Below are 90711 nucleotides of genomic sequence, written 5' to 3'. Positions count from 1 at the left end.
CCGCCGGCGTGGTGACCGGGAGAAGGCTACTTCTCGGCAGCCGCCTCTTCGCTCTGCTCGGCCGGAGCCGCAGCGCCGTCTTCTTCGACAGGGATAAGCGAGATCTTGCCGCGGTTGTCGATGTCGGCAATCTCGACACGCAACTTCGAGCCGACGCTCACGACGTCCTCGACCTTGGCAATGCGCTTGCCGCTGCCCAGCTTCGAGATGTGCACCAATCCGTCGCGGCCGGGAAGGAGCGACACGAACGCACCGAAGGCGGTGGTCTTGACGACCGTGCCCAGGAAGCGCTCGCCGACCTTCGGCAGCTGCGGGTTGGCGATGGCGTTGATCATGTCGATCGCGGCCTGCGCGGACGGGCCGTCCGTCGCACCGACGAACACGGTGCCGTCATCTTCGATGGAGATGTTGGCGCCGGTCTGCTCGGTGATGGAGTTGATCATCTTGCCCTTGGGGCCGATGACCTCACCGATCTTGTCGACGGGGACCTTGATGGCCGTGACGCGCGGGGCGAACGGGCTCATCTCGTCGGGGGTGTCGATGGCCTCGGCCATGACCTCGAGGATCGTCGCCCGCGCATCCTTGGCCTGCGACAGCGCGCCGGCGAGGACCTTGGACGGGATGCCGTCGAGCTTCGTGTCGAGCTGCAGGGCCGTGACGAAGTCCTTCGTGCCCGCGACCTTGAAGTCCATGTCGCCGAACGCGTCCTCGGCACCGAGGATGTCGGTGAGCGCGACGTAGCGGGTCTCACCGTCGACCTGGTCGGAGACGAGGCCCATGGCGATACCGGCGACCGGAGCCTTCAGAGGCACACCGGCGTTGAGCAGCGCGAGCGTCGACGCGCACACGGAACCCATCGAGGTGGAGCCGTTGGAGCTGAGAGCCTCCGAGACCTGACGGATGGCGTACGGGAATTCCTCGACGCTGGGCAGCACGGGCATGAGTGCCCGCTCCGCCAGCGCGCCGTGACCGATCTCGCGGCGCTTCGGGGAACCGACGCGTCCCGTCTCACCGGTGGAGTACGGCGGGAAGTTGTAGTGGTGCATGTACCGCTTGGTCGTCTCGGGTCCGAGGGAATCGACCTGCTGCGCCATCTTCACCATGTCGAGGGTGGTGACACCCAGGATCTGGGTCTCGCCGCGCTCGAACAGAGCGGAACCGTGGGCACGCGGAACGATGGCGACCTCGGCCGACAGCGAACGGATGTCCGTGATGCCACGGCCGTCGATGCGGAACTGGTCGCGCAGGATGCGCTGACGGACCAGCTTCTTCGTCAGCGAACGGAATGCCGCGCCGAGTTCCTTCTCGCGACCCTCGAAGTTCGGGGCGACCTGCTCGAGGACCTCGACCTTGACCTCGTCGGTCTTGTCGTCGCGCTCCTGCTTGCCCGCGATGGTCAGTGCCGCGCTGAGCTTCTCCGCTGCGGCGGCCTCGACGGCTGCGAACACGTCGTCCTGGTACGCCGGGAAGACGGGGAAGTCACCGGTGGGCTTGGAGGCCTTGGCCGCGAGCTGCTGCTGCGCGGTGCAGAGGCGGGCGATGAACGGCTTGGCAGCCTCGAGGCCCTCGGCCACGATCGCCTCGGTGGGAGCCTGTGCGCCACCGTCGATCAGGGAGATCACGTTGTCGGTGGCTTCGGCCTCGACCATCATGATCGCGACGTCGGCGTCGTCACCGCTGCCGGAGACGATGCGACCCGCGACGACCATGTCGAAGACGGCGTTCTCGAGCTGCTCGACGGTGGGGAATGCGACCCACTGGCCGGCCTTGTTCTCGTCCGAGGTGATGAGCGCGACGCGCACACCGCCGACGGGTCCGGAGAACGGCAGTCCGGCGATCTGGGTGGAAGCAGACGCGGCGTTGATCGCGACCACGTCGTACAGGTCCTGCGGGTTCAGGCTCATCACCGTGACGACGACCTGGATCTCGTTGCGCAGACCGTCGACGAACGACGGGCGCAGCGGGCGGTCGATCAGGCGGCAGGTCAGGATCGCGTCCGTGGAGGGACGGCCCTCACGACGGAAGAACGAGCCGGGGATACGGCCCGCCGCGTACATGCGCTCCTCGACGTCCACCGTCAGGGGGAAGAAGTCGAAGTGCTCCTTGGGGTGCTTGCTGGCGCTCGTCGCGGACAGCAGCATCGTCTCGTCGTCCAGGTAGGCGACGACGGCGCCGGCAGCCTGCTGCGCGAGGCGACCGGTCTCGAAACGAATGGTGCGGGTTCCGAAGGACCCGTTGTCGATCACGGCGGTGGATTCGAACACGCCCTCATCGACCTCTACTGCGGAATTCTCTGTCATCTCTTCTTTTCACTTCCCTCTCGTCTTCGCCGTACCCGCGGGGGCGTTCTCACCCTCCTGGCGAGAACTGCGCACCTGAGGGACATCCCCCTCTCGAGTTCTCGGGATGTCGCTGTGCGGAGGCGGCCGTCGATCGAAGTCCCCCGGACCGTGTCCGGAAGACCACTACCGAAGACCGACACCACATTCTCGGGTGCATACGGTAGTGCTGCCCTCGGCAGCTAACGCCGATAGCCAGCGAGGCCCAGTCTAAGCAAGGCCCCGCCGGCTACCGGAGTGATTTGCGATCGAAATGACCGCTGTGTACGAAACTCAGCGACGCAGGCCGAGACGCTCGATCAGCGAGCGGTAACGCTCGATGTCGACCTTCTGGACGTACTTGAGCAGACGACGACGGCGTCCGACCAGCAGCAGGAGGCCGCGGCGGGAGTGGTGGTCGTGCTTGTGCATCTTGAGGTGTTCGGTGAGATCGACGATGCGCTTGGTGAGCATGGCCACCTGCGCCTCCGGCGAACCGGTGTCGGTCTCGTGCAGGCCGTACTCGCTCAGAACCTGCTTCTTTTCTTCGGTGGTCAATGCCACTGGTTCACTCCTGGTGATGACGTTCGCGTGCAAGGATCGAAACTCGGCGCGGCCACCGCGAACCGCAGCGCACGCCAGCGGTCTACTTTACCAGCTGAAATGGGACGGCTTTACCGCACGTCCTCCGACGCCGCCAGGATCGCACGCGCACGCTCGGCGTCCTTGCCCATCGCGACGATCAGGTCGTCGACCGAATCGAATTTTTCCATCCCGCGGAGCCGCTCCACCAGATCGACGGCCACGTGCTGGCCGTACAGGTCGGCTTCCCGGTCGAGGACGAAGGCCTCCACGGTGCGCGTCCGCCCGGAGAACGTGGGATTGGTGCCCACCGACACGGCGGCCATGTACCGCTCGCCGGAGGTGACCGTGCCCAGGTCGACTCCGTGTCCGAGCACGGTGAACCAGGCGGCGTACACGCCGTCCGCGGGAATCGCGGCATACATGGGCGGCGCGACGTTCGCCGTCGGATAGCCGAGCTGCCGTCCACGACCGTCGCCGTGGACGACGACACCCTCGACGCGGTGCGGACGGCCGAGGGCCTCCGTCGCGGCGGCCATGTCGCCGGCGTCCACGCACGACCGGATGTAGGTGGACGAGAACGTGACCGCGTGCTCCGCGAGCAACGTCACACCGTCGACGGCGAACCCGAACCGGTCTCCGATCTGACGCAGCAGGTCGACGTTGCCCGCAGCCTTCTTGCCGAACGTGAAGTTCTCACCGACGACGACATCCGCCACGTGCAGGCGCTCCACGAGGATCTCGTGGGCGTACCGCTCCGGCGTCAACTTCATGAATTCGGCGGTGAACGGCATGACGCAGAACACGTCGATCCCCAGCTCCTCCGCGAGCTCCGCCCGGCGGGCGAGCGTCGTGAGCTGGGCGGGATGACTGCCCGGACGAACCACTTCCATCGGATGAGGATCGAAAGTCATGAGCACGCTGGGTATTCCACGCGTGCGGGCAGCCGCCACCGCTCGACTGATCAGTTGGGCGTGACCTCGGTGCACGCCATCGAATACGCCGATCGTGAGAACACAACGACCCCAGTCGGCAGGAACCTCGTCGAGACCACGCCATCTCAGCACGAGTGGCAGCCTACGGTGCCGCGCGCCGATGTTCATCTCCGGACCGGGTGTCCGGCCGCCCCGCGCGCCGGCGAAGCGCCACGACCTCGCGGTTCGTGGTCACCCGGGCCGTCCCCCGGCGACGGATCAGGTGTGTCGATGTGTCTCGCCGGTAAGACTTGCCTAAGCTCGATGGCGTGGCCGTGAACAAGAATGACCAGAGCGTGACCGAGGACTCGACCTCCGAGACCGGGGCTCTCTCGGCAGTGGCGCAGGACTACCTCAAGGTCATCTGGACCGTTCAGGAGTGGTCGCAGGAGCGGGTGTCCACGAAATTGCTCTCCGAGAAGATCGGAGTGTCGGCGTCCACCGTGTCGGAAGCCATCCGGAAACTGTCCGACCAGGGTCTCGTCGATCACGCCCGATACGGGTCCATCGCCCTCACCGAGGCGGGGCGCGTCGCCGCCGTCGGAATGGTCCGCAGGCACCGCCTCATCGAGACGTACCTGGTGCACGAACTGGGATACGGCTGGGACGAGGTGCACGACGAGGCGGAGGTACTCGAACACGCCGTCTCGGATCTGATGATCTCCCGGATGGACGCCAAGCTCGGCCATCCCGAGCGCGATCCGCACGGCGATCCGATTCCCGCGGTCGACGGCTCGGTGCCCACTCCTCCGGCACGCCAGCTCAGCGACTTCGTCAACGGCGAGAGCGGCCGCATCGCCCGGATCTCGGACTCCGACCCGGCGATGCTGCGGTACTTCGACTCGGTCGGTGTGGCACTGGACGTCACGATCACCGTGCTGGAGCGACGCGACTACGCCGGAACCGTCTCGATCCGGCTCGGCACGCACGACGACTCCATCGAGCTCGGAAACCCCGCCGCCCAGGCCATCTGGCTGGTGTGAACCGCTACCTCAGGGTCGCGGGGCGGACCACCATCACCGAGCTGGCCCGCCGTCCACGTTCCTGGAGCAGCGCGATCGTGTGCCCGCTCGGATCGATGGCAGCGTAGACGCCCTTGATACCGATCGGCTCGAGCCACCGGCCCTGACTGATCGATTCGGCCTCGTCCTCATCGATCTGCCGGTGCGGGAACGCGGTCTGCGCGGCGGCATCGATGTCGAGACTGACCCCCGGCTCCTCGGCCAGCTGTTCCAGCGTGCGCGCGTGCTCGAGCGTGAACGGTCCCACCCGGGTCCGTCGCAGCGAGGTGAGATGTCCGCCTACGCCGATCAGTGCGATCCCCAGATCACGCGCGAGGGCCCGGACGTACGTGCCGGAGGAACATTCCACCTCGACGTCGAGGTCGACGAACGTGCCCTCGGTTCGCCTCGCGACGACCTCGAACCGGGACACCGTGACCGAGCGGGGAGCGAGTTCGAACTCCTCGCCCGCACGGATCAGTGCGTGCGCGCGCCTGCCGTCGACCTTGATGGCGCTGACGCTCGACGGGATCTGCTGGATGTCTCCGGTGAGGGTGTGCACCTGCGCGGCGATCTCCTCGTCCGTCACGCCGGACGCATCGGCCGACGCCACGACCTCGCCCTCGGCGTCGTCGGTCGTGGTGGCCTGACCCAGCCTGATCGTGGCCGTGTACGCCTTGGTGGTCAGTGCGAGGAGCCCCAGCAGCTTCGTTGCCCGCTCCACACCGAGCACCAGCACCCCGGTGGCCATCGGGTCGAGAGTGCCCGCGTGCCCGACCTTCCGGGTGCCGAGCAGCTTGCGGCACCGGGCCACCACGTCGTGGCTGGTGACGCCCGCATCCTTGTCGACGATGAGCAGTCCGGCGCCGACGAGACCGGAAGAGGGCTTTTCACGTGCAGACACGAGGCCCGATTCTGCCAGCCCTCGTCACCGCACCGAAATCAGTGCACCGCACAGTACCGAAATCAGTGCACCGCAATGGCGGTGATGATCAGGCCGTCGGACACCATCCACCGTCCGTCGAACGACGCCAGCGGTGGGCCGTCGACCGTCTCTCCGGAGATCAGGAGATCCGAATGGAACGTGCCCGTGCCGTCCCCGGACGCCTCGAACGTGATGTGCGCGTCCTCGAACCCCAGCCACCGGGCGGTGAGCGGGAACCACGCCTTGTACGTCGCCTCCTTGGCGCAGAACAGCAGCCTGTCCCGGTGCACGGGACCGCCGGTGGCGGAGCGCCACAGCCCGGAGTCCGCCGCGCCCGACAGCCAGTCGCGTTCGGCGTGCAGGCTCACGGCGTCCAGCACACCGTCGGGCAGCGCCTCGTGCGGTTCGGCGTCGATCCCCACGGACCGCACCTGCATGGCGTAGCCGAGCACCGCGCCGCGGTAACCGTCGCAGTGGGTGAGGCTTCCGACCACGCCGCGCGGCCACACGGGGGACCCCTTGTCGCCCCGCAGAACAGGGGCCTGGTCCACGCCCAGCTTCGTCATCGCCAGGCGGGCGCAATGACGTGCGGTGGTGAATTCGCGGCGCCGCTTCTCCACCGCCCTGCCGATGAGCGCCTCCTCCTGCGGGTGCGGACGCAGGCCCGGCGGATCGTCGAACAGTTCCGACGACACCACTCCGGCAGGCAGAATTCTCTCGATCACAGGGCCCCCCTCGCCCGCATCTTCTCCACTTCGGCTTCCTGTTCGGGGGTCACCTTGAAGTGGCCGCCCCACTTGTTCAGTGTTCCCGGCGGGTACTCCGGCACCGGGAGGATCTGCCGCAGGAGGCGGTCCGGGAGTCCCCGCCGCTGCCACTCCCGCGGGTAGCCCAGCGACACCTCTTCGAACCGCACACCGTCGTAATAGGTGGTGCGCGGAATGTGCAGATGCCCGTACACGGCGCAGACGGCGTTGTACCGGGTGTGCCAGTCCGCGGTCAGTTCGGTACCGCACCACAGGGAGAACTCCGGGTACCACAGCACCTGCGTCGGTTGACGCACCAACGGGAAGTGGTTGATCAGCACGGTGCGGGTGCCCGTGGGCAGGGCGTCCAACCGGGCCTTCGTCGCCTCGACGCGGCTGCGACACCAGGCATCCCGGGTTCCGTAGGGTTCGCTCGACAGCAGGAACTCGTCCGTGGCCACCACGTTCTTCTCGCGCGCGATCGCGAGACCTTCCTCCTTGGTGGTGGCACCGTCGGGCAGGAACGTGTAGTCGTACAGCAGGAACATCGGGACCAGGGTGATCGGGCCGTCCTCGGCCTCCCACACCGGGAACGGGTCCTCGGGGGTGATGACGCCGATCTCCCGGCACATGGTGACCAGGTAGTCGTAGCGGGCGGCGCCGTGGATCTGCACCGGGTCCTTCGCCGTCGTCCACAGTTCGTGGTTGCCGGGGACCCAGATGACCTCGGCGAAACGACTGCGCAGGAGTTTCAGCGCCCACCGGATGTCGTCGGTCTTCTCCGAGACGTCGCCCGCGACGATCAGCCAGTCCTCGGGCGAGTCGGGATAGATGTCCTCGGTGATCGGGCGGTTTCCCCGGTGCCCCACATGGACGTCGCTCACCGCCATCAGTTTGGGTGCCACGTCAACCACCTTTCCGATCGTGTTCCGCCGCCGGATCGCTGTCCGATCCGTGTCGTGTCTGCAGATCGGACCCGACCACTGCCCAGCGGCCCGTTCCGACGCGCCACACGACCGCGAGCATCCGAAGAAATATGAACACCGTGAGACCCGTCCAGATTCCCGCCAGGCCCCAGTCGTGCAGCATCGACAGCCAGATCAGTGGGAGGAATCCGACCAACGCGCAGGACAGCGTGGCATTCCGGAGGAAGGCGACGTCACCGGCCCCGAGCAGCACCCCGTCGAGGGCGAACACCACTCCGGCGACCGGCATGATCGCGACGAAGAACCACCACGCCACCGCCATCTCGTCGAGCACGGCCTGATCGGAGGTGAACAGTTCGGGGATCACCCCGTGGCCGAGGGCGAAGATCAGGGCGAGCCCTGTCGCGAAGATCGTGGACCATCGGGTGATGCGCCACGACAGTCGCGTGGCGCCCTTGGCGTGTCCGGCGCCCAGCGCGGCACCGACCAGCGCCTGTGCGGCGATCGCCAGGGAGTCGAGGGTGAGGGCGACGAGGTTCCACAGCTGCAGCACCACCTGGTGCGCGGCGACCGCCGCGGCACCGAACCGGGACGCGACGGCGGCAGCCGAGAGGAAACACGCCTGGAAGGCCAGGCTCCGCAGGATCAGATCCCGGCCGAGCACCATCTGGGCGCGCATGACGTGCCACCGCGGACGCAACGGCACCCGCTCGACCATCAGCGCTCCGACGAACAGGCTCGCGGACACCGCCTGACCGATCACGTTCGCGACCGCCGAACCCTCGAGTTCCAGCCGCGGCGCGCCCCACAATCCGTGCACCAGCACCGGGCAGGCCACGGCCGACACGGCGAGACCGGCGATCACGAAACGGAGGGGCCGCACCGTGTTCTGCACGCCGCGCATCCACCCGTTGCCCGCCATCGCGACGAGAATCAGCGGGGCCCCGAACACCGCGATCCGCAGCCAGCTCTCGGCGGCCGCCGCGATGTCGGAGCCGCCGGCGATCGCCGAGGTGACCGGCCGCGCGAACAGGTGGGCCAGCGCGATCACGAGCGCGCCGATGCCCAGTGCCAGCCACGTGGCCTGCACGCCCTCCCGGACCGCGCCGCGCTCGTCGCCGGCACCGTGCATGCGGGACGCACGCGCCGTCGTGCCGTAGGACAGGAACGTCAGCTGCGTGCTGACCTGGGCGAGGATGAGACCGCCGACGGCGAGGCCCGCGAGCGCCAGGGCGCCCAGCCGACCGACGACGGCGATGTCGAAGAGCAGATAGATCGGTTCGGCAGCGAGGACACCGAGCGCGGGCAGCGCCAGCCCGAACACCGTCCGGGCGGTCGCGTCGCCCGTGACTTCCGAGACGTCAGCCAACGAATTCGGACCTCAGCCGAGCGACTCGACGAGCGAGGTCACGATCTCGTCCGCAGAGCACTCGGCCGTGTAACCGGCGGCGAACCGATGACCGCCGCCGCCGAGATACCCGGCGACGACCGACACGTCCACGTCGGACTTCGATCGCAGCGACACCGACCAGGTGCCGTCCACCGCCTCCTTGAGGACGGCGGCGACCTCGGCCTCGGACGTCGTCCGGACGATATCGATGACGCTTTCGATCTCCTCCGAGCGGAGGTCTCCGATGTAGGCCCGCCGGATGACCGCGTACACCAGTCCACGCCCTCCCGCTGCGTCGGGGACGAGCGTCGCCGATCCGAGCACCGAGGACAGCATGGGCAGCCAGCCGAACGGGTGAGTGTCGAGCAGGCGCCGCGCGATGCGGGCTCCGTCGATTCCGGTGGCGAGCAGCCTCTCGGCCAGCGTGTGGGTGCCGGGCTGCACCCAGCGGAACGAACCGGTATCGGTCACGAGTCCCGCATACAGGCAGTGCGCGAGATCGGCGTCGATGTCCACACCCCACAGGTCGAACATCTGTGCCACGACAGCGGTCGTCGACTCCGCGGACTCGTCGATCAGGTTCATGCGACCGAAGCGGGTGTTGGACCGGTGGTGATCGATGACGAGGGTGTCGCCCGCGTTCGCGAGCCGGTCGGCGAGCTTCCCCAGACGCCCGGCACTGCCGCAGTCGACGGTCACGAGCAGGTCGACGTTGCGGCGCACCTGATCCGCCGGCACCAGCAGGTGGGTGCCCGGCAGTTCGCGCATCGACTCCGGTAGTTCGTCGGGCGCGCCGAACGCGACCTGTACCGGAATCCCTTTGCGCTCGAGCACCAACGCCAGGGCGAGCCCACTGCCGATCGTGTCGGCATCGGGTTGGACGTGACACAGAATCGTCACCGACGTCGCGTTCTCGAGAACGGCGACCGCCTGCGGCAGAAACACCTCGTGACGATCGAGATCAGACAGGGACGTCTCCTGAGTGTGGGTCATGTCGGTTCGTGTCAGTCCGCCTGGCGGGAACCGGAGGGCTCGTCGACTTCCGCGTCGTCCGCGTCCTCGGCTCGGGGCTCCTTGTACGGGTCGGGGTCACCGGCCGGGGACGCACCGGCCGCGACACGCGCGACCTCGTCGTCGGCGGCGCGTGCGCGGGCGAGGAGTTCCTCCATGTGCCGCGCGGTGTCGGGGACCGTGTCCGCGACGAACGTCAGCGTCGGAGTGAACCGGACTCCGGTGCCTGCGCCCACCTTCGAGCGCAGAACGCCCTTCGCCTTCTCCAACCCCGCGGCTGCGGCGGCGAGGTCCGGTTCGGACTCGAGGTCGGCACCCATCACGGTGTAGTACACGGTGGCGTCGTGGAGGTCGGCCGTCACCTTGGTATCGGTGATCGTGACGAACGCCAGGCGAGGGTCCTTGATTTCGTGGTCGATCGCCGTCGCGACGATCGTGCCGATGCGCTTGGCGAGTTTGCGTGCCCGGGCGGGATCCACCATGACAATCAGACTCCTCTCCCTGGCCGCTGGATAAGTTGTGAAGTTGCGTGTGTAGCTGTAGTTCATTCTGCACGCCGGGCCGCGGATGCGGCGGGGCGGGCAGGGCACTCCGAGTCAGTCCTCGGGGCCGAAAATCCGTCGCCGGACCGCAAGGAGTTGCAGTTCCGGCAGCTCGGCGACGTGCCGTTCGCACGTATCGAGTACCTCGTGTACGTGATCGACCGCCGAACTCGCCATCGTGACACCGAGCATCGACCGGCGGTACCGATCCTGTTCCCCGGTCTCCGCCGCCGAGACGCCGTAGCGTCGCAGCTCCGCCAGAACCGGTTTGACCATTGCACGCTTCTCTTTCAGAGATCGCACGTCACCGAGCAAGATGTCGAGCTCGAGCGCACCGACGTACAAACTTTCCTCCTTCGGGGAGACGTGCGCTCCCCCGGCCGAGTCGATCGGCCGGAGAAGCGCACGCCGGATGACGCTGCTGCGTCACCCCAAACGGATGGCGACTAGTCGCGCGGCTTTTCCCGAAGCTCGTAGGCCTCGATGACGTCACCGACCTTGATGTCGGAGTAGGTGAGCGTCAAACCGCACTCGTAACCCTCGCGTACCTCGACAGCGTCCTCCTTCTCCCGCTTCAGCGAGGAGATGGTGACGGTCTCGGCGACAACCGTGTTGTCACGCAGCAGCCGGGCCTTCGCATTGCGACGGATGGTACCCGAGGTGACGAGGCAACCGGCAATGTTGCCGACCTTGGACGAACGGAACATCGCGCGGATCTCCGCCTTGCCCAGCTCGACCTCTTCGTAGATCGGCTTGAGCATGCCCTTGAGAGCCTTCTCGACCTCGTCGATGGCCTGGTAGATCACCGAGTAGTACCGGATGTCGACGCCCTCGCGGTTCGCCAACTCGGTCGCCTTGCCCTCGGCGCGGACGTTGAACCCGATGATGATCGCGTTCGACGCGGCGGCCAGGTTGACGTTGGTCTCGGTGACGCCACCGACACCACGGTCGATGACCCGCAACTGCACCTCGTCGTCGATCTCGATGCCGTGCAGGGCCTCTTCCAAGGCCTCCACGGTTCCCGAGTTGTCGCCCTTGAGGATGAGGTTGAGCTGCGACGTCTCCTTGAGAGCCGAATCCAGGTCCTCGAGGCTGATGCGCTTGCGGCTCTTCGCGGCCAGCGCGTTGCGCTTACGCGCATTGCGCCGGTCGGCGATCTGACGGGCGATGCGGTCCTCGTCGACCACGAGCAGGTTGTCGCCTGCACCGGGGACCGACGTGAAGCCGACCACCTGGACGGGACGCGAGGGCAGGGCCTCGAGCACGTCGTCGCCGTGCTCGTCGACCATGCGGCGCACACGTCCGTATGCGTCGCCGGCCACGATCGAGTCGCCGACCCGCAGCGTTCCGCGCTGGATGAGCACGGTAGCGACGGGGCCGCGTCCACGGTCGAGGTGCGCCTCGATGGCGACACCCTGAGCGTCCATGTCCGGGTTGGCCCGCAGGTCCAGGGCAGCGTCCGCCGTCAACAGCACGGCTTCGAGCAGTGCGTCGATGTTGGTGCCCTGCTTCGCCGAGATGTCGACGAACATGGTGTCTCCGCCGTATTCCTCGGCGACCAGTCCGTACTCGGTGAGCTGCTGCCGGATCTTGTCCGGGTTCGCGCCTTCCTTGTCGATCTTGTTCACCGCGACCACGATCGGCACGTCGGCCGCCTGGGCGTGGTTGATCGCTTCCACCGTCTGAGGCATGACGCCGTCGTCGGCGGCGACGACCAGGATCGCGAGGTCGGTGGCCTTGGCACCACGGGCACGCATGGCCGTGAAGGCCTCGTGACCGGGGGTGTCGATGAACGTCACGAGACGCTCGTTGCCGTCGAGCTCGGTCAGCACCTGGTAGGCACCGATGTGCTGCGTGATGCCGCCGGCCTCGCCCTCACGGACGTTGGCCTTACGGATCGTGTCGAGCAGTCGGGTCTTACCGTGGTCGACGTGGCCCATGACGGTGACCACCGGCGGACGGGACTCGAGGTCCTCTTCGCCACCTTCGTCTTCGCCGTAGGTGAGGTCGAAGCTGTCGAGCAGCTCGCGGTCCTCGTCCTCGGGGCTGACGACCTGGACGACATAGTTCATCTCGCCGCCGAGCAGTTCCAGCGTCTCGTCGTTGACCGACTGGGTCGCCGTCACCATCTCGCCGAGGTTGAACAGTGCCTGCACCAACGCTGCGGGGTTCGCGTCGATCTTCTCAGCGAAGTCCGACAGGGATGCACCGCGGGCGAGGCGAATGGTCTCGCCGTTGCCACGGGGCAACCGCACGCCGCCGACGGCGGGCGCCTGCATCGAATCGTATTCCTGGCGCTTCTGACGCTTCGACTTGCGACCACGACGCGGGGCACCACCGGGGCGACCGAACGCACCTGCTGCCGCACCGCGCTGACCGGGGCGTCCACCGCCGCCGGGACGACCGCGGAAACCACCTGCGGGTGCTCCGCCACCGGGCGCGCCTGCGCCGGCACCGGGGGCTCCGCCACCGCGGTATCCACCGCCGCCGCCACCGGGACGACCGCCGGGGGCTCCGCCGGGACGGCCGGGACGACCGCCGGGAGCGGGACGTGCCGAACGTGCAGGCATCGCGCCCGGGTTCGGGCGAGGAGGCATCGAGCCGGGGCTGGGACGGGGACCGCCCTGACCGGGAGCCGGACGGGGACCGCCCTGACCCGGTGCCGGACGAGGTCCACCCTGACCGGGAGCCGGACGGGGACCGCCCTGACCGGGAGCCGGACGAGGTCCACCCTGTCCGGGAGCCGGACGGGGTGCACCCGGACGCGGTGCGCCGGGAGCGGGGCGGGGTGCCGGACGCTCGGCGGGAGCCGAGGAGTACGGGTTGTTACCGACACGCGGGGGCTTCGGGCCGGGACGGGGTCCGCCGGGCTTGGCGCCCGTGGACGGAGCCGCGGGTGCACTGGCAGCCGGGGCTGCGGGTGCGGCCGGAGCTGCGGGTGCGGCCGGAGCCGGGGCAGCCGGGGTGGGCCGACCGGGCTTGGGAGCATTGGTCGCCGGGGCAGCCGGGGTGGCTGCGCTTGCCGCGGGGGCGGCCGGAGCCGGGGCCTGCGCCTCGGGGGTAGCCGCGGGGGCTGCCGCAGCGGGTGCGGCCGGAGCCGGAGCCGGAGCCGGGGCTGCCGGCTTCGGGCCGGGACGGGGACCGCCCGGCTTCGCTGCGGTCGCCGGGGCGCTCGGCGCGGGTGCGCCGGGCTTGGCAGCCGGACGGGCTGCGGAATCGGCGGACTTCGCCGACGGGAAGGATTCCCGCAGACGCCTGGCGACGGGCGCCTCCACCGTGGAGGACGCCGACTTCACGAACTCGCCCTGCTCCTTGAGCGTTGCGAGTAGTTCTTTACTTGTGACACCGAGTTCTTTAGCCAACTCGTGCACGCGGGCCTTGCCTGCCACTGCTCTCCTCACTGATGAGGTCGAGCAGGAGGCTCCCCTGAGAGGGGCCCGCACGACCTCGGGTTATCTCCGATGGACGATCATCGCTGGTGCTTCACGGTGTGCTCATGAGTGCTTGTGCCTGTTCTGTTCGAGAGGTACTGCTCTGGGTGGGTGCCCTGCTCGTACCCAGTGGTCGACTTCTGACGTGTCGACACTTCCGGACACTCGCAGTGCTCTGCCGAATGCTCGGCGTCGTTCCGCGAGACTCAGGCAAGCCTCGACGGGGTGCAGCCACGCACCTCGACCGGGAAGCCTGCGCCTCGGGTCCGGGGCGAGAACATGACCTTGCGGCCCGCTCTCACTAACCACAACCCTGAGCAGATCGACAGCCAGCGCGCGCTCCCTACATCCTATGCATGTTCGGACCGGTGAACCGGTAGGAACGCGCGCAGAATCGGGATGCTCATGCTGAACCATTGACCACTCTACCGCCGACTCGCCCCGATCTCCGCATTCCCGGCTCAACGACTGGTCGCGGCGGGTCCGCCTGCCGACTCGGGGGCGGGTGCGGCGTCACTGCGGATGTCGATTCGCCACCCGGTCAAGCGCGCAGCAAGACGGGCATTTTGCCCTTCCTTGCCGATGGCGAGGGACAGCTGGAAGTCGGGGACGACGACACGCGCGGCCCGCGCCTCGGGGTCCACGACAGTGACGGAGACCACTTTCGACGGCGAGAGCGCGTTGCCGACGAACCGGGCCGGGTCTTCGTCGAAGTCGATGATGTCGATCTTCTCGCCGGCCAGTTCGCTCATCACGTTGCGCACCCGCTGGCCCATCGGCCCGATGCACGCGCCCTTGGCGTTCAGTCCCTGCACCCGCGACTGGACGGCGATCTTCGACCGGTGCCCGGCCTCCCGGGCGACGGCGATGATCTCGACCGAACCGTCCGCGATTTCCGGAACCTCGAGCGCGAACAGCTTGCGGACGAGGTTCGGGTGGGTGCGCGACAGCGTGATCTGAGGTCCGCGCTGCCCACGGGCCACACCGACGACGTAGCACTTGAGCCGCTCGCCGTGCTCGTAGTTCTCGCCGGGCACCTGCTCGGCGGGCGGGATCAGGCCCTCGGCGCCGCTGGCCTCGCTGCCGATCCGCACGACGACCATGCCGCGGGAGTTCGCGCGGGTGTCGCGCTGGATCACGCCGCCGACGATCTCACCCTCGTGGGTGGAGTACTCGCCGAAGCTCCGCTCGTGCTCGGCGTCCCGCAGCCGCTGGAGGATGACCTGGCGGGCGGTGGTCGCGGCGATCCGGCCGAAACCTTCCGGGGTGTCGTCCCATTCCTCGCCGACCATATTGCCGTCGGCGTCGACGTCGTGCGCCATCACCCGCACGATGCCGCTCTTGGTGTCGACGTCGATCCGCGCGTGCTGCTGATGCCCCTCGGTGTGCCGATAGGCGGTGAGCAACGCGGTCTGAATGGTCGAGATGACAGTCTCGATCGAGATGCCCTTGTCGGCCTCGATGGCGCGCAACGCCGCAATGTCGATATTCACTTGTCCAACCCCTCTACTACTTCTTCATCTTCCGACGCGGGTGCGTCCGCGGGTGCCACGCGACCTTCGGGAATCCCGCCGGCGAGTTCCAGCTCCCTCGGGTCGGGTTTCGAGAATTCCACCTGCACAACAGCTTTCTGAATGTCCGGGAGCGCGACGCGCCGAACCTCCGGGCCGGTGCGCGAGCCGATCACCACCGCGACCGAGTCGCCGTCGAGGACGCCGATCCGACCCACGACGGTCTCGTGCGCGAGATCGATACGCGCCTTGCGGCCGCGTGCCCGGCGCCAGTGCCGCTCGTGCGTGAGCGGCCGGCCGATACCGGGAGACGTGACCTCGAGCGTGTACGGCGACTCCCCGAAATCGGACACCGAATCGAAGACCTCGGAGATCTCGTGGCTCAGGTTCGCGACCGCGTCGAGTTCGAGTCCGGCGTCACTGTCCACCATGATCCGGACTGCGCTGTGCCGACCCGCGAGGGTGACTGCAACGTCCTCCAAGTCGTAGCCCTGGCGTTGCACCAGATCGGAGATGAGCTCCGTCACCCTCTCCTTGGATGGAACCGGCATCGGGGAAGCTCCTCGTTTCAGTTGTCGCTCGTCGTGTTCGTGGTCTGGCAGGTCATCGTGCTGCGCACGCAGCACCGCGAACCCGCCGGGACGGGTTCGAGCATCTAAGAGTAACGCCGATTCGAGGCGTCCGTGACCAGCCCCGGTGCTCGATTCCCGGGATCGCGGCCCGACCTGGCACCATGGACCGGTGCTCATGCCCACCGTCTCCCGGCCCCCGACATCCGGTCCGGCCGTGTCCCGGCGCACCGCTCTCCGGTTCGCAGCAGCCTCGGCGTTCGGCGTCGCGAGCGTCTCCCTGCTGGCGGGGTGCGCCGACGACGCGGACTCCGACACCGAGGTCGATTCACTCGTCGCACAGTCGCGTCTGGCTCGTCGTGACGCCGCCGGCGCGGCGGCCACGATCGCGCTGCTCCCCGATCGCGGTGCGGCACTCGAACTGGTCCGCGCCCAGCGCACCGCACACGCCGACGCACTGGACGCCGAAATCGCTAGGGCTGCAGGAACTTACCCGGACGGTACCGCACCGACCACGTCCGCTCCCCCGTCGACGACACCGACCGCTCCGGCGCCGCCGCCCGGTCTCGATCAATTGCGGGCCGACCTGGCCGAGTCGCAGCGCAGCGCAGCCGATTCGGCGCGCACACTGACCGCCTACCGGGCGGGGCTCTGCGCGTCGATCAGCGCCGCGTGCGGAACGTATCTGGCGGTGGTGCTGCCGTGACGACACCCACCGAAGCCGAGGGTAAGAGCCTCGCCGACGCGCTGACCGCCGAACATTCCGCGGTGTTCGCCTACGGAGTGGTCGCCGCATTCTCGAATCCCACCCGGGCCACCCAGGTGGCCACCGCCGCCGCGGCCCACCGGGCGCGCCGGGACGGGCTCCTGGACACGCTGACCGCGGCAGGGCTGACGGCCCCGCCCGCCGAGGCGGGCTACACCCTGCCGTTCCCGGTCACCGATCCGATCACGGCCGCGCAGCTGGCGGCCCAGGTCGAGGCCGACACCGCCGTCGCGTGGCGGGCCGTCGTCGAACACGGTGAGACGGACGACACCCGCACGCTCGGCGTCACCGCGCTGACCGAGGCGGCCGTCCGGGAGGCCACCTGGCGCGTGGCGCTCGGGACCGATCCGGTGACCGACCCGTTCCCCGGCGGATCCTGACGACGCGCAGGTTCCCGCCCACCGGGATTCTGCATCCACGCGGCGCGTTCCCGGCCTAGCGTCTCTCCCGACACGGTGAACGGCAACGGGAGGACGGCGGAGTGGACGAACGCTCGGTGGAGCAGCGTCTGGCGGACCTGGAGCGGATCGACGCGATCAAGGCGCTCAAGTACCGCTACTGGCGAGCGTGCGACGGCAAGGATCCGGACGCGTTCCGCGCCTGCTTCGTCTCGACCGGGGCGTCGATCGACTTCGGTCCGCTCGGCCGGTTCGACGACGCCGACCGGCTCACGGACATCTTCCGCAGGATCGCGCTCCACGAAGTGGACGGCAAGCACGTGATCCTCGACATGCACCACGGCTTCCATCCGGACATCGTGATGCACAGCAACACCGAGGCGTCGGGCGCGTGGACGCTGAAGTTCCGCCAGGTCGATCTGCTGAAGGGGACGGAGACCGTGTCCTCCGGCGAGTACGACGACGCTTACCGTCTCGAGGACGGCGGCTGGCGAATGTCACGATGCCACTTCACCACTCGATGGTCGATCACCCGCCCGCTCACCCAGGACACGGTGGTCGTCCAGTGAGCGCCGGGGTAGCCCTGGTCACCGGGGGGAGCCGCGGCGTCGGCAAGGGTGTGGCGACGGCGCTGGGAGCCGCCGGGTGGACCGTCTACGTCACCGGGCGCGGCCCGGTGACGGACGACAGCCCGCTGTCGGTGTCGGCGCGAACGGTCACCGGTGCCGGTGGGACCGGCATCGCGGTGGCCTGCGATCACCGCGAAGACGCAGATGTGCGTGCGCTGTTCGCCCGGATCTCGGAGGAGCAGGCCGGCCGACTCGACCTGCTGGTCAACAACGTGTGGGCGGCGCCCAAGGGATTCGGCGGGTTCAGCACGCCGTTCTGGGAGCGGCCGCTGGACGACTGGGACTCGCTGATCGGTGTCGGACTGCGCGCCCATTACGTCGCGTCCGTGGAGGCTGCGCGGATGATGGTGCCCCGCCGCTCCGGGTTGATCGCGAACATCTCGTCGTTCGGGACCCGCGGGCATCTGCACTCGGTGCTGTACGGCATGTCCAAGGCCGGGCTGGACAAGATGGCCAGCGACATGGCGGCGGAGCTGGCTCCGCACGACGTGCGCGCGGTCTCGCTGTGGCCGGGCATCGTCCGGACGGAGATGATCGTCGCCAGCGGCCTCGAGACCATCGCCGGCTTTCCCGTCGCGGACGCCGAGTCCCCCGAGTTCATCGGCGAGGTGATCTGCGCCCTGACCGCGGACCCGACCCTTCCTCAGCGCAGCGGCCACACCTTCGTCACGGCGGAGCTGGCCGTCGAATACGGCATCACCGACACCCAGGGCCGGACCCCTCCCTCACACCGGGAACCGTTCGGCGGCGGCCCGCTGTTCTGAGCCGCCGCCTCGCGCGGTCAGTTCACGTCGCGCCGGCGGACGAGCCAGACCGTTCCCAGCGCGGACGCGGCGACGTACCCGGCCAGGAGAACCACGGACGTGCCTCCGTCGAGGATGTTCAGGACACCGGGGGTGGTGTCACCGCCGAAGTCTCGGAGCGATCCGGCGAGCGAACCCGCGGCGGTGCCGGGCAGGAAGTCCGTCACCACCGACACGGGGTCGAGGACGGCCGCGACCCCGCGGAGGAGGTTTTCGACCACCAGCACCCACACCAGTCCGAGACCGACCGACAACGCCGGCCCCCGTGCGAGAGCGCCGACGAGGACACCGGCGGCGGTCCACATCCCGAGGATGAGCACCCCGGAGGCGAGCGCCTTCAGCATCGCATCCGCGGCAGGAAGACTCGCCGACTCCGATTCGACCACGGCGATGACCGAGGCCACCCCGAGATCGACGGCCGCCACCGTGAGAACGAGTCCGATCACCACGGTCAGCAGAGCGAGCAGGGTTCCGGTGAGCGCGGCCGATCGTGGAGGTCCCTGGGTGAATACGGTCTTCCACGTCCCCCACCCGTAGCCGCTGCCGATGGTGAGGGCGCCGAGGATGAGCATCAGTGCGCCCCCGAACATGGCCATGCCCTGGGTGAACACCTGGGGCACCGCCGAGGGCAGCATCTGCGCGAGCAGCACGTCCGGGGGTGCGGACGACGCCATGTCGGTGGTGCCGCCGGTCGCGAACGTAATGTAGTTGAACATATAGACGAAGACCAGGTTGAGCACGATCCACGCGGCGAGCAGCACCCACATCGACGGCCATTTCCGTAGTCGCAGAAGCTCGGCCCGCGTGCTGGCGATCACTGCGTTCATGACACTCTCCTCGCATCGTTGCTCGTGTGGTCTCCGGCGGTGACGTCCGACGTCAGGTCGAAGAAGACGTCCTCGAGCGATCGTTCCCGCCGGGCCAGTTCGTGCACGTCGATTCCCGCGTCGACGAGAACACGGGCCACCTTCGGCGCCAGGTCCGGCGACACCGCAAGTGTGAGGGCGTCGCCCACCGTGTCGACGACGTCGTGTCCCAGTAGTTCCGCGAGCACCGCTGCCGCTCGTTCCCTCGGATCGGCTCGCACCAGCAGGCTGGTGTCTCCCCGTAGTTCGGCCACGGTGGACTGTGCGATCAACTCCCCGCGCGAGATCACCCCGACGCGGTCGCAGATCTCCTGGACCTCGCTGAGCATGTGGCTGGAGAGCAGCACCGAATGCCCGGAGTGCGCGAGTTCGACTATCAGTTCCCGCATCTCGGCCATGCCGGCCGGGTCGAGACCGTTGGTGGGTTCGTCGAGGATCAGCAGATCGGGTTCGCCGAGGAGTGCGGCCGCGACACCGAGCCGCTGCTTCATCCCGAGCGAGTAGGTGCGGAAACGGTCGTGTCCCCGCTCGCGCAGCCCCACCCGGTGCAGCGCGGATTCCGCCGCGTCGTCCGGCAGTCGGCGGTATCTGCTCAGCACCCGCAGGTTGTCGCGACCGGACAGGTAGGGGAAGAAGCCGGGTCCCTCGATCAGGACGCCGGTGCGCACCGCCACCGCGCTGTCCCCGGGTGGACGCCCGAAGAGTGTCGCGCTCCCGGAGGTCGGCCGGACCAGACCGGTGAGCATGCGCAGCGTGGTGGTCTTGCCTGCGCCGTTCGGTCCGAGGAACCCGTACACCTCCCCTGCCCGCACGGTCAGGCTGACGGCGTCGACCGCCGTGTGTTCGCCGTAGCGTTTGGTCAACCTGTCGGTGACCACGATGTCGGAAGTCATGCCTCCAGCGTCGGCTCGGCGCGAGTCGCGCACATCCGTCTGCGCGCGTCTTCTCGTGCACGCGTCGCGGACGATGACAGGCTCGCCGGATCGGGTCTACGTTCGGGTGGTGCGCACTGACCGGAGGGACACGTCGATCGCCCCGCGGGACCTCCTGATCGCCCTGGGCGTCGCGATCGTGCAGGTGGTCGGCAGTATCGGCGCCAACCACAACCAGTCGTGGGCGGAGCCGTTGGACGCCGCCGGCTTCGTGTTGCTGGTGTGCGGTCCGGTCGCGCTGGTCTTCCGGCGACGGCGTCCTGTCGCGGTTCTGTTCGTCGTCCTGGCCGTCACGGTCCTCTACGTCGCGCGGGGATACGGGTACGGCCCGGTCTTCCTGTCGCTCGTCGTCGCGTTTCTCGGCGCCGCGACGGCCGGATCCCGATGGCTCACCTATCCGGTTCTCGCGATCGGCTACGCCCTGATCGTCTTCGCCGTGCCCGCCGTGTCGTCTGCCGAGGCGCCGTCACTCGCCGCCCTCACCGGCATCGCCGCGTGGCTGCTGGTGCTCCTCGCCGCCGCCGAGATCATCCGTCAGCGCCGCGGGACGCTCGACGCCCGCAGGCAACGCGCCGAGGCGGCGAGGCGCAGCGTCCTGGACGAGCAGCGTCGACGGGCCAGCGAGGAGCGGCTCGCGATCGCCCGCGAACTGCACGACGTTCTGGCACACAGCCTCTCGATGATCAACGTGCAGGCGTCGGTCGCACTCGAGCTGTGGGACAGCAGACCTGAACAGTCGCAGGAGGCGCTGTCCGCGATCAAGGTCGCGAGCCGCGACGCGATCGGCGACGTCCATGCGCTGCTGGCATCGCTGCGGGGCGGCGAGGACCACCCGCCGATCGCGCCCACCGCCGGGCTCGGGGACCTGGACGGTGTGGTCGAGCGCGCCCGTGCCGCGGGCCTCGCGGTGACGACCGTCGTCGAAGGCGCACCGAGGCCGCTGCCGGCCGTGGTCGACGTGGCTGCGGCGCGGATCGTCCAGGAGTCGCTGACCAACGTGGCCCGCCATTCCGGGAGCTCGTCGGCCGACGTGACCGTGTCGTACGCGCCCACGTTCGTCCGCGTCCGGATCGACGACGACGGCCGGGGTCCCGTCGGCACGGCCACCGGTGGCGGCGGGAACGGCATCCCCGGCATGCGGGAACGCGCACGCGCTCTGGGTGGTGAGCTGACCGCCGGGATCGGACCGGTCGGCGGCTTCCGGGTGCAGGCGACGCTCCCCTTCGGCGGGGACACGGCGGGCCGGACATGACGATTCGCGTGCTCGTCGCCGACGACCAGGCCCTCGTGCGGGCGGGGTTCGCCGCCCTGCTCGACGCGCAGGCCGATGTCACCGTGGCCGGTCAGGCCGAGAACGGTGAGCAGGCGGTGAGCCTGACTCGCTCGCTGGTCCCCGATGTCGTCCTCATGGACATCCGGATGCCGGTGCTCGACGGGCTGGAGGCGACCCGGCGTATCGCCGCCGATCCCGCGCTGTCCGGCGTGCGGGTGGTGGTGCTCACCACGTTCGAACTGGACGAGTACGTGTTCGAGGCGATGCGCGCGGGAGCAACGGGTTTCCTCGTCAAACACACCGAACCCGCCGAACTGGTGCGGGCGGTCCGCGTGGTGGCGGGCGGGGACGCCCTGCTGTCACCGTCGGTGACGCGAAAGCTGGTCGCGGAGTTCGCGACCCACGCCAAACGGCCGCCGCAGCGCACCCGTCTCGACGACCTGACCGACCGCGAACGCGAGGTGATGATCCTGATCGCAGAGGGACTCACCAACGCCGAGATCGGCTCACGGTTGTTCCTGAGCCCCGCCACCGCCCGCACCCACGTCAGCCGAATTCTGTTGAAACTCGGCGCCCGCGACCGCACGCAACTGGTGGTCATGGCGTACGAGTGGGGGCTGGTCCGGCCGGGCTGGCAGGACTGACCCCCACCACGGTCACGTCGACGCCAGGACGGCCTTGGATCGTCCCGGCATGAGGGCCGCGGCGACGACCGCGACCGCCACGAATCCGGCTCCCACGTACAGAGCGGGTGCGAGGGCGTCGACGTATCCCGTCGGTGTCAGGCTGCCGCCCGCACCGAGGAACACCGCGGTCAGCAGAGCGATCCCCAGCGCGACTCCGATCTCACGGAGTGTCGCGTTGGTCGAACTGGCCGTGCCGTGGTCGGCCTCGGGCATGTCGGCGAGGACGGCGGTCGCGTTGGGGGCGAACGTCAGACCCATCCCTGCGCCCGCCATCACGAACGCCGGAATCATGCTGCCGTACGTGGCGCCGGGGACGACGAGCGACGCCATCCACAGCAGCGACAACCCCTGCAGGACCAGTCCGGTGACGAGGAGGGTCCGGACACCCAGCCGTGGCGCAAGCAGGCCTGCGATCGGCGCCACCAGCATGGGTGCGGCGGTCCACGGCAAGGTTCGCAGGCCGGCCTCGAACGGGGAGTACCCCATGACGATCTGGAGGTACTGCGACAGGAGGAAGACGGCGCCCATCATTCCCAGCGTGAACGTCAGCCCGATGACGTTGGCCAGGGAGAACTGCCGGGACCGGAACAGTCGCAGCGGCATCACGGGGAAGGGTGTGCGCAACTCGCGCACCACGAACGCCGCGAGCAACACCGCCGATGCGACGAGAGCACCGAGCACCGTGGCGCTGGTCCAGCCGTCGTCGTTGCCGTGCACGATGCCCCAGACTCCGAGGAACACGGCGGCTCCGGCCAGGACGACGCCGAGCGGGTCCAGCGGCTGCCGCTTTCCCTTCGACTCGCCGAGCGCGTACAGCGCCAACGGAATCGCGACCGCTGCGACAGGAACGTTGATCCAGAACACGGCCTGCCACGACACCCCGTCGACGACGGCGCCGCCGACCACGGGGCCGAGGGCGACGCCCAGTCCGGAGACGCCGCCCCAGATCCCGATGGCGAGGGCGCGCTTGGCGAGCGGCACGGCACCGGCCAGCAGGGTGAGGGAGAGCGGCATGATCGCGGCCGCGCCGACGCCCTGGACGGCGCGCGCGGCGATCAGCATCTCGGAGGTGGTCGACAGCGCCGATGCAATCGAGGCCAGCGCGAAGAGCACTATGCCCCAGAGGAATACACGGCGACGGCCGAGGCGGTCCCCCAGCGCCGACAGCGTCAGCATCAACGTCGCGAAGGCGAGCGTGTACGCGTTCATGAACCACTGCAACTGCCCCACCGACGCCCCGAGGTCGCGCTGGATCACCGGCAGGGCGCTGGTCATCACCAGATTGTCGAGTGTGGCCATGAACATCGGTATCGAGGCGGCGACGATCGCCAGCCATACCGGCACCAGCCGGCCGTGGCCCCGTCCCGAGGGAGGCGCCGCCGATTGGTGTTCCAGGCGTTCGGAGAGTGTCGTCATGACGGGTCCTCGTATCCGAGTCGTGAGTACGGGAAGAAGGAAGTTATAAGCATCAGATGATTACTTATTTCGAAGACTAGTAATCGACTGATAACATGTCAACATGGCATCGCCCGTGAAACAGACCCGCATGAGCGCGACCGAACGTCGCGAACTCGTCCTGGCCGCCGCCTCCCGCGCGTTCGCCAGGGACGGCTATCACGGCACCAGCACCGACGCCGTCGCACGCGAGGCGGGCGTGTCCCAGCCCTACGTGGTGCGCATGTTCGGTTCGAAGTCGCGGCTGTTCGCCGACGTCTTCGACCGCGCGATGCGTCGGATCATGGACACCTTCGAGCCGTACTTCGACGATGTCGCCGCCGCCCCGGAGAACGACGAGTCGTGGCTCCCGATGGGCATCGCGTACGCCGAACTGCTCGAGGACCGCGACCTCCTGCTCGTGATGATGCACGGCTTCACCTCCGGCGCGAACCCGGAGATCGGCGCGCTGGCCCGCGACTGGATGTCCCGGCTCTACACGCAGATCCGCACGCGCACCGGGTGCAGCCCGGAACGGGCGCGCATCTTCATCGCCAACGGAATGCTCCTCAACACCCTGCTCGCCATGCAGGTACCCGAGCATGCCGGGCAGGATCCGGCGCTCGAGGAGCTCGCCGTGTGCGCATTCGGCAGCACCCTGGACGCCGCGGGCTCCGAGAACTGATCCGTGATCGGCGATTTCCGCTCTTGATCTTGCTCAGAGGACACGCGGCGGGGCACGATGGAAGCGTGCCGAAGGGGTGTCGCCGTGGACCGAGCCGTTGAGTCTCGACTGAGTTATTCCGACCGGGAGGGTCACCACCACACCGTGGACCTCTCCCCCACTTCCGCGCGCGTCACGATCGGACGGTCGCCCGGTTCCGATCTGCTCCTCACCGAGGACGACGAAGTCTCACGTCTCCATGCCGTCCTCGAATGCGTCGGCTCGCACTGGACCATCCTCGACGACGGGCTCTCCCGCAACGGCACCTTCGTCAACGGCGAGCGTCTCGCGGGGCGTCGGCGGCTCCGCCAGGGCGACAGCATCCGCATCGGGGGAACGAAGATCCGGTACCTGGAATTCGGCGGCTCTCTCGACGAGGCCACCCGGATGGGCACCGACATGCCCGATGTCCGGTCCCTCACCGACACCCAGCGGGCGGTCCTCACGGCACTGTGCCGGCCGTACAAGCACGGCGCCGCGTTCGCGAATCCGGCGTCGAATCAGCAGATCGCCCAGGAACTGTTTCTCAGTGTCGACGCTATCAAGACTCACCTCCGGGCGTTGTTCGCGAAGTTCGGCGTCGGCGATCTCCCGCAGAATCAGAAGCGGGTCAGCCTGGCCGAACGGGCCATGCGCAGCGGCATCATCAACGAGCGCGATCTCTGATCAGCCGACGGCCATCAGTTCGCGGTCGAAAGCGGCAGTCTCACCGTGTGCGATTCGCTCGACGAGGCCGATGATCGCGAGTGCGACGTCGGCGGCGCGTTCGAGGATCACCGAGTGGCCGGCCCCGTCGACGCTCACGAGTTCCGAGGCGGGGAGCTTCGAGGCCATCGCGACGGAATGCTGGAGCGGGGTGAGCATGTCCACCGACCCGCACAGGATCAGCGACGGAATGTGAGCCAGCGCGGCGAGGGAATGCCGCTCGTCGAACCCGAGCAGGGATTCGAGGAAGCTCGACATGGTGACGACGGACGTGGTGTTGGCCATGGCCGCGACCAGCGCCGCCAGGCGAGGATCGACGACCCGGTTGCGGGCGCCTGCCGCACGGGCGATCGCCGTGCAGACGGTGCGTCCCACGCGCTTCGATCCGTGCACGACCCGGGGTGCCCGGCGCACCGCGGTGCGGAACAGCGACACCGCGGGGCTCCGCAGGTGCCGTCCGAGACCGGCCTCGGCGAGATCGCACGCCGCGGTGGAGATCAGGGCCATGCCGACGATCCGCGAACCGATCGTGTGCGGGTTCTGCCGGGTGTAGGACAGCGCGGTCATTCCGCCCATCGAGTGCCCGACGAGGACGACCGGGCCATGCGGTGCGACGGCATCGAGCACGGAGCCGAGGTCGCGGCCGAGCTGATCGATCGTGTAGGTGGCTGCCGGCGCCTCCCCGGACTCGCCGTGTCCGCGGTGATCGTAGAAGACCATGCGAACGTCGTTGCGCCAGAAGCGGACCAGCTGCTTGCGCAGCGCCCACCAGGACTCGGTGCGCAGGCAGTGACCGTGAACGAACACCACTGTGGTGGCTGCGTCGGGCGAACCGAACTCGCGAACCGCGAGTGCGATCCCGTCGTCGGTCCTGACCGTGAGGCGCCGGCCCTCGTGCTCGTGTGCAACCGGGGTGTTCGTCATGATGGCCTCCTCGGTTTCTTCGCTCGCGGCTGGTGAAGCGTTACGTTCTTGCTTGTTCTCTCTACTGTGCCGCGCACGGTCCGACCCGACCAGGACCCCCAGTGGTGGCCGGTGCACCCGGAGGTGTTGCCCTTTCCACCCCTGGGGTGGGTGGACGTGGGCACGCCGAAGCCCCCTCGTCGAGGGGGCTTCGACACAGCAGATGTTCCGCTGCAGCGTCAGTCCGTCTCGCTCGCGGGACCCGCCTCGATCGTGCGATGCTCGCCGGTTCCGAGGCTGGAGACCTCGATCCGCCGCGGCTTCGCCCGTTCGGCGAGCGGGATGGTCACGCTCAGGACACCGTTCTCGTAGGACGCCGAGATGCGGTCCGGGTCGACGCCGTCGCCGAGCGACAGCTGGCGCCGGAACGTTCCGCTGAACCGCTCGGACGCGATCCATTGCACGTTCTCCTCGGACGGCGCGCTGCGATGAGCCGTCAGGGTGAGCGTGCCGTTGTCGACACTGACGTCGACGGAACCCGGATCGACGCCCGGCAGGTCGGCGTGCAGGACGTAGTGGTCGTCGACCTTGTACAGATCCATCGGCATGAATCGCGGGACCCGTGCGGTTCCGGTTTCCGTGCCGAGCAGACTCTTGGTCATGGATTCGAGGTCGTTGAAAGGATCGAAGCGAAGCACAGCAACACACCTCCCACATCACTCGAGGCGCCCGCCACCCCGACGGGCAGCCAGATTCACTGTGCATCGCTAATTTAGCACTCGGCACCCGAGAGTGCCAGTTCGAGAGGACCCCGGAATCTTCGCCTCGTGAGTTCCGGTTCCGGGGTCCTCGCCGCGACGAATCGACCTGTCCGGTCCGCTCGCGACTGGAGGGTATTCTCTACTGCCAGTTCAGAATGCGGCGCCCGGGCTGGCGCTACCAGGCACCCTGGGGTGCGAATCCCGTCACCCCCAGAGTTGCCCCTGGCCGCCGCCGAAGTCGTAGCCGCCGACATTCGCTCCGCCTGGGCCGGCCTTGATGCCGTCCACGGCGATCGGCCCGACATGCGGGCCGCCGATGTCGACATTGCCGCCCTGGGCGTTCTGTCCGGGGGCAACGGTACTGACGGAAGGGTCATCGGACGGGACGTCCGGGGCCGCCGACGCGATGCCGGCGCCCGCCGCGAGGACGAAGAACGCGGCCGCGACGGTGGCACCCGTGCGTGTGAGGACAGTGGAGAAGCCGAAGGACGTCGACATGGGAAGAACCTTTCACAGTGCGTGGTGCCGGGGAGGCGGGAAGGCGGTACAGGTGTGGCGCCGAGGGGCCGGCACCTGGCGGTGACGGCCCCTCGGGCTGTTCAGCAAGATCGATCGATCACGACTCGGTCACCAGCAGAAGACGAATCCGCAGTTCTCGGTGTTTTCCGTGGTCGTCGTGTCGCCCGCACCTGCGCCTCCGTTTGCGGCGCCACCATTCGCATCCCCGGCGTTCCCTCCGTTGGCATCCCCGGCGTTGCCACCGTTGCCACCATTGCCGCCGTTGCCCGCGTTCTGGGGTCCGGTGGTCGTGCCCGGGCTGCCGATAACCGGACCGCCGAGGACGACGTTCCCACCGGAACCGTTGCCGCCGGCGCCGCCGGCGCCGCCCTGAGAGGTGCCACCGTTACCGCCCTGCGAGGTGCCGCCCGGCGCCGTGCCGCCGTTGCCACCCGGATCAGCCGAGGCGATTCCCGCTCCGGCTGTGAGGGCGAAGCCCGCGATGGCGAGAGCGGAAAGGGTGCGCTTGAGGGTGTGTGCCATGTGTGGATCTTTCTGTGGGGGTGGGGTTTTGCTTGCCACATAAGAATGCGCCGATCGCACCCACCGGAACAGGTACCCCAGGGGGCGCAACCGGCACCCCGAGGGATGACGCCACCCCACCCCCGTAGAGCCCTGTCTACGGCCGCATTTCGTAGGCGCCGTCGTAGTTCTCCACCTGTGCCCACACCCGCGCGAACCGCTCCGCGTCCACCACGGGACGGCGAATCGCACCGAGTGCCCACTTCTGCTGCGCCTCGGTGGCGGACGATTTGCCGTGCAGCGCAACGGCATACCCGGAGAAATCGCGGATCTGGAAGTCGAAGATCTGGTCGATCAGATCACGGTCGATACCGGCGATCGCGGCCTGCTCGAGAATCAGGTGCCCGTAGACCACGAGCGAGAACAGGTGCCCGAGGTCGAGCAGGAAGTCGAGATCCTTCTGCTGGGCCGCGTCGGGCGGGGCGGTGATGAGCAGTTCCCTCAGCGCGGTCGCCTGCTCGTGGAACCGGGCCACGTTGGGGACGTCCGAGTGCGCCTCGTAGGTCTTCGTCCAGTCGTGGAACTGAATCCTGCCGGCGCCGCGGGTCGGGCCCTGCGCCCAGAAGAAGGCATCGTCGGCGGCGTCGAGCCGGGTGCCGATCTCCGGGTACTCGGCCGGGTTGAGCAGGTAGTTCGGCATGAACTTGAGGATGAGGCCGACGTTGACGTGCACCGTGCCCTCGAGCTTCGGCAGAGTGCCGATCAACTGGGCGGCCTCGCGGAAGAAGGTGTTCTTCTCGTAGCCCTTCGCCGCGATCACGTCGTGCAGGAGCGCGATCACCTTCTCCCCTTCGGAGGTGACCTTCGCCTTCGTCATCGGATTGAACAGCAGGTACCGGCGGTCGTCGAGACTCGCGCTGCGGAAGTAGTCGACGGAGCGCGCGCTGAACAGCTTCATCGCGATCAGCCGGCTGTAGGCGTCGACGAAGTTTCCACGCACGTGCGCGAAATCGGTGACGGGGTTGCCGTACAGAATCCTGTTGTGCGCGTGAGTGATCGACTCGTAGAACGCATGCTCGGAGATCCCGATGGAGCCCGTGCACAGGTTGAACTTGCCGACGTTGACCGTGTTCAGCGCCGCCTCGAACGCGGCGACCCCCGTGTGGAGAATGTCTTCTTCCCGCACCGGGTAGTCCTCGAGTCGGAACGTGCTGACGTACATCTGGCCGTGCACCACATTGCCTTGCAGGTGGTATGCCGGGTGGCGACTGTCCGCGACGAAGAAGACGTACCCGTCGCTGCCCTCCACATCGGTGCGCCTGCCGAACACCGACACCATGCCCGCGACGTTGCCGTTGCCGATGTAGTACTTGTCGCCGCTCGCGGTGAACGCGAGGCCCGGGTCGTTGTCCGCACGGGTCAGCAGCATGTCCGTCGAGTAGACGTCCGCGCCGTGTTCTTTCTCCGACAGCCCGAACGCCAGCACCCCACCGTCGTCGAGGAGCGTCGCTGCCCGTTCCTTCGCGGCACGGTTCCCGCTCATCCAGATGGGGCCGAGACCCAGGATGGTCACCTGCCACGCGTACCAGTACGCCAGACCGTAGAAACCGAAGATTTCACTGAGCGCGGCGTTGCGTGCGGCGTCCCAGCGCTTGTCCGGGTCGCCGCCCGCCAGGTCGGCAGGTGTGAGGAACTTCGCGAACAGCTTCTCCCGTTTCACGAACTCCAGGAAGTCGTCGGGCCACACGGCCTCGAGATCGTCCTCGAGCAGCCGCTTCTTGCCCCGCGACTCGAACCACTCGATCAGCGCCCGCAGCAGTCTGCGCGTCTCCGGATCGAAATGCTCGGGATCGTAGGAGGTCGGATCGAACAGCAGGGAATTCGTCACAGCAAGCCTTTCGTCCGGACGTGTCAGGCCAAGCTAACAGTCCGGACGAAAGGCGTGGGGCGGTTTGATCAGCCCCTGACGGCGTTGACGATCTCGCTCAGCGCGGACTCGGCGGCCACCTCGCGGCTCTCGCCGGTGAAGCGGTCGCGGACCTCCACCTTGCCCTCGCCCCAGCCGCGGCCGACGACCACGACGAGCGGGACACCGAGCAGTTCGGAGTCCTTGAACTTCACGCCAGGTGACGCCTTGCGATCGTCGAGGATCACCTCGAGACCGGCCTTGTCGAGTTCGGCGGCGAGCCCCTCGGCGCCTTCCCGGGCGGTCTCGTCCTTGTTGGCGATCACCACGTGCACGTCCGCGGGCGACACCTCCGCCGGCCAGCGGAGACCCTTCTCGTCGTGATGCTGTTCCGCGATCACCGCGACGAGGCGGGAGACGCCCACCCCGTAGGAGCCCATGGTCGGGCGGACGGGCTTGCCGTTCTCGCCGAGCACGTCCACGGAGAACACGTCGGTGTACTTGCGGCCGAGCTGGAAGACGTGACCGATCTCGATGCCCCGGGCCGCGACGAGCGCACCGGCCCCGTCGGGTGACGGGTCGCCGTCGCGAACCTCGGCGGCCTCGATGGTGCCGTCCGGGGTGAAGTCGCGGCCCGCGACGAGCCCCACCACGTGCTTGCCCGGCTCGTCGGCTCCGGTGATCCAGCTGGTGCCGTCGACGATCCGCGGGTCGACGAGGTAACGAACACCGTTGGCTTGCAGCGCCTTCGGTCCGATGTAGCCCTTGACCAGGAAGGGGTTGGCCGCGAAGTCGGCCTCGGTGAGCAACTCGAACTCCGCGGGCTCGAGGGAAGCACCGAGACGCTTGTCGTCCACCTCGCGGTCGCCGGGAACACCGATGCCGAGCAGTTCCCACTTCCCACCGGGCTGCCGGGTCTTGACCAGGATGTTCTTCAGGGTGTCCGCGGCGGTGACGGTCCAGCCCAGATCGGCGCCGTTCGCCCAGTCGACGAGCGTCGCAATCGTGGGGGTGTCCGGAGTGTCGTGCACCTTCGCGGCCGGCAGACCGTCGAACGGCACCGGCTCGGGAGCCAGCGTCTTCACGGCCTCGACGTTGGCGGCGTAGCCCGACTCGAGGCAGCGGACGTAGGTGTCCTCACCGATCTCGCTCTCGGCGAGGAACTCCTCCGACGCGCTGCCACCCATCGCACCGGACGTCGCCGACACGATCACGTACTTCACGCCGAGCCGGCTGAAGATCCGCTCGTAGGCGTCGCGGTGCGCCCGGTACGACTCGGTGAGTCCCTCGTCGGTGAGGTCGAAGGAGTACGAGTCCTTCATGACGAACTCGCGGCCGCGGAGAATGCCGGCCCGCGGGCGCTCCTCGTCACGGTACTTGGTCTGCACCTGGTACAGGGTGACCGGGAAATCCTTGTACGAGTTGTACTCGCCCTTGACGGTGAGTGCGAACAGTTCCTCGTGGGTGGGGCCGAGCAGGTAGTCGCCGCCCTTGCGGTCCTTCAGGCGGAACAGTCCGTCGCCGTACTCGGTCCAGCGGTTGGACGCCTCGTACGGTTCGCGCGGCAGGAGCGCGGGCAGGGAGATCTCCTGGGCACCGATGCCGTTCATCTCTTCCCGCACCACCCGCTCGACCTCACGCAGCACGCGCAGACCCAGCGGCAACCACGAGTAGACGCCGGGCGCGATGCGACGCACATAACCGGCGCGGACCAGCAGCTTGTGGCTGGGGACCTCGGCGTCGGCGGGGTCGTCGCGCAGAGTGCGGAGGAACAGGTGGGACAGGCGGGTAATCACGGGATATCAGAATAGTCGGCTGGGACAGGGCCGGGCGCGTCGGTAGGGTTTCGTGCGTGCTGGTGCTACTTCCTCCCTCCGAAACCAAGTCCGACGGCGGCGCCGACGCGCCCCTCGACCTGGCCGAGCTGTCGATGCCGCAGCTCACCGAAACCCGCGAAGTGCTGGTCCAGGCCCTGGTCGCGCTGGCGGCGGACGGGGAGGCGTCGCAGCTCGCGCTCGGCCTCGGCCCCACCCAGGCCGATGAGATCGAGCGGAACGCCAAACTGTGGGTCTCCCCCACCCGGCCCGCACTCGAGCGCTACACCGGGGTGCTGTTCGACGCCCTCGACGCGAAGTCGTTCACCAGGGCCCAGAAGTCCAAGGCGCTGTCGCGGCTGGCGATGGGGTCCGCGCTGTTCGGTGCGGTGCGCGCGGGTGATCTGATCCCCGCCTACCGGCTGTCGGGCGGATCGAAGCTTCCCGGGCTGGGCACTCTCCGGGCATTGTGGAAGCCGGAACTGAGCCGGGCGATCGCCGCGGAAGCGGACGGTCTCGTCGTCGACCTGCGGTCGGGGACGTACCAGCAACTCGGACCGATCCCCGAGGCCGTGATCGCGACCGTCCTCACCGAGAAGCCGGACGGCACCCGCACCGTCGTCAGTCATTTCAACAAGCACCACAAGGGTCTGCTGGCACGTGCGCTCACCGTCTCCCGCGCCGAACCCCAGGACGTGCGCGGGGTGGCACGGGTGGCGGCGAAGGCCGGCCTGCGCGTCGAGGTGGCGTCGGACCGCGAGCTGATCATCCTCACCGACTGACCTGTGAGTACTTATCAACCGCCCGCGGTTGATAAGTACTCACAGGGGCTTTATTCGGGCTTGACGGCCAGGACCGGTTTGCGGCAGGACAGCAGCAGGCGCTGGGCGGTGCTGCCCATCAGGAGCTTCCCGACCGGGGTGCGGTCGCGGATGCCGATCACGAGCAGTTCCGCGCTGGGCGCCGTCATGGCCTCGAGAATCACGTCGACGGTCTCGTCTCCCACGATCTGCCGGACCTCGTGGTCGACCCCGCTCGCGGCCAGCTTGCCTTCGAGTTCCTGGAGGTGCGCGTTGTCGGCGAACGACTGGTCGGCGAGGGAGTCGCCCTTCGAGGTGTTGATCACGAGCAGCGACGTCCCGCGCAGCTGCGCCTCCGCGACACCGTGGTCGAGGGCGGCCCCTCCGAACTGATCAGGGGTGTATCCGACGACGATCATGCGTGTGCCTTCTCTCTGGTGTCGGTGGAGTCGCCACCGGCCGGTCCGTCGGGGAAATCGGGCGACGCGACGGGGTAGTGCGCGCGGACGACCTTGGCGACGAGGGGTGCGATGAGGAGCACTGCGATCACGATATAGACGATGATCGCGACGGGCTCGGTGAACAGGCTGCCCCAGTCACCGCCACCGAGCTGCAGGCTCTGCCGCAGTTGCCGTTCGATGCGCGGTCCGAGGATGACGCCGATGATCAACGGCAGCACCGGCAGCCCGAACCTCCGCATCATCAGACCCATCAGCCCGAACGTCAGCAGCAGTGCGAGGTCGAGCCACTGGAGGTTGACGGCGAACGCGCCCAGCGCGGCGAAGAACAGGATGCCCGCGTAGAGGTAGGGGCGCGGTGTGCGGAGCAGCTTCGCCCACAGCGGTGCGAGCGGAAGATTGAGCACCAGGAGCAGGAAGTTGCCGATGAACAGGCTCGCGATCAGCGTCCAGATCAGCAGCGGTTCCTTCTCGAACAGTGTCGGGCCCGGCTGGATTCCGTACGACACGAAGGCCGTCAGCATGACCGCGGCCGTGGCGTTGGTCGGCAGACCCAGCGACAGCATCGGCACGAGTGTGCCCGCCGCCGACGCGTTGTTGGCCGCCTCCGGCCCGGCGACACCTTCGATGGCGCCCTTGCCGAATTCGTCCTTGTGCTTCGACAGTTTCTTCTCGGTGATGTAGGAGAGGAAGGTGGGCAGTTCGGCGCCGCCTGCGGGTAGTGCGCCGAACGGGAACCCGTAGGCGGTACCCCGCAACCACGGTTTCCACGAACGCTTCCAGTCCTTCTTGCCCATCCACGGCCTGCCGACGGGAATGACCTCGGCCGGCTTGCGGCGGAGGTGAGCGGCCACCCAGAGCGCCTCACCGAGTGCGAACACGGCGACCGCGACGACGACGATGTCGATCCCGTCGGACAGCTGCGGGATGCCGAACGTGGCACGCGGCTGGCCGGTGAGGAAGTCGATGCCGACCAATCCGATCGCGAGACCGAGCAGCAGCGAGATGCATCCGCGGAGCTTCGAGGTTCCGAGGACGGCCGTGACGGCCACGAGGGCGAGCAGCATGATCGCGAGGTAGGACGGGGCTCCGAGGGTGACCGCGAAACTCGACACCATGGGCGCGAACAGCACCAGGAGCATCGTGCCGATCGACCCGGCGACGAACGACCCGATCGCGGCGGTCGCCAGGGCCTGCGCGGCCCTGCCGGCTTTCGCCATCTTGTTGCCCTCGATCGCCGTGATCACCGACGACGACTCCCCCGGTGTGTTCAGCAGGATCGACGTCGTCGACCCGCCGTACATGCCGCCGTAGTAGATGCCGGCGAACATGATGAACGCGGCGCTCGGGCTGACGTTGTAGGTGACGGGCAGCAGGAGGGCCACGGTCATGGCCGGTCCGATGCCCGGGAGGACGCCGACCGCCGTGCCGAGGAGGACGCCGATGCACGCGTACAGCAGATTCATGGGGGTGGCTGCTTGCTCGAACCCCTGCAGCAGCCAGTTCAAATTGTCCATGTCAGAGAATTCCGTCCAGAATGCCTGCGGGCAGCGGTATTCCGAGCCCGACGTAGAACGCGTAGAAGCTGCCGAATCCGAGCACGGCCCCGATCGCGATGTTCCGCACCCAGTACCGGCTGCCCAGAATGGTTGCGGCCCCGGCGAACAGGACGGTGCCGATGATCGCCCAGCCCAGGAAGTCGACGAGCGCGATGGTCACCACGAACAACCCGACGAGCAGTCCCACCGTCTTCCAGTCACCCGGCGAGTCCGGATCGACGTCCTCGCCGCTGTCGGCTTCCCCGGTGGAGCCCCTCAGGATCGCGACGGCCAGCACCACGGCGAAGACCAGCAGTCCACCGCCGATGACGAGCGGGAACAGTCGCGGGCCCACCGGGTCGACCTTCGCGAAACCTTCGCTCAGCGACAGTGCGTCGACGATGAGGAAGACCCCGACCACGGCCATCACCGCGCAGACGATGAACTGTGCGTAGTCCCGCCGCTTCGGCGCCGGGGCCGTGTCCGCGGAGACGGCGGACGGTTCTGCGGACGCGGTCATGTCAGCCCCAATTCGGCCAGGGTGGACGAGACCCGCTCGTCCTGGTCCCGGAGGAACTGCTCGAACTCCGGTCCCGTCGTGAAGGCGTCACTCCAACCGTTCTTCACCAGGGCCTCCTTCCATTCCGGTGTGTCGTGCAACTTGTGGAGCGCCTCGACCATGTCGGCCTTGGCGCCGTCGGACAGTCCGGGCGGCGCCAGGATTCCCCGCCAGTTGGTGAAGGTCAGGTCCACGCCTGCCTCCGTGAGCGTCGGCGCGTCGATACCCTCGACCCGCTCGTTCCCCGACACCGCGAGGACCCGGACCTGGCCGGCCTCGATCTGGTCGACGTACTCGCCGAGTCCCGACGTGCCTGCGGTGATCTTCTGGCCGAGAAGGGCCGTCAGCAGGTCGCCGCCGCCGTCGTAGGACACGTAGTTCACCGCGTTCGGGTCCACTCCCACCGCGCGCGCCGTCTCCATCGGAAACAGGTGGTCCGGGCCGCCGGGCGAGGAACCGCCGCCGATGGTGATCGACGCCGGGTCGGCGCGCCATGCGGCCACGAAGTCGTCGATGGTCTGCAGTGGCGAATCCGCGGGCACGAGGATGCCCTCCTGCTCCTCGACCACCTTGGCCAGCGCGGTGGCCTCGGAGACGCGTGCGGTGGATCCGTTGGTGTAGCCGGCGCCGACGACACCCAGGCCCATCATCATCATGAGGTCGTCGTTGCCGGCCTCGTTCATCAGCCTGGCCATCGCGACCGTTCCACCTGCGCCGATCACGTTGAAGACCTCGACGCGGCCGGTGATGCCCTCGTCTTCCATGATCTTCACCGCGGTCCGCGCCGTGAGGTCGTAGCCGCCGCCCGGACTGTTCGGAACCATCATCCGCACCCTGTGCAGACCCTCGTCCTCGCCGCGGGTGACCCCGCAGCCGGCCACGAGGAGGCCTACGAGCGCGAGCAGGAGCAGCGCGCGTACCCTGCTCCCGCTACCTGTTCTCGACATCGTTCCTCATTTCGCCATGAATGTGATCTTCCGCAATACTGAACCTCAGGGGTGATGTACGTCACCTATGCGAACGAAACGGAACTTAAGTTCATTGTGGTCACCACTTCATCCCCGCGTGCGTAGCCTCGCGGGCCAGGTCCTGCTCCTCCAGCTCGTCGTCGTCGGCGTCGTGCTGCTCGCGGTTGCCGCCGTGTCGGTCCACCAGTCGACCGTGGAATTCCGCGACCTCCAGGGGCAGCGCATGATCGCAGTGGCCGAGAACGTGGCGTCGACCCCGGTGGTGCGCGACCAGCTGTCGGACCGCTCGGTCGAGCGCGTGCTGGCGCCGGAGGTCGATCGCGCCGTCAACCTGTCGGGCGCCACACTCGCCGAGATCGTCGCGCCGAACGGGGCGGTGACCGTGTCGTCCGATCCGACGCGGCTCGGGGTGCCCGCGGAACTCGGCGCCAGCGATGTGATGACCGGACGGGCCTGGTCGGGCGACGTGGACGTCGACGGACGCCGCGCCATCGTCGGACACGTCCCGATCCTGTCCGCCACCGGGGACGTCCTCGCGGTCGTGACCGTCAGCGACGACTACCCGTCCCTCTGGGACCTGCTCAGCAGCGCGGGGGCGCGCCTGCTGTTGTATCTCGGAATCGGCGCCGGTCTCGGGCTTCTCGGCTCGTGGCTGCTGTCCCGCCGGATCAAGACCCACACCCGTGGACTCGAAATCGCCGAGATCGCAAGCCTTGCCGACCATCGCGAGGCCCTCTTGCACAGCATCCGCGAGGGTGTGGTCGCGGTGAACCCCGACGGGGTGATCACCGTGCTCAACGACAGCGCCCAGGAACTGCTCGACCTCACCGACGACGCCGTCGGCCGGCACGTCGACGACGTCGCGCTCGACCCCGCCGTCCGGCAGTACCTCCTCAACGGGGAGGACGGCCGCGACGTGGTGTTGTCGACGTCGTCGCGCATGCTCGCGCTGAGCCGGCGCGCGGCCACCAGCCAGGGGCACAAGATCGGCACCGTCACCACGATGCGCGACAGCACCGAACTGGCATCCATGCAGAGCCAGCTGTCCTCGCACAAGAGTGTCACCGACACCCTGCGGGCGCAGACGCACGAGTTCGCCAACCAGCTGCACACGATCTCGGGTCTGACGCAGCTCGGTGATTACGACGCCGTCACCGACTTCGTCGGCACCCTCACCCGCCGCCGAGCGGAGATCAGTGATGCTGTCACGCAACGCATCTCGGATCCGGCTGTCGCCGCGCTGCTGATCGCGAAGACGTCGCTCGCCGCCGAGACCGGGGTGTCGCTGACATTGGAACCCGACTCGCACCTACACGCCCTCGACCCCGAACTCGCCACCGACGTGATCACCGTCCTCGGCAACCTCATCGACAATGCCGTCGACGTGTCCGAGGGCGGCCGGGACGCGCGGATCTCGATCCGGATCACCGACGACGACGGCATCCTCATCGAGGTCGCCGATTCCGGCCCCGGAGTTCCCGAGACGATGCGGGAGGAGATCTTCTCGCGCGGTGTCACCTCGAAGCCGGGCACCCCCGGTGGCCGCGGAATCGGGCTCGCCCTGGTGCGTCTCGTCAGCTCCCAGCACGGCGGGTCCGCGGCCGTCTCGGACGCACCCGGCACCGGCGGTGCCTTGTTCACCGTCCACGTGCCGCGTAGCTAGACTCTCCGATCATGACGGGACGGCGTGGCGATGTATGAGGTCCTGGTCGTCGACGACGACTTCATGGTCGCGGAGATCCACCGCCGATTCGTCGACAAGACACCGGGGTTCACCACCGTCGGGGTGGCGCGGACCGCCGCCGAGGCCCTCGAATCGGTGCGGACCGCACACCCCGACCTCGTGCTCCTCGACGTGTACCTGCCGGACATGTCCGGCCTCGACGTCCTGCAACGACTGCGTGCGGAGGGCAACGCCGTCGGCGTCATCATGATCACCGCCGCCAGGGAGATCGACACCGTCAGCCGCGCACTGCACGGCGGCGCCTCCGATTATCTGGTCAAACCGTTCGACTACACGCAGCTGCAGGAGAAACTCGAGAACTTCCGCCGCCGTGCCCGCGCCCTCGAATCACAGTCCGGCGCAGACCAATCCCTGATCGACTCCCTGTTCGGCGGCAAGGGCAAGAATCCGGAACCGAGCCGGCTCCCGAAGGGGCTCAGCGCCGAAACCGGGCGCCTGGTGCTCGACATCCTGCGGTCGAAGGGCGAGCTGTCGTCGACCGAATGCGCCGAACTCGCCGGACTGTCCCGGGTCAGTGTGCGCCGTTACCTCGAGCACTACCTGTCCGAGGGACTGCTGGAGGTCCGGCTCGAATACGGGGGCGCCGGCAGGCCCGTCCGCCGGTACCGGCCTGCCCCGCGCTGACCCGGTTCGTCAGGATCGGGTGCAGGCGCCGGCGAGGGCGAACGGTGTCGAGTCGCCGGCATCACGGCGCTCCGCGCGGTCCAGCAGGGCGAGCGTTCCGGAACCGAACGTCGGCGAGTAGGACACCGAGTCGGTGCACCCGCCGTGGTCGAGGCCGCCGACGAGGGCGACGACCCGCGAACCCACGACCCACGGGCCTCCACTCGTTCCCTCGCCGAGACCGTCGCAGACCACCGTCGGATAGCTGTCCGTCGACGTGGTCGCGGCGGTGCACGACACCGGACCGTCCCCGAGGGTCGGATAGCCGGTAACCGCCACGGTGGTCGCGGGTTCCGGCGCGGACGCCAACTCGAATCCCCCACCGACCACCGATTCGACGGCCGCCGGCACGGTGGTTCCGCTCGGGGCCACCCGGAGCACGGCGTAGTCGTGCTCCGGGTCCTGCGACTCCAGCCATGCGGGGTCGACGTAGATCTGGGACACCGTCCACAGTCCGAACGGGGCCACGCCGCGGTCGAATCCGGGTGCGAACGACAGCGCGCCGCCGGACCCCGCGATGCAGTGCGCGGCGGTGAGGACGAGGTCGCCGTCCGCGCTGTCCAGAACCGATCCGGTGCAGACGTGGATGGGCGTGCCGGCCAGGAACAGCGTACCGACGCGAGGATCCGGTGCGTCGGATGCAGGCGCGGCGGCGGCCGATCCCCCGGCTACGCAGGCAGCGAGGAGCAGGCCCACCGCGGCTGCCCCCGTGACGGACGTGCGGGAGGGCGTGACCACAGGACAATCATGCCCCGCTCGTCGCGCGAGGGCAGGCCGATTTCCGCTACCCGCCGCGCGTCAGCTGCGCGGCGGAAGCTGCTGCAGCGCCCACTCGTTGCCGTCGGGGTCGGCAAAGTACACGAAGCGCCCCCACGCCAGGTCCTGTACGTCGCTGACGGGAACGCCGCGGGCGGACAGCTCGGCGTGGGCGGCGTCGGCGTCGTCGATGACGATCTGCAACCCGTGCACCGAGCCGGGCGGCGTGTCGACCAGGCCCTCGCCGACAGCGATCGAGCACGCCGACCCGGGCGGCGTCAGCTGGACGAACCGAACGTTCTCGTTCACGCGGTGGTCGTGGTCGACGACGAAGCCGACCTGGTCGGCGTAGAACGCCTTGGCCCGGTCCACGTCGGACACCGGCAGAATGATCAGCTCGATTTTGTAGTCCATGACCGGATGCTATAGACGGACTCCGACAACCGGGCCGAAACCGGACCGGACCGCGTTCACGCCTGCTGCGCGGCCTTCTCGGCGGCCTGCGCCTGCGCGACCTGTTGCGGGGTGAAGCGGATGAACAGCGCGGCCAGTCCCGCGATGAGGGCGCAGCCGGCACTGCCGACGAGGGCGAACGTGTACCCGTTGCCGAGCGCCTCGAGTTGCGTCGGATTCATGTCGGCGACCTTGCCGGAGATGCCGCCGAGGGACAGCGTGCGTGAGGTGGCCATCGCCCCGATGACGGCGAGGGCGAGGGGTCCGCCGAGGGTCTGCGCCACCTGGGCGATGGCGGCGAGCGGACCGATCTCCGTCTCCGACACACCGGCGATGGCGCACAGCGGGAGCGGGACGACGGCGAGTCCGACACCGAATCCGATACCGATGACCGGCACGAACAGGTTGCCGAGGTAGGTGGCGGAACTGTCGAGAGTCGAGCCGTACAGCAGCCCGACCACCATGATCGCGGCGCCGGCGACCACGAGCCACCGGGGCTGGATCCGCACGGCGAGCTTGGACGCCACCGCGGCCGCGCCGCCGAGGCCGAACGCGAACGGGATGAACGCGAGGCCGGCCTCGAGGGGGCTGTAGCCGAGGATGTCCTGGACGAACAACGCGACGAACGCGGCGACCGTGAACATCACGGCACCGGCGAAGAAGATCGCGACGAGCGTCGCCACCCGGTTCTTGTCGCGGAAGAGGGAGAACGGCAGCAGCGGGTTGTCTGCGGTCCGTTCGACGTACAGGAATGCGCAGAACAGCAGCAGACCGGCGACGAGCGCACCGATCACGTACGGGCTCCCCCACCCGAGTTCCGGACCCTCGGTGAGCGCGAACACCACGCCCGTCGCCGCGACCGTGGCGAGGACCGCCCCGGGAACGTCGAGGGCCAGGCGCTCGCCCGCGGTCTCCTTCAATGCGACGAACGCGCACCCCACGATGACGACACCGATGGGCACGTTGATGAGGAAGATCAGTCGCCACGACACCTCGGTGAGGGCGCCGCCGATGATCAGGCCGGCGATCGACCCGATGCCCGTCATGGCCGCGAAGATCGCGATGGCCTGGTTACGCGCAGGGCCGGCCGCGAACGTGGTCGCGACCAGAGCCAGCGCCGTCGGGGACGCCACCGCGGCGCCGACACCCTGAAGGAACCGGGCGGCGATCAGCATGAACTCGCCCACCGCGAGACCGCACAGCAGCGAGGCGACGGTGAACAGGGCGACACCGCCGACGAACATCTTCTTCCGGCCGAACGCGTCGCCGAGCCGTCCGCCGAGGAGCATGAGGCCACCGAACGCCAGCGCGTACGACGTCAGCACCCAGTTGCGGCCGCTGTCGCTGAGACCGAGATCGGCTTGCAGCGGCGCGAGCGCCAGGTTGGCGACGGTGCCGTCGAGGACCACCATCATCTGCAGCCCGCTGAGCACGATGATCGCAAGCCCCATCACGCGGGTGGCAGCGGGCGGATTCACCGTGGCTCTCGCCGCAGACTTGTTCGACGCCGACGCGCCTTCGGGTACTCGGGATTCAGACACGAGGGTTCACGTTACCCAGCGTCCACAGAAAACCCGGCCACCGGCCCGATGACCACGATGGCAGGCGGCCGGATCTGCTCTTCCTTCACCCGGGCGGCGACGGTCTGGAGATCGGCCCGCACCGTGCGCTGCGTGCGCAGCGTGCCCTCCTGGATGACCGTGACCGGGGTGTCCACCGGACGCCCACCCTCCATGAGGACCGTCGCGAACGCCTCGATGCGCTCGACGGCCATCAGCAACACGATCGTGCCCTTCAACCGGGCGAGTGCCGACCAGTCGACGAGGGAATCCGGGTGGTCGGGGGCGACGTGACCGCTGACGACGACGAACTCGTGGGTGACGCCTCGATGAGTGACCGGGATGCCGGCGGCCGACGGCACCGAGATGGCACTGGTGATGCCGGGGACGACCGTGACGGGCACACCCGCCGCGGCGCACGCCTCGAGTTCCTCGTAGCCGCGGCCGAACACGTACGGGTCGCCGCCCTTGAGCCGCACCACGAACTTGCCTGCCTTGGCTCCGTCGATGAGGGCGGCGTTGATCGCCTCCTGCGCCATCGCACGGCCGTAGGGGATCTTCGCGGCGTCGATGACCTCGACGTCGGAGCCCAGTTCGGCGAGCAGTTCCGGCGGGGCGAGGCGGTCGGCGACCACGATGTCGGCGCGGGCGAGCAGTCGCCGGCCGCGGACGGTGATGAGGTCGGGGTCGCCCGGGCCGCCGCCCACCAGTGCGACACCGGCCGCCGGGTGGTCGGCGGTGTCGGCGACCGCACCGGATTGCAGGCCCTCGACGAGGGCGGTGCGCACTGCGGCGGACCGGCGGTGGTCGCCGCCCGCCAGCACGCCGATGCTCATCCCGTCGTAGCTTGCGCTCGCGGGTGTGACGGCGGTGCCGTAGCGGGCGTTGTCGGCTCGGACGCAGAAGACACGATTCCGCTCGGCCTCGGCGACGATCGCCGCGTTGGTGTCCGGTTCGTCTGTGCACGCGATGGCGTACCAGGCGTCGGCGAGGTCGCCGTCCCGGTATTCGCGAAGGTCCAGTGTGATCTGTCCCGCGGTGGCCATTCCCTCGACCGCCGGCGTGACCGCACGGCTGATCAGGTGCACCCGCGCACCCGATGCGATCAGGAGCCCGAGCCTGCGCTGTGCCACTGTTCCGCCACCGACCACGACCACACGACGATCGGCCAAATTGAGTCCGACCAGGTAGTTGGTCTCGTCTCCGGTGGCAGCAGTCACGCGCTCTCCCCGTTTCTCCTGAAAATCGTGCATGTCTCGTCTCGAACCTACGAAACTTTACGGGCTGCGGCGACGACGACGCCATTCGCGGACCACTTGGTCACGATCAAGGGCCCGCCCCCCGCGCCGAGCACCGCCGCCGCTTCTGCGACGCTCGGCGATCCCGTCGCCGAGTGCACGCGGTCCGACGGGTTCGCCACCTCGACGGCGGCCAGTTCCCCGGAGGCGAATCCGCGGACGGGGACACCCAACGCCGCTGCCGCATCCCGGACAGCCGGCTCCGCGGCCTTGCGGTCGAGGGTGCACAGGCAGTCCAGTGTCGCGTCCGAACCCGGGTTCGCGGACGTCAGCACGTGTCGGACGGCGGCGAGGATGTCGGTGCTGCTCGCTGCCGCGCGGAACCCGACGCCGACGCAGACGTCACCCATGCGCGGCGAAGGTGCGGGCCGCGGCCACGAAACGGGTGATCGCCTCCGGGTGACCCGCAGGGTGCGTGTGCAGGTACGAGGCGTGCACGCCGCCGCGGACGAAACCCTCGCGCGCAGGGTCGCCGTCCCAGGGCCGCCAGCCCCAGGCCGACGCGAAGCCGTCCGCCTCGGCCGCGGCGAGCGACGTGCGATGGAACTCGTGGCCGACCACCCGCTCACCCGCCGCGAAGAGTGCAGAGTCCGCCACCGCCACCGCCTCGCGGTACCCGAGCGTGAGACGAGACCCGAACGAGGCGTCGACCCCGACCACGGAGGCCATCGCGTGCCCGTCGAGACTGCGAGCGAGGTAGAGCAGACCGGCGCACTCCGCATGGATCGGCGCACCCGCCGTGGCGAGTTCACGGATCTGCGTCAGGAGCGCGGAGTTTTCCGCGAGCTCGACGGCGTGTTCCTCGGGGAAACCACCGGGCAGCACCACACCGCTCGTGCCGGGCGGCAACGCGTCGTGCAGGGGGTCGAACGTGATCACGTCCGCACCGGCGGCGCCCAGGAGTTCGCGGTGTTCGGCGTACCCGAACGTGAACGCCCGGCCCCCGGCGATCGCCACGACCGGGCGCGGGCCTGGGAGAATCGGACCGGCCTCGGCGGCGGGGTCCCACACCGGCCCGTCGACCGCCGACGACGCGAGCGCGCGGATTGCAGGCAGATCGAGGTGGCGGGCGGCCAATCGGGTCATCGCGTCGACGGCGGCCACCGCGTCGGCCCCGTGCTCCGCCGCCGGGATCAGCCCGAGATGTCGGGACGGGACCTCCAGTTCGGCCATCCGCGGCACGGCGCCGAGCACGGGGAGCCCGACGCGCTCGCATGCCTGTCGCAGCACCTGTTCGTGCCGCGGGCTTCCCACCCGGTTGAGGATCACCCCGCCGATGCGGACCCCGGTGTCGTAGGTGGCGAAGCCGTGCAGGACCGCGGCCAGGCTCTGGCTGTGCCCGCGGGCGTCGACCACGAGCACGACCGGGGCGCCGAGCAGTGCCGCCACCTGGGCCGTCGATCCCTCGGCCGACGGTTCCTGCGACGCGGCGTCGATCTTGCCGTCGAACAGGCCCATGACGCCCTCGACGACCGCGAGGTCGCATCCCGAACTGCCGTGCCGGTACAGCGGGGCGATCCGCTGCGCGCCCACCATGACCGGGTCGAGATTGCGTCCCGGACGTCCGGCCGCGAGCCCGTGATATCCGGGGTCGATGTAGTCGGGGCCGACCTTGAACGGTGCCACCGTGCAGCCCGACTCACGGAGTGCTCCCACCAAACCGGTTGCGACAGTGGTCTTTCCGCTGCCCGATGCCGGAGCGGCGATGACCACCGCCGGCGCCGCGGGGAGCGTGGTCACCACTCGATGCCCCGCTGGCCCTTCCGGCCGGCGTCCATCGGGTGCTTGACCTTGGTCATCTCCGTCACCAGATCCGCGGCGTCGATCAGTGCCTGCGGGGCGTCGCGGCCCGTGATCACCACGTGCTGGTTGCCGGGCCGGTTCTGCAGGACCTCGACCACCTCGTCGACGTCCACCCACCCCCACTTCAGGGGATAGGTGAACTCGTCCAGCACGTAGAACCGGTGTTCCTCGGCTCCCAGCCGGCGGGCGATCTCGCGCCATCCCTCGGCGGCCGCGGCGGCGTGGTCTTCCTCGCTGCCGTGCTTGCGCGTCCACGACCAGCCCTCGCCCATCTTGTGCCACTGCACCGACCCACCGACACCGGTGTCCTCGTGCAGCTGACCGAGGGCGCGGAAGGCCGCTTCCTCCCCCACCTTCCACTTGGCACTCTTGACGAACTGGAACACCCCGACGTCGAATCCCTGATTCCAGGCACGCAGCGCCATGCCGAATGCCGCCGTCGACTTCCCCTTGCCCGGTCCGGTGTGGACCGCGAGCACGGGAGCGTTGCGTCGCTGACGTGTGGTGAGGCCGTCGTTCGGAACGTTCTCGGGAACACCCTTGGGCATGTGTCTTCTCTCTCCCCTACCGAAGCCGCGTCCGGATCACGCCGCGGCGCGGACGACGCCCGCGACCTGCTGCGCGGACAATTCACCGAGGCGCACGTAGCCGCCCCGCAGCCGGCGGGCCAGCTCCGCGGCCAGCCCGAGCCGGACCACGCCGGTCTCGCAGTCGACGACCACCGACGCGACCGAGCTGTCGGCGAGCAGTCCCGCGGCCACCGTGGCCCGGTGCAGTGCGTTCTTGCCACCCGTCGCCCGCCCGTCCGTGAGTGCGACGACGAGGGCGCGGCGCTGCGGATCGCGGAGACGTTCCCGCAGCACGACCTCACGCGCGCGCAGGAATCCTTCTGCCAGCGGGGATTTGCCGCCCGTCTTCATTCCGCGCAGGCGGCGGACGGCGATGTCCACCGAAGACGTGGGCGGCAGAACCAGTTCCGCGGCTCGCCCACGAACCGTGATCACCGCGACCTTGTCGCGGCGCTGGTAGGCGTCGCGCAGCAGTGAGACGACGGCACCGGTCACGGCGGACAATCGGTCACGGGCCGCCATCGACCCGGACGCGTCCACGACGAACACCACGAGGTTGCCCTCGCGGCCCTCGCGAATCGCCCCGCGCAGATCGGCGGAGTCCAGGATCATCCGGCCGGCGCTCCGGCCGCGGGCGACCTGCCGCTCAGCGGCGGCGAAGAGCGTGCCCACCAGGTGGAGTCCGTTCCCCTGTTCGGCGGTGGAGCGCACCGCGCGACCGCGGGACGAGCGCGAACGGGAACGCCGGCCCGGCGCGCCCTCGCCGACTCCGGGTACCTCGAGGAGCTTGGTGGCGAACTGGGTGCCGGTCGGTCCCGCCGGGCGTTCCGGGGGTGCCGGAGCGCCGCCTCCGGGCCCGTCGGGATCGTCGGGCCCCTCGGGGTCGGTGTCCCCGCCGTCCGGTCCGGGCGGGGTGCCGGGCGGAGTTCCCGGCTCCTGCTCCGGCGGTTCCTCGGCACCGGACCTGGCGTCTTCGTCGGCCTGACGGAGAGCGTCGTCGAGCTGCTGTTCATCGAGGCCGGGTTCGTCGAACGGATCCCGGCGGCGGCGGTGCGGCAAGGTCAGCTCGGCGGCGACCCGCACGTCCTCCGCCGTGACGGCGCCTGCGCCCCGCCATGCGGCGTGCGCGGTCGCGGTCCGGGCGAGGACGAGATCGGCGCGCATGCCGTCCACGTCGAACGACGCACAGAGAGAAGAGATTCGGCGCAACTCGACGTCGTCGAGCTCGACGGAGTCGAGCCGGTCGCGGGCCTCGAGGATGGCGGCCGCCAGGGCGGCGTCCTGCTCGGCGTAGCGCTCGGCGAACCGTGCCGGGTCACGCTCGAAGTCGAGGCGCCGCCGGACCACCTCCATGCGCACGTCCACCTCCCGCGACGCGGCGACGTCGACGGCCAGCCCGAACCGGTCGAGGAGCTGCGGCCGGAGCTCGCCCTCCTCCGGGTTCATCGTGCCGACCAGCACGAATCGGGCGGCGTGCGAGTGCGAGATGCCGTCACGCTCGATGTGAACGCGGCCCATCGCCGCCGCGTCGAGGAGCACGTCGACCAGATGGTCGTGCAGAAGATTGACCTCGTCGACGTACAGGACACCCTGATGGGCGGCCGACAGCAGCCCGGGTTGGAACGCGCGCTCACCGTCGCGCAGGACCTTCTCGAGATCGAGGGAACCGACGACGCGGTCCTCCGTGGCTCCGACCGGCAGTTCGATCAGTCGCGCCGGGCGCGTCCCGTTCTCGTCGTGCACCGCGGGCAGCAGTGCGGTGAGAGCACGGACCACCGTCGACTTGGCCGTCCCCTTCTCACCGCGGACGAGAACACCGCCGATACCGGGGTGGACCGCGCAGAGGATGAGGGCGAGGCGCAACCGGTCCTGACCGACCACCGCACTGAACGGGAATCCCCACGAAAAGTCGGGTCGAACCTGGTCCACTTCACGATCCGTACGCACGCTGCATCCCTTCACGTCCCGGTTTCCTCGCCGAGAGCTTTGGCCGGTACGAACGCCGCGGCAATCTGGCTGGGAGACCGGATCGGCAACCAGGGTGGTGGCAGCCGGTCAGAGATCCGTCACAGTGGCGGGACCGCGCCTGATTCGAACAGGACTTCCCCGCGGACATTCACCTGACGACCCTAGTCGGCGCTCACTGCGCGGCGCTCGACGGGGCCGCCTCCGCCGCCTCGTACGCGACACCGCCGTCGCCGAAGGCGGCACCGCCGCCGCGCCGCATGGGGACGTGCGGGATGCCGTCCTCGACGAACTCTTCGCCGTCCGGCTTGAAACCGTGCTTGGCGTACATCTCCACCAGATACGTCTGCGCGTTGATGCGGCACGGCGCGTCGCCGACCTCGGCGAGCGCGGCGCGCAGCAGACGCGTCGTGTGCCCCTGCCCGCGCGCCGGCCGCGACGTGCACAGCCGACCGATGCGGAACGACGTGGTGCCGTCGGCGTGCTCCTCGAGGAGGCGGAGAGTGCAGACCACTTGACCGTCCTGCTCCAGCCAGAAGTGGCGGGTCTCGGCCAGCAGATCACGGCCGTCGAGTTCCGGGTACGGGCACGCCTGCTCGACGACGAAGACCTCTACGCGAAGCTTGAGCAACTCGTAGAGCGTCTTGTTGTCGAGATCGAGTGCCCACGAACGCTTGAGTGCTGCAGTTGCCGTCATGACAGGCAACTATCGCACAGCACCGGCAAGTGTGCGCGCCCGCGAACCCGGGCCGGTCGGTGCGTCAGACCGCGACCGACGCGTCCTCCACATTGCTGGTGTCGAGCTGGAGCACCTTCGACGTCCAGTCCCACACCTGCGAGAACAGCGCGGTGTCGTCGGAGAGCTTCACGCCCAGCGACGGCACCATTTCCTGGAGCTTCGGCTTCCAGGACTCGTACTGGGCCGGGAAGCAGCGCTGCAGCACGTCGAGCATGGCGGGCACCGCGGTCGACGCACCCGGCGACGCACCGAGCAGGCCCGCGATGGTGCCGTCAGCGGCGTTGACGACGGCGGTGCCGAACTCGAGAACGCCGCCCTTGCCCTTGGCTCGACGGATGACCTGGACGCGCTGGCCCGCGGTGATCAGTTCCCAGTCCTTGCCGAGCGCCTTCGGGACGAACTCCCGCAGAGTCTCGATCCGGCCGGCCTCGGACATCGCGAGCTCACTGATCAGGTACTTGACGAGACCGAGTTCGCTGACGCCGACACCGAGCATCGAGAGCAGGTTGTTCGGCTTGACCGAGCTGGGCAGGTCGGTGACGCGGCCCTGTTTGAGGAACTTGGGCGACCAGCCGGCGTACGGCCCGAACAGCAGTCCGGGCTTGTTGCCGATCACGCGGGTGTCGAGGTGCGGAACCGACATGGGCGGCGCGCCGACGGCGGCCTTGCCGTAGACCTTGGCGCGGTGCTGGTCGATGAGCTCCGGGTTGGTGCAGCGCAGGAACGCGCCGCTGACGGGGAACCCGCCGAAGCCCTTGGCCTCCTCGATGCCGGACTTCTGCAGCAGGTGCAGCGCACCGCCACCGGCGCCGACGAACACGAACTTGGCGCGCACGACCTTCTTCACACCGTTGCGGCGGTTGGTGACCTTGACCACCCAGCTGCCGTCGGACTGTTTGGTGAGGTCGGTGACCTCGTGCCCGAAGTGGACGACGCCGCCGGATGCGCCGACGTAACCGAGGAGCTGCTTGGTCAGGGCGCCGAAGTCGACGTCGGTTCCGTCCTGGGTCCAGTTGAGGGCGACGGGATCGCTGAAGTCGCGGCCCTTCGCCATCAACGGCAGGCGACGGGTGAACTCGTCGGGTGCGTCGATGTACTCCATGCCCGCGAACAGGGGGTGACCGGCGAGGGCGTCGTAGCGGGCCCGCAGGTACTTCGCGTTGGCCTCGCCGTGCACGAAGCTCACGTGCGGGATGGGGTTGATGAACTCCTTGGGCTGCGTGAGCACACCGCTCTCGACACCGTGCGCCCAGAACTGCCGCGACACCTGGAACTGCTCGTTCACGTTGACGGCCTTCGTGATGTCCACGGTGCCGTCGGCGTTCTGCGGGGTGTAATTGAGCTCACACAGCGCGGAGTGGCCGGTGCCCGCGTTGTTCCACGGGTCGCTGCTCTCGGCGGCTACTGCGTCGAGCCGCTCGAATGTGGTGATCGACCAATCGGGCTGCACCTGACGCAGGATCGCTCCCAGCGTCGCGCTCATGATGCCCGCGCCAACCAGCACTACATCCGTTTTCGTCTCTACCGCATTCTGATCTGACACTGGAGTATCGACTTCCTTGTCCATAGCCGTACGCGCATACGCCTGCCGTGTTCGCCGGATAGGTTACCCGCGCGTATGAGCGAGAATCACCTGCCCCAATTGTGCGCCTCCCCGCGCCCCCGAATCGCACATTAGATTGTGATCTGTGACTACATGGGCTCCCGACGTTCTCGGCGACGGATATCAGCAGCTGACCATTCCTCTCGGCACCGACCCAGACGGCGAGGGAGAGGTGAAGGCGACACTGATCCGCTACCAGCCCGCGCAGGAGACGAAGAAGACCGGCCGCGCCGTGCTCTACGTTCACGGATTCACCGACTACTTCTTCCAGAAGCACTTGGCCGAGCACTTCGCCGAACAGGGTTACGCGTTCTTCGCGCTCGACCTGCGCAAGTGCGGCCGCTCGCTCGAACCCGGCCAGACGCCGCACTTCGTCTCCGATCTGACGCTGTACGACGCCGAGCTGAACGAGGCGTTGCGCCAGGTCCGGGAACAGACCGGTGACGGGGAGGTCCTGCTGGTCGCGCATTCGACGGGCGGTCTGGTTCTGCCGCTGTGGCTGCACCGCCTGCAGCGCAAGCCGGGCGGCACCGCGGCACTCGGCATCAGCGGGGTCATCCTCAACAGCCCGTGGTTCGACCTGCAGGGTCCGTCGTACCTGCGGAACGTGGGGACGGTGGCCGTCGATGCGCTCGGGCGCGTCAAACGCAAGTCGATCATCCCGAAGACCGGGCTCGACACATACGGCGTGAGCCTGCACGTGGAGGGCAACGGCATCTGGAACTACAACCTCGACTGGAAGCCGCTGAGCGGTTTCCCGGTGACGTTCGGGTGGTTGCGTGCGGTGCGCCGTGGGCACGCCCAGTTGCACCGCGGTCTCGACATCGGGGTTCCGGCCCTGATCCTCCGGTCCAAGGCGTCGTACTTCGCGCCGCGGTACGACCCCAGGGTGGACACGGCCGACGCCGTCCTCGACGTCCGGCAGATCGCCCGCTGGGCGGGGTGCCTCGGTGACCGCACCACGATCGTGCCCATCGCGGGCGCCCGGCACGACGTGTTCCTGTCCGCCGACAAGCCCCGGGCGGAGGCGTTCGCCGAAGTGGACCTCTGGCTCGACTGGTTGCACGGCCACAACGCGGCGGAGGCCAACCGATGACACATTTCGATCTGGCGATCATCGGTTCGGGGTCCGGAAACTCGCTGCCCGACGAACGCTTCGCCGACAAGACGGTCGCGATCCTGGAGGAGGGCATCTTCGGCGGGACGTGCCTGAACGTGGGTTGCATCCCGACGAAGATGTTCGTCTACGCCGCGGAGGTGGCCCGCACGGTCGGCAATTCCGCGAAGTACGGCGTCGACGCGGAGCTCGAGGGGGTGCGCTGGCCGGACATCGTCAAACGGGTCTTCGGCCGAATCGACCCGATCTCGGCAGGCGGGGAGCGCTACCGCGCCGAGGACAGCCCGAACACCACGCTGTTCCGCGGGCACGCGACGTTCGTGGGCCCACGGACCCTCGACACCGGAACCGGGGAGGTCGTCACCGCCGACCAGGTGGTGATCGCGGCCGGGTCCCGGCCGATCATTCCCGACGTGGTCCGGGAATCCGGTGTGCGGTACTACACGAACGACGACATCATGCGGTTGCCGGAGCTGCCCGAGCGCATGGTGATCATCGGTGCGGGATACATCGCCGCCGAGTTCGCGCACGTGTTCTCCGCGCTCGGCACCCGGGTGTCGCTGATCGCGCGCAGCTCCCACCTGCTGCGGCACCTCGACGAGGACGTCTCGCGCCGGTTCACGGATCTCGCCCAGAAGAAATGGGACGTGCACCGCGGCAGCGCCGTCGCGGCCGTGCGCCGCGACGGTGACGGCGTCGCGGTCGAACTCGAGGACGGCACCGTCGTCTCGGGTGACGTTCTCCTGGTGGCGACCGGGCGGCAGTCGAACGGCGACGCCATCGGGGCCGCCGCCGGTGGCATCGACCTCGACGACGAGGGACGCGTCGTGGTCGACGACTACCAACGGACCAGTGCCGAAGGCGTTTTCGCGCTCGGTGACGTCTCCTCGCCGTACCAGCTCAAGCACGTCGCCAACCACGAGGCGCGAGTGGTTCAGCACAATCTCCTGCAGGACGCGTGGAAGGACACGTCGGGTCTGCGCGCCGCGGACCACCGGTTCGTACCCGCCGCCGTGTTCACCGACCCGCAGATCGCGCACGTCGGGCTGACCGAGGCCGAGGCCCGGGAGGCGGGCTGGGACATCACGGTGAAGGTGCAGGCGTACGGCGACGTCGCCTACGGGTGGGCGATGGAGGACGACGAGGGGCTGTGCAAGGTCATCGCCGAACGCGGCACCGGGCGTCTGCTCGGTGCGCACGTGATCGGCGCCCAGGCACCCACGGTGATCCAGCCGCTGATCCAGGCGATGAGCTTCGGGCTGACGGCGCAGCAGATGGCGCGGGGACAGTACTGGATCCACCCGGCGCTGCCCGAGGTCGTCGAGAACGCTCTCCTCGGCCTCGAGCTGCCGCCCGAGTGACGGTCGCCAAGTCCGTCGCGCTGTTCGCCGTCGCGGCGCTGTTCGAGATCGGCGGCGCGTGGCTGGTGTGGCAGGGCGTCCGCGCGCACCGGGGCTGGATCTGGATCGGCGCCGGTGTGGCGGCGCTCGGTGCGTACGGGTTCGTCGCGACGATGCAGCCGGACGCCCACTTCGGCCGCATCCTCGCCGCGTACGGCGGGGTGTTCGTCGCGGGCTCGCTGATCTGGGGCATGGTGGCGGACGGTTTCCGCCCGGACCGCTGGGACGTCTCGGGCGCCCTGATCTGCCTGCTGGGCATGGCCGTCATCATGTACGCCCCACGCTGAACACGGTCGCGCTCGGCGTGGGGCCGGGATCTACCAGGGGCTGGTACGGAGGACGATCTCGGTGGCCAGCTCCGCCGCCGCCGCGGCCGGGACGTTGGTGACGTCGTCGAGTTGAACGACGCGGAAGTCGGAGTAGACGAAGCGGCCGCTCGCGTCCGCCTCGGCACGCCGGTCGGGGCTGCCGACCATCACGGTCGTGGGGAGTTCGACCGGCGGGCAGTCGGATCCGCGCACCGCACCGGCGGAGTCGGGTGCCGCCGGATGCCCCCGGTCGGCCACCACGAGGCTGGCGAAGCGTCCGAACTGGCGAGCCGCCAGCGACCACGCCAGTTCGGCTCCTTCGCGGCTGCCGACGAGATTGACCCACCCGACCTTCAGTTCGTCGAGCAGAGCCATGATCGTCGTCTCGTCGAGACCGGTGATGTCCTCGGGCACGATCGTGCGCAGATCGGAATTGTGCAGGCGCTCGCAGACGCCGTCGTAGACATCCGGTCCGTCGCCGGCCCCCGGCAGTAGGAGAACGGTGTGTTTGCTCTCCGGTCCGTCGATGCGGACCGTGCAGGTTCCATTTCCCACCGCCACGTGCGTCAGTTCCATGGGCTAAAAACTACGCGATCGGGGACGTCTTGCGCTCGGACCTCCCTGGTTCTATGGTTCATTACATGAGTAATGAACCGATCAACCGACGAGGCGGGCGTCGATGATCGACAACGGCAGACCGCTGTTCCAGCAGATCGCAGAACTCATCGAGAACTCGATCATCGACGGAACCCTTCCCGAAGAAGGCCAGGTGCCGTCCACCAACGAGCTCGCCGCGTTCCACCGGATCAACCCGGCGACCGCAGCCAAGGGGCTGAATCAGCTCGTCGCCGACGGGATCCTCTACAAGAAGAGGGGAATCGGAATGTTCGTCACCTCCGGCGCCCGGAACGCGCTGCGCTTCCGGCGACGCGAGCGGTTCGCGCGCCAGTTCATCGACCCGCTCGTCACCGAGGCGGACAAACTCGGCGTCAGCATCGCCGAACTCAAGACCATGCTCGACCAACGGGAGGGAGCACGATGATCGGCACAGCATTCGACACGAAGACGGTCGCCTCGGCGCGGGGCCTCGGCAAGCGATTCGGCGACTTCGTCGCACTCGACGGGATCGACTTCTCCCTGCAGGAGAACAAGATCTACGGCCTCCTCGGCCGCAACGGCGCCGGCAAGACCACGCTCATGCAGATCCTCACCGGCCAGGAGTTCCAGACTTCGGGCACGGTCGAGATCTTCGGTCAGGCTCCGCACGAGAACTCCCGGGCACTCACCGAGGTGTGCTTCGTCAAGGAGAGCCAGAAATACCCGGACGACTTCAAGGTCGGGCACGTCCTCGCGACCGCACGGCACCTGCTCCCCCACTGGAACGAGGAGTTCGCACAGACACTGCTGGAGGATTTCGACCTTCCGTTGTGCCGCAAGGTGAAGAAGCTGTCGCGGGGCATGACGTCCGCGCTCGGCGTGACGGTCGGTCTCGCCTCCCGCGCACCGCTCACCCTGTTCGACGAGCCGTATCTCGGGCTCGACGCCGTGGCACGGCACCTCTTCTACGACCGGCTTCTCGCCGACTACGCCGAACACCCGCGCACAGTCGTGCTCTCCACACACCTCATCGACGAGGTCAGCGACCTGATCGAACACGTGATCCTGATCGACAAGGGACGGATCATCCTCGACGAGGACACCGACGCGCTGCGCGAAGGCGCCGTCGTCGTCTCCGGCCTGGCTTCGCTCGTCGCCGACTTCACCTCGAACAAGACTGTCCTGCACCGTGAATCGCTGGGTAATCACGAACGGGCAACCGTGCAGACCACCCTGTCGGATTCCGAACGGGACCGGGCGGTCGACGAAGGCCTGCATTTCGAGCCGCTCAGCCTTCAGCAACTCGTGGTCCGCAGCACCACGGCCACCAAGGAGGACGCACGATGACGAACCGGGTCCTGACCGTCTCCCGCATCCACACCGTCGCCTGGCCCCTGCTCGTCGCGTGGCCACTGGGCGTGCTGGTCGCGTCGTTCACGATCGGTGCGGCCATCTTCGCGATGGTGGGCGACACCGGCAGCGACACCAACTTCACCGGCGGCGTCTTCTCGCTGTTCGGGTTCGCTCTCGCGTTCTACCTGCAGGCCATGACACAGACGTTCCCGTTCGCACTGGGGATGAGCGTCACCCGACGCGACTATTTCGCGGCCACCCTGATCGTCGCCGCCGTCCAGGTCTTCGTGTTCGGGGTAATGCTCTACGGACTGTCGCTGATCGAGGAGGCCACCGGCGGCTGGGGTGTGGGGATGCGGATGTTCGCGATACCCAACTACTTCACGTCCGACCCGGTCATACAACTGGCCGCCTACTTCGCCTTCCTGTCACTGACCGCGGCGGCCGGAATGTTCCTGGGCGCACTGCATCACCGGTGGCGGGTGGTGGGGCTCTTCACGCTCGGCGTCGGCACTCTCCTCGCCGCAGGCGCCGCCGCGTTCGTGATCACGTGGCAGAAGTGGTGGCCGGACATCGGCCACTGGTTCGCCGACGCGCCCCGGTCGGTGCCGATGGTGTGGCTGCCGGCACTGGCCGCGGCCGCGGGGATCGTCGCGGCGTGGGCGCTCGTCCGCCGCGCGACGGCCTAACGCACCAGGGTCGACGCGATGGCCGGGAGGCCTTCCGGGGCACCTGCGCCGAGGAGGTCCTCCAGGGCACGGAGATCGAGGTTCTTCTCCACCAGATCCGCCAGCAGATCGAGTTGAGCGGTCCGGATCGCGGCGACATCCGTGTCGGGTGCGGTGACGAAACCGGTTCTCCCCGCGTGTTCGGCCACGTCGTCCAGCAGGAGCCGGCGGAAACGGTCGGTCTCCAGCAGTCCGTGCCAGTGCGTGCCGTACACGGCGCCGCGGATACTGCCTTCCGCGGCGCCACTGCTCGCGTGGAGCAGGGGCTCGTCGCCGTTGCGCCGCACCCGGCCGTGATGGATCTCGTACCCGGACACCGGAACTCCGTGGGCGTTGCCGCGCACCTGCGCGAGCACCTTGTCCGGGGCGAACTCCACCTCGAGGTCGAGCAGTCCGAGACCGGGCACCGCACCCCGGCCGGATTCGACGTCGTCGACGATCACGGACCCGAGCATCTGGTAGCCGCCACACACGCCGAGCACCGGACCGCCGCGTTTCGCGTGCGCGGCGATCGCATCCGCGATGCCGTTGCGGCGCAACCACTCCAGATCCGACACGGTCGACTTGCTGCCGGGCAGGACGATCAGGTCGGCGTCCTCCAGCCGCGACGGATCGGTGACCCAGCGCACCGACACCCCGGGTTCGCACGCGAGCGCCTCGACGTCCGTCGAATTGGAGATGCGGGGCATGCGGATCGCGGCCACCCGCAGCCAGTCGTCGCCGATCGGTGGCGCCGGACGTCCGACCGGGGCGTCCCCCACCACACCGAGCGAATCCTCCGCGTCGAGCCACAGGTCCTCGGCGAAGGGAATCACCCCGAGCGTCGGGCGTCCCGTCACGGCCGTCAACTGCTCGAGGCCCGGCCCCAGCAACGACACGTCGCCGCGGAACTTGTTGATCACGAATCCCGCGATCAACGCCTGGTCGTCCGGTTCGAGGACCGCCACGGTGCCGAACAGGTGGGCGAGCACTCCACCGCGGTCGATGTCGCCGACAACGATCACCGGCAGGCCCGCGGCCCGGGCGAGCCCCATGTTGGCGAGGTCGGTGGCTCGCAGGTTGATCTCGGCGGGTGAGCCCGCTCCCTCACAGATCACGACGTCGTAGTCGGCGCGCAGCGACGCCAGTTCCTCGGCGACCACCGCACGCAGGTGCTGCCGGTGCTCGATGTAGTCGCGGGCTCCGACGGACGTGACCGCGCGGCCGCGCACCACCAATTGCGACGTGCGGTCGCTCCCCGGTTTCAGCAGTACAGGGTTGAAGCGGACACTCGGCTCGAGTCCGCAGGCCGCGGCCTGCAGCGCCTGAGCCCGGCCGATCTCGCCGCCGTCCAACGTGACGACGGAGTTGTTCGACATGTTCTGCGCCTTGAACGGCGCCACCCGGACACCTCGCCGCGCGAGCATCCGGCACAGTCCCGCGACGAGCACACTCTTGCCCGCGTCGGACGTGGTGCCGGCGACGAGCAGGGCGCCCTTCCACCGGCTCTCACTCAAGGCAGGGTGAGGATCTCGTTGCCGGTCTCGGTGACCACGATGGTGTGCTCGAACTGAGCCGTCCACTTGCGATCCTTGGTGACGACGGTCCAGTCGTCGTCCCAGATCTCCCAGCCGATGTCGCCGAGGTTGATCATCGGTTCGATCGTGAACACCATGCCGGGTTCGATGACCGTGTCCACGGAGGGCTCGTCGTAGTGGAGGATGACGAGGCCGTTGTGGAAGGTGGTGCCGATGCCGTGTCCGGTGAAGTCGCGGACCACGCCGTAGCCGAAGCGGTGCGCGTACGACTCGATGACGCGGCCGATGACGTTGAGTGCACGGCCCGGCTTGACGGCTTTGATGGCGCGCATCGTCGCCTCGTGGGTCCGCTCCACCAGCAACCGGTTCTCCTCGGCGACGTCCCCGGCGAGGAACGTGGCGTTGGTGTCCCCGTGCACGCCGCCGATGTACGCGGTGACGTCGATGTTGACGATGTCGCCGTCCTGGATCACCGTCGAGTCGGGGATGCCGTGGCAGATCACCTCGTTCAGCGACGTGCAGCACGACTTGGGGAAACTCTTGTATCCGAGCGTCGACGGGTAGGCGCCGTGATCGATCATGTACTCGTGCGCGATGCGGTCGAGCTCGTCGGTGGTGACACCCGGCGCCACCGCCTTACCGGCCTCCTGCAGGGCCTGCGCCGCGATCTTGCTCGCCACCCGCATGGCCTCGATGGTCTCCGGGGTCTGCACCCACGGCTCGTTGCCTTCCTTCGCCGTGGGCTTCCACGCGTACTCGGGACGCTCGATCCCCGCCGGTACGGCGAGGACGGGCGACACGGTTCCGGGGCTCAGTGCTGTGCGGACAGACATGGGTACCAGGTTAGCCCCGTGCACGACCCGGACGCCCCCGGACCCGTCGTGCGCGTCGACATCACTCCCGCAGTGTGGTGAGGAAGGCGATCCGGTCGCCGCGGTAGAGGGAACGCACCCGTTCGATCGGGACGCCGTCGGTGTCGAGCGAGACACGATGGAGCCGCAGCATCGGCATCGCGGTGGTCGAGTCGAGCAGCGCGGCCTCCCGCGGGGAGGCCAGCACCGTCTCGATCCGCTCGGTCGCCGACGCGAACACCACGCCGGTCTCGCGGATCGCCGCGTACAGCGAGGTGCCCGGGTCGAACCTGCGCGCCATCTCCCCGAACCGTTCGGCGGGCAGATGGGTGCTTTCGAGCCCGATCTTCTCGTCGTCCGCGAGCAGGACGCGTTCGAGGTGGATCACCGGCGCCCCGAACGCGAGACCGAGCGCCTCGGCGAGGTCCGCGTCGGCACCGAGTTCCTCGAACGTCACCAGTTCGCGCCCGGGTACCCGGCCCTGACTGAGCGCCCCCTCGGTGTAGGACCGCAACGACAGCGGCTGCACGAGCTTCGGGCTGGCGACGACGGTGCCGCGGCCACGACGTTCGACGCGACCCTCGACCAGCAGTTCGTGGATGGCCTGCCGCACCGTCTCGCGGGACACCGTGAACCGCAGGGCCAGTTCCCGCTCCGCAGGGACCGCGTCCCCCACCTCGAGTTCGGCGAGGATCGACTCGAGTTCGGTGCGGACCCGGTAGTACTTGGGGACGTTCCGCGTTTCCGTCATGGTGTGGGTATCACCGTGTCTCGCACTCTGCGCGCGACGGCAATCACGTCGTCGACCCTCTGAATTGCGGTGTGAGCCAGTCGCACCCCTCGCCGTCGTAGACGCAGCACAGCGACCGCAGCGCCACCGCAGTGTCGATCAACGCGGACTCCCCGGACGCGCCGCTGTCGTCGTTCATGCGGCCGAGCGTACCCGAAAAATGGTCTATACCAATTGTTCACCTGCCGTTCTTCTCGCAGTGGCCCACTGGTCTAGACCAAACGGCAAGCTCCGTTTCGCAATCCCCCTCATCGTTAGGAACCCGTCATGCGTCTTCGCCCCCGGATCGCCGCTGCCGCCCTGGCCGCGACCGTCCTCACCCTCGGAACCGCCTGCGGCGGAACCGGCACCGCCGCCGGTTCGGGCACCGACACCGTCACCGTCTACAGCGCCGACGGGCTCTCCGGTTGGTACAAATCGCGTTTCGACGCCTTCACCGCACAGACCGGGATCGCGGTCAACCTCGTCGAGGCCGGATCCGGCGAAGTCGTCTCTCGCCTCGAGAAGGAACAGTCGAACCCGCAGGCCGACGTCGTCGTCACGCTGCCGCCGTTCATCCAGAAGGCCGACTCCCAGGGACTGCTCGTTCCGAGCGGTGTCGACGCCTCCGCGGTTCCCGCGGCGGAGAAGGACGCGGCCGGTCACTTCGTTCCCGTCGTCGAGAACTACCTGTCCTTCATCGCCAACCCGGCGGCCTCGCCTGCTCCCCGGACCTGGGACGACCTGCTGTCCGACCAGTTCAAGGGCAAGATCCAGTACTCGACCCCCGGCCAGGCCGGCGACGGCACCGCGGTGCTGCTGCTCCTGCAGCACCTGAGGGGCAAGGACGGCGCACTCGACTATCTCACCAAGCTGCAGGTCAACAACGTGGGACCGTCGTCCTCGACCGGCAAGCTGCAGCCGAAGGTCAGCAACGGCGAACTGCTCGTCGCCAACGGTGACGTCCAGATGAACCTCACGTCCGTCGCCGAGGACGGTTCGACATTCGACCTCTTCTTCCCCGCCGCCGCCGACGGCACCCGCACCACCGTCGCCCTGCCGTACGTGATGGGTCTGACGAAGGGCGCGCCCCGCAGCGAGCAAGGCGGGCAATTGATGGAGTTCCTGCTGTCCGAGGAGTCGCAGAAGACGGTCGCCGACGACGCGCTCGGCATGTCGGTCCGCGAAGACGTGCGCGCCACCGCGGGCGAGAGCGCCCCGGCGCGAGCACTGCAGGGGGTGCAGGTGTGGTCGCCGAACTGGAACGACGTACTCACCGAACTCGATTCGGACATCGCGGCGTACCAGAAGGCCACCGGGAGCTGATCGTGTCGGGAACTCCAGCCAGGCGGGCACAGCCGTCGCACACCACTGCGGTCCGCGGAGCCACCGACTTCTCCGCGCCGGCCATCACGTTCGACCGCGTCACCGTCGGCTACGGCCGCGGCAAGGGCGTGACTCACGCCCTGATCGACTTCAACCTGCGCGTCGGCCGCGGTGAGACGGTGGCCCTGCTCGGCCCGAGCGGATCCGGAAAGTCGACCGCACTGAAGGCACTCGCGGGATTCGTCCGCCCCACTTCGGGTTCCGTGCGGCTCGGATCCCGCGACGTCACCGACCTACCACCCGCGAAACGGGGAATCGGCGTCGTCGTGCAGTCCTACGCGCTGTTTCCGCACATGCGGGTGGCCGACAACGTCGCGTTCGGCCTCCGCTCCCAACGGGTGCCGCGCGCGCAGATCGGCGCGCGGGTGGCCGAGGCACTCGACATGGTCGGCATGTCCGCCTACGGCAAGCGCCTGCCCCGCGAACTGTCGGGCGGACAGCAGCAGCGGATCGCGATCGCGCGGGCCCTCGCGATCCGGCCCTCGGTTCTGCTGCTCGACGAACCGCTCGCCGCGCTGGACGCCCAACTGCGCGAGAGCATGCTCGGTGAGCTCGCGGGGCTGCGGGCGGCCCTGCCCGACACCGCGATGCTCTACGTCACGCACGATCAGAGCGAGGCGCTGGCACTGGCCGACCGGATCGCCGTCATGCGGAACTCCCGGCTCGCCGACATCGACACCGCCGAGAACCTCTGGAAGCGGCCGCCGAGCAGTTTCACCGCGGAATTCCTCGGCGGCGCCAACCTGCTGCCGTGCACCGTCACCCGGGTGATCGGGACGTCGGCGCTCGTGTCGATCGGCGGCGTTCCCCTCACTGCAACCGCGCCGCAACCCGACATCGGGCACGTGGAGTGGGAGTCGGACCTGCCCGCATTCCTGTGTGTCCGCCCGCACGCGGTGACGCTGACGGCGCCCGGCGCGCGGGGTTCGTTCGCGGCGCGGATCGTCTCGACGGTGTGGCGGGGATCGACCACGCGGATCACGCTCGCCGTCGACGATTTCGAGGGAGTGCAGGTGGACGCGGACGTGTCCGGTCACGACCAGCGTGGTCCGGGCACCGTCGTCGGCGTGCAGTTCCCGTCCGACGGCAGCGTCCTGGTACCGGCGACATGACCGCGACCCTCGAGCGTCCGCCCGCCGCGACGGCACCGCTCTCCCGCGAGCCGTTCCGGTGGCGAGGCATCGCGTGGACGCTCCCACCCCTGCTGCTCGTACTCGGATTCGCCGTCTACCCGATGGCGCGGGTGCTCACCGAATCCCTCGACTCCGAGACCGGTTCCGGTCTGGACAACTGGTCCAGGGTGCTCGGCTCGGAACTGTTCCGCACAGCCCTGTGGCGGACGGTGCAGATCGCCGCCCTCTCCACCCTCGGCTGCCTGATCCTCGGCACATTCCTCGCGCTCGTCCTGGCGTTCGTCCCGTTCACGGGATCGAAGGTCGTGGGACGGCTGATCGACGCGGTGCTGTCACTGCCGTCGTTCCTGATCACGCTGGCGTTCACGTTCCTCTACGGCACCGCCGGAGCAGTGAACGCGCTGATCGCGCGGATCACCGGCGACGCCGACGGACCGCTGAACTTCCTCGGCACCCCACTCGGGGTGATCGCCGCGGAGGTCACGTTCTTCACGCCGTTCGTCGTCCGCCCCCTGCTCGCCGCGTTCACCCAGATCCCCCGCGAACAACTCGACGTCGCCGCCAGTCTCGGGGCGTCGCCGCTGCGGGTGCTCCGGACCGTGGTGATGCCCGAGGCGTGGCCCGCACTGCTGGCGGGTGGATCGCTGGTGCTGCTGCTCACCCTCAACGAGTTCGGCATCGTCCTGTTCACGGGCGCCAAGGACGTGGTGACGCTGCCCGCCCTGATCTACACGCGCGGCATCGTCACGTTCGACCTGCCGGGCGCCGCAGTGATCGCCACCGTCCAGGTGGCGCTGTCGCTGACCCTGTACTGCACATACCGATTCGTGTTCGCCACGCTGACGGGAGGCAGCCGTGCTGCTGTGGACGAGAAGGTCTAGAGCCCTGATCCTGGCCGTGTTCGCGGTCGTCGTGACCGTCGTGTTCGTGGCACCCATCGCCACCGTGATCGCGGCCGCGCTGGCCGGGTCCTGGACGGGCCCACTGCCGTCGGACCTCGGCGGCCGGAACTTTGCGACGGCACTGTCCGACGAGAACCTCGCCAGTCTCACCGTCAGCCTGCAGACGGCGCTCATCGCAGGCGCACTGGCACTGGTGGTCGGGACGTGGGCGGCACTGGCAGCGCGTGAGGCGCCGACGTGGTTGCGCCGCATCACCGACGCCGTCTTCCACCTGCCGATCGCGATCCCGTCCGTGGCGATCGGACTGGGTCTGCTGATCGCGTTCAACTCACGGCCGCTCCTGCTCGGCGGAACGAAGTGGATCGTCATCCTGGCGCACACGATCCTCGTGCTGGCGTTCACGTTCAGCACCGTCTCGGCGGCTCTGGACCGCCTCGATCCCGCCTACCGGCAGGCCGCCGAATCCCTCGGCGCCGGTCCCACCCGGATCCTGCTGCGGATCACGCTGCCGCTCCTGCTGCCTGCGCTCGGCGCCGCCGCGGGCCTGTCGATCGCGCTGTCGATGGGCGAACTGGGCGCCACCGTGATGGTGTATCCGGCGACCTGGAAGACGTTGCCGGTGAGCATCTTCGGGCTCACCGATCGCGGTCAGGTCTTCCTCGCCGCAGCCGACACCACGCTGCTGCTCGCGGTCACCCTCCTCGCGTTGCTGGTCGTCGGCCGCATCCGCGGGCGCTGACGCACCCGTGCGCCTTTCTGGTAGCTGGAGCTANGCTACCAGAAAGGCGCACGGGCGGCGGAGCCGCCTACTTCTGGCGGAGCAGGTACCGCTGCACCTTGCCGCTGGGAGTCTTGGGCAGGTTGGGGACGAAGTGCACGGTGCGCGGGTAGGCGTGCGCCGCGAACTTCTTCTTCACCAGCGTCTGCAGTTCGACCTCCAGTTCGTCGGTCCCGTCGACGCCTTCGCGCAGGACCACGAACGCCTCGAGCACCTCACCGCGCAACTCGTCGGGCATCCCGACGACCGCAGCCTCGACGACCTCGTCGTGCATCACGAGCACACTCTCGACGTCGAAGGGCCCGATCCGGTAGCCGGCCATGATGATCACGTCGTCGTCGCGGGCGGAGAAGAAGAAGAAGCCGTCCTCGTCGGTCTGCCCGGCGTCGCCGGTGAGATACCAGCGACCGTCGGCGGTGAACCGCTGCGCGGTCTTCTCCGGGGCGTCGACGTAGCCGGTGAACCACATCAGTGGGCTGCCCAGTGTGTCGATCGCGACCCGACCCGGGGTGCGCGGCGGCGCGATCGCGTCGGAGTCGTCCTCGAGGACGGCGCACGCCCACCCCGGCAGCGGTTTGCCCATGGACCCGTCGCGCACCTCGTCCCGCAGTCCGTCGGCCCAGGAGTTGGCGATGAACATGCCGTGCTCGGTCTGGCCGTAGTGGTCGCGCACGAACACGTTCAGGTTGGCCTCGGCCCACGAGATCACGTCGGGGGTGAGCGGTTCACCCGCCGACGACGCGCGCCGCAGTGTCACCGTCTCGGGGATCGGCGTGGGGTCGGCCCGCAGGCTGCGGTAGACCGTGGGCGCGGCGGCGAAGTTGGTGACGCCGAAGCGCTCCATCACCTGCCAGGTGAGGGGCGCGGAGAACCCGGCGTGCAGCAGGATGCTGCGGATGCCCGCGGCGAGGGGCCCGAGCAGGGCGTAGTACAGGCCGTACGCCCAGCCGGGGTCGGCGGCGTTCCAGAACACGTCGTCCTTGCGGACGTCGAGGCCGAACTCCTGGTAGGCGTGGAACGACGCGAGGGCCCGCAGCCGCACCGGCACCCCCTTCGGTGTGCCGGTCGTGCCGCTGGTGAACAACTGGACGAGGGGTCCGTCGCCGCCGACCGTGACGGCCGCACCCTTCGCATCCGCGGCGTCGTGCGACTCCACGAGCGTCGCGAAGTCGAGCGCATCGGCGCCGGCCCCGCCCACGACGACGACCTGCCAGGACGCGTCCGCGGGGATGTCCTCCCCTGGAGTCAGCTTGTCGAGCTGGTTGGCGTCGGAGACCACGACCTTCGCCCCGCTCGCGCCCAGCCGGAACGCGATCGCGGGCGGCGCGAACGCGGTGAACAGGGGAACGTGGACGGCACCCCGGCGCCAGATGCCGAGCAGCGCGACGACCAGTTCGGCCGACTTGCCCATCAGCGTCGCGACGTGGTCACCCGGCTCGACGCCGAGGTCCGCGAGTGCGGCGGCGAATCGCGTGGACTGCTCGCGCAGGTAGCCGTAGGTGAGGTCCGTCGACGACAGATCCGATTCGACGACGGTGAATGCCACGTCGTCGGCGGGGTGTCGATCACACAGCAGTTCCGCGGCGGACGCCGTCGGCGTGTCGTACTGGTCCAGCAGCTCACGCACGCGTGCGGTGGGATCGGTGGTCATGCGGTACTCCTTGTGCTCTCATGGCCCGTGACAGATGATCGGGCCGTCGCCCGAACTCACTACGGTTATGATCTAGCTCACAGACCGCTGTGACTACCCCCGGAAAGGGGTGACCGACTTGGTTGCTCGTGCACCGTCGCTGCTGCGCCCTCGGGACGGGGACGCACTTCGGGGTGAGCTGCGCTCCATCGCAGCTCACGGTGTCGCGCCGGTCCTGTTCGGCGGCGAGGTCCAGGACGGCACACTGCACCTCAGCGAGTTCGTCGGCACCCGCACCAACAACCTCAAGGGCCTCGCAATCCCCTCGCGTTCCGGTCTCGGTGGCCGCGTCGTCGCCCAGCGCACACCGGTGGCGGTCAACGACTACGGCCGCTCCTCGACCATTACCCACCACTACGACCGGCCCGTCCTCAGTGAGGGACTCCGGTCCATCCTCGCGGTGCCGGTCATGGTGCGGGGCAGTTCGCGCGCGGTGCTCTACGCCGCCATCCGCGACTGCGCACCGATCGGCGACCGCACCGCCGACATCGTCGTCGCGGCGTCCCGGCGCCTCGGCACCGAGATCGCCATCCGGGACGAGGTCGATCGCCGCCTCGAGATGATGAAGACGCTCGACGTCAGCGGCGCCGGCGGCGCCACCACCGAGGAACTCCGCAACATCCACGCGGAGCTGCGGAGTGTCGCACAGACCGTCGCCGACACGTCGTTGCAGGCCCGTCTCCGCGGGCTGTCGCAGCGACTGGCGGGCATTCTGCGGCCGGACGCCGACAGCGCGGACGAGGACCCCGGCGTCCGCCTCACCCCACGCGAGATCGACGTCCTGTCTCACGTGGCCCTGGGATGCACCAACAGTGAAGCAGCACAGCGCCTCTCGGTGGGCCCCGAGACGGTGAAGAGTTACCTGCGCAGTGCCATGAGCAAGCTCGACGCACGGTCGCGGCACGAGGCGGTGGTCACCGCGCGCAGGCTCGGGCTGCTCCCCTAGCGAACACAGTCTCCTCGAACGAGGGACGCAGGCGGTAGCGAAAGGCGGTGGATCATGGGATCGACAGCGGACGCCACGAGTTCGAACGCACCGGATTCGAATTCGCCCGAACAGCCCAGCCTCAAGCGGGTGATGGGCCCGGGGCTGCTCCTGCTGTTCATCGTCGGAGACATCCTCGGCACCGGCATCTACGCGCTCACCGGAAAGGTGGCCAATCAGGTCGGGGGCGCGGTATGGCTGCCGTTCCTGGTGGCATTCGTCGTCGCGATCATCACCGCATTCAGTTATCTGGAGCTGGTCACCAAGTTCCCGAAGGCCGCAGGCGCCGCCCTGTACACGCACAAGGCGTTCGGGGTGCACTTCCTCACGTACATGGTCGCGTTCGCGGTGATGTGCTCGGGAATCACGTCCGCGTCGACGGCGTCGCGGGCGTTCGCCGCCAATTTCGTCGAGGCGTTCGACCTCGACTTCTCCACCGGGATCGGCATCACCCTGCTCGGTCTCGGCTTCATGACGCTGGTGGGTCTCGTCAACTTCCGCGGAGTCAGCGAGAGCGTCAAGACCAACGTCGTCCTCACCTGCGTCGAGCTGTCCGGTCTCCTGATCATCATCATGATCGGGCTGTGGGCCCTCGGCGTCGGAGACGGCGACTTCTCCCGGGTCGCCACGTTCGACACCGGCGACCGATCCGCACTCGGCGCGGTCGTCGCGGGCACCGCCCTCGCCTTCTTCGCGATGGTCGGGTTCGAGGACTCGGTCAACATGGCCGAGGAATGCAAGGAACCGAGCCGCATCTTCCCCAAGGTCCTGCTGACCGGCCTGATCATCACCGGCTGCATCTACGTGTTCGTGTCGATCACCGCGATCGCCCTCGTACCCGTGAGCGAACTCGGCGAGGGTGACACCCCGCTGCTGAAGGTCGTTCAGGCCGGGGCGCCCGGGTTCCCGATCGGGATCTTCGCATTCATCACCATGTTCGCCGTCGCCAACACGGCGCTGATCAACATGCTGATGGCGAGCCGGCTGCTGTACGGCATGAGCCGCGAGGGCGTCCTGCCTCCCCCGCTCGGCAAGGTTCACGCCACGCGGCGCACGCCGTACGTTGCCATCGTCTTCACCACGATCCTCGCCTTCGGCCTCATCACGTTCGTCGGTGAGGTCCCCGAACTCGGCGGCACCACCGCGCTGCTGCTGCTGGGCGTGTTCACCATCGTCAACATCACCGTGCTCGTCTTGCGCAAGCAGCCGGTGGAGCACAAGCATTTCCGGGTGCCGACCATCTTTCCGATCATCGGCGCCCTCACGTGTGGCTTCCTGGTCACTCCTTTCGCCGACCGTCCCGCGGTGCAGTACCAGATCGCGGGCGTTCTCCTCGGAATCGGTGTCGTGCTGTGGGCCGGGACCGTCCTCGTGAACAAGAGGCTCGGCAAGAGCGGGCCCCAGATCGACCCCGAGAAACTCGCCGAGCACGAGTGACCCGCCCGGTCGCCGCTCAGTACAACGAGAGGAACAGTTCGACGGACCCGTCCGGATGATGCACCTCGAAGTCCTCCGCGAAGGCGCGTTCGATCCGGCCGCGCGCCGCCGCGTAGTCGGCGACGCTCCACGTCTCGGCGAGCGCCTCCGGTTCCGATTCGTCCTCGCAACAGAATCGGGCGAAATAGCCGGAACGCACGCCGACCAGGACGTCGCCGGGTTCCATCTTGTCGGTCGAATCGCACGGGTATCCGACGACGACCGTGAACGTGCGCGGCGGCGGGGACGCCGCGTAGACGACGAAGATCTCGGAGATCCCCCGATCCCTGATCCGCTCCACCGTGTAGTCGACGAGTTCCCGGCCCGGCCCGGGACGTCCGGGTTTGCCTTCGGGAATGGTCAGGCCCACAAACGATTCGGCCTGCCTCTTGACGATCTCGATCATCGCTTCTCACCCATCACACTCGACCCCACCGCACTCGACCCCACTGCACTCGACGGCGCCCCGGACTCGTCCACGTGGATCGGAATGTACAGATCCACGGCGTAGGCGTGGGGGTACGCTTCGAGGTCCCCGGTGTACGTCCGCTCGATGTCGCCGTTCGTCTCCGCCTCGCTGACCTGCGCCCACAGCCGCAGCATCACGTCGGGAAACATTCCCCGCGAAGAGAATTTGGCGTACGTGCCGGGCGGTATCCGCGAAATGACGTGACCCCGAGTGGCGTCGTCCACCGTCGCGCATTCGTACCCGACGATCTGGGTGTAATACGACTCGACGTCGGGAGCGAAGTCGATGTAGGTGGACGCGAGCGGTCCCCCGACCTCGTGGTGGAGCACGCGCGTCCATGCACGGTCCAGGCGGGGGTCGCTCAGTTTCCCCAACGCCCGCTGGGGGCTTCGCACGGGCAGACCGGCCACCAGGGTCTCGCCGCGTTCGATGATCTCGAACCCCATGTCAGATCGCATCCTCGAGAACGTGTGCGTCGCGAACGCCGACGCAGGGCACCCCTCGAGCCCGCGCCAGCTGCATCGCCATCGCATCGGATGGCGAACAGAGTCCGTCCAGGACGTCCTCGGTCGCGATCGCGCAGACGACGTCACCCTCACATTCGCTGATCGATTCCATTCCACGGTCGGAAGCCCACTGCCGCAACGCAACCCACCGCGTAAGCTCCGTACCGGCGCCCGGGCGCCCGACGAACAACACCCTCCGGGTGCCGTTCGCTGTCTCCACGCGGTTCACTTCTGCACTGATGGTCATGGTCCGACTTCCTGTCCACGTTGGCTTTTCGATCCCGGCTGTGCGGGTTCTTCCGTCTGCAACCAACTATGGACCGCCCCGGGGGCAGCGTCTGTCCACCGATCAGCCCCTGAACAGGATGAATTCCGCGTCCCCCGATCGGTGGACAGCGTCGGTGTCAGTACCCCTCGGGCAGCGCGGCGAACATGTCGCGGGTGACGGCGACGGCGTTGTCGGAACTGCCGCCGCGCACCACCAGCGTCGCGAACGCGAGGTCGCCGCGGTAGCCGACGAACCAGGCGTGCGAACCGCCCTCGACCTCCGCCTCACCCGTCTTGCCGTACACCTCGCCCTGGTCTTCGATCCGCTCCGCGGTACCGCTCGTCACCACGAGACGCATCATCCCGCGCAGCCCGTCGACCATCTCCGGGCTGATCTGAGGATGCTCGCCGTCGATCGTGGTTTCCCGTCCGGCGATCAACCGCGGCACGGGCGTCGAACCGTGCGCGATGGTCGCGGCGGCCAACGCCATTCCGAACGGGCTGACCACCACCTTGCCCTGCCCGAACCCGTCCTCGGTTCGCTGCACCAGATCCTCGGCCGGCGGCACCGAACCCGAGTCGGTCGGCAAGCCCACCACTTCGTAGTCGGGCCCGATTCCGTACTGCGACGCCGCGACCGTCAGTGCGTCGGGCCGCATCTCGCTGGCGAGTTTCGCGAACGACGTATTGCAGGAGCGGGCGAACGCCGTCGCCATCGGCACGGTGCCGAGCGCGAATTCGTTGTAGTTCGGGACGCTGCGTTCACCGATCTCGATGCGTCCCGGACACGGCACCATCGTGTCGGGTGTCGCGATTCCCGACGAGATCGCGGCGCCGGCGGTGATGATCTTGAACGTCGAACCGGGCGGATACAGGCCGGTGAGCGCGACCGGACCGTCCCTGTCCGCGGCCTTGTTCTGTGCGACGGCCAGGACGTCGCCGGTCGACGGCTGGATGACGACCATCATCGTCTGGTCGGTGCGAGCATTGACGGCGTTCTGCGCGGCGATCTGGATGGGACGGTCGAGGCTGATCGAGAACGACGGGGAGGTCTGCGGCGCCGTCTCGGTGAGCACGTCCGTGTCGACACCGTTCTGGTTGACCGTCACCACACTCCAGCCGGCCTTGCCGTCGACCTCGTCGATCACGGTCTTCTTCACCTGACCGACCAGATCGGGTGCGAAGTTCCGGTCGGTGGCCACGAGATCCGCCTCGTCGGACACGCTCACACCGGGAATGGCGCCGAGCACGCCGGCGACCTGTTCGTAGTCGTCCGACCGCAGCCTGGTGACGAGGTAGTCGCCCTTCACCGCCGTCGCCGATTCGGCGATCGACTGCGCAGTGAGCGTGTTGTCGAACGTGGCGAGCGCCGACGCCAGGGACTGGGCGCTGCCGATCACGTTGCCCGACTGCGCCGCATCGAACTTCACGCGGTACACCACTCCGGGCACGAGGACGTCCGACCCGGAATGCTCGTTGACCCGGGCCCGCGGGGCGGCAGTGGACCGCAGCGACATCGTCTGCCGATCACCCAGCCGGGGATGGACGTTGGTGGAACTCCACCGCACGGCCCAGTCGCCGCCGCGCCGCCCCATCTGGAGTTCACCCGAATACGTCCACACCCGGTCCTTCGGCAGATGCCACTCGTACGTGTACCCGACGGTGGCCGTGTCACCGCTGACGTGGACATCCGTCGTCCGGGCGTCGAGAGACTCGGCCTGCAGCGACGTCCACGCGGACTCGAGGGCTTGGCGGGCGACGTCGGGCCGGTCCGACAGATCGGCGGCCTCCTCCGAGTCCTGCTCGGCGAAGGCCGTCAGAAACGCCTGCGCGGCCGGTTCCGGACCGTCCGGCCTCGGCGTGCACGCCGTGAGACCCACCGTCAGCACAGCGGCGCCGCAGAGGGCGATCGACTGGACGACGCGTAAGCGAGAATATGGCCGCAGGTTCATCGCCGCCCATGGTATGTCGGCGGACACCGCCGACACGGTAGGCGGACAGCGAGTCAGTCCAGGAGAATTGTGGCGAACGTCGCGACCTGGCTGAAGCCGATGCGCGCGTAGGCGCTGCGGGCCACCGTGTTGAAGCTGTTGACGTAGAGGCTGGCGATGCGGCCCTCGGCGATGACGGCCTCCGCGACCGTCGCGGTACCTGCCGCCCCGAACCCGTGCCCGCGATACATCGGATGCACCCAGACGCCTTGGATCTGCCCCACCCGCGAGGACACCGATCCGACCTCGGCCTTGAACACCACCTGACCGTCGTCGAATCTGGCCCACGCCCGGCCGGCGGCGATGAGATTGGCGACGCGGCGCCGGTACCCTCGTCCGCCGTCGTTGGCGCGGGGATCGATGCCGACCTCTTCGATGAACATCGCGACCGCGGCAGGCAGGTACTGCTCGAGTTCGTGCATCCGCACCTGCCGGACCAAGGGATCCGGGCGGCACTGCGGGGTACTCGCCAGCGCCAGCAGCGGCTGGTCGGGCCGGACCTCGCGGGCAGGCCCCCAATCCATCTCGAGCATCTCCCACAGCGGCAACGTCAGTTCGGCCCGGCCGACCAGCGACGAACACATGCGCGGGGTGCGACAGGCCCGGTCGGCGAACGCCCGCATGTCGTCGATGCTGCCGCGCAGCGGCACGAAATTCGCGCCCGAGAAGCACAAAGATTCGAGCGGCCCGCCCCGACTCCACAACTCTCCGTGGATCATCCGGGGATCGACGCCGCCCTCTTCTACACGAGCGGCAACCATACAGGCGGCGACAGGATCGGCGTCGAGAACGCGGAGCACGTGTGCTGCGTCCCGACTGCTCAACTGTTTGGCACCGAGGAGCTTGAGCATCTACCCAACCTTGTCAGCTAGTGGACCTGCCCACCAGATTGCCATGAACTCGCCGGAAACGGGAGACGTTTCGTTGCCCGCTGCCTGCGCCGACTCAGCTGACCGTCACGACGGGTGATCCGGACGTCGCATCACCCTCCATCTCCTCGGCGATCCGCATCGCTTCCTCGATGAGGGTTTCGACGATCTGCGCCTCCGGCACGGTCTTGATGACCTTGCCCTTGACGAAGATCTGCCCCTTGCCGTTGCCGGACGCGACACCCAGGTCGGCCTCGCGGGCCTCACCGGGACCGTTGACGACGCACCCCATGACGGCCACGCGCAGCGGGATCTCCATGCCCTCGAGACCGGCGGTGACCTCGTCGGCCAGCGTGTACACGTCGACCTGCGCGCGCCCACACGACGGGCAGGACACGATCTCGAGCTTCCGGGGCCGCAGGTTCAGCGACTGCAGGATCTGCGTGCCGACCTTGATCTCCTCGGCGGGCGGGGCGGACAGCGACACCCGGATGGTGTCGCCGATGCCGTCGGCCAGCAGCGCACCGAACGCCACCGCCGACTTGATCGTGCCCTGGAACGCCGGACCGGCCTCGGTCACCCCGAGATGCAGCGGGTAGTTGCACTGCGCCGCCAGCTGCCGGTAGGCCTCGACCATGATCACCGGGTCGTTGTGCTTCACCGAAATCTTGATGTCGCCGAACCCGTGTTCCTCGAACAGTCCCGCCTCCCACAGGGCGGACTCGACGAGCGCCTCCGGCGTGGCCTTGCCGTACTTCTGCATCAGCCGCGGGTCGAGGGAACCGGCGTTGACGCCGATGCGGATCGGGATACCGGCGTCACCCGCGGCCTTCGCGACCTCCTTGACGCGTCCGTCGAACTCCTTGATGTTGCCGGGGTTCACGCGGACGGCCGCGCAGCCCGCCTCGATGGCGGCGAAGATGTACCGGGGCTGGAAGTGGATGTCGGCGATGACCGGGATCTGGCTCTTCTTCGCGATGATCGCGAGGGCGTCGGCGTCCTCCTGCCGCGGGCAGGCGACGCGGACGATGTCGCAGCCGGACGCCGTGAGTTCGGCGATCTGCTGCAAAGTGGCGTTGACGTCGTGGGTCTTGGTGGTGCACATCGACTGCACGGATACCGGGAAGTCGCTGCCGACACCGACAGTCCCGACCTGGAGCTGGCGAGTCTTGCGGCGGGGTGCGAGAACGGCGGCCGGGCCTTCGGGCATACCCAATCCGACAGGGCTGGTCACGTGGGTGCCTTCTTTCGTAGCTTCAAGTCCGAGTTTAGCGATCACTGGAAGAGCTTGATCGGGTTGACGATGTCGGCGGTCAGGGTGAGGAGCATGTATGCGCCGCCTATGACGATCACCACATAGGTGACGGGCAGAAGCTTCATGTAGTCGACGGGTCCCCCGCTGGGCAGTCCGCGCCTGCTGCGGAACCAGTCCCGGACCCGCTCGTACACGGTGACCGCCATGTGCCCGCCGTCGAGTGGCAGCAGCGGCAGGAGGTTGAACATCCCGAGGAAGAAGTTCAGGCTCGCGAGCAGCAGCACGAACGCTTCCCAGATGCCCTGTTCGGCGATCTGGCCGCCGATGACGCTGGCGCCGTACACGGAGATCGGGGTCTCCGGGTCGCGTTCTCCACCCGTCACCGCGTGCCACAGGTCGACGGCCTTGCTCGGCATCTGCACCAGCCGCTCGGCGGTCATGACGAACATGTCGCCGGTGAACTCGAACGAGGCGGGCACCGCCGAGATGGCCGAGTGCTCGACAACGCTCGGTGTCGCGCCGATACCGATCGCGCCGACGGTCGCCTCGTGAGGTTCGGTCTCCCCCTCCTCCTGGACCCAGCGCTGCACCTGCTGGACCGGGACGACGATCGTCTGCTCTTCGCCGTCCCGCTCGATCGTGAAGTCCACCGGACCGGACAGCGATCGCGTGGCGGCGGCGACGTCGGCGAACGTGGGCGTGTCCTTGCCGTCGACCGCGGTGACGACGTCGCCGGTCCTGATGCCCGCCTGCTCGGCGGGGCCGGGACCGGTGCATTCGGACAGGGCGTAGTCGGGGCCGGGCCCCTGGGTGGGCGCCGCGCACCCGACCGAGCCGACGACCGCGTCGGTGGACCGGTTGAGGTCGGGCAGCCCCCAGCCGACGGCGAGGACGTAGACCAGCACGAGGCCGAGGACGAAGTTCATGCCGATGCCGCCGGACATCACCGCGAGGCGCTTCCAGGTCGGCTTCTTGTACATGGCCCGGTCTTCTTCGTCCGGTTCGAGCTCGTCCAGCGCCGTCATCCCGGCGATGTCGCAGAACCCGCCGAGTGGGAGCGCCTTGAGCCCGTACTCGGTCTCACCGCGTCGGAAGGAGAAGATCTTGGGTCCGAAACCGATGAAGTATCGGCGGACCTTCATGCCGGTGGCCTGCGCCACCCACATGTGCCCCGCTTCGTGAAGTGCGATCGACAGCGCGATCCCGAGGGCGAAGAGAACAACGCCCACTGCGAACACCATGCAGTTCTAGCCTTCCTGCTTCACGAGCTGACGTGCTCGCTCACGTGCCCAGCCGTCGGCGGCCAGTACGTCTTCCACGGTAGCCGGTGGCGCCGACCACTCGTCCGCCTCGGACAGCACGGAGGCGACGGTGCGGACGATGCGCGGGAACCGGATGATCCCGTCCAAGAATGCCTGAGCCGCGACTTCGTTCGCAGCGTTGTAGACCGCGGTGAGGCATCCCCCACCTTTGCCTGCCTCGCGGGCGAGGTCGACGGCGGGGAAAACCTGCGAGTCGAGCGGCTCGAAGTCCCAGGTGGACGCCGTGCTGAAGTCGCAGGCCGCGGCGGCGCCCGCGATCCGGTGCGGCCAGCCGAGCGCCAGGGCGATCGGAAGTTTCATGTCGGGTGGGCTGGCCTGCGCCAGCGTCGACCCGTCGGTGAACGTGACCATCGAGTGCACGATGGACTGCGGGTGAACGGTGACGTCGATCCGGTCGTAGTCGACGCCGAACAGCAGGTGGGTCTCGATCAGTTCGAGCCCCTTGTTGACGAGTGTCGCGGAGTTCAGCGTGTTCATCGGCCCCATCGACCACGTGGGGTGGGCACCGGCCTGCTCGGGTGTCACCGATTCGAGCCGATCGGCCGTCCAGCCACGGAACGGTCCGCCCGAGGCGGTGAGAACCAGCCGGTCCACCTCGTCCGCGCTGCCGCCCCGCAGGCACTGGGCCAGCGCGGAGTGCTCGGAGTCCACCGGCACGATCTGTCCCGGAGCCGCCGCCGCGGTGACGAGGGGCCCGCCGGCGACGAGCGACTCCTTGTTGGCGAGGGCGAGCCGCGCACCGGACTCGAGCGCGGCCAGGGTCGGCTCCAGTCCCAGCGAACCGACGAGTGCGTTGAGCACGACGTCCGCTTCGGTGGTCCGCACGAGTTCGGTGACGGCGTCCGGTCCGCTCAGCACGCCGGGCCGATCCAGCGATGCGGCCGCCGACGGATCCGCGACTGCGACGGAGGACACACCCGTCTCACGAATCTGCCGGTCCAGCAGTTCGACGTTTCCGCCACCGGCCGCGAGTCCCACCACCGTGAACTTGTCCGGGTTGGCGGCCACCACCTCCAACGCCTGGGTACCGATCGAACCTGTGCTGCCGAGCAGCAGGACGCGAGTGGGCCTGTTTTCATCCACCCACCCATTGTTCCTGATGAAATGCGGACCGCCCGCCATGGATGGCCCCGCTACATACGACGGGCAGTCGTATGTCACGATATGTCGAGTAGCGCAACCGAATCTGCAGGAGGATCGATCGTGGCCGGTACCCAGTTGGAGCCCTCGTCCAGCGACCCCATCGTGGCCGCACACGTCGACACCGCGGAGGTCCCGTCGGCAGCATGGGGCTGGAGCGGTGAGGCGCCGAAGACGTTCCGGTTCTTCGGATGGTTCTTCGCCGTGTTCCTGCTGCTCATGATCATCGGCAACCACACCGGCCTGGTCGAGGACCTGTGGCTGATCGGCTGCGCGGCCCTGATGGTCGCGATCCTCGTTCGCGACATCGTCCTGCGGCGTAAGCCCCGGTAACACCGAACCACGAACGAACCCCTCGCCCCGATTACTCGGGAACGAGGGGTTTTCGTCGTTTCGGCCTGTTCGGTGGGAGCTCAGTTCTCGGCGGCGAGCTGCCCGCAGGCGGCGGCGATCTCCTGGCCGCGGGTGTCCCGGACGGTGCAGGACACACCCTGCGCCAGCACGCGCCGGACGAATTCCTTCTCCACCGGCTTCGGGCTCGCATCCCATTCACTGCCCGGCGTGGGGTTCAGCGGGATCAGATTCACGTGCACCAGCGGCCCGAGCGCCTTGCGCAGCTTCTTGCCCAGCAGGTCGGCGCGCCACGGCTGATCGTTGACGTCCCGGATCAGCGCGTACTCGATCGAGACGCGGCGGCCGGACTTGTCCGCGTAGTAGCGGGCGGCGTCGAGGACCTCCGCGACAGACCAGCGGTTGTTCACGGGGACCAGGGTGTCGCGCAGTTCGTCGTCCGGGGTGTGCAGAGACACGGCCAGCGTGACGCTGAGGTCCTCGTCGGCGAGCTTGCGGATCGCGGGCGCCAGACCCACCGTCGATACCGTCACGGAGCGTTGCGACAACCCGAGGCCGTCGGGGGCGGGCGAGGTGATGCGACGGACGGCGGCGACCACTCGCTTGTAGTTGGCGAGCGGCTCCCCCATTCCCATGAAGACGACGTTCGACAACCGGCCAGGACCGCCGTGGACGTCGCCGTCGCGTAGCGCGGCCGCGGCGGCACGCACCTGGTCGACGATCTCGGCGGTCGACAGGTTGCGTTGCAGCCCGCCCTGACCGGTCGCGCAGAACGGGCACGCCATTCCGCAGCCCGCCTGGCTGGAGATGCAGAGCGTCGCGCGGTCGGGGTAGCGCATGAGGACGCTTTCGAGCAGCGTCCCGTCATTCGCCTTCCAGAGCGTCTTGCGGGTGTCGCCGCCGTCGCAGGCCAGGTGCTTGACCGGGGTCAGCAGCGTCGGGAACAGGGCCGCGCCCACCTGCTCGCGCACGGCGGCGGGAAGATCGGTCATCTTCTCCGGATCCGCCTCGAGCCGCGCGTAGTACTGCCTGGCCAGCTGATCGGCCCGGAACCCGGGCAGACCCAGCTCCTTGACGGCCTCCCGCCGCTCGGCGGAGTCGAGGTCCGCGAGATGCTTGGGCGGCATCCCACGCCGGGGCGCGGTGAAAACGAGGGGAAGCGAGACAGCCATAGTTTCTCCATTGTCCCATTGATTCGGGGGTCGTTGTCGTGCGGATGCCTGATCGACGTCGTTTCGCCGCCCGATGCGCATGCGGAACCCGCCCAGGTGGGTGAAGATCAACTTATGTCGACAACACCGGACGACCCCTCGAACTTCCCTCCGGACGTCCCAGTCGGCCGCGGCCCCGGCACCGGTCCGGTGCCCACCGGCCCACCGCACCCCGACACCTCACCGGCGGACACCGAGCATTCCGACGTCGCACGCCGGAAGGGCATCACGCACACCCGGGTGGGCGCCACGTGGACCGGTCTGGTGATCGGAATCGTCGTTCTGGTACTGCTTCTCGTGTTCATCCTGCAGAACCTCGACAGCGTGACCCTCGAAATGTTCGTCTGGGAATTCACCCTCCCACTGGGGGTCACACTGCTGTTCGCGGCGATCGCCGGCGCGGTGATCATGGCCCTCGCGGGCGGTGTCCGCATCATCCAGATCCGCCGGGCCGCGAACCGGCAGCGGCGCCTGAACAGTAATTTCTAACTGAACAATAGTTACGCAAGTGGATTACACAGACGCTGAGCGAGCAGAATTACTGTCGTGGATATCACCGGAACGGCACGACTGTGAAGGCCGACATGGAGACGACTGTGGCACCGCGAATCGCGGCTGAACAAGCACGATCCTGGCTGCTGGTTCCCGCCGGCAAACCCGAGGGTTTCGAGGCGGCCCATGCCAGCGCCGCCGACGCCGTGATCCTCGACCTCGAGGACGCCGTCACACCCGACCGCAAACCCCGGGCCCGCGCCGACGTCGTCGCCTGGCTCGGCGAGCACCGGCGCGCGTGGGTGCGAATCAACGACGCGACCACACCCTACTGGGCGGACGACCTGGCAGCGCTGAACGGTGTTCCCGGGCTCGAGGGCGTCATGCTCGCCAAGACCGAGAGTGGAATGCAGGTCGACGCCACCGCCGAGCGGCTCCCGGAGGGCACGAAGGTGCTCGCCCTCGTCGAATCCGCGATGGGGCTCGAGGCCGCACCCGAGATCGCCCGGACGGAGGCCACCTTCCGGCTCGCGTTCGGCAGCGGCGACTTCCGCCGCGACACCGGGATGGACGATTCGCCGCTGGCGATGGCCTACCCCCGCTCCCGGCTGACGGTCGCCAGCCGGGCAGCCCGGATCGCACCGCCGATCGACGGCCCCACCCTCGGCACCGACGTCGACGCCCTGGTCCGGGCCTCGGCGCTGACCTTGTCGATGGGCATGACCGGGAAGCTGTGCATGACCATCGCGCAGACGACGCCGGTCAACGACGCACTCAGCCCGTCCCCGGACGAGGCCGAATGGGCGCTCCACGTGATCGCGGACCTCGGCGAGGACGGCTCCCGGGTGCGGGACGGCAGCGACCTCCCCAAGCTGGCGAAGGCCAAGAAGATCAACGCGCTCGCGAAGCTCTTCCACATAGCACCGCGGTAAACGACGCCGGTCAGAGAATCTGCAGCCCGGCGGGCTTTCGGCGGACGTGCACGCGGTAACGCACGTCGAGAGCCACGCCGGGTGTCTGCGCGAACGCCTTCGATGCCGTCTTCTTGGTGAACTCGATACCGAGGACTCCGCGCAGCAATTCCCGATCCGGGAATCGCCATCGCGTCTCCACGCGCACCATGTCGAACCCCTGCGCCGCGAAGAAGGCCTCGACGGTCTCCGGGTTGTACTGCGGCAGGTCGGCCCGCATCCATTCGCCGTAGGGATGGGCCGTGGCGTCCAGGTCGACCACCACGAGCGCGCCGCCCGGGCGCAGCACCCGCATCGCCTCACAGATTCCGCGGCCACAGCCGGGGCCGAAGAAGTAGGCGGTCCGTGCGTGCACGACGTCCACGCTCGCGTCGCCGAGGGGTATGCCTTCGGCCGAGCCCTCGATCACGCGGACGTTCGGCAGGTGCCCCACCCGTGTGCGCGCACGTTCGAGTAACGGCGGATGTGGTTCGATTCCGTAGACCGTGGCCGCGGACTCGGCGAAGACCGGGAGGTGGAAGCCGGACCCGCAACCCACGTCGGCGACGGTGCCGCCCGTCCAGTCCACGGCCCCACGCAGGTGACGGAAGATCGCCCCGTCCACGTCCTGGGCGCGGTTCTCTACCTCGTACCACTCCGGCCAGTGCCAGATGTTCGGGCTGGGGATGGTCACGGCAGGGCGGTCAGACGAGAACCGTGAGCACCAGCCACGTCACGAACGCCGACGGCAGCAGGGAATCGAGACGGTCCATGATCCCGCCGTGACCGGGGAGCAGGGTGCCCATGTCCTTGATGCGAAGCTCTCGCTTGACCTGGGATTCGATGAGATCGCCGAGCGTGGCGGTGACCACCAGCACCACACCGAGGAGCACGCCGATCATCGAGTTCTCGTCGAGGATCAAGGTGACCGTGAGCAGGCTGCCGATGACACAGAACAGCAGCGAACCGACGAACCCTTCCCACGACTTCTTGGGGCTGATCGCCGGCACCATCGGATGCTTGCCGAACAGCACACCCGCCGCGTAGCCGCCCACATCGGAGCAGACCACGCCGATCATCAGGCACAACACCCGCCCGGCGCCGTCGTCCTGCAACACCATCAGCACAGCGAACGACGCCAGCAGCGGAATCCAGGAGGCGACGAACACGGTGATCGCGGTGTCCCGAAGGAAATTCTGGGGTGTCGCCTTCAGCCCGTGGTCGAACAGACGCCAGACCATGCAGACCAGCACCGTCCCCGCGAAGGCGCTGAGCACCCCGACCGGGCCGAACGGCCACCCCAGCCACAGGATCGCCTGGCCGCCGGCGAGCAGCGGGATCCGGGGGGCGCTGATCCCGGCCTCCCGAAGGCGCTTGGTGACCTCCCAGGTGGCGACCGCCATCGCGACGGCCACCACGGCGATCCATACCAGCGGCACGTAGACGAGGATCAGGATCAGCGCGACGCCGAGACCGACGCCCACGCCGATCGCGGCAGGAAGGTTACGCCCGGCCTTCGACTTCCCGGCCGGGGCCGCCTCCGGCGCCGGCGCACCCTCGGAGACCGGTTCCGAGGGGTCGCCCTCCGAGATGGGTCCCCCTGGGGTCCCGTGTTCTGCTGGCACGGTCACTGTCCCCGATCCACTCCTCGTCTCGTGACTAAACTTCCAGTAACTCGGCTTCCTTGTGCTTCACCAGTTCGTCGACCTGCGCGACGTACCGGGCGGTCGTCTTGTCGAGTTCCTTCTCGGCCCGACCGACCTCGTCCTCGCCGGCCTCGCCGTCCTTCTGGATCCGGGACAGCTCGTCCATCGCCTTGCGCCGCACGTTGCGCACGGACACCTTGGCGTCCTCGCCCTTGGACTTGGCCTGCTTGACCAGTTCGCGGCGGCGTTCCTCGGTGAGCTGGGGAACGGAGATGCGGATCAGGTTTCCGTCGTTGGACGGGTTCACGCCCAGGTCGGAGTTCCGGATCGCCGTCTCGATGGCCCCGAGCTGCGAGGCCTCGTACGGCTTGACGACGACCAGTCGCGCTTCCGGCACGTTGATACTGGCGAGCTGCGTGATCGGGGTGAACGCGCCGTAGTAGTCGATTCCGATGCGATTGAACATGCCAGGATTCGCGCGGCCCGTGCGGATCGATCCGAGATCGTCCTTGGCCACCGTGACAGCCTTCTCCATCTTCTCCTCGGCTTCGAAGAGAGCTTCATCAATCACGGCTGTTCCTCCATGTCGTTCTGCATCGATTCGTCACTGCCTCTGTTTCGAGAAAACCCGGTGTCGAGCGTGTCACTCGCGTCATGACTTGACGAGCGTTCCGATCTTCTCACCGGACACTGCCCGAGCGATATTCCCCTCGGTCAGCAGATTGAACACCATGATCGGCATCTCGTTGTCCATACAGAGACTGAACGCGGTCGCGTCGGCGACCTTGAGTCCCTGTTCGATGACCTCACGGTGCGTGATCTGCGTGTACATCGTCGCGGTCGGGTCGAGGTTCGGGTCCGCGGTGAACACGCCGTCGACGGCCTTGGCCATCAAGACGACCTCGGCGCCGATCTCGAGTGCGCGCTGCGCCGCGGTCGTGTCGGTCGAGAAGTAGGGCATGCCCATGCCGGCGCCGAAGATCACGACGCGGCCCTTCTCGAGGTGCCGCTGAGCGCGCAGCGGAATGTAAGGCTCCGCCACCTGCCCCATCGTGATCGCCGTCTGCACGCGGCTGTCGATGCCCTCTTTCTCCAGGAAGTCCTGCAGAGCAAGGCAATTCATCACGGTGCCGAGCATGCCCATGTAGTCGGAACGCGCGCGGTCCAGACCTCGCTGCTGCAGTTCCGCACCACGGAAGAAGTTGCCGCCGCCGATGACCACCGCCACCTGCACCCCGGACCGCACGACCTCGGCGATCTGTTCCGCAACCTTGGTCACCACGTCGGGGTCGAGGCCGACCTTGCCACCACCGAACATTTCTCCGCCGAGTTTGAGAAGGACTCGATGGAATCCCGTACGTTCGTTGGCTGGTTCGGACATTGCTCTCCTCAGTTCCACAGCACTCGTCGATTTCGACAGCGGCCGAGCACACCCACGCGCCTACTCGACCCATTCAGACGGCCATCTTCATCCTGCCTCATCAGGACGGTGGCGGTATACGTAGGCCCCGCCGGGCGAGCGCACTCGTCCGACGGGGCCATACGACTCACACGACTAGCTCGAAGCACCGACCTCGAAACGAACGAAGCGCTTGATGGTGACGCCGGCCTCGTCGAGGATCGCCTTGACGGACTTCTTGGAGTCCTGCACCGAGGACTGCTCGGTCAGCACGACGTCCTTGAAGTAGCCGTTGACGCGGCCTTCGATGATCTTCGGCAGAGCCTGCTCCGGCTTGCCCTCGGCGCGAGCGGTCTCCTCGGCGATGTGACGCTCGTTGGCGACGATGTCCTCGGGGACCTCGTCACGCGTGACGTACTTGGCCTTGAGCGCCGCGACCTGCATGGCGGCACCGCGAGCGGCCTCCGCAGCAGCGTCACCCTCACCGGTGTACTCGACGAGGACGCCGACGGCGGGCGGCAGGTCAGCGCTGCGCTTGTGCAGGTAGACCGCGACCGGCCCGTCGAACGAGGCGATCTTGCTCAGGACGAGCTTCTCGCCGATCTTCGCGGACTGCTCCTGGATGACGGTGTCGACCGTCTTGCCGTCGAGGTCGAGCTCCTTGAGCGCGTCGACGTCGGCGGGCTTCGCTGCCGCGGCGACCGTGACGATCGACTCGGCGAGCTTCAGGAAGTCTTCGTTCTTCGCGACGAAGTCCGTCTCGCAATCGAGCTCGAGCAGGACGCCGTCCTTGGAAACGACCAGGCCCTCGGCCGTGGTGCGCTCGGCACGCTTGCCCACGTCCTTGGCGCCCTTGATGCGCAGCTGCTCCACAGCCTTGTCGAAGTCACCCTCGGCCTCAGCGAGAGCGTTCTTGCAGGCCATCATTCCGGAGCCGGTGAGCTCGCGGAGCCGCTTGACGTCAGCGGCGGTGTAGTTCGCCATGGTGAGCGAGCCTCCTCATATGTCTGTCGGGACGTAAGTCAGGGTAGTACTCGGACCAGACCGTGAAACGGCCCTGACCAAAAGATCTCTGGTCAGGGCCGTGTGCATCGGATCAGGCCTCGGTGGAGGGTGCCTCTGCTGCGGGGGCCTCGGCAGCCGGAGCCGCCTGTGCCTCAGCTGCGGGAGCGGCCTCTGCGGCGGGCGCTGCCTCGGCGGCGGGCGCTGCCTCGGCGGCGGGCGCGGCCTGCGAGAGCAGTTCCTGCTCCCACTCGGCGAGGGGTTCGCCGGCGCCGGCCTCGGGCTTCGCGTCCTTGTCGGCGCTCAGTCCGGCACGGGCCTGCACGCCCTCAGCCACTGCGGATGCGACGACCTTGGTGAGCAGGGCGGCGCTGCGGATGGCGTCGTCGTTGCCCGGGATCGGGTAGTCGACGAGGTCGGGGTCGCAGTTGGTGTCCAGGATCGCGATGACCGGGATGTTCAGCTTGCGAGCCTCGGCAACGGCCAGGTGCTCCTTGTTGGTGTCGACGACCCACACCGCGGAGGGGACCTTGGCCATGTCGCGGATACCACCGAGGGTGCGGTCCAGCTTGGTCATCTCACGCGTGAGCATGAGGATTTCCTTCTTGGTGCGACCCTCGAAGCCACCGGTCTGCTCCATTGCCTCGAGCTCCTTGAGGCGGAGAAGACGCTTGTGGACGGTGGTGAAGTTGGTGAGCATGCCGCCGAGCCAACGCTGGTTGACGTAGGGCATCCCGACGCGAGTGGCCTCGGCCGCGATGGATTCCTGGGCCTGCTTCTTGGTGCCGACGAAGAGGACGGTGCCGCCGTGGGCAACGGTCTCCTTGACGAACTCGTACGCCTTGTCGATGTACGTCAGCGTCTGCTGCAAGTCGATGATGTAGATGCCGTTGCGGTCGGTGAAGATGAAACGCTTCATCTTCGGGTTCCAACGACGGGTCTGGTGACCGAAGTGCGTGCCGCTGTCGAGCAGCTGCTTCATTGTTACGACAGCCATGGCTGTGTATCTCTCTTTCATTGCCGGTTGATGCAGAGCATCACGAGACGCTCCACCCTGGCGCCCGCAGACCATCGGACTCACACCGAGATGCGAGACCAGCCGATGGCCGATAACCTGCGCGGGCGCGCGAAGTCGGACTGTGGGAGCACAGACCGCTCGATCAGTGTACGGCCTCCACGCCGAACGCCCTAACCGCCCCTGCCACACCGCGGCCGCGCGTGCAAGGGTTTCGCAGGATCTGTGGACAAAACGTAGTCGATCCACATTCTCGTCCGCTGCCCGTTCATCGGCCCGGACGTGCGGGATCGTCCATCCATGACGACATTCGGGGCGATCGTGCGGGCACTCACGACGGCGGCCACGGCGGCCACGCTGCTGACCGGCGCGGCGCTCGTCGCCCCGCCCGCCGATGCCGCGCCGACCGGTGAATTCGACTGGCCGCTGCACCCACGACCGCGGGTGGTCCGGGCGTTCGACAATCCCGAGCGCGACTGGCTTCCCGGCCATCGCGGCGTGGATCTGGGCGGCGTGCCCGACGAGGCCGTTCTGTCCGCAGGCGCGGGTGTGGTGGTGTTCGCCGGCACGGTGGCCGGCAAGCCCGTCGTCTCCGTGGACCACCCGGGTGGCCTCCGCACGACGTACGAGCCGGTGACCGCCCGGGTCACCCCCGGGCAGCGCGTGGGCCGCGGCACCGTCCTCGGCACGCTCGAACCCCGACACCCGGGCTGCATCGCCCCTGTCGCAGCGTGCCTGCACTGGGGTCTTCGCCGCGACCGTGAGTACCTCGACCCGCTCGGGCTCGTCCGCGTGGCGCCGGTGCGGCTGCTACCCGTCGGGCCCCGTGATCGCGGCGGCTAGCGCCACTCCGCGACCGCGTGCCTGCCTGCCGACTCCGGGAAGTCGTCCGCGACCATCGCGGCGAGTTCGACGAACGCCTTCCGCGTCGCCGGACGCAGCAGGTCCAGATCCACCACCGAGCCCTCGGCGAGGTGCTCGTCGAACGGCACCACCTTCACGGCCCGGCACCGGAGCAGGAAGTGATTGGTCAGTTCCGTCATATCGATCGTGCTCGAGCCGGGCCGGGCGGCGCTGATCACGACGACCGTCCGCGAGACCAGGTGCCCGTAACCGTGGTGCTGCAACCAGTCCAGCGTGGCGGCGGCACTGCGGGCGCCGTCGATGGCCGGCGAGCTCACCAGAACGAGGGAATTGGCGAGTTGCAGAACGCCGTTCATTGCCGAATGCATGATGCCGGTGCCGCAGTCGGTGAGGATGATGTTGTAGTACACCTGCAGGATGTCGATCACCCGCCGGTAGTCGTCCTCGCTGAACGCCTCGGAGATCGCCGGGTCCTGTTCGCTCGCGAGCACCTCGAGACGGCTCGGCGCCTGCGACGTGTGGGCCCGCACATCCGAGTAACGCCGGATGGTCGACTCCGCCGCGATGAGATCACGGACAGTCGAATGCGTCTGCAGGGGCACACGTTGCGCGAGCGTCCCGAAGTCGGGGTTGGCGTCGACGGCGATCACGCAGTCGCCGCGCAATGACGCGAACGTCGATCCCAGCCCGATCGTGGTCGTCGTCTTGCCGACGCCGCCCTTCAAGGACAGGAAGGCAATTCGATAGTCCCCCTGGATCGGCTGCCGGATGCGGTCGAGCAGTGCCGCCTCGCGCGCCTCCCCTGCCGACTCCCCCGGATTCACCGATCCCCCGGTGAGCCGGTGCAGTCCGCGCCGCCACCCTCGGCTCGGCGCCTTGCGCGCCCGCGCGAGGAGAGCATCCGGCACCAGATCCTGACTGGTCACCTGATGCCGGCTCGGCTCCGGGGCGGGACCGTCCCAGGACTGCTGCCCCCACGGATCGGCGGCGGTGTCACCCACCGGGGCGCCGCCACCGTCGGTCAGCCAGGACGGTTGCGGTCGAGCCAAGTCTTCTCGGTCCACTATTTCCCCCGGGATAGTGCAGAAACAACTGCAGATTCGTGGCGCGACGCTACCAAACCGGGTCAGGCGCGGGGATGCGCCTGATCGTGCACCGCACGGAGTCTCGCCACGGACACATGGGTGTAGAGCTGGGTGGTCGCGAGGCTGGCGTGCCCGAGGAGTTCCTGGACGACGCGCAGGTCGGCGCCGCCTTCGAGGAGGTGTGTGGCCGCCGTGTGGCGCAGTCCGTGCGGGCTCAGGTTCGGTGCGCCGGGGACCGCGGACAGGACGTCGTGGACGACGCTGCGCGCCTGCCGCTGGTCGAGACGCTTCCCTCGTTTGCCCAGGAGAAGCGCCTGCCCGGAGCTGTCCGTCGCGACAGCGGGCCTGCCGACGTGCAACCAGAGGTCCACGGCGTCGGCGGCCGGTTTCCCGTACGGAACGGAGCGCTCCTTGTCTCCCTTGCCGATCACGCGCAGCAGCCGCCGTTCGCGATCCACCGAGCCGAGGTCGAGGCCGCACAGCTCCCCCACCCGTATTCCCGTCGCGTAGAGCAGTTCCACGATGAGACGGTCGCGCAGGGCGATCGGATCGTTCTGCTGCGCGCCCGATTCGGCGGCATCCATCGCATCGGCCGCCTGCGACTGCCGCAGCACCGGGGGCAGCGTCCGGTGGGCCTTCGCCGCACCCAGCCGGGCGCCGGGATCGGTGGCGATGCGCCGGGTCCGCAGCAGCCAGGCTGTGAAGTTGCGCACCGACGACGTCCGCCGGGCCAGGGTCGTCCGGGCGATGCCGGCCGCGGACTGGCCGGCGAGCCAGGACCGCAGCACCTGGATGTCGAGCTCGCCGAGGTGCGCCTCCGGTGACGTCGACAACCAGTGCTGCAGCAGCGACTTCGCGTCCGCGACGTATGCCTTCACGGTGTGCTGCGATCGGCCGCGTTCGAGCCCGAGATGCCGCGCGTACTCCTCGAGTACCAGCTCCAACGGTGCCGGCAGGTCGCTGCTCATAGAGGCAACAGTCGACTCGGGCGGGAGATAAATCAAGCAGCCGCGCCGCTAGAGTTCTTTTGTGCAGCGAACGATCTCCATCCCCATGTTGTGTGTCCTGGCGTTACTGTCCGCGATCGCCCCGCTGGCCACCGACATGTATCTCCCCGGTCTCCCCCTGATGACGGAGAGCCTGAACACGTCGGCGCCGAGCGTGCAGCTGACCTTGACCACGTTCATGGCCGGGCTCGGAATCGGGCAGCTCGTCGTCGGACCGCTGTCGGACGGCCTCGGACGCCGGCGTCTGCTGATCGGCGCCACCGTCGTCACCACCCTCGCCGCGATGGCGTGCGCTCTCGCGCCCACCGTCGAAACCCTCATCGCTGCACGACTTTTCCAGGGACTCAGTGGTGGCGCGGCAATCGTGCTCGCACGCGCGTGCATCGCCGACCGGGCCCGCGGAGACAACGCCGCCCGGCTCTTCAGCATCATGATGATCATCGGCGGGGTCGCGCCGGTCGTCGCACCGCTGATGGGCGGCGCCCTGCTCGGACCGGTCGGCTGGCGAGGGATCTTCTGGGTGCTGACCGCCGCCGGTGTGGTGATGTTCGCGGGAGTGCTGGTCCTCGTCCCGGAGACGCTTCCCGAGGAGAACCGGCACGGCGGCGGACTCAGGGCACTGGTCCGGAACCTGCGTTATGTCGTCGGCAACCGTGTCTACCTGGGTTACGCGTTCACGTTCATGTTCGGGTTCGTCGCACTCTTCTCGTACATCTCCGCATCCCCGTTCGTCGTGCAGAACGTCCTCGGGCTCAGCCCGGGGCAGTTCTCCATGGTGTTCGCGGTGAACGCAGCGGGCATGGTGGGCGCCGCGATCGTGAACACGCGGCTCGTGGGCACATTCGATGCCCGGCAACTGCTGGGGTTCGGGGTCACGCTGCTCCTGGCAGCGGGGGTCGTGCTGCTTCTCGCCGCGGTGCTGATCGATTCGCCGCCGTGGTGGGCGATCCTGATTCCGTTGTTCGTCTCGGTGTCAAGCATCGGTTTCGTGATGGGCAATGCGACGGCGCTGGCTCAGGGCGAGGTGACCAAGGCGTCCGGCACCGGGTCCGCGCTCCTCGGCGCCGGCCAGTTCGGCCTCGCCGCGGTGGTCTCGCCGCTCGTCGGCATCGCCGGCCCCGACACCGCAGTGCCGATGGCCGTCGCGATCCCGACCGCGGGCGCCGTGGCGATGCTGTCGCTGCTGGTGCTGACGCGGCGGACGCACATCTCGTAGCGCGTCCGCCGCACCGGGTCAGCGGGAAGCGCCCTCGCTCGCGGCGAGCTCGGACCTCCACACGCGAAAGCCCTCTTCGGTGCGACCGCGACGCCAGTAGCCGGAAATCGACGCGGCAGACGCGGGGACGCCTCGTTCGTTGCGCACGTAGGAGCGCAGGTTGTGCATGACCGCCTGCGCCTCTCCGTGAATGAAGACCTGCGCCGTGCCGGGCAGCCACGCGGTGTCGCGCACTGCCGCGACGAGGGGTGCGTTGTCCCCGGACGCCTCTTCGCCGATCCGGTCCGACGTGTCGCCGCGGTGGATCCACGTGACGTCGACGCCGGCGGGCGAGTCGAACGCGATTTCGTCCTCCGGGCCGGCGACCTCGATGATCACCCGTCCGACCGCCGACGCGTCCAGCTTCTCGACGGACGCCGAGATGGCGGGAATTGCGGTCTCGTCGCCAGCGAGCAGGTACCAGTCGGCGGCCGGGTCCGGCGCGAACGCGCCGCCGGGTCCGCGCAGCCGGAGGACGTCTCCGGCCGCCGCGGACGCCGCCCACGGTCCGGCGACGCCGGCGTCGCCGTGCACCACGAAGTCGATGGCGATAACTCGCTTCACCGGATCCACCGACCGGATCGTGTACGTGCGCAGGACGGGCTCGTCGGGGCTCCCGAATTCGAGTTTCGCGTACGCATCGGTGAAGGCATTCGGAACGAAGCTGTCGAATCCCGGGTCGCCGAAAAATACCCGCACCATGTGCGGGGTCAGCCACTCGGTCCGAAGCACGGTCAGTGTCGCTGTCGGTTTTGCCACGGGCATCTCTCCAATGAACTCAAGTTGGTTAGCGTTACCTAACTACGATACAGGAGGTGGCTACCGACGGCGGTCAGAGCGGAATCAGGTGGTGCTTCTGTTCGCCGCGGGCGGAGCGCTTGTCGCGGAGCAACGTCAGCGCCCGCCGGATCTCGAGCCGGGTGGCGGACGGTTCGATCACTGCGTCGATGTAGCCGCGCTCGGCGGCCGAATACGGTGTCGCGACGTTCTCGTTGTAGGCGTCGACGAGTTGCTGCCGCATCGCGTCCTGTTCGTCGCCGGCAGCTTCGAGTTCGCGGTGGTAGAGGAGACTGATCGCGGCCTCGGCGCCCATGACCGCGATGCGTGCGGTCGGCCATGCGAAGTTCACGTCGGCACCGAGTTGCTTGCACCCCATCACCGCGTATCCGCCGCCGTAGGACTTGCGGACCACGACAGTCACTTTGGGCACGGTGGCCGCCGCGAACGCCTGCAGGAAACGTCCGCCGCTGCGGAGCACGCCGTTCCGCTCCTGTTCCAGCCCGGGTAGGAAGCCCGGCGTGTCGACGACGAACACGAGCGGAATCTCGTAGGCGTCGCAGATCCGCACGAAGCGGGCCGCCTTGTCGGCGCCGACCCGATCCAGTGCTCCACTGAGGAATTGCGGCTGGTTGGCCACGACTCCGACGGATCGTCCGTCCACCCGGGAGAATCCGGTGATCACGTTCGGTGCCGTTTGCGCGGCGAGTTCGTGGAAGTCGCCGTCGTCGAAGATGTTCAGCAGCAGGTCGTGCATGTCGTAGGCGGCGTTGTCGGCGTCCGGCATGAACTCGTTCAACGCCAGATCGTTGTCGGTGGTCTCGGGTTCGAGTCCCGGGTTCACGATCGGCGCCTGTTCGTGCCTGCTGGACGGGAGGAAGCCGAGATAATCACGCACCCAGGCGAACGCCGCTTCCTCGCTCGGCGCGACGTGGTGGACGTTCCCGTTCTCGGCCTGGGCGCGGGCGCCGCCGAGTTCGTCGAGGGTGACGTCCTCGCCGGTGACGGATTTGATGACTCCGGGACCGGTGACGAACATGTACGCCTGCTCGTCCACGGCGACAACGAGGTCTGTGTTGATCGGCGCGTACGCGGCGCCGCCCGCGCATTTGCCGAGGAGGATCGAAACCTGCGGGCATACTCCCGACAGCGGGATCTGGCGGCGGCCCATTTCGGCGTACCAGGCGAGCGACGTGACGGCGTCCTGTACGCGTGCGCCTCCGGAGTCGTTGATGCCGACGCAGGGGCAGCCGATCCGTCCCGCGAATTCCATGATCGATGCGACCTTGCGACCGAACATCTCCCCCACGCTGCCACCGAACACGGTGTGGTCGTGCGAGAACACCGCCACCGGACGTCCGTCGACGGTTCCGTGGCCGGTGACGACGCCGTCACCGTAGGGGTTGTCGGGGGCTCCCGGGTTCCTCGCCATCTGTCCGACCTCGATGAAACTGCCGGAATCGAGCAGCATCCGGATCCGTTCGCGGGGTCCGGGGAGACCTTTCTCCTTGCGCCGCTCGATCGCCCTCGGGCTCCCCGGATTCAGCGATTGCTCGAGCCGATCCTCGAGATCAGCGAGCAGTTCCGCCGTGGTCCTGGTCATGTGAGATTCCTCCTCGAGACGCACCCGCGAGCGGACTGCACTCCCGGGGCGCCGGTAGTTGCCTCATCGGACACCAGATGTGCACCGACCGGGCGCCGTGGGTGAGACGACTGGACTCCAAGTACCCACGACGGGCGCAACTACCCCTCCGGCACAACGCTAGGTGGAGTGGGAACCGTCGAGCGGAGCGCTTCGAGGACTTCACAGACTTGATCGCCCCGGGGCGCGATGTCGGTCCAGGGCGTGCCCTCGGGTTATCGGCGAACAGCTCCGCTACGAGCCGGAGGCGATCAACAAGCTCAACACCTGCGCGACGAAGTTCCGCCACAAGTCCTCGGCTGACCCCATATCTCACTCCTTCGTGCGGTTGTGAGGTGCGATACGAAGTTTCTACCCCAATGCGTCGTCGATCAGTCGCTTCGACTCGCACTTTGGGCAACCGAGCACGATGAAGCACGCGCCGAGCGGGCTCTCGACTGGCTCGCCTCGTCTCACTTCTGCCGCGACCACCCCGTGTCGTCGGAGCCGACGAAGCCCTCCATCTCCAAGAGCGGCAGCACGGCCCGAACCTGCTCCACCGCGACCCCGGACAGTTCGGACAACTCCCGGACCCCACGCGCCCCGACCGCAGGCAACGCCTCGTACACCAGCAGGGCATCCCCCGACAGCGCATCCAGATCGCGGACCACGTCGAGGCCTTCCCGCAGCCCGATCGGTCCGGCCTCCTCCACCACGTCACCGGCATTCGCGACCAACCGCGCCTCCCCCTCCCGAATCATCCGGTTGCACCCCGTCGACGACGCCGACGTCACCGGACCCGGCACGGCCATCACTGGACGCCCCAGTTTGCGCGCCCAACTCGCCGTGTTCCGCGCACCGCTGCGCCATCCCGCCTCCACCACGACCACCCCGTCGGACAGGCTCGCCACCAAACGATTCCGCGCCAGAAACCGATGCTTCGCGGGTGTCGTGCCCGGCGCGTACTCACTGATCACCGCACCGTTCTGCGCGATCTGCCGCAACATGCGTGCATGCCCCGCCGGATACGCGCGATCCACACCACACGCCAGCACCGCCACCGTCAGGCCCCCGACACCCAGCGCTGCCCGATGCGCGGCACCATCGACCCCGAACGCCGCACCCGACACGATCGTCCACCCGTCGACGGCGAGATCACCGGAAATCTCGGCAGTCACGTGTTCGCCGTAACCACTCGCCGCCCGCGTCCCCACGATCGAGATCGCCCGATCGGTCAGTTCGGTCACCGGCCGCGAACCGAGCACCCACAAGGCCAACGGCGGGCCCTCGTCCCTCGACCGGGACAAATTCCCGAAGCCGAGGAGCCGCCACTGCGGCCACTCGTCGTCGTCCGGCGTCACGAGCCGGCCACCCATCCCCGCCACCAGTTCCAGATCGTGCGCGGCGGTATCCACATGCGCCCGGGCAACGGTCCGCTCCCCTAGCATCTCCGACAGGTCCCGCTCCCGCACGGCCCGCGCAGCCTCCTCCGGACCTACCTTCTCCACGAGCCGCGACAGCGCCGGGCACGGCCCCTGCACTACCTTCGACAGATACGCCCACGCCAATCGCCGCGGATCCTGGACACCATTCAGATCGCTTGCACCACTTCGACTTTCCACTGTCACTGAAAGCTCCGATCACGAAACCCCAACGCGGTGACCACCTGCTCCGGGCCCGGCATGTCGAGTCCCGCCAGATCACTCACGGTCCAGGCCACCCGCAACGCCCGATCGGCGCCCCGGGCCGTGATCAGTCCCTTCCGTAGCGCACGCTCCACCGGCGCCAGCGCGGGCCGCGCCAACCGGAACTTCTGCCGCAGGGCCGGTCCGGGCACCTCAGCGTTGGTGCGCCAGCCGTAGTCGCTCCACCGCTCGCCGGCGGCGGCCCGCGCCTCGGCAACCCGTTGGCGGACGTCCTCGGTGCTCTCCCCGACGTCGTCGATGAACGCCCCGGTCGCGACGGCCTGCATCCGCACTCGCAGATCCACCCGATCCATCAGCGGTCCCGACAGTTTCCCGAGGTAGCGTCGCCGAGCGGTCGGTGCGCACACGCAGTCGGCTTCCCGCGCGGGCGCGCACGGGCACGGATTGGCCGCGAGAATCAGCTGGAAGCGCGCCGGATAGCGGGCGACCCCGTCCCGGCGCGCGATTCGCACCTCCCCGTCCTCGAGCGGGGTCCGCAGGGCTTCGAGGACCTTGGTTCC

93 protein-coding genes (1 of these 93 running past the window's edge) are annotated in these 90711 nt (G+C 68.4%); 29 read left to right on the top strand and 64 right to left on the bottom strand.

What is annotated here, in order from left to right:
* Positions 1-26: 26 nt before the first annotated feature.
* From ACNJ7E_RS22120 to ACNJ7E_RS22110, 3 genes are all read right to left on the bottom strand, one after another.
* Positions 27-2300: a polyribonucleotide nucleotidyltransferase gene (locus ACNJ7E_RS22120; RefSeq protein WP_005240683.1), complete on the bottom strand. Its 2274-nt coding sequence runs from the start codon at positions 2298-2300 to the stop codon at positions 27-29.
* Positions 2301-2612: 312 nt separating this feature from the next.
* Positions 2613-2882 (bottom strand): 30S ribosomal protein S15, encoded by a 270-nt coding sequence (gene rpsO, locus ACNJ7E_RS22115; protein WP_005240682.1) that lies wholly within the window; start codon positions 2880-2882, stop codon positions 2613-2615.
* A gap of 110 nt (positions 2883-2992) precedes the next feature.
* Positions 2993-3967 (bottom strand): bifunctional riboflavin kinase/FAD synthetase, encoded by a 975-nt coding sequence (locus tag ACNJ7E_RS22110; RefSeq protein ID WP_025432373.1) that lies wholly within the window; start codon positions 3965-3967, stop codon positions 2993-2995.
* A 176-nt stretch (positions 3968-4143) separates the two neighbouring features.
* On the opposite strand from ACNJ7E_RS22110, the gene ACNJ7E_RS22105 reads away from it, so the two are divergent.
* Complete coding sequence (locus tag ACNJ7E_RS22105) at positions 4144-4857, top strand: metal-dependent transcriptional regulator (protein WP_280784649.1); 714 nt, start codon at positions 4144-4146, stop codon at positions 4855-4857.
* Positions 4858-4861: 4 nt separating this feature from the next.
* Here the strand turns inward: ACNJ7E_RS22105 and truB are convergent, their stop codons facing one another.
* The 11 genes from truB to rimP form a co-directional block, all read right to left on the bottom strand.
* Positions 4862-5779, bottom strand: a complete 918-nt coding sequence (truB, locus tag ACNJ7E_RS22100; protein ID WP_418340956.1) for a tRNA pseudouridine(55) synthase TruB — start codon at positions 5777-5779, stop codon at positions 4862-4864.
* Between the two features lie 62 nt (positions 5780-5841).
* Entirely contained in the window at positions 5842-6525 is a 684-nt protein-coding gene (gene npt, locus ACNJ7E_RS22095) for a 4'-phosphopantetheinyl transferase Npt (RefSeq protein ID WP_418340955.1), read from the bottom strand.
* The gene (locus ACNJ7E_RS22090; protein ID WP_280784646.1) at positions 6522-7451 is read right to left on the bottom strand and encodes a metallophosphoesterase family protein; all 930 of its coding nucleotides are present in this window, start codon (positions 7449-7451) and stop codon (positions 6522-6524) included. Before ACNJ7E_RS22090 ends, npt begins: the two co-directional genes overlap by 4 nt.
* 1 nt (position 7452) lies before the next feature.
* On the bottom strand, positions 7453-8841 hold the full coding sequence (locus tag ACNJ7E_RS22085; protein ID WP_418340954.1) for an MATE family efflux transporter: 1389 nt from the start codon (positions 8839-8841) through the stop codon (positions 7453-7455).
* A gap of 12 nt (positions 8842-8853) precedes the next feature.
* Positions 8854-9855, bottom strand: coding sequence for a DHH family phosphoesterase (locus ACNJ7E_RS22080; RefSeq protein ID WP_280784644.1), 1002 nt, complete (start codon positions 9853-9855; stop codon positions 8854-8856).
* An 11-nt stretch (positions 9856-9866) separates the two neighbouring features.
* Positions 9867-10355, bottom strand: a complete 489-nt coding sequence (rbfA, locus tag ACNJ7E_RS22075; protein WP_105419283.1) for a 30S ribosome-binding factor RbfA — start codon at positions 10353-10355, stop codon at positions 9867-9869.
* Positions 10356-10469: 114 nt separating this feature from the next.
* Positions 10470-10760 (bottom strand): DUF503 domain-containing protein, encoded by a 291-nt coding sequence (locus tag ACNJ7E_RS22070; protein WP_005240674.1) that lies wholly within the window; start codon positions 10758-10760, stop codon positions 10470-10472.
* Positions 10761-10861: 101 nt separating this feature from the next.
* A complete protein-coding gene (gene infB / locus ACNJ7E_RS22065; protein WP_317571349.1) occupies positions 10862-13804 on the bottom strand; it encodes a translation initiation factor IF-2 in 2943 nt (980 codons plus the stop codon).
* Positions 13805-13909: 105 nt separating this feature from the next.
* Complete coding sequence (locus ACNJ7E_RS22060) at positions 13910-14263, bottom strand: YlxR family protein (protein WP_280784643.1); 354 nt, start codon at positions 14261-14263, stop codon at positions 13910-13912.
* Between the two features lie 44 nt (positions 14264-14307).
* Positions 14308-15339, bottom strand: coding sequence for a transcription termination factor NusA (gene nusA, locus ACNJ7E_RS22055; protein WP_105419289.1), 1032 nt, complete (start codon positions 15337-15339; stop codon positions 14308-14310).
* A complete protein-coding gene (rimP, locus tag ACNJ7E_RS22050; RefSeq protein WP_418340953.1) occupies positions 15336-15908 on the bottom strand; it encodes a ribosome maturation factor RimP in 573 nt (190 codons plus the stop codon). Before rimP ends, nusA begins: the two co-directional genes overlap by 4 nt.
* A 196-nt stretch (positions 15909-16104) precedes the next feature.
* Here rimP and ACNJ7E_RS22045 point away from each other — a divergent pair, with 196 nt between their 5' ends.
* From ACNJ7E_RS22045 to ACNJ7E_RS22030, 4 genes are all read left to right on the top strand, one after another.
* The gene (locus ACNJ7E_RS22045; RefSeq protein WP_105419410.1) at positions 16105-16632 is read left to right on the top strand and encodes a hypothetical protein; all 528 of its coding nucleotides are present in this window, start codon (positions 16105-16107) and stop codon (positions 16630-16632) included.
* Entirely contained in the window at positions 16629-17072 is a 444-nt protein-coding gene (locus ACNJ7E_RS22040) for a ferritin-like domain-containing protein (protein ID WP_418340952.1), read from the top strand. The genes ACNJ7E_RS22045 and ACNJ7E_RS22040 overlap by 4 nt, the downstream gene beginning before the upstream one ends.
* A gap of 101 nt (positions 17073-17173) precedes the next feature.
* Complete coding sequence (locus ACNJ7E_RS22035) at positions 17174-17659, top strand: nuclear transport factor 2 family protein (RefSeq protein ID WP_283334750.1); 486 nt, start codon at positions 17174-17176, stop codon at positions 17657-17659.
* Positions 17656-18483: an SDR family NAD(P)-dependent oxidoreductase gene (locus tag ACNJ7E_RS22030; protein ID WP_283334751.1), complete on the top strand. Its 828-nt coding sequence runs from the start codon at positions 17656-17658 to the stop codon at positions 18481-18483. Before ACNJ7E_RS22035 ends, ACNJ7E_RS22030 begins: the two co-directional genes overlap by 4 nt.
* A 17-nt stretch (positions 18484-18500) precedes the next feature.
* Here the strand turns inward: ACNJ7E_RS22030 and ACNJ7E_RS22025 are convergent, their stop codons facing one another.
* Positions 18501-19349 (bottom strand): ABC-2 transporter permease, encoded by an 849-nt coding sequence (locus ACNJ7E_RS22025; protein ID WP_418340951.1) that lies wholly within the window; start codon positions 19347-19349, stop codon positions 18501-18503.
* Positions 19346-20281: an ABC transporter ATP-binding protein gene (locus ACNJ7E_RS22020; protein ID WP_280784638.1), complete on the bottom strand. Its 936-nt coding sequence runs from the start codon at positions 20279-20281 to the stop codon at positions 19346-19348. The genes ACNJ7E_RS22025 and ACNJ7E_RS22020 overlap by 4 nt, the downstream gene beginning before the upstream one ends.
* Positions 20282-20390: 109 nt before the next feature.
* Here ACNJ7E_RS22020 and ACNJ7E_RS22015 point away from each other — a divergent pair, with 109 nt between their 5' ends.
* Entirely contained in the window at positions 20391-21572 is a 1182-nt protein-coding gene (locus tag ACNJ7E_RS22015) for a sensor histidine kinase (RefSeq protein ID WP_283334754.1), read from the top strand.
* On the top strand, positions 21569-22237 hold the full coding sequence (locus ACNJ7E_RS22010; protein ID WP_280784636.1) for a response regulator transcription factor: 669 nt from the start codon (positions 21569-21571) through the stop codon (positions 22235-22237). Before ACNJ7E_RS22015 ends, ACNJ7E_RS22010 begins: the two co-directional genes overlap by 4 nt.
* A gap of 12 nt (positions 22238-22249) precedes the next feature.
* Here the strand turns inward: ACNJ7E_RS22010 and ACNJ7E_RS22005 are convergent, their stop codons facing one another.
* Positions 22250-23695, bottom strand: coding sequence for a DHA2 family efflux MFS transporter permease subunit (locus ACNJ7E_RS22005; RefSeq protein WP_283334755.1), 1446 nt, complete (start codon positions 23693-23695; stop codon positions 22250-22252).
* Between the two features lie 103 nt (positions 23696-23798).
* On the opposite strand from ACNJ7E_RS22005, the gene ACNJ7E_RS22000 reads away from it, so the two are divergent.
* Positions 23799-24398, top strand: a complete 600-nt coding sequence (locus tag ACNJ7E_RS22000) for a TetR/AcrR family transcriptional regulator (RefSeq protein ID WP_280784634.1) — start codon at positions 23799-23801, stop codon at positions 24396-24398.
* 57 nt (positions 24399-24455) lie between these two features.
* On the top strand, positions 24456-25103 hold the full coding sequence (locus ACNJ7E_RS21995) for an FHA domain-containing protein (RefSeq protein WP_011598466.1): 648 nt from the start codon (positions 24456-24458) through the stop codon (positions 25101-25103).
* Here the strand turns inward: ACNJ7E_RS21995 and ACNJ7E_RS21990 are convergent, their stop codons facing one another.
* From ACNJ7E_RS21990 to ACNJ7E_RS21965, 6 genes are all read right to left on the bottom strand, one after another.
* A complete protein-coding gene (locus ACNJ7E_RS21990) occupies positions 25104-26066 on the bottom strand; it encodes an alpha/beta fold hydrolase (protein WP_280784633.1) in 963 nt (320 codons plus the stop codon).
* A 218-nt stretch (positions 26067-26284) separates the two neighbouring features.
* Complete coding sequence (locus tag ACNJ7E_RS21985) at positions 26285-26743, bottom strand: Hsp20/alpha crystallin family protein (RefSeq protein WP_280784632.1); 459 nt, start codon at positions 26741-26743, stop codon at positions 26285-26287.
* Between the two features lie 267 nt (positions 26744-27010).
* Positions 27011-27304 carry a hypothetical protein gene (locus ACNJ7E_RS21980; RefSeq protein ID WP_105419310.1) on the bottom strand — a complete coding sequence of 98 codons (294 nt, stop codon included), beginning with the start codon at positions 27302-27304 and terminating at the stop codon, positions 27011-27013.
* Between the two features lie 129 nt (positions 27305-27433).
* Complete coding sequence (locus tag ACNJ7E_RS21975; RefSeq protein ID WP_105419312.1) at positions 27434-27847, bottom strand: hypothetical protein; 414 nt, start codon at positions 27845-27847, stop codon at positions 27434-27436.
* 136 nt (positions 27848-27983) lie between these two features.
* Complete coding sequence (locus ACNJ7E_RS21970) at positions 27984-29714, bottom strand: acyl-CoA dehydrogenase family protein (protein ID WP_418340950.1); 1731 nt, start codon at positions 29712-29714, stop codon at positions 27984-27986.
* Between the two features lie 68 nt (positions 29715-29782).
* On the bottom strand, positions 29783-31528 hold the full coding sequence (locus tag ACNJ7E_RS21965) for a proline--tRNA ligase (protein WP_283334758.1): 1746 nt from the start codon (positions 31526-31528) through the stop codon (positions 29783-29785).
* A 56-nt stretch (positions 31529-31584) separates the two neighbouring features.
* Between ACNJ7E_RS21965 and yaaA the strand changes: the two genes are divergently transcribed.
* Positions 31585-32328: a peroxide stress protein YaaA gene (gene yaaA / locus ACNJ7E_RS21960; RefSeq protein ID WP_418340949.1), complete on the top strand. Its 744-nt coding sequence runs from the start codon at positions 31585-31587 to the stop codon at positions 32326-32328.
* Between the two features lie 50 nt (positions 32329-32378).
* Here yaaA and ACNJ7E_RS21955 read toward each other — a convergent pair whose 3' ends face one another.
* From ACNJ7E_RS21955 to ACNJ7E_RS21940, 4 genes are read right to left on the bottom strand one after another with little or no spacing between them, the layout of a single operon-like run.
* A complete protein-coding gene (locus tag ACNJ7E_RS21955; protein WP_418340948.1) occupies positions 32379-32765 on the bottom strand; it encodes a universal stress protein in 387 nt (128 codons plus the stop codon).
* Complete coding sequence (locus tag ACNJ7E_RS21950; protein WP_280784628.1) at positions 32762-34321, bottom strand: tripartite tricarboxylate transporter permease; 1560 nt, start codon at positions 34319-34321, stop codon at positions 32762-32764. The genes ACNJ7E_RS21955 and ACNJ7E_RS21950 overlap by 4 nt, the downstream gene beginning before the upstream one ends.
* Before the next feature lies 1 nt (position 34322).
* Positions 34323-34862, bottom strand: coding sequence for a tripartite tricarboxylate transporter TctB family protein (locus ACNJ7E_RS21945; protein WP_418340947.1), 540 nt, complete (start codon positions 34860-34862; stop codon positions 34323-34325).
* A complete protein-coding gene (locus ACNJ7E_RS21940) occupies positions 34859-35848 on the bottom strand; it encodes a Bug family tripartite tricarboxylate transporter substrate binding protein (RefSeq protein ID WP_280784626.1) in 990 nt (329 codons plus the stop codon). Before ACNJ7E_RS21940 ends, ACNJ7E_RS21945 begins: the two co-directional genes overlap by 4 nt.
* A 67-nt stretch (positions 35849-35915) precedes the next feature.
* Here ACNJ7E_RS21940 and ACNJ7E_RS21935 point away from each other — a divergent pair, with 67 nt between their 5' ends.
* Both ACNJ7E_RS21935 and ACNJ7E_RS21930 read left to right on the top strand, forming a co-directional pair.
* On the top strand, positions 35916-37532 hold the full coding sequence (locus ACNJ7E_RS21935; RefSeq protein WP_283334761.1) for a sensor histidine kinase: 1617 nt from the start codon (positions 35916-35918) through the stop codon (positions 37530-37532).
* A 30-nt stretch (positions 37533-37562) separates the two neighbouring features.
* Positions 37563-38237: a response regulator gene (locus tag ACNJ7E_RS21930; protein ID WP_025432363.1), complete on the top strand. Its 675-nt coding sequence runs from the start codon at positions 37563-37565 to the stop codon at positions 38235-38237.
* A gap of 9 nt (positions 38238-38246) precedes the next feature.
* On the opposite strand, the gene ACNJ7E_RS21925 is transcribed toward ACNJ7E_RS21930, so the two are convergent.
* From ACNJ7E_RS21925 to mqo, 10 genes are all read right to left on the bottom strand, one after another.
* Positions 38247-39014 carry a trypsin-like serine peptidase gene (locus ACNJ7E_RS21925; protein WP_418340946.1) on the bottom strand — a complete coding sequence of 256 codons (768 nt, stop codon included), beginning with the start codon at positions 39012-39014 and terminating at the stop codon, positions 38247-38249.
* Positions 39015-39074: 60 nt separating this feature from the next.
* Positions 39075-39446: a glyoxalase superfamily protein gene (locus ACNJ7E_RS21920; protein ID WP_105419330.1), complete on the bottom strand. Its 372-nt coding sequence runs from the start codon at positions 39444-39446 to the stop codon at positions 39075-39077.
* A 56-nt stretch (positions 39447-39502) separates the two neighbouring features.
* The gene (locus ACNJ7E_RS21915; RefSeq protein WP_105419418.1) at positions 39503-40936 is read right to left on the bottom strand and encodes an MFS transporter; all 1434 of its coding nucleotides are present in this window, start codon (positions 40934-40936) and stop codon (positions 39503-39505) included.
* 101 nt (positions 40937-41037) lie between these two features.
* Positions 41038-42264: a uroporphyrinogen-III C-methyltransferase gene (cobA, locus tag ACNJ7E_RS21910; protein ID WP_418340945.1), complete on the bottom strand. Its 1227-nt coding sequence runs from the start codon at positions 42262-42264 to the stop codon at positions 41038-41040.
* A gap of 47 nt (positions 42265-42311) precedes the next feature.
* Complete coding sequence (locus tag ACNJ7E_RS21905) at positions 42312-42692, bottom strand: cobalamin biosynthesis protein (RefSeq protein WP_418340944.1); 381 nt, start codon at positions 42690-42692, stop codon at positions 42312-42314.
* Complete coding sequence (locus ACNJ7E_RS21900; protein ID WP_418340943.1) at positions 42685-44085, bottom strand: cobyrinic acid a,c-diamide synthase CobB; 1401 nt, start codon at positions 44083-44085, stop codon at positions 42685-42687. The genes ACNJ7E_RS21905 and ACNJ7E_RS21900 overlap by 8 nt, the downstream gene beginning before the upstream one ends.
* The gene (cobO, locus tag ACNJ7E_RS21895; protein WP_105419336.1) at positions 44079-44693 is read right to left on the bottom strand and encodes a cob(I)yrinic acid a,c-diamide adenosyltransferase; all 615 of its coding nucleotides are present in this window, start codon (positions 44691-44693) and stop codon (positions 44079-44081) included. The genes ACNJ7E_RS21900 and cobO overlap by 7 nt, the downstream gene beginning before the upstream one ends.
* Before the next feature lie 36 nt (positions 44694-44729).
* Positions 44730-46643 (bottom strand): VWA domain-containing protein, encoded by a 1914-nt coding sequence (locus ACNJ7E_RS21890; RefSeq protein ID WP_418340942.1) that lies wholly within the window; start codon positions 46641-46643, stop codon positions 44730-44732.
* 211 nt (positions 46644-46854) lie between these two features.
* On the bottom strand, positions 46855-47376 hold the full coding sequence (locus ACNJ7E_RS21885) for a GNAT family N-acetyltransferase (protein WP_418340941.1): 522 nt from the start codon (positions 47374-47376) through the stop codon (positions 46855-46857).
* Positions 47377-47440: 64 nt separating this feature from the next.
* Complete coding sequence (gene mqo, locus ACNJ7E_RS21880; RefSeq protein ID WP_418340940.1) at positions 47441-48985, bottom strand: malate dehydrogenase (quinone); 1545 nt, start codon at positions 48983-48985, stop codon at positions 47441-47443.
* 121 nt (positions 48986-49106) lie between these two features.
* On the opposite strand from mqo, the gene ACNJ7E_RS21875 reads away from it, so the two are divergent.
* The 3 genes from ACNJ7E_RS21875 to ACNJ7E_RS21865 are packed head-to-tail and all read left to right on the top strand — an operon-like array spanning position 49107 to position 51825.
* Positions 49107-50117 carry an alpha/beta hydrolase gene (locus ACNJ7E_RS21875; RefSeq protein ID WP_283334770.1) on the top strand — a complete coding sequence of 337 codons (1011 nt, stop codon included), beginning with the start codon at positions 49107-49109 and terminating at the stop codon, positions 50115-50117.
* Complete coding sequence (gene mtr, locus ACNJ7E_RS21870; protein WP_283334771.1) at positions 50114-51499, top strand: mycothione reductase; 1386 nt, start codon at positions 50114-50116, stop codon at positions 51497-51499. The genes ACNJ7E_RS21875 and mtr overlap by 4 nt, the downstream gene beginning before the upstream one ends.
* Positions 51496-51825, top strand: coding sequence for a YnfA family protein (locus tag ACNJ7E_RS21865; protein WP_280784616.1), 330 nt, complete (start codon positions 51496-51498; stop codon positions 51823-51825). Before mtr ends, ACNJ7E_RS21865 begins: the two co-directional genes overlap by 4 nt.
* 30 nt (positions 51826-51855) lie before the next feature.
* Here the strand turns inward: ACNJ7E_RS21865 and ACNJ7E_RS21860 are convergent, their stop codons facing one another.
* Complete coding sequence (locus ACNJ7E_RS21860; protein ID WP_011598449.1) at positions 51856-52422, bottom strand: alpha/beta fold hydrolase; 567 nt, start codon at positions 52420-52422, stop codon at positions 51856-51858.
* 103 nt (positions 52423-52525) lie between these two features.
* Between ACNJ7E_RS21860 and ACNJ7E_RS21855 the strand changes: the two genes are divergently transcribed.
* The 3 genes from ACNJ7E_RS21855 to ACNJ7E_RS21845 are packed head-to-tail and all read left to right on the top strand — an operon-like array spanning position 52526 to position 54485.
* On the top strand, positions 52526-52888 hold the full coding sequence (locus ACNJ7E_RS21855) for a GntR family transcriptional regulator (protein ID WP_005259287.1): 363 nt from the start codon (positions 52526-52528) through the stop codon (positions 52886-52888).
* Complete coding sequence (locus ACNJ7E_RS21850) at positions 52885-53790, top strand: ABC transporter ATP-binding protein (protein ID WP_280784615.1); 906 nt, start codon at positions 52885-52887, stop codon at positions 53788-53790. Before ACNJ7E_RS21855 ends, ACNJ7E_RS21850 begins: the two co-directional genes overlap by 4 nt.
* Positions 53787-54485: an ABC transporter permease gene (locus ACNJ7E_RS21845; protein WP_280784614.1), complete on the top strand. Its 699-nt coding sequence runs from the start codon at positions 53787-53789 to the stop codon at positions 54483-54485. Before ACNJ7E_RS21850 ends, ACNJ7E_RS21845 begins: the two co-directional genes overlap by 4 nt.
* On the opposite strand, the gene ACNJ7E_RS21840 is transcribed toward ACNJ7E_RS21845, so the two are convergent.
* From ACNJ7E_RS21840 to ACNJ7E_RS21825, 4 genes are all read right to left on the bottom strand, one after another.
* The gene (locus ACNJ7E_RS21840; RefSeq protein ID WP_418340939.1) at positions 54482-56020 is read right to left on the bottom strand and encodes a cobyric acid synthase; all 1539 of its coding nucleotides are present in this window, start codon (positions 56018-56020) and stop codon (positions 54482-54484) included. The genes ACNJ7E_RS21845 and ACNJ7E_RS21840 overlap by 4 nt on opposite strands.
* A complete protein-coding gene (map, locus tag ACNJ7E_RS21835) occupies positions 56017-56874 on the bottom strand; it encodes a type I methionyl aminopeptidase (protein WP_005259297.1) in 858 nt (285 codons plus the stop codon). The genes ACNJ7E_RS21840 and map overlap by 4 nt, the downstream gene beginning before the upstream one ends.
* Before the next feature lie 61 nt (positions 56875-56935).
* A complete protein-coding gene (locus tag ACNJ7E_RS21830) occupies positions 56936-57643 on the bottom strand; it encodes a GntR family transcriptional regulator (protein ID WP_105419360.1) in 708 nt (235 codons plus the stop codon).
* Positions 57644-57686: 43 nt separating this feature from the next.
* Complete coding sequence (locus tag ACNJ7E_RS21825) at positions 57687-57821, bottom strand: hypothetical protein (RefSeq protein ID WP_418340938.1); 135 nt, start codon at positions 57819-57821, stop codon at positions 57687-57689.
* Between the two features lie 128 nt (positions 57822-57949).
* Between ACNJ7E_RS21825 and ACNJ7E_RS21820 the strand changes: the two genes are divergently transcribed.
* The 4 genes from ACNJ7E_RS21820 to ACNJ7E_RS21805 are packed head-to-tail and all read left to right on the top strand — an operon-like array spanning position 57950 to position 61821.
* On the top strand, positions 57950-58987 hold the full coding sequence (locus ACNJ7E_RS21820) for a 2-aminoethylphosphonate ABC transporter substrate-binding protein (RefSeq protein ID WP_418340937.1): 1038 nt from the start codon (positions 57950-57952) through the stop codon (positions 58985-58987).
* A 2-nt stretch (positions 58988-58989) separates the two neighbouring features.
* Positions 58990-60159 carry an ABC transporter ATP-binding protein gene (locus ACNJ7E_RS21815; protein WP_418340936.1) on the top strand — a complete coding sequence of 390 codons (1170 nt, stop codon included), beginning with the start codon at positions 58990-58992 and terminating at the stop codon, positions 60157-60159.
* A complete protein-coding gene (locus ACNJ7E_RS21810) occupies positions 60156-61061 on the top strand; it encodes a 2-aminoethylphosphonate ABC transporter permease subunit (protein ID WP_418340935.1) in 906 nt (301 codons plus the stop codon). The genes ACNJ7E_RS21815 and ACNJ7E_RS21810 overlap by 4 nt, the downstream gene beginning before the upstream one ends.
* Positions 61036-61821 (top strand): ABC transporter permease, encoded by a 786-nt coding sequence (locus tag ACNJ7E_RS21805; protein WP_418340934.1) that lies wholly within the window; start codon positions 61036-61038, stop codon positions 61819-61821. The genes ACNJ7E_RS21810 and ACNJ7E_RS21805 overlap by 26 nt, the downstream gene beginning before the upstream one ends.
* Positions 61822-61888: 67 nt before the next feature.
* On the opposite strand, the gene ACNJ7E_RS21800 is transcribed toward ACNJ7E_RS21805, so the two are convergent.
* On the bottom strand, positions 61889-63511 hold the full coding sequence (locus tag ACNJ7E_RS21800) for an AMP-binding protein (RefSeq protein ID WP_280781769.1): 1623 nt from the start codon (positions 63509-63511) through the stop codon (positions 61889-61891).
* Positions 63512-63620: 109 nt separating this feature from the next.
* Here ACNJ7E_RS21800 and ACNJ7E_RS21795 point away from each other — a divergent pair, with 109 nt between their 5' ends.
* Positions 63621-64496 carry a helix-turn-helix transcriptional regulator gene (locus ACNJ7E_RS21795; protein WP_418340933.1) on the top strand — a complete coding sequence of 292 codons (876 nt, stop codon included), beginning with the start codon at positions 63621-63623 and terminating at the stop codon, positions 64494-64496.
* Positions 64497-64550: 54 nt separating this feature from the next.
* Positions 64551-65972, top strand: coding sequence for an APC family permease (locus ACNJ7E_RS21790; RefSeq protein WP_280781767.1), 1422 nt, complete (start codon positions 64551-64553; stop codon positions 65970-65972).
* A gap of 16 nt (positions 65973-65988) precedes the next feature.
* Here ACNJ7E_RS21790 and ACNJ7E_RS21785 read toward each other — a convergent pair whose 3' ends face one another.
* From ACNJ7E_RS21785 to dxr, 8 genes are all read right to left on the bottom strand, one after another.
* A complete protein-coding gene (locus ACNJ7E_RS21785) occupies positions 65989-66417 on the bottom strand; it encodes an AraC family transcriptional regulator (protein WP_280781766.1) in 429 nt (142 codons plus the stop codon).
* Positions 66414-66926 carry a GyrI-like domain-containing protein gene (locus tag ACNJ7E_RS21780; RefSeq protein WP_418340932.1) on the bottom strand — a complete coding sequence of 171 codons (513 nt, stop codon included), beginning with the start codon at positions 66924-66926 and terminating at the stop codon, positions 66414-66416. Before ACNJ7E_RS21780 ends, ACNJ7E_RS21785 begins: the two co-directional genes overlap by 4 nt.
* A gap of 1 nt (position 66927) precedes the next feature.
* Positions 66928-67233 (bottom strand): hypothetical protein, encoded by a 306-nt coding sequence (locus ACNJ7E_RS21775; RefSeq protein WP_105419381.1) that lies wholly within the window; start codon positions 67231-67233, stop codon positions 66928-66930.
* 157 nt (positions 67234-67390) lie between these two features.
* A complete protein-coding gene (locus ACNJ7E_RS21770; protein ID WP_182623980.1) occupies positions 67391-69205 on the bottom strand; it encodes a penicillin-binding transpeptidase domain-containing protein in 1815 nt (604 codons plus the stop codon).
* Between the two features lie 53 nt (positions 69206-69258).
* A complete protein-coding gene (locus ACNJ7E_RS21765) occupies positions 69259-70095 on the bottom strand; it encodes a GNAT family N-acetyltransferase (RefSeq protein ID WP_009479750.1) in 837 nt (278 codons plus the stop codon).
* A 94-nt stretch (positions 70096-70189) separates the two neighbouring features.
* Positions 70190-71347: a flavodoxin-dependent (E)-4-hydroxy-3-methylbut-2-enyl-diphosphate synthase gene (gene ispG / locus ACNJ7E_RS21760; protein WP_283353834.1), complete on the bottom strand. Its 1158-nt coding sequence runs from the start codon at positions 71345-71347 to the stop codon at positions 70190-70192.
* Positions 71348-71388: 41 nt separating this feature from the next.
* On the bottom strand, positions 71389-72609 hold the full coding sequence (locus ACNJ7E_RS21755) for a M50 family metallopeptidase (protein ID WP_418340931.1): 1221 nt from the start codon (positions 72607-72609) through the stop codon (positions 71389-71391).
* Between the two features lie 6 nt (positions 72610-72615).
* Positions 72616-73812, bottom strand: coding sequence for a 1-deoxy-D-xylulose-5-phosphate reductoisomerase (dxr, locus tag ACNJ7E_RS21750; protein ID WP_418340930.1), 1197 nt, complete (start codon positions 73810-73812; stop codon positions 72616-72618).
* A gap of 81 nt (positions 73813-73893) precedes the next feature.
* Between dxr and ACNJ7E_RS21745 the strand changes: the two genes are divergently transcribed.
* Positions 73894-74163, top strand: a complete 270-nt coding sequence (locus ACNJ7E_RS21745) for a DUF2631 domain-containing protein (protein ID WP_009479745.1) — start codon at positions 73894-73896, stop codon at positions 74161-74163.
* An 80-nt stretch (positions 74164-74243) separates the two neighbouring features.
* Here ACNJ7E_RS21745 and rlmN read toward each other — a convergent pair whose 3' ends face one another.
* Positions 74244-75353, bottom strand: coding sequence for a dual-specificity RNA methyltransferase RlmN (gene rlmN, locus ACNJ7E_RS21740; RefSeq protein WP_005240549.1), 1110 nt, complete (start codon positions 75351-75353; stop codon positions 74244-74246).
* A 114-nt stretch (positions 75354-75467) separates the two neighbouring features.
* Between rlmN and ACNJ7E_RS21735 the strand changes: the two genes are divergently transcribed.
* Both ACNJ7E_RS21735 and ACNJ7E_RS21730 read left to right on the top strand, forming a co-directional pair.
* Positions 75468-75881: a LapA family protein gene (locus ACNJ7E_RS21735; protein ID WP_283334785.1), complete on the top strand. Its 414-nt coding sequence runs from the start codon at positions 75468-75470 to the stop codon at positions 75879-75881.
* A gap of 83 nt (positions 75882-75964) precedes the next feature.
* Positions 75965-76816, top strand: a complete 852-nt coding sequence (locus ACNJ7E_RS21730) for an HpcH/HpaI aldolase/citrate lyase family protein (protein ID WP_418340929.1) — start codon at positions 75965-75967, stop codon at positions 76814-76816.
* A gap of 10 nt (positions 76817-76826) precedes the next feature.
* Here ACNJ7E_RS21730 and ACNJ7E_RS21725 read toward each other — a convergent pair whose 3' ends face one another.
* The 6 genes from ACNJ7E_RS21725 to rpsB form a co-directional block, all read right to left on the bottom strand.
* Entirely contained in the window at positions 76827-77528 is a 702-nt protein-coding gene (locus ACNJ7E_RS21725; RefSeq protein ID WP_280781760.1) for a class I SAM-dependent methyltransferase, read from the bottom strand.
* A gap of 10 nt (positions 77529-77538) precedes the next feature.
* A complete protein-coding gene (locus ACNJ7E_RS21720) occupies positions 77539-78465 on the bottom strand; it encodes a phosphatidate cytidylyltransferase (RefSeq protein WP_283334786.1) in 927 nt (308 codons plus the stop codon).
* A gap of 28 nt (positions 78466-78493) precedes the next feature.
* Positions 78494-79051 carry a ribosome recycling factor gene (gene frr, locus ACNJ7E_RS21715; RefSeq protein ID WP_005240537.1) on the bottom strand — a complete coding sequence of 186 codons (558 nt, stop codon included), beginning with the start codon at positions 79049-79051 and terminating at the stop codon, positions 78494-78496.
* A gap of 81 nt (positions 79052-79132) precedes the next feature.
* Positions 79133-79861 carry a UMP kinase gene (gene pyrH / locus ACNJ7E_RS21710; protein WP_005240535.1) on the bottom strand — a complete coding sequence of 243 codons (729 nt, stop codon included), beginning with the start codon at positions 79859-79861 and terminating at the stop codon, positions 79133-79135.
* A gap of 174 nt (positions 79862-80035) precedes the next feature.
* Entirely contained in the window at positions 80036-80863 is an 828-nt protein-coding gene (gene tsf, locus ACNJ7E_RS21705) for a translation elongation factor Ts (RefSeq protein ID WP_105419397.1), read from the bottom strand.
* Positions 80864-80975: 112 nt separating this feature from the next.
* Positions 80976-81878 carry a 30S ribosomal protein S2 gene (rpsB, locus tag ACNJ7E_RS21700; protein WP_011598428.1) on the bottom strand — a complete coding sequence of 301 codons (903 nt, stop codon included), beginning with the start codon at positions 81876-81878 and terminating at the stop codon, positions 80976-80978.
* Between the two features lie 318 nt (positions 81879-82196).
* Between rpsB and ACNJ7E_RS21695 the strand changes: the two genes are divergently transcribed.
* Positions 82197-82739, top strand: a complete 543-nt coding sequence (locus ACNJ7E_RS21695; RefSeq protein ID WP_418340928.1) for a murein hydrolase activator EnvC family protein — start codon at positions 82197-82199, stop codon at positions 82737-82739.
* Here ACNJ7E_RS21695 and ACNJ7E_RS21690 read toward each other — a convergent pair.
* Complete coding sequence (locus ACNJ7E_RS21690) at positions 82736-83761, bottom strand: MinD/ParA family ATP-binding protein (protein ID WP_418340968.1); 1026 nt, start codon at positions 83759-83761, stop codon at positions 82736-82738. The genes ACNJ7E_RS21695 and ACNJ7E_RS21690 overlap by 4 nt on opposite strands.
* 125 nt (positions 83762-83886) lie before the next feature.
* On the bottom strand, positions 83887-84813 hold the full coding sequence (locus ACNJ7E_RS21685) for a tyrosine recombinase XerC (RefSeq protein WP_418340927.1): 927 nt from the start codon (positions 84811-84813) through the stop codon (positions 83887-83889).
* Between the two features lie 85 nt (positions 84814-84898).
* Here ACNJ7E_RS21685 and ACNJ7E_RS21680 point away from each other — a divergent pair, with 85 nt between their 5' ends.
* Complete coding sequence (locus ACNJ7E_RS21680; RefSeq protein WP_418340967.1) at positions 84899-86068, top strand: multidrug effflux MFS transporter; 1170 nt, start codon at positions 84899-84901, stop codon at positions 86066-86068.
* 18 nt (positions 86069-86086) lie between these two features.
* Here ACNJ7E_RS21680 and ACNJ7E_RS21675 read toward each other — a convergent pair whose 3' ends face one another.
* From ACNJ7E_RS21675 to ACNJ7E_RS21660, 4 genes are all read right to left on the bottom strand, one after another.
* Positions 86087-86866 carry a siderophore-interacting protein gene (locus ACNJ7E_RS21675; RefSeq protein WP_418340926.1) on the bottom strand — a complete coding sequence of 260 codons (780 nt, stop codon included), beginning with the start codon at positions 86864-86866 and terminating at the stop codon, positions 86087-86089.
* Between the two features lie 73 nt (positions 86867-86939).
* Positions 86940-88487 carry an acyl-CoA carboxylase subunit beta gene (locus ACNJ7E_RS21670; RefSeq protein WP_418340925.1) on the bottom strand — a complete coding sequence of 516 codons (1548 nt, stop codon included), beginning with the start codon at positions 88485-88487 and terminating at the stop codon, positions 86940-86942.
* A 491-nt stretch (positions 88488-88978) separates the two neighbouring features.
* Complete coding sequence (gene dprA, locus ACNJ7E_RS21665; protein WP_418340924.1) at positions 88979-90133, bottom strand: DNA-processing protein DprA; 1155 nt, start codon at positions 90131-90133, stop codon at positions 88979-88981.
* Positions 90130-90711, bottom strand: the 3' end of a protein-coding gene (locus tag ACNJ7E_RS21660) for a YifB family Mg chelatase-like AAA ATPase (protein ID WP_283334793.1). The gene runs 927 nt beyond the window's last position; 582 of the gene's 1509 nt are visible here — the last part of the coding sequence; its start codon lies off the right edge, out of view; its stop codon occupies positions 90130-90132. The genes dprA and ACNJ7E_RS21660 overlap by 4 nt, the downstream gene beginning before the upstream one ends.

It is taken from the genome of Rhodococcus mengyinensis (assembly GCF_048381435.1).
GTDB lineage: Bacteria > Actinomycetota > Actinomycetes > Mycobacteriales > Mycobacteriaceae > Rhodococcus_F > Rhodococcus_F opacus_D.
The sequence above is the reverse complement of the archived record's forward strand: the minus strand, read 5'-3'. Positions and strand labels throughout refer to the sequence as shown.

Excerpts from the sequence above, each read along its gene's own strand:
- cobO (WP_105419336.1), bottom strand. The coding sequence starts at position 44,693 with ATGCCCAAGGGTGTTCCCGAGAACGTTCCGAACGACGGCCTCACCACA.
- ACNJ7E_RS22080 (WP_280784644.1), bottom strand. The coding sequence starts at position 9,855 with ATGACCCACACTCAGGAGACGTCCCTGTCTGATCTCGATCGTCACGAG.
- ACNJ7E_RS21990 (WP_280784633.1), bottom strand. The coding sequence starts at position 26,066 with ATGACGAACACCCCGGTTGCACACGAGCACGAGGGCCGGCGCCTCACG.
- map (WP_005259297.1), bottom strand. The coding sequence starts at position 56,874 with ATGTCTGTCCGCACAGCACTGAGCCCCGGAACCGTGTCGCCCGTCCTC.
- ACNJ7E_RS21935 (WP_283334761.1), top strand. The coding sequence starts at position 35,916 with ATGCGAACGAAACGGAACTTAAGTTCATTGTGGTCACCACTTCATCCC.
- ACNJ7E_RS21775 (WP_105419381.1), bottom strand. The coding sequence starts at position 67,233 with ATGACCATCAGTGCAGAAGTGAACCGCGTGGAGACAGCGAACGGCACC.
- ACNJ7E_RS21850 (WP_280784615.1), top strand. The coding sequence starts at position 52,885 with ATGATCGGCACAGCATTCGACACGAAGACGGTCGCCTCGGCGCGGGGC.
- ACNJ7E_RS21785 (WP_280781766.1), bottom strand. The coding sequence starts at position 66,417 with ATGATCGAGATCGTCAAGAGGCAGGCCGAATCGTTTGTGGGCCTGACC.
- rpsB (WP_011598428.1), bottom strand. The coding sequence starts at position 81,878 with ATGGCTGTCGTAACAATGAAGCAGCTGCTCGACAGCGGCACGCACTTC.
- ACNJ7E_RS21940 (WP_280784626.1), bottom strand. The coding sequence starts at position 35,848 with ATGTCGAGAACAGGTAGCGGGAGCAGGGTACGCGCGCTGCTCCTGCTC.
- ACNJ7E_RS22010 (WP_280784636.1), top strand. The coding sequence starts at position 21,569 with ATGACGATTCGCGTGCTCGTCGCCGACGACCAGGCCCTCGTGCGGGCG.
- ACNJ7E_RS21905 (WP_418340944.1), bottom strand. The coding sequence starts at position 42,692 with ATGGGTGACGTCTGCGTCGGCGTCGGGTTCCGCGCGGCAGCGAGCAGC.
- ACNJ7E_RS22000 (WP_280784634.1), top strand. The coding sequence starts at position 23,799 with ATGGCATCGCCCGTGAAACAGACCCGCATGAGCGCGACCGAACGTCGC.
- ACNJ7E_RS21735 (WP_283334785.1), top strand. The coding sequence starts at position 75,468 with ATGTCGACAACACCGGACGACCCCTCGAACTTCCCTCCGGACGTCCCA.
- ACNJ7E_RS21980 (WP_105419310.1), bottom strand. The coding sequence starts at position 27,304 with ATGTCGACGTCCTTCGGCTTCTCCACTGTCCTCACACGCACGGGTGCC.
- ACNJ7E_RS21695 (WP_418340928.1), top strand. The coding sequence starts at position 82,197 with ATGACGACATTCGGGGCGATCGTGCGGGCACTCACGACGGCGGCCACG.
- ACNJ7E_RS21825 (WP_418340938.1), bottom strand. The coding sequence starts at position 57,821 with ATGAACGACGACAGCGGCGCGTCCGGGGAGTCCGCGTTGATCGACACT.
- mtr (WP_283334771.1), top strand. The coding sequence starts at position 50,114 with ATGACACATTTCGATCTGGCGATCATCGGTTCGGGGTCCGGAAACTCG.
- ACNJ7E_RS21680 (WP_418340967.1), top strand. The coding sequence starts at position 84,899 with ATGTTGTGTGTCCTGGCGTTACTGTCCGCGATCGCCCCGCTGGCCACC.
- ACNJ7E_RS21885 (WP_418340941.1), bottom strand. The coding sequence starts at position 47,376 with ATGACGGCAACTGCAGCACTCAAGCGTTCGTGGGCACTCGATCTCGAC.
- ACNJ7E_RS22120 (WP_005240683.1), bottom strand. The coding sequence starts at position 2,300 with ATGACAGAGAATTCCGCAGTAGAGGTCGATGAGGGCGTGTTCGAATCC.
- ACNJ7E_RS21950 (WP_280784628.1), bottom strand. The coding sequence starts at position 34,321 with ATGGACAATTTGAACTGGCTGCTGCAGGGGTTCGAGCAAGCAGCCACC.
- ACNJ7E_RS21995 (WP_011598466.1), top strand. The coding sequence starts at position 24,456 with ATGGAAGCGTGCCGAAGGGGTGTCGCCGTGGACCGAGCCGTTGAGTCT.
- pyrH (WP_005240535.1), bottom strand. The coding sequence starts at position 79,861 with ATGTCCGAACCAGCCAACGAACGTACGGGATTCCATCGAGTCCTTCTC.
- ACNJ7E_RS21770 (WP_182623980.1), bottom strand. The coding sequence starts at position 69,205 with ATGAACCTGCGGCCATATTCTCGCTTACGCGTCGTCCAGTCGATCGCC.
- rimP (WP_418340953.1), bottom strand. The coding sequence starts at position 15,908 with ATGCCGGTTCCATCCAAGGAGAGGGTGACGGAGCTCATCTCCGATCTG.
- ACNJ7E_RS21915 (WP_105419418.1), bottom strand. The coding sequence starts at position 40,936 with ATGGGGCTTGCGATCATCGTGCTCAGCGGGCTGCAGATGATGGTGGTC.
- ACNJ7E_RS21930 (WP_025432363.1), top strand. The coding sequence starts at position 37,563 with ATGTATGAGGTCCTGGTCGTCGACGACGACTTCATGGTCGCGGAGATC.
- ACNJ7E_RS21820 (WP_418340937.1), top strand. The coding sequence starts at position 57,950 with ATGCGTCTTCGCCCCCGGATCGCCGCTGCCGCCCTGGCCGCGACCGTC.
- ACNJ7E_RS21975 (WP_105419312.1), bottom strand. The coding sequence starts at position 27,847 with ATGGCACACACCCTCAAGCGCACCCTTTCCGCTCTCGCCATCGCGGGC.
- ACNJ7E_RS21685 (WP_418340927.1), bottom strand. The coding sequence starts at position 84,813 with ATGAGCAGCGACCTGCCGGCACCGTTGGAGCTGGTACTCGAGGAGTAC.
- ACNJ7E_RS22005 (WP_283334755.1), bottom strand. The coding sequence starts at position 23,695 with ATGACGACACTCTCCGAACGCCTGGAACACCAATCGGCGGCGCCTCCC.
- ACNJ7E_RS21670 (WP_418340925.1), bottom strand. The coding sequence starts at position 88,487 with ATGACCAGGACCACGGCGGAACTGCTCGCTGATCTCGAGGATCGGCTC.
- tsf (WP_105419397.1), bottom strand. The coding sequence starts at position 80,863 with ATGGCGAACTACACCGCCGCTGACGTCAAGCGGCTCCGCGAGCTCACC.
- ACNJ7E_RS22045 (WP_105419410.1), top strand. The coding sequence starts at position 16,105 with ATGCCCACCGTCTCCCGGCCCCCGACATCCGGTCCGGCCGTGTCCCGG.
- dxr (WP_418340930.1), bottom strand. The coding sequence starts at position 73,812 with ATGGCGGGCGGTCCGCATTTCATCAGGAACAATGGGTGGGTGGATGAA.
- ACNJ7E_RS21755 (WP_418340931.1), bottom strand. The coding sequence starts at position 72,609 with ATGGTGTTCGCAGTGGGCGTTGTTCTCTTCGCCCTCGGGATCGCGCTG.
- rlmN (WP_005240549.1), bottom strand. The coding sequence starts at position 75,353 with ATGGCTGTCTCGCTTCCCCTCGTTTTCACCGCGCCCCGGCGTGGGATG.
- ACNJ7E_RS21945 (WP_418340947.1), bottom strand. The coding sequence starts at position 34,862 with ATGACCGCGTCCGCAGAACCGTCCGCCGTCTCCGCGGACACGGCCCCG.
- ACNJ7E_RS22025 (WP_418340951.1), bottom strand. The coding sequence starts at position 19,349 with ATGAACGCAGTGATCGCCAGCACGCGGGCCGAGCTTCTGCGACTACGG.
- ACNJ7E_RS22020 (WP_280784638.1), bottom strand. The coding sequence starts at position 20,281 with ATGACTTCCGACATCGTGGTCACCGACAGGTTGACCAAACGCTACGGC.
- ACNJ7E_RS21955 (WP_418340948.1), bottom strand. The coding sequence starts at position 32,765 with ATGATCGTCGTCGGATACACCCCTGATCAGTTCGGAGGGGCCGCCCTC.
- ACNJ7E_RS21790 (WP_280781767.1), top strand. The coding sequence starts at position 64,551 with ATGGGATCGACAGCGGACGCCACGAGTTCGAACGCACCGGATTCGAAT.
- ACNJ7E_RS21810 (WP_418340935.1), top strand. The coding sequence starts at position 60,156 with ATGACCGCGACCCTCGAGCGTCCGCCCGCCGCGACGGCACCGCTCTCC.
- ACNJ7E_RS21830 (WP_105419360.1), bottom strand. The coding sequence starts at position 57,643 with ATGACGGAAACGCGGAACGTCCCCAAGTACTACCGGGTCCGCACCGAA.
- ACNJ7E_RS21845 (WP_280784614.1), top strand. The coding sequence starts at position 53,787 with ATGACGAACCGGGTCCTGACCGTCTCCCGCATCCACACCGTCGCCTGG.
- rbfA (WP_105419283.1), bottom strand. The coding sequence starts at position 10,355 with ATGGTGGATCCCGCCCGGGCACGCAAACTCGCCAAGCGCATCGGCACG.
- ACNJ7E_RS21920 (WP_105419330.1), bottom strand. The coding sequence starts at position 39,446 with ATGGACTACAAAATCGAGCTGATCATTCTGCCGGTGTCCGACGTGGAC.
- ACNJ7E_RS21800 (WP_280781769.1), bottom strand. The coding sequence starts at position 63,511 with ATGACCACCGATCCCACCGCACGCGTGCGTGAGCTGCTGGACCAGTAC.
- ACNJ7E_RS21860 (WP_011598449.1), bottom strand. The coding sequence starts at position 52,422 with ATGGAACTGACGCACGTGGCGGTGGGAAATGGAACCTGCACGGTCCGC.
- ACNJ7E_RS21855 (WP_005259287.1), top strand. The coding sequence starts at position 52,526 with ATGATCGACAACGGCAGACCGCTGTTCCAGCAGATCGCAGAACTCATC.
- ACNJ7E_RS22060 (WP_280784643.1), bottom strand. The coding sequence starts at position 14,263 with ATGGTTCAGCATGAGCATCCCGATTCTGCGCGCGTTCCTACCGGTTCA.
- ACNJ7E_RS21765 (WP_009479750.1), bottom strand. The coding sequence starts at position 70,095 with ATGCTCAAGCTCCTCGGTGCCAAACAGTTGAGCAGTCGGGACGCAGCA.
- ACNJ7E_RS21780 (WP_418340932.1), bottom strand. The coding sequence starts at position 66,926 with ATGGGGTTCGAGATCATCGAACGCGGCGAGACCCTGGTGGCCGGTCTG.
- mqo (WP_418340940.1), bottom strand. The coding sequence starts at position 48,985 with ATGGACAAGGAAGTCGATACTCCAGTGTCAGATCAGAATGCGGTAGAG.